We start from the raw sequence: 115,343 nt of genomic DNA, 5'->3' as shown, positions 1-115,343 counted from the left end.
TGACGGTTTGCTTTATTGCTCCACCATGCTACAGCTGACTGCCAATCGCTATAAGCTTGTGGTGTGCGGTAGCGAGAATCTTCTTCGTTCCATACATCATAATAACTACTTGGTAGATTCTTCCAATAGTCTGGTTGTGGATTATCCGAATTATTGTAATTCAATTTTGTACTCTTGTACATTGAATATTTGCCGAACAAGCTTGTTGTAAGTTTTGTTTTGTCGCTAATATTCCAATCCCATGTGAAGATTGCAGAAGGTGCAAAGTCATTAACAACACGACTATTACGTTTGTGTCCGTTCTGGTATCCCCAATAAGGGTTGTACTGATAATCATTAGCTAACCAATATGCTTCGTCAGTACTTGCGCCTTGTGATGCACGTTCAGTTGGATTTCCCCATGTAGAGAAACTTAAAGAGTGACCATTGTTCCATTTCTTTTGTACTCCGAAGAAGTATGAAAGTGCATTATAGAAAGTTCCTTCCACGTATCCTTGGTTAGCCCAACGATAAGTAATATTAGCAGCAAACGCCCAACCTTTGCTATTGAATCCACTTCCGTAAGTATACATTCCACGGAGCGTATAGTTTCGGTTGGCTCCTGACAATGTAATGCGGTGTCCACCAGCCATTGAGCCTGCTCTAAAGTCATAGTTATTGCTTCCACCCATATCTGTCATTGAGAAATTATTATTCTCAAATGGGAGAGCAAAGTCTACGTTTTTAGTTTGTTGATTAAGACCTCCAACCAACGAATAGCGGAATTGACCACTTTCCATGTCATTCATAGGAACACCATTGATATACACGCTATTGTATTTGGGATTGAGTGCTCGGTATCTGAATCGCATTGGCGAATACAAATATCCTACTTGCGAAGCATACGCATTGCTATTTGAGTTTAAAATAGTAACATTTGCGCTTCTGTCGTTATCCTCTCCTAACTGTGCTTCTGTAAATGTGAACGCCGATTCGTCCATCATAATAGGCGATTGCTCATGTTGTATCGTGTCTGTTTTGGTGTTTTGTGCCATAACCATAGACGAACTACAAAGAGCTATCACAGCGAGTTTCAGGTTTTTCTGCATAGTTGTTAATATTATTAATTATTTTACTTACGATGCAAAGTAACAAAATTATTTTTGAAAAGAAAAGTCTTTTTTGATAAAATTCTAATAATCGTGCTTTATTGTCAGATTAATTCACGATATTTGCAAATTGAAAGCAAATTTTCGGTTGAGGCCATTGTTTTGGCATTGATAATATTGATTAAAAACAATACTATATAAAAATGAAGAAATATCTATTTTTCCTGACGTTTGCAATGCTTTTTAGCGTTGCATCAAATGCACAAAAGAAGTTTTCAGTTTACGCAGTTGGTTTTTATAACCAAGAAAATTTATTCGACTACACCCATGATGAGGGTAAAAATGATTATGATTTTACTCCAGATGGTTCGTATAAGTGGAATAAAATGAAGTATGAAAGCAAGTTACGTAATATGTCTAAGGTTCTTTCAGAGATGGGAACTGATGTACTTCCTAATGTTGGTTGTGCCATAATTGGTCTTTCTGAGGTTGAAAATGCACATGTTTTAGACGACTTAACAGCTCAACCAGCACTTGCAGCTCGCAATTATAAATATGTACACATAGAAGGTCCAGACCGTCGTGGCATTGATTGCGCTTTGCTTTATAATCCTAAAATGTTCAAAATACGCAATACAAAACTTGTTCCTTACGTTTATGAATTACCAAACGATTCAAATCGTGCTACTCGTGGCTTCCTTACCGTAAGTGGAACACTTGCAAATGAACATGTAACCGTGGTGGTTTGCCACTGGCCAAGTCGTGGTGCAGGTTCTTATTACAGAGAATTGGGTGGAAAACAAGTAAAGGCTTTGAAAGATTCTTTGCTCCGTGAAGACCCTAATGTAAAGGTTCTTGTAATGGGTGATATGAACGATGACCCAACAAACAAGAGCATGCACGAATGCTTATCAGCTAAAGCGAACATTGATGAAGTCGGAGAAGGTGATATGTACAATCCTTTTTACAATATTTTAGTGAAGGAAGGAACAGGTACTTTGCAATATCAAGGTAAGTGGAACTTATTCGACCAAATCGTAATGACGCCTAATATGTTGAATAAAAATAATCAAAAAGATTTTTCAACTTTAAAGTTTTGGCGTAACCAAATATTCCGTCGTGATTATCTTTTCCAAGAAACTGGTAAATATAAAGGTAATACAAAGCGTACAACAGCAGGTGGAGTGTGGCTCGATGGCTATTCTGACCACCTTCCTGTTGTAGTATATTTGATGAAGGAACAAAAGTAAATGGACATTGAAACCCACCCTTTTGAGCCATGGTTGCCTGCAAATGCTAAGTTGTTAATGTTGGGAACTTTTCCGCCAGCACCCAAACGTTGGGCCATGGAGTGGTATTATCCTAACTTTACGAACGATATGTGGCGCATAATGGGGATTATTTTCTTTAACGATAAATACCATTTTGTTGATAAGGAACATAAGACTTACAAGTTAAACGAGCTAATGCCTTTCTTGAAAGAGAAGGGTGTAGCTTTGTTTGATACGGCTTTACGCATTCGTAGAACTACGGGAACTGCATCTGATAAGGACTTAGAAATCATAGAGAAAGCTGACCTTGATGGCATGTTGCGTGCTTTGCCTGAATGTAAAGCAGTGCTTACTGCAGGGCAATTGGCAACAAAGATATTTTCAGACCATTATCATATTGATACACGCAACTTAAAGATGGGTGAATTTGTTGATTTTTCGTTTGAGAATAGAAAACTAAAACTCTATCGTCAGCCAAGTAGTAGTCGTGCTTATCCCATGAAAGTAGAAGACAAATCTGCTTTTTATGAGTCAATGTTTAAGGATATAGAAATAATTTAAAGATGAACAATAAAGTTACAATAATAGGAATTGCAGGCGGAACGGGGTCGGGTAAGACCACTGTAGTGAGAAAGATTGTAGAAGCTTTACCTCCCCATTATGTTGCCGTTGTTCCTTTAGATTCTTATTACAACGATACAACAGAGCTGACAGAGGAGGAACGTCGTGCCATAAACTTCGACCACCCTGATGCTTTCGATTGGAAATTATTGACGAAGCAAGTGAACGATTTAAGAAAAGGGAAAGCCATTGAGCAACCTACTTATAGCTATCTGAAATGTAATCGTTTACCAGAAACGATTAACGTTGAGTCAAAGCCTGTTATTATCATTGAAGGAATCATGTCGTTGGCTGACAAAAAGCTTCGTGATATAATGGATTTGAAGGTTTTTGTAGATTGTGATTCTGACGAACGACTCATTCGCAATATAGAACGCGATACGATTGAGCGTGGTAGAGATGTTTCGACAGTTGTTCAGCGTTATCGAAAGATATTGAAGCCAATGCACGACCAGTTCATAGAACCTACTAAACGATATGCCGACTTGATAATTCCAGAAGGTGGAGAGAATGTAAAAGGCATTTCAATGTTATGTACTTATATTAAAGGACTGGTTCCTTATCTCGATACAAAAGAGTAGATATTATAATAAAAAAGAAACTATTTCATTCAATGAAATAGTTTCTTTTTTATTGTTTCTTTATTTTTCTTCTATAATTTCAGCATCTTCTATAATTTCTTGTGTCGATATTTTCTCGCCTTCAACAATCTTGCTCTTTTCTATTTTGTCGTATAGGCGTTTCATTTGTGTAATTTTTATGGCATTTAGAATTTCAATAACTCCATAAAACATCAAACACCAGCCAATAACTTTTAATGGAAGGGTTGCCACTTCAATAGGTTTGGCAATGACGAGAATGCCGATTATCAATGTGATGGTAGGGAAGAGCCAAAAGAGGATAGGCACACGAGCAAATTGGCGTGAGCGTGCAAGGTTCATAAACTGATTGATTGCGCCTAAAATTAAGATAGCTGCTAAGATGTAAACCACCCATTTAATGAATCCATTAGGCATCATGGCGAGTATAATGCCCAAGATGACAGAGCCAATCCCTATGATAGGGAATACTGGACGACTCACTTTTATAGGTTTGTCGTGAGCATCAACTTGTGGAATGGCTTTGGCAGCCTTTTCTTTTTCAAAGTAGTACATGATGCAAGAAATTAACCCTGAAATGAAGAATAGCATTCCCGCAGTAATGGTTATCCAGGTCATGGTCTCTTCTCTGTACTTTATGAGCAGTATCCCAATTGCTATGGCTATTATAGCACGAATGATAGAACTTTGAATTAGCTTCATAATTGTCTTTTTTACTCCTTTTACCTTTTGTTCATTAATCGTTTTTCTCAGCACAGATAGCTTCTTGTGCCTACATACTATTTTGCAAAGTTACAAATAAATCCGTACTCAATGGCTAAAGTGCTGATAATTTATTACTTTTGTAGGAAAATAAAAACTTATGACGACATTATATTTAGTAAGACACGGCGAAACGATTGATAATGCTCAACACATTATGCAAGGACAAACGCAAGGTGAACTTAATAAGAATGGAAGAAAGCAAGCAGAAATAGTGGGCGAGGAGTTGGCAACAATTTGTTTTGACGCTTATATTTCCAGCGATTTAAAGCGCAGTATAGACACATGCCGCATTATTATTGGTAACTCAGCAACCCAAATACATACTACAAAGTTATTGCGTGAACGTGATTGGGGCAGTTTTACAGGTAGGTTTATTCCTGAATTAAAAAACTTGAACGACCCAACGAAGTGGCCTAATGATATAGAAACGTTAGAAGACTTGAAACAACGTGCTTCTGAGTTTTTAGCATGGGTGCGGTCTGAATTTTCCAATCAAGTGGTTCTTGCTGTTGGACATGGCATTATTAACAAAGCAATTCAAAGTGTGTTCTACGAAAAGCCTATGAACGAAATTTCGGTAATGCACAATGCTGATGTGCGTATATTAAAGTTAGATTAAATCCTAATGCTGCCTTTTATTTTAAAACTATCTGTTTTGAAGTGCAAAAGAGCCTATTTTGAACCCCAAAATAGGCTCTTTTATTTTCTTTGGCAGTTTTTTATGGTATAAAAAATGAAAGGAACCCTATATCACATAGAATTCCTCTCCTCATCTAAAATTACTCTCTAAATTGTTTTACTACATTTTTGCGACCTATCTTTTCCTTAGTCGCATCAAAAAATATTACTACCTATCAATTATCTTATATATATGGTTGTGGTCAAGTGGCGTTTTTACAATCTTTTACCTATGTCCTCCGAAAGTTCCACGATTCATATTTGTCATTCTTGAACCGCCTCCAAAAGTTCTATTGGGTGTTCCAAACGAGCGTCCATTGCTTCCTGAAGGACTGAACGACCTGCTTGGTGCTTGGCGTACTGATGTTCCGCCGAAGCTACGGTTACCTCCGAAAGTACTAATGCCTGTTTCATTTCCAAATCTTGATGTAGAACCACGAGATACAGTTGTGCGTGTTGAACTTCTACGTGGTGCATTGTCGAATCCCGTACCTCTATTTCTTTCAAAATATCTTGATTGTTGATTTCCGAAACTGCGTGTACGTGGATTTTGCGGCTCGCTGTTGTAAGCGTAATTTGTACCTCTGCTATAATCACCACGTTGGAATCCATCGCGCATACCGAACATTCGCCCTCTATTATTATAGTTTACATAGCAACGACCATTATAATAGCTTCTTCCACCATTCATTCTCCAACTGTGTCCCCCCCTGTAAACAGCGTAAACACGTGGTTTGTTAAAGTAATAATAGTTGCGACGTGGATAGCGTGCGTAGATACCGAAGTGCCAATAACCTGCATTCCACCATAATGGGCGGTAGAAGTAGGCTGCATCAACGTAAGAACGGTATTGCCAATCCAATAAGATGTAACTCAAATCAAGGTTACGATGTGTCCAATAGGCACTATATAGGTCGTCTGCTGTATTTACATTTAACAAATAGTCAAAGTTCACCTCAAAGGCTGCTTCGTATTGTTCTTCAGTTAAATTAAGCTCATAAGCCATTTTGTCTGTCAAGAACAAAGCTTGTGTTCGTGCTTGCTCATAGCTCATTGCTTTTGCTGATATAGCTAATGTGAAAAATGCCATTAAGGCAATTATATATTTTTTCATTTCTTCTCCCTTTCTTTCTCGTTAGTCAGTGTGACAAAGCCTATGTTTATGATGCAAAGGAACGAATAATATTTTATTACCGAAAAGGTTTTTCCCTATTATGGGTGGGAATATCCCTAAACCTTATTTTTCTTCGTTTGTAATGATGCTTATTTAAGGCGAAGTGAAGTTGATGTATCGTGTTTCTTTGATAGCAATTACCCTTTATTCGTCCTTGACGGAGTATAAGATGTCTTGCGTTGTACATGTTTGTATAACCCTTTGTACACGCTTGTACAAATTATTATACACAGCTTGTACAATCCATTGTACAAACGTGTACAATGTTGCTGTTGCCTATAATGTAGGAAGCAGATGAAAGGTTTCGGCATTGGTTCTGTCTTAGGAATTGTGTCGTCCATTGACGCTATATATTATATAAGGTATAAAAACAAAATAAGTCGGAATAGCCTTGAAGACTTATCCGACTTATTAATAAGGTGCAGAAATAAAGTAGATTATTTCTTGTTTTTAAGTTTTTCTATGTAAGCATCAATGGATGCAACGGCTGTGATGTTCACAATATCGCGTACCGAACATTCAAAGTCTGTGAAGTGAATTGGCTTGTTTAATCCCATTTGAATAGGACCAATGACTTCGGTCTCAGGGCTGAAACCTTGCAGAAGTTTGTAAGCACTATTGGCTGATGCAAGGTTAGGGAATATAAGTGTATTCACATCTTTGCCCTTTAAGCGTGAGAAAGGATACTTTTCATCACGCAATTTTCTATCTAAAGCGAAGTTGATTTGCATCTCTCCATCGATAGCCCAATCAGGGTGGTTGGCTTGTGTAAGGGCTACTGCCTCTTGAACTTGCTGAGGTGAACCGCCTTTATCGCTACCAAAATTGGAGAATGAAACCATTGCCATGACAGGATTGTCGTTGAAAAATTTCACAGAATGGTGGGCAAGGCGAGCAACATCAACAAGTACTTCCTTGTTAGGCTTACGGTTGATGAGCGTATCGGCAATGTAATAAATGCCACGTTTGGTATTTAATATGTGCATTGTACCAAAGTGTTTGTACTCAGGACGGATACCAATTACATCTTTTGCTATCTGAATAGTATCGCTATATTTATTGTACAAGCCCGTAACAAGTGCGTCAGCATCGCCATTTTCAACCATTGACATACCAAAATAATTACGTTCGTACATCTTGTCGTAGGCTTCATCGAAAGTAAAACCTTCACGCGCACGCTTTTCTGCAAGATGTTTTGCATAGGTGGCACGGCGTCCTTGTTCCTTGTCAGCACGCATATCAACGATTTCAATATCGGTCAAATCTAATTTTAAACGATTGGCTACACGAGTAATACGGTCGGGATTACCCAAAAGAATAGGACGACAAATGCCTTCTTGTTTCGCTTGTACGGCTGCTTTCATCATACTTTGATGCGCTCCTTCGGCAAATACAACCTTTTGAGGGTGCTGCGCTGCTGTGGCATGAAGGTAGTGTGTGAACTTTGTTTCTTGTCCAAGCAATTGGAGGAGGTTATCTTCATATTCCTTAAAGTCTTTGATTTGGTGGCGAGCAACACCACTTTTCATAGCTGCTTTGGCAACGGCAGCACTGACAACTGTAATAAGACGTGGGTCGACAGGCTTTGGAATAAAATATTTAGAACCGAAAGTAAGGTCGTTTACATGGTAAACCTCATTGACAATATCGGGAACAGGTTGTTTAGCTAAGTCGGCAATAGCATGAACCGCAGCCATTTTCATATCTTCATTGATAGCCTTTGCATGCACATCAAGCGCACCACGGAAGATATAAGGGAAGCCTATTACATTGTTAATTTGGTTGGGATAATCGGAACGACCTGTTGCCATTAAGACGTCAGGGCGTGCTTCTAAAGCATCTTCGTATGAAATTTCAGGAACAGGATTAGCCAATGCAAACACAATAGGGGTAGTGTTCATTGACTGAATCATTTCTTTTGAAAGAATATTACCCTTTGAAAGACCTACAAATACATCTGCTCCTCGCATGGCTTCTTCCAATGTATGAACATCATGGCGGTCGGTTGCAAAGAGTTTTTTCTGCTCTGTAAGGTTTGGACGGTCTGATATTATTACTCCTTTTGAGTCGAGCATGAGAATGTTTTCTTTCTTTAACCCCAATGCCATATAGAGTTTGGTGCAAGAAATTGCTGCCGCCCCAGCACCATTTACTACGAGTTTAACTTTCGTAATATCCTTTTTAGCAACTTCAAGAGCATTCCTCAAACCAGCAGCTGATATAATTGCCGTACCATGTTGGTCGTCGTGCATGACAGGAATATCCAAAGTACGCTTTAAACGTTCCTCAATAGCAAAACATTCAGGTGCTTTAATGTCTTCAAGATTGATACCACCAAAGGAGGGAGCTATTTTTTCAACAGCTTCACAGAATTTATCTGGGTCGGTTTCATCTACCTCAATATCAAAAACATCAATACCACCATATATTTTAAACAATAATCCTTTGCCTTCCATGACAGGTTTTCCGCTCATCGCACCAATATTCCCAAGTCCGAGAACAGCTGTACCATTGGTTATAACGGCAACAAGGTTGCCTTTATCAGTGTACTTATAAACTTCATTAGAGTTTTCCTGAATCTCTAAACAAGGATAAGCCACGCCTGGAGAATAGGCTAAACTTAAGTCAGTTTGTGTGCGATAAGGTTTTGTTGGAATTACTTCTATTTTTCCAGGACGACCATTTTGGTGATATTCTAAAGCCGCCTCTTTTGTTATTTTTACCATAATAATAATTTAAAACTTTCTTTAGCTTCTCTGTACAAAAGCTATGTAAGAAGTGCAAAGTTACTAAATAATAGTTTAATTGAATTGATTTAATAAATATTTTGTGTAATTTTGCAGTTGAATAAATACTTTATACAATGAACATTGAGAATGAATATAGAAAAGAAATAAAGGAGAAAATACTTCAATTAGCTACAACTATGTTCTTTCAGCATGGTATTCGTAAAGTTAAAATGGACGATATTGCCAATCATTTAAAGATTTCAAAGCGAACTTTATATGAACTTTATCAAAACAAGGAAGACTTGCTTTATGAAGTTTTTGTACTCAATAATCAACGTGAAATAAAGAAAATAGAGAAATTTGACCAACCTGGAATAAATGTTATTAATATAGTTATTCAGGCCTTTAAGCAACATACCGAAGAATTAGGTAATATAAACCCCATCTTTTTAGAGGAAATAGAGAGGTATCCAAAGTTAGTGAAATACATAAACAAGCGGAGAAAAGAAAAAACAACACAAGTAATAGAGTTTATAAAACGTGGTATCGCCGAAGGATTCTTCTTGGAAAATACAAATTATGAAATACTAAGTAAGCTTTCCGATGCCTCTACACGCTATATCATGAGCAGCTATCTTTATAACCAATACAGCATAAAGGAAATATTTAAAACCTTTGTTCAACTATATGTGCGAGGCATTTGTACAGAAAAAGGTATTCGCCTATTGGATTCGGAGATGAAAAAGCTATTTGACTAAGGTGATATTATTCCCTCATTCAAGGCTTTCTCGTTAAGAAAAGAGTGCATTTTCTTGTTAAGATAATAATTATCAGACTTTAAACAAGCGTTTAAAGTCTGATAATTTGTTTTACTCCCTTAATGTTTTTAAGTTTCTTGATAAGCGCATTTAACTTCGATGTATCTTCTATCAATACTACGAGGTTGCCCGAAAAAAGTCCATCGTGCGAGTCAATATTAATAGAACGCATCACGACTTTTTCTTCTTTCGACAACACATTGGTGATGTTGCTGACAATTCCGATGTCGTCTTGCCCTATAATACGCAAGGTTATACTATAGTTTGAGCCGCCTTTTCCGCTCCATTTTGCCTTAACGATGCGATAACCGAAACGCTTTCTAAGCTCTGGCGCATTAGGACAATCGCATCGATGAATCTTTATTCCACCATTAATGGTTACAAATCCGAAGATGGAATCGCCATAAATAGGGTTGCAACATTTAGACAATGAGAAGTCTATACCTTTCAGATTTTGGTCGATAACAAGGACATCTTCGTTTTGTTTGAGCAGCTCCTCTGTCTTATTTTCCAACTCAAAGTTTTCGGCACTTTCCACTTCTCGTGCCACAGACACACTGTGTTCCTTTTCGTAAAAAGCTTGATAGGCTTCAATTACATCATTGATGTCCAAGCGTTCGTCTGCGATTTGTTTGTAAAACTCGTGTATTTCTTTGAAACCAAGATGATGAATAAGCTGATAAAACAATTGTTCGTCTAATTCCATCTTCTTATTTTTCAATCTTCGTTCCAACATTTCTTTGGCGTATGCACCTTCTTTAATCTGCGATTCTTTGAGTGCCAAACGAATTTTCGATTTTGCTCGTGCCGATTTTACAATGTTCAACCATTCCATTTTAGGTGTTTGGTTGGCTGAAGTCATAATTTCCACCGTGTCACCACTCTGCAATTCGGTTCTGATAGAGGCATTTTTGCTATTAATTTTTCCGCCAATACATTGGTTACCAATCTTTGAATGAATATGATAGGCAAAGTCGAGCAGCGTTGCTCCCTTAGGAAATTTCAGCAAATCGCCCTTTGGTGTGAACACATAAATCTCTTTGTCATACAAATCGAGCTTGAATTGTGTCATCACTTCCAAGTTGTTACCAGCCTCTAAAGCCGTTCTGATAGATGCCAACCAACTATCCATTTCCTCGTTAGCCTTTACTCCCTTGTAACGCCAATGGGCTGCCAAGCCGTGTTCTGCCACTTCGTCCATGCGTTCTGTACGAATTTGCACTTCCACCCATTTCTTTCCAGGTCCTAAAACCGTGATATGCAAGCACTCGTATCCATTCGATTTTGGAACAGAAATCCAGTCTCGCAATCGTTTTGGATTAGGTTGGTACATGTCAGTAACGATAGAATAAGCCTGCCAACATTGCATTTTTTCACGTTCTTCAGGCGAATCAAGAATTATTCTAATGGCAAAAAGGTCGTAGATACCTTCGAAAGCACACTTTTGTTTTTTCATTTTTTGCCATATAGAATGGATTGATTTTGTGCGCCCTTTGATGTGAAAACGCAATCCAGCCTTCTGCAATTCACGGCTAACTGGCTCTATAAACTCTTTGATGTAAGCATCTCTTGCCCGCTTTGTGGCATTGAGTTTTTCCTTGATGCTATAATAAACGTCGTGTTCAAGATACTTCAGCGAAAGGTCTTCAAACTCGCTTTTCAATTGGTATAATCCTAATTTATGAGCCAATGGTGCGTAAAGATAGCTTGCTTCTTCGGAAACTTGACGTTGTGCCTCCTTGTTTGGTGTATCACGAATTTGGCGCATCAAATTTATTCTGTCGGCTATCATAATCAGAATAACACGCATATCTTCAGCAAACGAAAGCAAAAGATTACGGAAATTCTCGCTTTCTATAACGGGGTTCTTCTTGTAAAGGTCTTGAATGCGTGCAATGCCACGAATAATTTGCGCTACGGTTGTTCCAAAGTTAGCCTCTATTGCTTCAATAGTGATAATTTGGTTTTGGAAACCACAATAAAGCAAGGTGGCTAAGACCGAATCGCGTTTTAAACCAATATCATGCACAGCTATGAGCGATGTTTCTACAGCACAAACAAGCTCGTTAAGTCCAAAGACATTGCGTAGCGTAACTTCCTTTTCATCAATTTGTTTAATGTAAAAGGATAGCTTTGAGCGGTCTTCTTCGGTTAAAGAATCGCCTAACTCGGCATACAATTCAGACAATAAAGTATCGAATTTTTCTTTTTCTAATTCTGTAAATTCCATAAGTGCTAACTTTTGCGATGTAAAAACATGACAAAGCTACAAAAAAAAGACGGAATTGTTCTCTAAATTAAGAAAAAGTAAGTAATTTTGTGGAGTTACTATAAATCTATGTGGCATTATTTATTCTGCCTTGCGTAGAGAAAAATGCCGTTAAAAATCTTATTTAGTTATGCTTACAAAACACGATGAACAACAATTAGCCGCAAAAGGTATTTCGATACCAACGTTTGAAGGGCAGCTAAACAATTTTAAGACAGGCTTTCCTTATCTTAAAGTAGACGGTGCAGCTACGATTGGTAGTGGCATTGTGAAACTTACTGACGACCAAACGAAAGAATTTATCGAATTTTGGGATAAATATAAAGCCGAAAACTATGATATTTTAAAGTTTGTTCCAGCATCTGGCGCAGCAAGTAGAATGTTTAAAAATTTGTTTGCATTTCTTGATTCTGATTACAATAACCCTACAACTGATTTTGAAAAATATTTTTTTGCAAACATAAAACAATTCGCCTTCTATGATGAATTAAACAAAACCTGTTTAACACTTCATAATAAAGGAGTTGAAGGACTTGTTGAAACAGAAAAATATAAAACCGTTGTTGCAGCTTTATTGAAGGAAGACGGTATGAATTATGGGCAACTCCCCAAAGGACTTCTCTTGTTTCATAAGTATGACGAGGGCATAAGAACCGCTATGGAAGAACATCTTGTTGAGGCTGCACAATATGCCTCAACCAATGGAAAGGCACAAGTTCATTTCACAGTTTCGGAAGAACACATCGAACTTTTCAAACAAAAGGTGGAGGAAAAGAAATCATATTATGAACAAATGTTCAATGTAAGCTACGACATTAGTTTCTCAACCCAAAAAGCAAGCACCGACACCGTGGCTGCCAACCCCGACAATACGCCTTTTAGAAACGACGATGGCAGCTTGCTTTTTCGTCCTGGTGGGCATGGCGCATTAATTCAAAATTTGAATGAACTTAATGCCGATATAGTCTTTATTAAGAACATTGATAACGTTGTTCCAGACCATTTGAAAGACGAAACAACAAAATGGAAGAAAATAATTGCAGGTGTATTGGTGGAATTACAACAAAAATGTTTCGACTACCTTAAACTATTAAAGTCAAGCCAATATGATAAACAAGATATTTTATCTGTCAAAGATTTCTTGGAGCATAAATTGTGTTGCAAATTAGACCATGCAAAAGCAATGAGCGACATAGAATTGGTTGATTTTTTAATCGAAAAACTTAATCGTCCAATACGTGTATGTGGCATGGTTAAGAATAGTGGCGAACCTGGTGGGGGGCCTTTCTTTGTCTATAATGCTGATAATACGATTAGTTTACAGATACTTGAGAGTTCACAACTTGATGTAAATAATCCAGAAACAATGAATATGTTTACCAAAGGAACCCATTTTAATCCTGTAGATTTGGTATGTGCTACGAAAGATTATAAGGAAAACAAATTTAATTTGCCTGATTTCGTAGACCCTTTGACAGGTTTTATTAGCAAAAAATCAAAGAATGGTAAAGAATTAAAGGCATTAGAACTTCCAGGATTATGGAATGGCGCAATGAGTAATTGGAATACAATCTTTGTTGAAGTGCCTGCTATTACATTCAATCCTGTAAAAACAGTAAACGATTTATTGCGTGAGCAACATCAATGATATATTATTAAGGTGAAAAAATAATAGAAACGCAGAATTGGTCATACTTTTTGAGCAGTTCTGTTTTTTATAAAAATAATGATATTCCACAACCGATGATGTAAAGAGCCTATTTTTTACCCCAATTCGGGATAACTGAGTGTCTAATATGATATAAATGCAGCGTGAATACGCCTCCTCCCCATACCATTAGGAGTGGGTAATAACAGAAGGCTGAAAGAAATTGTTTTGCCCTTAGAATAGTGACAGCTGTTTGGTGTCTTCGATGCAGTATCCCTGCAATGCCTTTGGCTTGTTGTCGAAGAAGCAATATGCTCCCAATGCTGAAATAAGGTTCATGATAAAGTTGCTTACAGATCTATGGCGTGAGTGTACAATCTGTGCCGTATTCTTCAGCATGTCGTTAATGGTTTCGATAATGTATCTCTTGCGCAGCATCATTCTGTCATAGAACGGCATCAGCTTGTTTTTCATGTTTACGCGCAACCCTGTCACCAGCTGTATTCCATCCTCAAAGAGGAAGTCAAACAGCTTCTGTGAAATATAGCCTTTATCAGCGAACAGCTTGCCGTACAGTCGTTTAGCGAGAACCTTGAACGCATTCGGATCCTTGTCGCTGACATTTGCGCCTGTAAGGACAAAGGCTATTATCTCGCCTCTGTCATTGCACGCAAGGTGGAGCTTAAAGCCATGGCACCAACCCATTGTTCCTTTTCCGTCAGTGGCAATTCCCTTGAATACCTTATTGGCATATCTCCTGAGATTATGGCATACGGGTATCATCGTGGAATCAACGAATGTTATGCCGGTACATCTTCCGAAAGCTCTCAGATTAAGGAAGAACATGAGCTGGAAGAACACGCGGCTTTCCAACTCCACAAAGCGGTTGTACGACACGGCTTTCGGAAAATAAGACTTCATCGTACCCTTGACGAAGAACAGATAGTAATGCTTGAAATTGCGGAATGTACCAAAATGAAAATACAACAAAATGGTCATGATTTCACTGTCGGACAACGACGCTTGGCGACGTCTACGCTTGACTCCGCTATTGTCTTCAAGTAGATTTCCTGCATTTTCTGCATCAAAATGTTTGCAAAACTCGTCTATTATACAAAATAATTCTGTAACTTTGTAATCGGCAGTCATATCAAATATTTTTGTAACTAATTGATTTTCACCTATAAAGATACAAAATATTTGTGAGACTACCAACTTTTTTATGAACTATTTCTTATCCCGAACTGGGGTATTTTTTATGCTTAAACCTATTGTTTTTATTTTCAAAACAATAGGTTTTGACATTAGATGTATTAAGCATGATATTTTGAATTTATTGTTTCTCACAAATAAAAGTATTTTATATTTATTCAATTGATTTGCATAAATAAAATTCCCTTTCTGTAATTTTTGTATTGGATTTTAAATGGAAATACAAAGAATCCAACTTTATAAATTTATAAAATCATTTTTTATAGTTAAGTTGCTTTATATCAATGATATTCCGAATATCATATGAAAAATTACACATCTTTACATGGTTTGAGCTGTTTCAATTTTAAATTAAATATTTTGCTGTGGTTATGAAAAGGTATTATCAAGAACAAATATATTATGATTTGCGAAAAACTATTTGAAAGCATAAAACATCAAAAAAGCATAAAATGTAATCTTTATATGGCATTTCCTTACTAAAAATTTGCTACATTGTTAATTTATAGTTATATTTGCACTAACGAAAATAAGATTTAAATATTTACATAATTATTATGGCAGAGAAAAGAGTTTATACTTTCGGTAATGGTAAGGCCGAAGGAAAAGCTGATATGAGAAATTTGCTGGGTGGCAAGGGTGCCAATCTTGCAGAAATGAATTTAATTGGTGTACCAGTTCCTCCTGGCTTTACAATTACTACCGACGTTTGTAACGAATATTTTGAAAAAGGAAAAGAGAAAGTTGTAGAAATTTTAACCGAAGAGGTTAAAAAAAGTGTCAAACATATTGAAGACTTGATGAATTCAAAGTTTGGCGACCCATCAAATCCGCTTTTAGTTAGTGTGCGTTCAGGAGCTCGTGCGTCAATGCCAGGTATGATGGACACAATTCTTAACTTAGGTTTGAATGATACCGTTGTTGAGGGACTTGCAAAAAAGACTGGCAACGAACGTTTCGCATACGATAGCTATCGTCGTTTTGTTCAGATGTATGGCGATGTTGTATTGGGTATGAAGCCTGAAAATAAAGAGGATATTGATCCATTCGAAGCTATTATTCAAAAAGTTAAAGCAGAACGTGGTATTAAGTTGGACAATGAAATGAACGTTGACGACTTAAAGAAATTGGTTGTAGAATTTAAAAAAGCGATTAAAAGTCAAACAGGAAATGATTTCCCATCAGACCCTATGGAACAACTTTGGGGTGCTATTTGTGCAGTATTCACTTCATGGATGAACGAACGTGCTATCCTTTATCGCAAAATGGAGGGTATTCCACAAGAATGGGGTACAGCAGTTACAGTTCAAGCCATGGTATTCGGTAACATGGGTGATACTTCTGCAACAGGTGTATGCTTCTCTCGTGATGCAGGCACAGGTGAAAACGTTTTCAATGGTGAATATTTGGTAAATGCACAAGGTGAAGACGTTGTTGCAGGTATCCGTACTCCACAACAAATTACATTGGAAGGTTCAAAACGTTGGGCAAAACAGCAAGATATCGAAGAAGAAATTCGTAGCTCAAAATACCCTTCAATGGAAGAAGCAATGCCTGAGATTTATGCTCAGTTGAATGCTATTCAAGACAAATTAGAAAAGCATTATCACGATATGCAAGATATGGAATTTACCGTACAAGATGGTAAACTTTGGTTCTTGCAAACTCGTAATGGTAAGCGTACTGGTACGGCGATGGTTAAAATTGCAATGGATTTGCTTGATAAAGGAGAGATTGACGAAAAGACAGCTATTAAGCGTTGCGAGCCAAATAAACTTGATGAACTTTTACACCCTATATTCGATAAAGAAGCATTGGCGCAAGCTCGTGTTTTGACACGTGGTCTTCCTGCTTCTCCAGGTGCTGCTTGTGGACAAATCGTATTCTTTGCTGATGATGCTGCTAAGTGGCGTGAAGATGGTCGTTCTGTTGTGATGGTTCGTATCGAAACTTCTCCAGAGGACTTGGCAGGTATGTCAGCCGCAGAAGGTATTCTTACTGCACGTGGTGGTATGACTTCTCACGCTGCTGTAGTGGCTCGTGGTATGGGTAAATGCTGCGTTAGTGGTGCTGGTGGTATTATTATAGATTATAAGAAACGTACTGTTGAGATTGACGGAACAGTATTGCATGAAGGCGATTACCTCTCATTGAATGGTTCTACTGGTGAAGTTTATTACGGAGAGGTTCAAACAAAGGCTGCTGAAGTAACAGGAGATTTTGCAAAATTGATGAATCTTTGCGAAAAGTATACTAAATTAGTCGTTCGTACAAACGCTGATACACCACACGACGCTGAAGTAGCACGCACATTCGGTGCTGTTGGTATTGGACTTTGCCGTACTGAGCATATGTTCTTCGAGGATTTGAAGATTAAAGCCATGCGTGAAATGATTCTTTCCGATACTGTTGAAGGACGTGAAAAGGCACTCGAAAAGTTATTGCCTTATCAGAAACAAGACTTCTATGGTATCCTAAAATGTATGGACGGAATGCCTGTAAACATTCGTTTGTTAGACCCTCCATTGCATGAATTTGTACCTCACGATGCTGAAGGACAAGAAATCATGGCTAAAGAAATGGGTGTTAGCGTTCAATTTATCTTCAATCGTGTAAACTCTTTGTCTGAGCACAATCCAATGTTAGGTCTTCGTGGTTGCCGATTGGGTAATACATTCCCTGAAATTACAGCGATGCAAACACGCGCAATCCTCGGTGCTGCTGTTCAATTGAAGAAGGAAGGATTCAATCCAATGCCTGAAATCATGGTACCATTAGTAGGTATTGTGAACGAACTTGATAACCAAGAGGCTATCATTCGCAAAACTGCCAAGAAGATTTTTGAAGCTGAAGGCGTTGAAGTTCCATTCAAGGTTGGCACAATGATAGAGATTCCACGTGCAGCTTTAACAGCCGATTTGATTGCAAGCAAGGCAGAATACTTTAGTTTTGGTACAAACGACTTGACACAAATGACCTTCGGTTATAGTCGAGATGATATTGCAAGTTTCTTGCCAAGCTATCTTGAAAAGAAGATTTTGGACGTTGACCCATTCCAAGTACTTGACCAAGAAGGAGTAGGACAACTTATTAAGATTGCAGTAGAGAAGGGTCGCAAGACTCGTAATAACCTGAAATGTGGTATTTGCGGTGAACATGGCGGCGAACCATCATCAGTTAAGTTCTGCCATCGTGTAGGTCTTAATTATGTAAGTTGCTCTCCATTCCGTGTGCCAATCGCTCGTTTAGCAGCGGCACAGGCTGCAATAGAGGATTGATTAGAGATATAGATAATTATTGAATTAGGCTGTAATGGACTGATAATCAGACATTACAGCCTAATCTATTTTTAGGCAGTTCGTTCATTTGACCGCAGAAAATGAGCCAAATAAACGGCAAAACTTACAAATAGCTTACAAAATAACAAAGCCATGGCTTGAGAAAGTCGGGGCTTTGTGCATAAAAAAGAGGGTGTGGCTATTTTGACACACCCTCATATAAATCGTTTTCAGACAATTACTTATAATAGTGTAGCTGGAATTGTTATTTCTCCTGCAATAGATTTGTTCATGTATTGGCGCACCATTTCAGGGTCGTCATATTGTGCTTGGAGTAACATGAGTTTGGTAAGGGCAGCCTCAACTGTTGTATCATAGCCGCTAACAACGCCAGCATCTTTGAGTTGGTAGCCTGTGTCGTAGCGATTCATATCAGCTTGACCACTAATACATTGGCTTACATTCACGGTAACAACACCACGTTGAGAGGCCTCTTTCAAGAGTTTCATTAGCCAAGGTGTATGTGGTGCATTTCCACTTCCATAGGTACGCATTACGATTCCTCGCAGTTCAGGTGCATCAAGAATATGTTTTACAATGTTTTCCTCTGCCCCTGGGAACAATGAAAATACAAAAACGTTGCTATTCATCTCTAAATGAGGTACCATTGGTTTTGTATAGTCGGGTTTTAGAATGTGGTGAGTTTGGAAATTGAAACTTACTCCAGCTTCGCAAAGATGAGGGAAATTAAAAGAATCGAAAGCGTTGAGTTCGTCAGCATTTTGTTTTGTAGAACGATTGCCGCGCAAAAGGTGTCCATTGAAATAGATACACACTTCTGGCACCATCGGAGTTCCGTCATGATGATGAGCTGCTGCAAGTTCAAGACTTGTCATAAGGTTTTCCTTTCCATCGGTACGTAATTGACCAATAGGAAGTTGTGAACCTGTAAGAATTACAGGTTTTGTAAGATTTTCGAGCATAAAAGATAATGCCGAAGCTGTGTAAGACATGGTGTCTGTTCCGTGGAGAATGACAAATCCATCGTAATAGTCATACTTTTCAACGATGATACTTACTATTTGCGCCCAAAATTCTGGCGACATGTTTGAAGAGTCAATTGCTGGGATAAATTGATAAGTGTCAATAGCTGTTGGTATCAATTTAAATTCAGGAACATTATCAGCGAGGTGATCGAAATCTAAAGGTTCTAAAGCACCTGTTATTGGGTTGCAACCCATACCAATTGTACCACCTGTGTAAATCAGTAAAACTTTCTCTGTTCTTTTCATGCTAAAGTTATCTTTGTTGCAAAGTTAGCAAAAACTTTTTACTAATGTTTCATTTATGGCATTCTTTTTTTATTGCTCAATAAAATCATGGTGTAATGAATCTAACGACAAGTTGGTAAAAAGATGAAGATTTAAACTTACAGAATTATAAATGAAACAATTTGCATAAAATTGATACAAATCAATTATAAGATAGAAACATTATGATAATTGAATATATTTTTTGTGTTTTACAATATTTTTTATCTATACAATGAAAAGTACACTAATCTTTTGTAATTCTCAAAAAATAGTAGTATTTTTGCAACACAATTGAGAGTGGGGTTTCTTGTGAAGGACAAAAACTCCTAATCGCAAAATAACGTTATTATATTTATAATATATGAAGAAATTACTTATCTCATTCATAGTGTTCACTGTGATTCTTTTAATGGTAGGCTGTGGGTCAAGTAAGAAAGTAGCTTACTTACAAAATATAGACTCTATTAGTTTAGCAGCTTCAAAAGGATTGTATGATGCGAAGATAATGCCAAAAGATGAACTTACTATATTAGTTCAAACCACCGATCCCCTAACGTCAGAGCCTTTTAATTTAAGGCAGCCTGCAAATGCAGGTGGTGGAGGACAAAATAGGATTGTTGGATATTTGGTTGATAATGATGGTATGATAACTTTTCCCATTGTTGGAAAAATTCATGTTGCAGGATTAACAAAAACAGAATGTGAAGATTTAATTAAAAGTAAAATACAACCTTACTTGGCGCGTATAGAAAATCCATTAGTTTCAGTGCGTATGAGCAGTTACCGAATTACAGTGATAGGGGAAGTGAATGCTCCAGGAGTAATACCAGTATCTACTGAAAAAATTAATATTATGGAAGCCTTGGCGCAAGCTGGAGATATGACAGTATATGGTAAGCGTGATAATATTCTTTTGATTCGTGAAGATAAAACTGGTGAGAAGCATAAGGTGCGTTTGAATATGAACGATGCAAATATTATAAATTCACCTTATTATTATTTACAGCAAAACGATATTGTTTATGTTGAACCACATAAGGTAAAAGCAAGAAATACATTCTTCAGCAGTAATACAAATATTTGGTATACAATTTTGGGTGTTACAACGTCAATAGTGTCGTTAATCATAACATTAGTGAGGTAAAATATTTTTTTGCTAAGAAAGATACATTAATTTAAGAATAAAATTTCAACAAAGGAAATATAATACATGTGTGGAATAGTAGGATATTTAGGTACTAAAAGAGAAGCCTATCCTGTATTAATAAAAGGTCTAAAAAGACTTGAATATAGAGGATATGATAGCTCTGGGGTTGCGCTTATTAATAGTAATAACGAGTTGAACGTTTACAAAGCAAAAGGAAAAGTCAGCGAGTTAGAAGCGTTTTGTGCTGAAAAAGATATTACAGGTATGGTAGGCATTGCACATACTCGTTGGGCAACACACGGAGAACCATCATCAACCAACGCTCACCCACACTTTTCTGAATCAAAGGAATTGGCGATTATTCACAATGGTATCATTGAAAATTATGCTGAAATAAAGAAAAATCTTAAAAAGCATGGTGTATCTTTCGTATCGGATACGGACACAGAGGTATTGGTACAATTGGTAGAATATATTCAAAAGAAGAAAAATTTAGACTTACTTACTGCTGTACAAGTAGCTTTGCATCAAGTTATTGGTGCGTATGCTATTGCAATTCTTGATAAAACTCACCCTGATACTATAATTGCTGCTCGTAAGCAAAGTCCGCTTGTTGTAGGAATAGGAGATGAAGAATTCTTTATTGGTTCCGATGCTACACCTATTATAGAATACACCGATAAAGTAGTCTATCTTGAAGATGGCAACATTGCAGTGATGAAGTTGGGCGAAGAACTAAAGGTGGTAAACATTTTGAACGAGGCTTTAGAACCTGTTGTATCAAAAGTTGACCTCAATCTTGGTCAAATAGAAAAAGCTGGCTATCCTCATTTTATGCTCAAGGAAATATTTGAACAGCCAGATTGTCTTATCAATTGTATGCGTGGGCGTATTAATGTGGAACATGATAAAGTAACTTTGAGTGCTATCATTGACTATCGTCAGCGACTTTTAAACGCAAAACGAATCATTATCGTAGCTTGTGGAACAAGTTGGCATGCAGGTCTTATTGGAAAGCAACTTTTGGAAACGTTTTGTCGCATTCCTGTTGATGTAGAATATGCGAGTGAGTTCCGTTATCGCAATCCTGTTGTATCTTCTGATGATGTTGTGATTGCACTTTCACAAAGTGGAGAAACTGCTGATACGCTTGCTGCTATTGAATTGGCAAAAGAGCATGGTGCTTTCATCTATGGAATATGTAATGCTATTGGCTCAAGTATTCCACGTGCCACTGATACGGGGACTTACATTCACGTTGGTCCAGAAATTGGTGTTGCGTCAACAAAAGCATTTACGGGTCAGGTTACTGTTCTCACTATGCTTGCCCTCACTTTAGCAGAAGCAAAAGGCACTATAAAGAACAAAGAATATGTAGAAATGGTGAAGGAATTATCAGCAGTTCCTGAAAAAATAAACGAAGTTTTAAAAACAAACGAACAAATAGCTGATATGGCTCGTACGTTCACTTATGCAAGAAATTTTTTGTATTTAGGTCGTGGCTTTAGTTATCCTGTAGCTTTAGAAGGTGCATTGAAATTGAAAGAAATTTCGTATATTCATGCTGAAGGATACCCTGCTGCTGAAATGAAACATGGACCTATTGCCTTGATAGACTCTGATATGCCAGTGGTTGCTATTGCAACTCACAACGGAATGTATGAAAAAGTACGCAGCAATATTCAAGAAATAAAGGCACGCAATGGACGTGTGATAGCACTTGTTTCTAAAGGTGATAAATCAATTTCTAAGATTGCCGATGCTGTTATCGAACTTCCTGACACAATGGAATGTCTAGAACCATTGGTGGCAACTATTCCATTGCAGTTGTTAGCTTATCACATCGCAGTTTGTAAAGGTAAAGATGTTGATCAACCAAGAAATTTAGCAAAATCTGTAACTGTAGAATAAATAAAAAGAAAACCTTGATAAATGGAAAAAAATATTCATGAGGATTGTGGTGTTGCAATGATTCGATTGTTGAAACCGCTTAGCTACTTCCAAGAAAAGTATGGTACCTGGATGTATGGCTTGAATAAGATGTATCTTATGATGGAAAAGCAACACAATCGGGGACAAGAAGGAGCGGGAATAGCAGCTGTAAAACTTGAAACACAACCTGGAAATGAATATATGTTTCGTGAACGTGCAGAAGGAAAGAATGCTGTTACAGAAATTTTTGCAAATATTCATAAACAATATAAAGGTTATACAGAAGAACAAATTGCCGATGTAGCATTTGCACAGAAACATCTACCGTTCGCAGGCGAACTCTACATGGGGCATTTGAGATACTCTACCACTGGAAAAAGTGGGTTATCGTATGTCCACCCTTTCCTTCGACGTAATAATTGGAGAGCCAAAAACCTTTCATTTTGTGGCAACTTTAATATGACCAACATTGACCACATATTTGATTTGCTTACCGAACAAGGTCAATGTCCACGCAAATATAGTGATACTTATTTACTTCTCGAACTCATGGGGCATCGCTTAGATCGCGAAATTGAACGCAATTATCGTGACGCCAAAGCACTCGGGTTCGAGAAATTTGATATTACACACTACATTGAAGACCACGTTGAGATGAAAAATGTCCTACATGCAACTATGCAGCATTTTGATGGGGGTTATGTTATTTGTGGTGTTACAGGTTCGGGTGAAATGTGTGCTATGCGAGACCCATGGGGCATTCGTCCTGCTTTCTTTTATATGAATGATGAGTTTATGGCTTTGGCAAGTGAACGTCCTGTACTTCAAACAACATTCGATTTAGCTTGCGAAGATGTAAAAGAATTAATGCCAGGTCAAGCTATTATTGTTAATAAACGTGGTGAAGCTTCATTACACCAAATTTTAGAACCTAAAGAAAATTCAGCTTGTTCGTTTGAACGTATTTATTTCTCTCGTGGCTCTGATAGAGATATATACAAAGAGCGCAAAAAGTTGGGCGAGCAGCTCACAGAAAAAGTATTGAAATCAATTGGTTACGATACAAACCACACTGTAATTTCATTTATTCCAAATACTGCCGAAGTGGCTTTCTATGGACTTTTGCAAGGCTTTAAAAAGTGGCTGAATGCAAAAAAGGTAGAAGAAATTAAGGCATTAGACCATTTACCTACCGATGAGGAGTTGCAACGCATTGTTGGACAATCTATTCGTTCGGAGAAAGTGGCATGGAAGGATATAAAACTTCGTACTTTCATCACGGAAAGCAATTCACGCAACGATTTAGCATCGCACGTTTACGACATTAGTTATGAGAGTATCGTACCAAATGAGGACAATTTGGTTATTATTGACGACTCAATCGTTCGTGGTACAACGCTGAAAGAAAGCATTTTGCGCATTCTTGACCGATTGCACCCAAAGAAAATCGTTATCGTATCGAGCGCACCACAAATTCGTTATCCTGATTATTATGGCATTGATATGCCTCGTTTGGAAGAATTTTGTGTCTTTGCAGCAACTATCGAGCTCATTAAGGAGCGTAAAATGGAATCATTGCTTACTGAAATTTACGAAGCATGTAAGAAAGAGGTTGCAAAAGCTAAGGACGAAGTCATCGAAAATGCAGTTTGCAGAGTTTATGAGCCATTTACAGTGGAAGAAATCAACGAGAAAATTGTTGAAATGCTTCGTCCACAAGGCATGACAACACCTGTAGAACTTGTCTATCAAAGTATAGAAGGGTTGCATGAAGCTATACCACATCATCGTGGTGATTGGTATTTTACGGGAAAATTTCCAACTCCTGGTGGAATGCGCCTCGTCAATCAAGCTTTTATAAAATTCTACGAAGGAGTTTATAAAAAGTAAAATAAAGAAAATATCAAATCACAATATACTAATAATAATGAGGAATGTAACTTTAGTTTTAAGCGATGGTACCAAATTTCATGGAAAATCATTCGGTTACGAGCAACCCGTTGCAGGCGAAGTAGTGTTCAATACGGCTATGATGGGCTATCCTGAAAGCCTTACCGACCCTTCGTATGCAGGACAAATGCTGGTAATGACCTTTCCATTAGTCGGCAACTATGGTGTGCCACCATTTACAATTGAGAAAAATCAGATTCCATCGTTTATGGAAAGTGATAAAATTTATCTTTCTGCGCTCATCGTTTCTGATTATACAGAGGAATATTCCCACTGGAATGCTGTTGAAAGTTTGGCATCATGGCTCAAACGAGAAAAAGTTCCAGGCATTACAGGCATTGATACACGCGAATTGACAAAGGTTTTGCGCGAACATGGTGTAATGATGGGGCAAATTATTTTCGACGATGAAGCTGACAATATTCCTACTGCTCACTACGAAGGTGTGAATTTTGTAGACCTTGTCTCAACGAAGAAAATTATCCGATATAATGAAGGTGGTGGGAAAAAAGTAGTGTTAGTAGATTGTGGTGTGAAAGCCAATATCTTGCGCGAATTAGTAAATCGCAATATTGAAGTCATTCGCGTACCTTGGAATTACGATTACACATCATTAGAATACGATGGACTTTTCCTTGCTAATGGTCCTGGCGACCCAGATATGTGTAACGATGCTGTGGAGATAATTCGCAAGCAAATGAATGAAAGCACTAAACCAATCTGTGGTATTTGTATGGGAAATCAACTTTTATCAAAGGCTGCTGGAGCTACTATTTTTAAGTTGAAATATGGTCATCGTGGACATAATCAACCTGTTCGTTTGGTAGGAACAAACAAATGTTATGTTACTTCACAAAACCATGGTTATGCGGTTGATGCAAAGACAATGGGAAAAGATTGGGAAGAACTTTTTGTAAATATGAACGATGGTAGCAACGAAGGAATCCGCCACAAGGTAAACCCTTGGTTTAGCTCACAATTCCACCCAGAAGCAAGTTCAGGTCCAGTAGATACAGTATTTATGTTTGACAAATTTGTAGAAACACTGAAATAATGAAAAACGAATCAATAAAGAAAGTCCTGCTACTTGGTTCAGGCGCATTGAAGATAGGTGAAGCTGGTGAGTTTGATTATTCGGGTTCACAAGCATTGAAAGCCTTACGTGAAGAAGGTGTTTCTACCGTTCTTATTAACCCAAATATTGCAACGGTTCAAACATCAGAAGGTGTAGCTGACCAGATTTATTATCTACCAGTACAACCTTATTTTGTAGAACGTGTCATTGAAAAAGAACGCCCAGATGGTATTCTGTTGGCATTTGGTGGACAAACTGCATTGAATTGTGGTGTTGAGTTAGACCGCCTTGGAATACTCGAAAAGTACAATGTTAAAGTTCTTGGTACGCCAGTAAAGGCGATTATGAACACGGAAGACCGTGAACTTTTCGTACAACAATTAGATGAAATCGATGTAAAAACCATTAAAAGCGAGGCTTGCGAAAATATAGAAGAAGCACGAGAAGCTGCCAAAATATTGGGTTATCCAGTCATTATCCGTGCGGCTTATGCTTTGGGTGGACTCGGTAGTGGTTTTGCTGATAACGAAGAAGAACTCAATAAACTTTGCGAAAAAGCCTTTTCTTTCTCTCCACAAGTGTTGGTTGAGAAGAGTTTAAAAGGCTGGAAAGAAATAGAATACGAGGTGGTGCGTGACCAATACGATAATTGTATTACGGTCTGCAACATGGAAAATTTCGACCCGTTGGGTATCCATACGGGCGAGTCAATCGTGATTGCACCTTCTCAAACCCTCACCAATAGTGAATATCATAAACTCCGCAAATTGGCGATAAAGATAGTTCGCCACATTGGTATTGTAGGTGAATGTAACGTACAATACGCTTTCGACCCTAAGAGCGAAGATTATCGTGTCATTGAAGTCAATGCACGCCTCTCTCGTTCATCGGCTTTGGCAAGTAAAGCAACAGGCTATCCTCTTGCTTTTGTTGCTGCTAAACTCGGTATGGGCTATGGTTTGTTCGAGTTGAAGAACTCGGTTACCAAGACTACATCGGCTTTCTTTGAGCCAGCGTTAGACTATGTTGTTTGCAAAATACCACGTTGGGATTTGAGCAAATTCCGTGGCGTTGATAAGGAATTAGGTTCAAGTATGAAATCTGTGGGCGAAGTTATGGCAATCGGTCGCAACTTTGAAGAAGCCATACAGAAGGGCTTGCGCATGATAGGGCAGGGCATGCACGGTTTTGTAGAGAATAAAGAACTCGAAATCGAAGACATTGATGCTGCGCTTCGTGAACCAACTGATAAGCGTATCTTTGTCATTTCAAAGGCAATGCACAAAGGTTATACTGTAGACCAGATTCATGAATTGACCAAGATAGACCATTGGTTCTTGCATAAGCTCAAGCATATTATTGATATTGATGAAGATTTAAAGCGTTGCAACATCAATACGCTTGATAAAGAACTCTTGCGCACGGCTAAGATTTATGGTTTTACCGATTTCCAAGTGGCGCGTGCCGTTGGTTTGGAAGATGAGGTTGGTAATATGCACAAGGCGGTTTTGGTGGTTCGTCAGTTGCGTAAAGGCTACGGAATTTTGCCTGTTGTCAAGCAAATTGACACTTTGGCAGCTGAATATCCAGCGCAAACCAATTACCTTTACCTTACTTATTCGGGCGTAGCCTCTGATGTTCAATTTACTTCCGACCGCAAAAGCGTAATTGTTCTTGGCTCAGGAGCTTATCGTATTGGTTCTTCGGTTGAGTTCGATTGGTGTGGTGTGCAAGCATTAAATACCATTCGCAAGCAAGGGTATCGCTCTATCATGATAAATTACAACCCTGAAACCGTATCAACTGACTATGATATGTGCGACCGTCTTTATTTTGACGAACTCACTTTTGAGCGTGTTATGGACGTTATTGATATGGAAGTTCCTCACGGTGTAATCGTTTCAACGGGCGGACAAATTCCTAATAACCTTGCCATGTATCTTGATGCCGAAAATGTTCCTATTCTTGGAACAAAGGCAAAGGATATTGATAATGCAGAAGACCGTGCCAAATTCTCAGCTATGTTGAACGAAATTGGTGTGAACCAACCAGAATGGCGTGCGCTAACAAGTATGGACGATATTCAAGAGTTTGTAGACCGTGTCGGTTTCCCTGTACTCGTTCGTCCTTCTTATGTACTTTCGGGTGCTGCTATGAATGTTTGTTCAAATAACGATGAATTGGAACGCTTCCTTAAATTGGCTGCTAATGTGAGCGAAGACCACCCAGTAGTGGTAAGCAAATTCATTGAAAATGCCAAGGAAATCGAAATGGACGCTGTGGCACGTGATGGCGAAATAATGGCTTACGCTATTTCTGAACATATTGAATTTGCTGGTGTTCACTCAGGCGATGCTACCATTCAGTTCCCTCCACAAAAGCTTTATATTGAAACCGTGCGCCGTGTGAAGCGTATTAGCCGACAAATTGCGAAAGCACTGCACATTAATGGTCCTTTCAACATACAGTTTATGGCACGCGATAACGATATTCTCGTGATTGAATGTAACCTCCGTGCAAGTCGCTCTTTCCCATTTGTAAGTAAGGTTTTGAAGCTAAACTTCATTGATTTAGCAACCAAGATAATGTTGAACGTACCTGTTGAGAAACCAAATAAAAACCTCTTCGACCTTGATTATGTGGGTATTAAGGCTTCTCAATTTTCGTTCAATCGCTTGCAAAAAGCCGACCCTGTATTGGGAGTTGATATGAGTTCAACTGGCGAAGTAGGTTGTATTGGTGAAGATACTCATACCGCATTATTGAAGAGTATGCTCTCTGTTGGTCAGCGTATTCCTAAAAAGAACATTCTTCTCTCTACGGGTGGAGCGAAACAAAAGGCAGAAATGCTTGATGCTGCCAAAATGTTGAAGGCTCATGGTTATAATATTTACGCAACAGGCGGTACCTCTAAGTATTTGGAAGAGAACGGCATAGAAAACACCTTGGTTTATTGGCCATCTGATGAAGGGCAATACCCACAAGCGTTAGACCTTTTGCATGATAAGAAAATCGATATGGTGGTGAATATTCCTAAAGACCTTACACCACGCGAATTGACCAACGGTTACAAGATTCGCCGTGCATCAATCGATTTCAACATTCCTTTGCTTACTAATAGTCGCCTTGCAAGTGCCTTTATTTCAGCTTTCTGCCACGTTCAATTGGACGAAATTGATATTAAAGCATGGGGTGAATATTAATTTACTGATATTATTTTGAATAGCCTTGCATAGGTAGCAGAATATTTTTGAAAGAAGATGCCCTCTAAAAGTTTGGTGTTAAACTTTTAGGGGGTATTTTTTTGGGAGTGTTGGACGAATCGGACGAGTCGGACTTATCGGACGGGTTAGACGTGGGTGTTGTTAGAGTGCCATAATTTGGGTTATTGAGGAACTTTAAGTATATGGTCTACTTCGTAACAGGTGGATTAAAACTCGATTACCCACATGAGACGTTATAGACCCCTATTTTTTATAGTTTACCTTTATTTATTTGCTTTTTCAACTTGCGTAACGCTTTTTTTCTAATTTGTCTTACACGTTCTCTTTTAATGTCCATTATGTCGGCAGTCTCTTGCATGGTGTAGGCTTCTTCGTCTTTGATGGCATAGAGCAGTGAAATGACTTTTCGTTGGCGTGCATCGAGAACACTCATCGCCTTTTTAATTTCCTCTCTTACAATCTGTTTCGTAAGGTTTTCATCGGCATGTTGCGAATTAGCATTCTCTAAAATGGTTTGCAAAGTGAATGTTCCGTTGCTTCCTGCGGGGATAGGTTGGTCTATCGAAACTCTATGTGCTGTGCGCTTTCGAGGTTTTTTCTCGTCTTTATTTTGCACTTTAAAAGTTTCAAGTTGCTCGTTTATGGCTTCTTCCATGGCTTTTCTAATGTATGGAGCAGCAAACTTTACGAATCGAATTCCCTTCGTTCCGTCAAACTTTTGTGCAGCGTACATCATGCCAATATTGCCTTCGCTAATGAGGTCGTCCTCGCCTAAGCCTCTATTTTTGTATTGATGTGCGATAGAAACAACAAACTTGAGGTTGGATTTTGTCAGTTTTTCCAACGCTTTTGCATCACCGATTTTTATTTGCTTGGCAAGTTCTTGTTCTTCTTTATCGCTCAATAACTGCTCGTTCGCAATATCTTTTATATATTTTTCGTTTGTAGCCATCTTCATTTTCTCCTTTCTTCTTTATCAACGAACCTACTTATTAAAAAAACTGTCCCAATTAGTTGTTAAATCAGTTCTCCTTTTCTCCTCATTGGGTTGATATTTCATGTAATCAATAGGCTTGCAATCATTAGGATACAACTCGCTCAAAGTTTCTTTGCATTCTTCTTTATCCATGGAAATAGCCTCTGGCAAGCTCCTATTGTACTCGTCCATTTTATTCAATTCAAAGCAGCATCTTGCAAAAACGGCGTATCCTTGTTTCCAATCCTTTGGGGTTTGGGGCAAATTTTCTCTTAATAATTTATAGGCAAACCCTATTAGTCCGTTGTCAAAACCTGCTATTGCCACTTGAATATAGGCTATTTCTCGGCATGTAGCCGTATCAATTCCGTCTGCGAAGTATTTGCTTGCTAAATCAAAATTTCCTTCTCCCAATTCAATATGTCCCATTGAGATGTAGACAATACTCTTTTCGTCTTCCCTACATAGGTTTAGATAGTTTTCGTAAAACTTGAGTGCTTCGTTAGAATTGCCGAGTGCGAAGAGCGCATTTGCCTTGTTGAGTATGGCATGCTGATTGTTTGGATTGATAGCAATCGAGTATTCACTTGCCGACAATGCTCCTTCCAAATCGCCTTGTTGGAAATTATTATCCGCTAATTGGTCCCAATATTCGTGTGAATGTGGTTCTTCGTCAAGCAAATTGTTTAATATTTTGTTGCTTGCATCGTAGTTCCCCAAAATGGTATATAATTGTCCTAAAACTTCTTTGTACTCAGAATTTTCTTTGTCTTCATACATTTCCAACCATTCTTTTGCTATTTCGGGATAATCAAAATAGACAAAAAGTTTGGCGCAATCTAAGATATACTCTTCAGTACTTTCGTCTTCGTAATATTTAAGTTCTGATAAATGATTTTTTAATAAGCCATTTGCTTCATCTTCTTTCTTCTCTAAGCACTTTAATTCGGCTATTAAGGAGAAATAATTAAAATCAGTTTTATCATTCATTTGCTCCGCAAGTGCGTAGGCCTTGTCAATATTTCCTTCTTGATAAACAATCATTCTTGCCAAATTATAGAGGAGAGGTACCGAATCGGGAAATATTTCTAAAGCAAAATCTAAGGCTTCTTTTGCTTTATCGAATTCTTCTATGCTAATATAGTATTCAGCAATATCGGCAAGTTCCTCTGAATCGAGAAACTCGCCAATCTTATATTGAAGCATATCCTCATATTTTTTGAGGATACACTTAAATTCTTCACTATTAAAATAATCTTCCACTAATTATTTATCTTTCGTTTTTGCCCAAGTATCTTTCAGCCCAACAGTTTTGTTGAAGACCAATTTTTTCGTTGTTGTATCTGGGTCAAGCATGAAATATCCTGTGCGCTGGAATTGCAAATAGTCGCCTGGTTTCTTCTCAGCAAGATATTTTTCAACGTAGCAGTTCTTATACACCTTTAAACTTTCAGGATTTAAGAGTTCACGGAAATCTCTTTCGTCAGCCGAAGGGTTCTCAATACTGAAAAGACGGTCGTATTCTCTGACTTCAGCTTCCAAACAATGGTCGGCACTTACCCAATGCAATGTACCTTTTACCTTTCTGTTTGAGCCTTCCATACCACTCTTACTATTTGGGTCGTATTCCGCTTGAATTTCTATGATATTGCCATTTTCGTCCTTTGTGCAGCCTGTACACATTATAATATATGCACTCTTCAAGCGAACTTCTTTGCCTGGCGTCATGCGGAAGAACTTCTTTGGAGCGTCTTCCATGAAATCGGCACGTTCTATCCACAAGTTTTTAGAGAAAGTAATGGTATGTTTTCCGTCAGCTTCGTTTTCAGGATTGTTGATGGTTTCCATTTCTTCTGTTTGTCCTTCGGGATAGTTTGTAATCACCAATTTCACAGGGTCGAGCACAGCACTCACGCGTGTAGCCTTCTGATTTAAGTCGTTACGCACAGCAGCTTCGAGCAATGCCATGTCGTTCAAAGCATCAAACTTTGTGTAACCAATTGAATCGATGAAAGCACGGATAGATTCTGGAGAATAACCACGGCGGCGCATACCGCAAAGTGTTGGCATACGAGGGTCGTCCCAACCATTTACGAACTTTTCATCTACCAATGTGTGCAACTTTCTCTTTGACATTACAGTGTATGTAAGGTTCAATCTGTTGAACTCAATCTGGCGTGGACGATTGTCATTCAAAGGATTATCTGTACCGTCAGACTCTTTCAAAAAGTCAATAAACTTATCGTATAATGGACGGTGAGGCACAAATTCTAATGTACAAATAGAGTGGGTAACACCTTCAAAGTAGTCGCTTTGTCCGTGAGCGAAGTCATACATAGGATAGCAATTCCACTTTGTACCCGTTCTGTGGTGTGGTGTGTGAATGATGCGATACATGATAGGGTCACGGAAGTGCATGTTGGCATTTGCCATATCAAGTTTAGCACGCAAAACCATGCTGCCTTCTACTACCTCAGGTGTATTCATCTTTTTAAAAAGTTCAAGACTTTCTTCTATTGGGCGGTCTCTATAAGGTGAAGGTGTGCCAGGTTGGGTCGGTGTACCTTTTTGTGCAGCTATCGTTTCAGAGTCTTGCTCATCAACATAAGCCAATCCTTTCTTAATCAACCATACTGCAAACTCCCATAATCTTTCGAAATAATCGCTTGCATAGTAGATGTTACCCCATTTAAATCCGAGCCAACTAATATCGTGCAGAATATTTTCTACATACTCGTTCTTTTCTTTTGAAGGATTTGTATCATCGAATCGCAAATTACAAATACCCTTATATTTTTCAGCCACTCCGAAGTCCATGCAGATAGCCTTGGCGTGTCCAATATGCAGATAACCATTTGGTTCTGGAGGGAAACGTGTTTGAATGCGTTTTCCGTTCTTTCCTTCTGCAATATCTTCTTCTACGAGTTGCTCTACAAAGCTTAAACTACGTTTTTCTTCGTTGGTGTTACTTTCTATTGTATTCATAAGCTAAAATTTTTCTTGTGCAAAGATAACTATTTTTTTTTTCTTATCTGCTCATTTGCTTTATAATAACGTTTAAAGCAAGCGTAATACAATATTTTTTCTTCAATAAATAATAAAAAACGAATATTTTTTGAAAATAATTAAGCAAAAATTTGCCAGTAATTAAAAAATAATTTATCTTTGCACTCGTTATCCTGAATACAATCTTTTTACCTTAAATGACTAATACCTATTGAGGTTGAGTGCCCGTCGCTGCGAAGCGTAGGGCATTTTTATATCCAAATAACTTTTATCTTTCTTCTAATATTTATCAATATAGGCTCTTTTGTGTTTCAAAATAGGCTGTTTTGAATGGCAAAACCTATGGTTTAATTTTCAAAAGGGCGGCGGTGTTTATCTAAGTTTTCTTGTATGATTTTTATTCAGTTCTTTTTTAAAGTGCGATTTCTCGCCACGAGCATGTACAAATTTCGCGTTGCTCATTTGCATGCTTCGTCTGGCTTAACGAAATCGTTCTTTTAATTTTGCCTTTCCTTTTGTTTGTCCACCAACTTTTTTGTAACTTTGCCGTTGATATGTTCAAGAAGATAGTAAAGTTTTTTCGGTGGATAATAGCTTTGTTGTTTGTTTCCACTATTTTGGGAGTTGTTGCTTATCGCTTCATACCCGTATATTTCACGCCTTTAATGTTTTCTCGTTGTTTCGAGCAAATAGCTAATGGTGAGGATATTAAGTTGTATCATGATTGGATTTCGTTAGACGAGATGCCAAAATCTATGCCTGTAGCAGTGATAGCGAGCGAAGACCAGCGTTTTCTTTCTCATCATGGTTTCGATTATGATGCCATTGCACAAGCCGCAAAAGACAATATGAGTGGGGAGAAGAAAATACGTGGTGGCTCTACTATTTCGCAGCAAACAGCCAAGAATGTTTTCTTGTGGCAAGGACGTTCATGGGTGCGAAAAGGATTGGAGGTTTATTTCACTTTCCTTATTGAAACACTGTGGAGTAAGGAACGTATCATGGAAGTTTATTTAAATTCCATAGAAATGGGCGATGGCATTTATGGCGTACAGGCATGTGCCGAACAAAATTTTGGTATTGATGCAAAGAACCTTACTCGTTCCGATTGTGCTTTGATAGCTGCAACTTTGCCTAATCCACGCCGTTTCTCATCGAAATCGCCTGGGCCCTATATGCGCAAGCGATTGAAGCAGATTGAACGACAAATGAAGAATATACCAGCGTTTAAATATTAAAGCCTCACCCCAACCCTCTCCGTTGGGAGAGGGAGTGCAGATTAGCCCAATAAGAATAAAGAAGGTACATTATAATGCAAGATAATACAGAAGAAAAGATAAAAGAATTGCTTTCAGGATTGAATGAAAATCAGCGTGCTGCGGTAGAATATTGCCAAGGTGCATCGTTGGTGGTAGCAGGGGCAGGTTCGGGCAAAACGCGTGTCTTGACCTATAAAATAGCTTACTTAATGATGTGTGGGGTACTCCCTTATCGGATTCTTGCACTGACATTTACCAATAAAGCTGCTAAAGAAATGCAATCACGCATTGGTCAGTTGGTGAGCCATGACGATGCCAAGCAACTTTATATGGGTACTTTCCACTCTGTTTTTTCTCGTATTTTGCGTGCCGAAGCCGATAAATTAGGCTATGAACGCAATTTTACAATTTACGATGAATCGGATTCGCGTTCATTGATAAAAACCATTGTAAAGTCTTTAGGGTTAGATGATAAGAAATACAAAGTATCGAGTGTGCATGGACTTATCTCTATGGCAAAGAATCATTTGATAACCGCTGATGCTTATAGCAATGACCAAGCAGCAAAAGAACGTGATAGAGCGGCACAAATGCCAGCAGTTTCGCAGATTTATACCACCTATCAAGCTCATTGCCGACAGTCAAATGCAATGGATTTCGATGATTTATTGGTCAATACTTATCGTCTTTTTCAGGAACATGAGGACATTTGTAAGAAGTATGCTGAACGTTTTCAGTACATTTTAGTAGACGAGTATCAAGATACCAATATTGTGCAAACGGCTATTGTTCAGTTATTAGCCCAACAACACCAACGCATTTGTGTGGTAGGCGACGACTATCAAAGCATTTATTCGTTCCGTGGAGCTAATATTGATAATATCTTAGATTTTCAAAATCGCTTTAACGATGTGAAAGTCTTTAAGTTGGAACGCAATTATCGGTCTACACAAAAGATAGTTGAGGCTGCCAATTCGCTCATGAAACACAATTCACGTCAAATTCCTAAAGATGTTTATTCGAAAGAAAGTGAAGGCGCAAAGATAAGCTACAAGCCCTGTTACAGCGACCGTGAAGAAGCTATGGTGGTAGTGAAAGAAATCAATCAACTAAAGCGCAGACAATCGTTCGAATATGACGCATTTGCTATTCTATATAGAACTAATGCACAAAGTCGTAGCTTTGAAGACGAGTTGCGTAAGAACAACATTCCTTACCAAATATTTGGTGGAACAGCTTTCTACCAACGCAAAGAAATCAAAGATATTATAGCTTACTTCCGTATGGTAGCCAATCCAAACGATGAAGAGGCTTTTAAGCGTATTGTAAATTATCCTGCTCGTGGCATTGGCAATACGACCATTCAGAAAATATTAGATTGTGCCGATGAACATCAAGTGAGTTTATGGGAAATTGTGAGCGACCCTTTAAAATACAATTTAGCTGTGAATAAGGGAACGCTTGCAAAAATCAATGGCTTTACAGATATTATCACCAATTTTATCAAGCAATTGGCTACGACCGATGCCTATACACTGGGTTCTGAAATCATCAAAGAAAGTGGAATGATGGCAGAATTGAATCGGGGAATAGAGGCGGAAGATGTTGCAAGGCGAGAGAATTTAGATGAATTTCTGGGAAGCTTGCAAGCATTTGTAGAAGGAAATCGAGAGGAAGGACGTGAAGAAGAAACCTTCTTAACCGACTTTTTGCAAGAGGTTTCGCTCTACTCTGATTTGGATAAAGCAACAGAAGACAAGCCGAAAGTAACGCTTATGACCATTCATGCGGCGAAAGGTTTGGAATTTCCAGTTGTTTTCATCGTGGGATTGGAAGAGAATGTTTTTCCAAACCAAATGTCTGCTACTTCTTTGCGAGAGTTAGAAGAAGAACGCCGTTTGCTTTATGTGGCAATGACCCGTGCTGAACAGTTCTGTATCTTGACAAATGCTAAGAATAGATACCGTTATGGTTCCATGCAATTTAACAATCCGAGTCGATTCATAGCCGATATAGACCCTAAATACATTGCTGCTGACGAGGAAATGAGTCTTAATAGTGGTGGAACAGGCAGAATGCCATGGGATAGACCTGCTTCGTCAGACAATTTCCGAGATTACGAACCCAATAAGCCTTACACTGGGAGTAGAGAGTGGGAGAGTGGTAACTTCCAAAAAGGTGGTCGTTGGCAAAATGCTAACCCTGTGGCGAGTCAATTTCGTGCCGACCCAAAGCCAAAAATTACGGAACGAAAAGCCCCTGAGCGTGCAATTGACCCATTATCAGCACGTACCAAGCAGCGATTGATGAGTGAAGGCGGAAACTTTAAGAAGTTGTCGGCTGCAATTGCCAATGGTGGTCGTCAATATAGCGAACCAACTCTAAGTGCAAATGTAAGCAATGCTGCCGTTGGAGAGTTGAAAGTAGGCAATATTATTGAACATCAGCGATTTGGAATAGGAGAAGTAATGGGTATAGAAGGCGTGGGAGAAAACACAAAAGCAACTGTAACTTTCCGTAATGCAGGAACGAAACAACTGCTTTTGAAGTTTGCTAAATATAAAATCGTTAAAGATTAATGCCGCAAATCTGCTGATAAGGACATTGTTTACATATATCTTTTATCGTTGTTGGCTCGAATGTTTCTTTGGTAAACAATCCCTCCAATTCCTTTTTAAGGAGGGTTTCAAACTCTTCTGCGTAGGTTAGCGAGTCTAAAATATCCTCGTTTCCTAACTTTAATATTGGAGAATAATCTTCACTTTTGGCATGTTGAATGAAGAGTAGCGCAGGACTAACTTGCTTGTGTTGTGGGTTATTTTCTGCATCTTCGGTTTGTTCTATGAGGCTATATAAAAGAGCTTGAAAGGTGTAATCGCTTTTGTTTTTAGCAATATTACTTGGATTGAAAATTGCTTCAACATCTTTTAAGCCTGCTGCTACCTTATTACCAGTTTTATAGTCTACCACACGGAGTTGCTCTCTGCCTGTTCCTAAATTTACTTCGTCCAATCTATCGACTCTACCTCCGACCTTTATTTCTTTCTTCGTGCCATTGATGTCCAACGAAAGTGTTTTGTGAATGTCAAATTCGTGTTTGATAACACGCATGGGGGCGGTGCGTTTATCTAATTCAAGCATCTGAAGGAGTAACTTTTTGATAACTTGTTGCTTAATAATTTGCAAGCCATTGAGTTTGGGAAGTCGCTTCATTCCATTGTTTTGTAGGAATAATTCGCGTGCAAAAGCTTCGGCAATCACATCGTCTATTGTAATATTTGTGTTACCCATAGTAGGCGATTGAACCGATTTTCCACTCTTTAAAACCTTTTCAATGTCCTCTTTTGTAATGACTTCACGAGGCAATAAGCGTTCATAGATAAGTTCTGCTGCAAGGTGGAAGATGTTTCCGAAAATACGATTGTCAATATCGTCCTCCTCGTTGTTATCAGGTTCTTTGAGTTGTGCCAAATATTTATAGTAGAACATGAGTTCGCATCGTCGGTAAGTATTTATGGCAGTTGGGGAGAAATATGAAATATGGTTTAACTTAGCCATTACCACCTCATCTTTTTGAAGAATTGATGTTGTTAAATTCATCGGTTCTTGCCCAGCTTGCAATGCTATTTGCTTGATATTCAAATTGCTTTCTACCATTAGCTGCAACATGAAACGGCTCATTTCAGCAGTCTTAGTGCCTTGTGTAGAATTGTTATAAAGCAGGGTAACATGTTTTGCACGTTGTAAAATTCGGTGGAAATAATAACTGAATATCGCAACCTTATTGTCTATCGTAGTCAGTCCGTATGCTTTTCTGATGATATGCGGAATGAAAGAGTTATCGTTTACGCCTTTAGGCATATTCCCTTCGTTGCAAGAAAGCAATAAAACATTGTCGAAATCCAAGTTTCTTGTTTCCAAAACACCCATAATTTGCACACCGTGAGCAGGCTCTCCATGGAAAGGAATGCTTGTTGAAGAAATAAGTTGGCTTAATAGGCGGCGAAGAATGGCATAATCGGCTATTAAATCACCACTTTTCATTAGTTCAGAGAGCTTGTTTAAAAGCGTGTACATACGGAAAGTAGACTCTTGAAACAGTTGGTCGTCGTTTTCTTTGCCGCCAATTGCAATGTTTTTCACCATTTCTGAAAGCCAATCAACAAACTCTATGATGTGTTGGTTGTCATGGTTTACATGAATAAAGCCAATGTCTTGCCCCTTGATATAGAATTGTTTGTTCAGCCTTAGCGTGGTAAGCTTTTCAGAAGCATCGGCAATGAGATATTTTCCGTAAGGGTGGCGTAACACATGAGTAATAAATTTTAAACGGAAAGCATCTTCGCTAGCAGAATATCCCTCTGTTTGGAGGGCTATCAATTGCCAAACCATAGAGCTAATAGGGGTTTGTGAAAGTGGATAACCCGTTGTAACATTGATTAAATCAACCTCCGTTGGAACACAATGGATAACAGTTTGGAGGAGCGATTCGTTGCACATCACCACGGCAGTGCGCTTTCCTGCTTTGTAACGTTCTTTCTCTAACAACCATTCCGAGATGTAACGAGCTTGTAAATTCTCGGTTGGTGCTGATACATAGTGCACTTCTTTCTCGTCCTCGAAATGGTTATAAAAGTCGCTATTGTTGTCAAATTCGTTTGGAAACTTGTCAAACCATTTATTAATATAGACGCCAGCTTCGTTGGTTGCTTTAAGATAATAATGGTCGAAGTCCCAATAGAAGCGTGCTTTGCCCTCTTTCTTTAAAGCTGAAAAGAGTTTTTGTTCGACCGTTTGAAGTACATTGAAACCAATAAAAATATAGGTTTCGTATTGTGTTGGGTAGTTTTTCTTTTCTACAACATCACGATAAAGCATACCTTCGTAGGCTAATTCTTCAGCTTTTAGTTTAGCTTTAAAGTCGCAATATATATCGTATAGTTTGCTCCAAAGATTTAAAAAACGTTCTTTCAATACGGTTGTGTCGCCCGAAAAGTTGGCAAAAAAACGGCTTAATTCGGTCTTTTGTTCTTCAGAAAGATAATCTATCGTATCTAATTCGTGTAAGTCTTTCAAGTTGCGAAATATCATTTTCGCATCAGCCATATTCTTGTCTATATCGTCAAAGTCGGCTAATAAGAGTTGTCCCCAACTATAAAATTCGTCTAATGTTTCGCTTTTGCCAGTCTTCTCAATGTAAGTTTTATAAAGAACGCAAAGACTTTTGATAGGGTCGGCAATGGTTAGTGCAGATTGTTGTCGGAAAAGTTCGGAGATAGTGATATAAGAAGGACTCCAAATAGGACCATCAGAACGTTTTGCCAACTCTTCGTTTAAGAACAAAGAGGCACGTTTGTTAGGAAAGACAACGGCTATTTTAGATAGATTGTTGCCATATTTTTTGATTAAATCCTGTGCTACTTCAGCTAAAAATGTTTTCATATTTTCATTCATTGGAGTGTTCTTTAAAGCGTTACTTCGACAATTTTATCTTGCATGATATACCATAAATAGCCCGAAACGTTTTCGTGTCCCATTTGTTTCAATAGGTTCATGTAACGTTCAACTTGCATTTTATGTTCTTTGCGCACTATTCCTGTCTTAAAATCAACAACAATGGTTTCGTTGTCGTTGGTCATCACACGGTCAGGGCGATGTTCTCTCACTTCGTCAAGTTCGCTGTCATATTGCAAAATGGTACATTCATTAAATAATTTCCATTTGTCTGAAAACCAATCTTGTACGGTTTTATTCTTTAATGCAGCATCAATTTTCTCACGCAACTGGGTGGTTGTGATTTCATCGTTGTAGATAATTCCTTCTTGTTCCAACTCGTTAAGTTTGGAAGGAATGTCCTTTTGAGTATAGATTGTAGAGAAAATTTGATGTAAGATATTGCCATTTTTAATGTAACGAGCAGCATCTGTTGGGTCAATATCTTCTCCATTTACAAAGTCTTTACTCTTGTTACTTTGTCTGAAACTAACCTTTTGCGGATAAGTTTTGATGTTTACAACATGCTTTTTAGGTCTTATAAGGAAAGGATTATCTACCTCTTCTGCTTTCTTTTCGGTAGTAGCATGGTCTAATGCACCATATTCAAAGCAAATAGGTTCATCGAACTTGTCGGGTAAATCCAAGTTGCTACCTTCCAACTCGTTTGAAATTTGTTCTAAAACATTTTCAATTGCTTCAGAACGATTGGACGATGTAGTGGCATTTCTTTTATTTTGCACTTTGCTTTTACTCATTCTTTTACCTGTAATGAATAAGTTTTTAGCAGCACGCGTTACAGCAACGTACAATAAATTCAAGTTATCAATAGTATTTTGCAAATGCTCTTCTTTATAATTGTCTTCAAAAATAGTTCCTATTGACGTTGATTTACTAAAGTTAATAGGCAGAATTGGAATCTTATTGTATGGTTCTGGTTTGTTTTCCGTTTCACACCATATTATTGTATTACTATTTTCTAATGTCCAATCGCAGAAAGGAATAATCACATTGTCAAACTCTAATCCTTTACTCTTATGAATAGTGATGATGCGAATACCCTCTATTTCGTCGCTTTGAATAGTTTTTGATGACAGGGAGTTGTCCCATTCTTTGATAAAATCGTCTATATCAGCCGTATTATCTTGTAAAAAGTCGTTCAAAATATCGTATAAGGTGCAAATATACGAGTTCTGTCCTTCCAATTTGGTCAATTCAAAGATTTCGAAAATACTATCTACGGCGTCAATAATAGGCATGCCCAAGAGTTGTTCTCGCCGATTTACATATTGTTGTGGCAACGCTTCGTTTAGCTTTTCTATTTGGTGCTCCATTGAAAGTTTATGTCGCTTTTCAGGTTCTGTTTCCTCTAAATCTAAAGGAGTAGCAACCAATAGTTCGGTATCGGTTGTTTCTTTCTTTAAAACTTGTTGATTGTAGAGTTTAACAAGTTCGCCTCGTGCCAAAACATCTTCGGGGTGGGTGAGTAAATGCAATGCTTTTATGATGATATTGACAGCCAATGAAGCATCTAAACGGAAAGCCTCGTCAGAAACAATATTAATTTCTTCGCCAAAATCAGCTGCATAAAGTGTATCAACAATCTTTTGTAACTGTTTGTTTTCACGGATTAAAATAGCAATTTTACTTTGATTTTTACCATTATAACCCTTGTCAAACAGGTCTTGAATTGTTTTTATTAATTGTTCTAAGATATCTGTTTCACTATCATCAGATGGGAATAATTGTACTCGAATATATCCTAATTCGTTCTGCTTCGGTGTCTTTTGTGCAACATCTTGGTAAACATTTCCTATAATTTCCGATTTGTTAATCCCATCGTTATTTAATTCTTGGATTGTATTTTCTACAATTGCTTTCATGAAAACATTGTTGAAATCAATAATTCGCTTTTCAGAACGATAATTATAATCCAATGTTTGTAAGTCTAATTGGTAGTGGGGGAACTCTTGTTTTATATTGTTAAGAATGCTCCAATCGCCTTGACGCCACCTATAAATGCTCTGTTTTATATCACCTACAATGAGGTTATGGGAATCAATTTGCCCCATGCAGTTATTCAATAATGATAAGAAATTTTGCCATTGTATGGTGCTTGTATCCTGAAATTCGTCTATCATGATATGTTTTAATTGCGCTCCTATTTTTTCAAATATAAACGGCGTATCGCTATCTGATATTAATTCTTTCAGTAAGGACTGCGTATTGCTGAGCATGAACCTGTTGTATTCTTTGTTTAAATCGTTAACAGCTTCGTCTATTTTGTGTAGCAAACGTAATTCAGGAAGGTGTTTCAACAGTAACTTTGTGGATTGAAATTCGCACCAATTATCTTTGTTGAATGCTACTAACTCGCTTAATTTTTGCGATAAGTCATTGGAAGAGACAACTTCTAAATAATTACATTTTTTTTGTTTGGTCTTTGGAACCCACATTTTAGGGTCGTTTATTGCATTTAGAATATAGTCTTTGTATTCTTCTAAAGCAAGCGCTTTTGTCATTCTTGCAACCAAAAATTTATATAGATTAGCTACCACCATATCAGCTAATCCTTCATTATCTATCACTGAAACGATAGCCTCAGCCTTGCTATTATATTCTTTCTGAATTTGTTTTCTGCGCTCTCGCAAACTTTTCTCGAACGCATCGAATTCCTTTTCGTTGCCTAAAACCTCTGCAAGTTGTTTTTCGTGTGCTTTATAATAATCTTTAAAGATGTTTTCCCCAAAGGTTTTTATTTTTGTGATGACGTTCCAACCTTTGTCGTCTTCCATGTTATGGTCGATGTAAGTGCTTATCCATTTCATGACAGGTTGCCCCTCTTGCAACTCTTCTATCATTTGGTCTACTGCTTTTCCTTCTATATCCTTGTTATTTAAGTCCACTTTTAGGTTGGCAGTCAGTCCCAATTCGTGTGCCAAATTGCGTAAAATTTGTTGGAAGAAAGCATCTATCGTATGGATTCTAAATTCGTTGTATTTATGAATCAGCAACGTTAAAGCCGTGGTTGCATTACTTTTTATCGTAGCTTCGTTGAGTCCAGTCTTGTTTTTAACTTGTTGCAAATATGCGTCCGATGATTTCAACCCTTTGGCAATACCAAATAGTTGCGAAAGGATACGCATTTTCATTTCTTGCGTTGCCTTATTGGTAAATGTTACCGCCAAGATTTGTCTATAATTATTAGGGTCTTTGACAAGTAATGAAATATATTCCACAGCCAAAGTAAATGTTTTACCCGACCCAGCTGATGCTCTGTAAACCGTTAATGGACTTGTTGTATGATTCATGCGATTACTTATTTTGATGTAAAGTTACCAAATAAAATTACGGATACCAAACTTTATTCATATTTTTTATGCTTAATCCCTTTCAAATGGGTTGTTTTTCCTTGTAGAAGTGCTGTTCGACTCGTATTTTGATGGGAGTACTCTTGTGGGAGTACTCGAATCCTCTCAAACGATTACTCCAGTACTCTTGTGGGAGTACTGCCCCCGATAGTGCTATAGATTGTTCGAAGGTTTTACCAAAACAATAATTAGGAGCGCTATATAGCGAACTGAGATAATAATCGTCGTTTCATTAAGAGCGCTATCAAGAGAATAAGCGTAAAGCAAGCAAAAAATTACTAAATAATTTAGCATAGTTTTAATTCTAAAGCCTTTGTCTTTTGTGAATCAATTATAAGTTGTATCTTTGCAAATATGAGAAAGAAACGTTTTATTCTTGTTGTCTTAAGCTTTTTAACAATCATGAGCGTGAAGGCACAATATAATATACAATGTGAAGATACTTGCGACCATGTCCACGGGCTTGATATGAGCCATTACCAAGGTGATGTGTGGTGGGAAACTGTTGCTAAGAATAGCAACCATAAGCTTAATTATGTTTATTTGAAAGCAACCGAAGGGCAAAGTTGGGTAGATAAACGTTATTACGAAAATATACAAGCCGCAAAACGAAATGGAATGAATGTAGGTTCTTACCATTTTTATCGTCCCAATGTTCCGCAAGAAGACCAAGTAAGGAACTTCCGTGCGCAATGTCGACCACAAGACCAAGATTTAATCCCAATGGTTGATATTGAAACCACAAGTGGATTGAACGATTATGCTTTGCGTGATAGCCTAACAAAGTTTTTAGACCTTATGACAAAGGAATATGGTGTACGTCCTTTGGTTTATACATATACCAATTTTTACAACAAACATCTTGTAGGTGCATTGGCAGGCTACAAATTGTTCATCGCACAATATACTCACCGTGAACCAGTTTTAAGCGATGGGCGAGATATTTTTGCATGGCAATATACGGGTAAAGGATATATTAATGGCGTTCGTGGTTATGTTGATAAAAGCAGATTAATGGGAAAGCACAGTATCCGCGAAATACGATTTCCACGAAAGAAATCTAATACACGTTATTATTAAGGCTAAAAAATAAAGCAAATAGTTTTATTCTGAGCAATATATTCATTTTAAATAGTTCGAAATAATGATAATAAAATGTCCAGAGTGCGGGCATCAAGTCAGTGATAAGGCTCCTTTTTGTCCAAGTTGTGGAGTTAAAATAGCAGGTCATATTGTTACCTGTTCAAATTGTGATGAAATCTATTTAAAGGAGGATTATATTTGTCCTAATTGTCATCACGCTGAAACAGAAACACTTCATCGTTCAGAAGAACAAACAATAATAGTAGAAACACCCCACAACGAGGATACTCCTATTGTTGAAATAGCAGAAGATGTTGAGAAAGAAAAAGTTACGAATTTAAATAATTCGGAAGAAGCCGTTGCGGAAACTTCCCAAAACAACGACGAAGTTCCTCTTGTGGAAGCTACTGAGGACGAACCTTTAGCAGCAGTGGTGGTAGAAGACGAAGAACAAGTGGTTTATGCTGAGGAAATTCAGCCAATTGAAGCACAATCTGAAACCGAAAACCCAAAAGAAAAGGCAACAAATAATCATGTCCCACTCATCATTTCATTGTTGTTGGCTATCATTATATCTGCCGTTTTATTATTTTTCTATCATCGTGGTAATCAAAATCATGAGGCAGAAGACTATGAAATTGCTTTGAAAAGTAATAATATAGATGTAATGGAACAATTCATTAATGATTATCCAGATGCTCCATTAGCCCATTTAACGAATATAAAGAACTTATTGGCACAAAGTAAAAGCGAAGACGAAGGGTGGGGGAAAGCGGTTCAGCAAAATTCAATAGTGGGTTATAAAACTTATTTACAAGCACATCCAAGCACACCGCATAGGGCTGAAATCTTGAGTCGCATAGATGAACTATCATGGCAAGAGGCTTTGCGTTTCAATAATGAAGCATCTTATTTAGGATATAGAGAGAAATTCCCTTCAGGAGCCCATGCAAAAGAAGCTGACGAAAAATTAAAAGTTTTGCTCGACAATACAGCTTCTGCCGCTGATACACAAACCGCCAAGTCGGTTATTCGTCAATTCTTACAAGGAATTAATAGTAAAAGTTCGAGCAAAATCAAAGAAACTGTTGCTGCCCAGTTTACATTTTTGGGCGCAAGTGGAGCAACCACTGCCGATGTAGATAGGTACATGCGTGAACGACTTTATCAAGCTGATGTAAAAAATGTGATGTGGCATCTTGGAAAAGACGCTACCGCCACCACCGATAAAACTGACGATGGACGTATAGTTCATACCGTAACCATTCCAGCACGATTGGAAATAGAGCGTGAAGGCGGTACATCGTCAAAGAATTATTCGGTTCGTGCAACCATAGAAAACAATCGAATCGTAGCAATCAATTGGACTCAACAAGCTGCAACACCACAACCAACCGCCCAATAATGCTCAAATTAAGCACATTATGTCAAGATAATGAGCAGATTGTTTGGTAGTTAGAAAAGAAAAATGTAATTTTGCAGTCGCTATTACGAGATAATAGCATTAAATTCAAACCTAATTAAAAGAATAAAAAACAAATTATGGCAACAAAAATCAGATTGCAACGCGGAGGTCGTAAAGGCTATGCCGTTTACAGCATTGTTATTGCAGACGTTCGTGCACCACGTGATGGTAAATTCAATGAAAAGATTGGTACATACAACCCTAACACCAATCCAGCCACTGTAGATTTGAATTTCGATCGTGCTCTTTACTGGCTCGAAGTAGGTGCGCAACCTACCGACACAGTACGCAACTTGCTTAAAGCGGAAGGTGTTTTCATGATGAAGCATCTCCGTGGTGGCGTTAAGAAGGGAGCATTCGACGAAGCTGCATGTCAGCAGAAGTTCGATGCTTGGAAAAAAGAAAAAGAAGCTGCTAAGGAAGCTGCTGAAAAGAAGGTAGCTGACGCAAAGAAAGCTAAGGTAGCAACTAACCTCGAAGCTGAAAAGAAAGCTAACGAAGCTATGGCAAAGAAAGTAGCTGAGAAGAAGGCTGCTGCTCAAGCTGAAGAAGCTGCTAAGAACGCAGAGGCTGAAGCTGCACAAGTAGAAGAAGCACCAGCACAAGAAACAGAAGCTCCTGCTGAAGCTTAATCGAACACTTCTTTTTGAAGAAAAGAATATAAAGGCTGCAAACACTAAGTTTGTAGCCTTTTTATTTCATGTTTCTAAAAACATAGAAGTTAAGTCGGCTAAAGATTTATCAATCGTGCAAACTCAAGAACAGAAGTGTGAAAAATAAAAACCTATTGTTTTGAATAGCAAAACAATAGGTTTTTGAGTTTAAAATAGGCTCTTTGGAAAATAAAAGAATGCCTCTTCTATTTTTGCTTTTATATTTTAGAGATTTTTTATGCTAAAAGCCCTTTTTTAGGTTAGTTGCTTTCAGTTATTCACTAAATTGTTTATCTTTGCAAAACAAAGTAGAAGGATAAATAATGCGGACAATAGAGTTATTGGCTCCAGCTAAGAATTTGGAGTGTGGCATTGCCGCCATTGACCATGGTGCTGATGCCGTTTATATAGGTGCTGCAAAATTTGGAGCACGCCAATCGGCTGGCAATACTGTAGAGGATATTGCAACATTGTGCAACTATGCCCATCAATTTGGTGCAAAGGTGCATGTTACAGTCAATACGATTATTTATAACAACGAAATGGACGATATGCTCCAACTCGTTCGTGAGTTGGAGAAAGTTCATGTTGATGCCTTATTAATCCAAGATATGGGATTGCTCAAGGCTTGTAAAGAAACGTTGAAAACAAAGATAGCTTTACATGCCAGTACGCAATGCGATAGTCGAACAGCCGAGAAAGTAGCATGGCTCGCTTCGCTGGGTTTTGAAAGAGTTGTCCTTGCCCGTGAATTATCAGTAAAAGAGATTTCAGCAATACATAAAGCGGTTCCACAAGTAGAGTTAGAGGCTTTTGTTCATGGCGCCCTTTGTGTTAGTTACAGTGGCATTTGCTATGCTTCACAATATTGTTTTGGGCGTTCGGCTAATCGTGGCGCTTGTTCGCAATTCTGCCGTATGGCATTCGATTTAAAGGATTCTGATGGTAAAATAATAGAGAAACAACGCTATCTATTGTCTTTAAAAGACATGTGTCAGATAGATAATTTGGAAGAATTAATACAATCTGGAGCTTGCGCCTTTAAGATAGAAGGACGACTAAAGGATATTAATTATGTGAAAAATGTTGTTTCGGCTTACAACAAACGCTTGAATGAAATCGTTAGGAAATATCCTAATCAGTTTAAACGTGCCTCGTTAGGGAAAGTGGAATACAGCTTTACACCTGATTTAAACAAAACTTTCAATCGAGGATATACCAACTATTTTGTGCAAGGTCGCCAACCTAATATCTTTTCTCCCAACACTCCAAAGGCTTTAGGAGAGTTTGTTGGAAAGGTAAAAGAACTTCGTCGCGATTCGTTTAATGTGGCTTCGACCGCAAGTTTTGCCAATGGTGACGGACTTTGTTTTATCAATTCTGAAACAAAAGCGCTGGAAGGATTCCGAGTAAATCGTGCTGTTGGCAACCGATTGTTTCCCTATAAAATGCCAAATGGTTTACAACCAGGAATGGGATTGTACAGAAATCAAGACCAAGCTTTTGAGAAAGAATTATCGGGAAATAGTGCGAAACGACTCATTGCTATCACTATGACCTTTGGATTAACCGAAAATGGTTACTCGTTGGAAATAAAATTGGTTGATGAGTTGGAAACAAAGTTGTCGGCAAAAGCTACTATAAACTTTGAACATCAAGCAGCACAAAAGCCACAAAGAGAAAATATTATCAAGCAGTTGAGCAAGTTGGGGAATACCATTTATAATTGTGAAAACATTGAAATAGTTGACGAAGCCGACCAATATTTCATACCAAGTAGTATTTTAGCTGAACTTCGCCGTGATGCAATAGAACAATTTGCGAGTTTAGACCTTGCAAAGGCAATAGGAAAGCATAACCTCTCAACTGAAAAGAACGAAAGCGATAAGGTTAATTCAGCTAACTTCTCGTATATTAATCCGAAAAATTACGAGCGCTATCCTTACCTTTATAATATAGCGAATAAAGAGGCTTGTTCTTTTTATGTTCAACAAGGCATGGAAAAGCCACAAGCAGCCTTTGAATGCACCGATGTAGAAGACTTGAAAAAGAAACAAACGGAGGCTTTGGTGATGCAGTGTCGCCATTGTATCCGCTATTCTTTGGGTTATTGTGTTGTAAATGGTGGTAAGAAACCAACTTGGAAAGAACCATTATTCCTTGAACTTGGCGATAGAAAACGCTTCCGATTAGAGTTTGATTGCCGACATTGTCAAATGAATATATTTGCCGAATAAGCCATAATGACGAACAAAATGTTACATAAAAGCCTTTTAATGTTATTCCAAAAGCGACTGACTCCTTTGGGAATAATCTTGCTTTTGTTTACATTGAATGTTGGTCTAACAGGTTGTTACCATAAGAAAACGCCTTCACAATTCCGTCTTCCTGATAGCATTCAAGAGGCACAAATATCACGAAGAATAAAAGAGGCTGACGATTCCTTGAAAAATAAAAAGCCAACCAATGAGGAAAAGACGTGGCAAAGTAGTACGCTTTCTATGGATTCGTTTGCTTTTCGCGTGAAACACCATTATTCACAAGGCTTTAACTTTGTGGTTCACGACGATTCATTGATGCTTTTGAGGCAGCAGCCAGAAGAAGTTGTCAATAAAATGAAGACCGATTCTTTTGCCGTTCGTAAAGGAAAATCAATGGTAGTTGCCGATGTTCGCATTCTTCCCAACGATAGTATAGACTCCGTTTGGGTGCGTGTAGCAACGGAAGATTACGCTTTTGGTTGGTCAAGAGAGAGCAAACTATTAAAACATGTAGACCCTGACGACCCAATTTCTCAATTCATTTCCTTGTTTTCCAACGTTCACTTGTTGGTATTCTTGGTTGTTATTTTGCTTATTTCTGTGAGTTACTTGATGCGAAAAATATTGCGTCGTAATGCTAATATTGTTCATTTCAACGATATTAATTCTTTCTATCCCACCTTATTAGCACTTATTGTAGCAACTTCGGCAGCCTTTTATGCTTCCATACAATTGTTTGCACCCGAAACATGGCGTGAATTTTATTTCCACCCTTCGCTCAATCCTTTCTCGCAACCTTTACTTTTGAATATATTTTTATTGCTTGTTTGGGCAATGATAATTATTGCAATTGCTGCAATTGATGATGTTCGCCGCTTGCTTCGGTCAGGCGATGCACTTATTTATCTTTGTGGTTTGGCAGGTATTTGTGCTGTAAATTACATTGTTTTCTCAGTTCTTACGCTTTATTACGTTGGCTATTTGCTTTTATTGGCTTACATTTATTACGCTATTCTCGTTTGGCGCAAACGCCATAGCGATACTTACGAATGTGGCAATTGTGGTGCGCGACTTCACAGAAAGGGGAGATGCCCACATTGTGGTGTCATAAATGAATAAAAACTAAAATGTTTCTTTTTTGCTTCTATGTATTCTTATTTTCATCATAAATAAGGATTGTGAATTTTATGGAATGTATGTACCTTTGCAGATGTTAAATAGAATTGATAAAAACATCTATTAAATAAAAAATGAATAAGATTTTACTAACGTTTTTATGTGCTTCATTTGTGCCAGTAAGTGTTTTTGCTGCTCCAGATGACACTTCTCTTGACACAACTCGTATTTACGACATCGAAGAAGTTTATGTTTACGACCAACCCAAAGAGTTTTTCCGTTTGCGTCAGCAACCTTTGAGTAGCACTTCTTTTAATCGTATGCAGTTGAATGCCTTAAATACACAAGACCTTCGCCAACTTTCAGCTTACGTTTCTTCGTTTACGATGCCTGAATATGGTTCACGTTTCACTTCGTCTATGTATATTCGCGGCATTGGTTCTCGTATCAATTCTCCAGCAGTAGGCATTTATGTTGACGGAATGCCGATACAAAGCAAAAGTTCTTTCAATTTCCATAGCTACGATGTAGAGCGTGTTGATGTCTTGCGTGGTCCCCAAGGAACATTGTATGGCATGAATACCGAAGGAGGTTTAATTCGTCTATATACTAAAAATCCGTTCCTTCATCAAGGTACTGACGTTAAATTATCTCTCGGAAATAAGTTTTGGCGCAAAGCCGAAGTGGGGCATTATGCAAAGTTAAGCGATAAGAGTGCGTTCTCTATAGCCGCTTTCTATGATGCTTCGAATGGTTTCTTTACCAATAAATTCAATGGCGAGCATGCTGATAAATTCGATGAATTTGGTGCAAGAGGTAAATTTTTGTGGAATCCTACCAACCGTTTTAGCTTAACTTTCTTAGCTGACTATCAGTATGTGAAACAGAATGGTTTCCCATACGGACAGATTGTTAGCGAAGAACAAATTGCAACAGCCAATATTGCTTCTCCTTATTATGCCTTACAAGCAGGAACGCAAAACCCAAACCACAATCGTGAAAATGGTTATAAGCGCAACATGTTGAACACTGGCTTAGGTTTGAAGTATGATGGTCAAGGTTTCGTATTCAATTCTATGACTTCTTGGCAATATTTAAACGATGATATGAAGATGGACGTGGACTATTTGCCACAAGATTTCATGCACTTGCGCCAACGACAAATCCAAAATTCAATTACTGAAGAACTTTTTATTAAAAGCAAAAACAATAGTCGTTGGCAATGGGCTTTCGGTGCTTTTGGTTCCTATCAATGGTTAAAAACTGATGCTCCTATTTATTTTGGTGGTGATATGAATAATTTTATTTCTCATAAAATCACTTCTTATGCCTACAATGGCATGCTTGCTGCAATGACAAGTCGCATAGCAGCAGATATGATAAAGAAAGGAATGCCAGAAGCCGAAGCTAAGAAAGCTGCTGCTGTTGCTGCTGTTACCGCAATAGCAAAGGCTGGTGGTGTGAAAATTAATATGACAATGGAGCCTATCATAGGTTTGTTCCATACCCCAACTTTCAACCTTGGTGTTTATCACGAAAGCAATATTGACCTTACCAACCATTTGCGTGCAACACTTGGCTTGCGTTATGATTATTCTCACCAAGCTATTGATTACGCAACATCGGCTCGTTTGCTATTAGACGAAAGTGTTATGGGAAAAAATATAAAGCCTATCATCACTTCTGCAATGACTCACCATGAAAGTAGTCATTTCAATCAATTGCTTCCAAAGGTCGGTTTAACTTACCTTTTCGACAATGGCAGTAATGTTTACGCTTCATGGTCAAAAGGTTATCGTGCTGGTGGTTTTAATATTCAAATGTTCTCTGATATTTTCCAATCGGAACTTATGGCTGCTTCACAAAAAGCTCGTGATGATATGAATATCCAACATAATGATGCTTTCTACGAAAAGATTGCAAAAACCATATCTTATAAGCCTGAAACAAGCTTCAACTATGAAATGGGAGCGCATCTTAACTTAATGGGAAGCCAAATGGTATTAGATCTCGCAGCTTATTATATGCAGATAAAAAATCAACAACTCTCTGTAATGGCTGGTAATTATAGTTTTGGTCGCATGATGACCAATGCAGGTAAGAGTCATTCATGCGGCTTTGAAGTTGCTTTGCGTGGTACAACCTTGCAAGACAAGCTTTATTATGCTTTGAGTTATGGTTTCACAAGCGCACAATTCGACAAATATACAGAGACAACTCGTGCAGGAGAAGTTGATTACAAGGATAAGAAAGTGCCATTTGTGCCACAAAATACCTTTGCTGCTACTGCTGATTATCGTATCGATGTTGACCCTGCAGCATTGATCGACCCTTCTAATCGATTCCATTTGCGTTCAGTACTTGTAGGATTAAACCTTACCGCACAAGGTAAAACCTATTGGGACGAGATGAATTCTATTTCTCAAAACTTCTATGCTACCCTTCGCGCACATGCTGATGCTGATTTCGGTCCAATGCATATCAATGTTTGGGTACGCAATATTACGGATACAAAGTACAATACATTCGTAGTACAAAACGGAGCAACAGGTTCAAAATTATCTTTCGGTCAACTTGGAAACCCCTTCCAAATTGGTGCTGACATAAGTTTCCACTTCTAAACGAAATATTAAAACAAGCAGCGTTAAACTACTTAAAATTAATTCATACTGTTAGAAATGATAAACCGCCAAACTCGTTGATGAGTCAGGCGGTTTATTTTTTTAGTACTCTTCTTTACTCTTACCACATAAGAATGAAAAAATCCTTGCATGGAAGTTATCTGTTTTTGGGAAGGGAGATAACCGAAAAGGGTGGTTACATAATTTTATTAGTTCCCAAGGACTATGCTCCAACCACTTTCTTGAATTGTTGCATCAACCATTCCTTTTGTTCTGCAATAGAAATATTGCTATTGTCTAATTCTATAGCATCATCAGCTTTTTTAAGCGGCGATACTTTACGATGCGAATCTATATAATCGCGTTCTTCAACATTCTTCAGAATTTCGTCAAAGTTAGCTTCCATACCTTTTTCTTTTAATTCTTCGTAGCGACGTTGCGCCCTTACTTCAGCTGATGCTGTAACGAAAATCTTTAATTCTGCATTTGGGAAAACCACCGTTCCGATGTCTCTTCCGTCCATTACAACGCCTTTGTCTTGTCCCATTTTCTGTTGTTGCGCCACAAGCGCACTGCGTACAGCGGCAATAGCAGCTATTGGGCTAACGTGAGAAGATACTTCCATGGTTCTTATTTGGTTTTCAACATTTTCACCATTAAGGTAAGCATCAGGACGTTGTGTTGTTTTGTTGAGTTTGAAACTGATTTTAATATTTTCAATTTGGTTTTCTAATTCGTTTTGCTTGATTGTTCCGTCCTCATTAAAAAGGTGATTGCGCAGCGCAAAGAGTGTTACACAACGATACATTGCACCTGTATCTATGTAAATGTAACCAATTTCTCGTGCTAAATCCTTTGCCATTGTGCTTTTTCCGCACGATGAAAAACCATCAATTGCTATTGTAATTTTCTTCATTTATATTTGTTGTTTTTCTCTAATTATTTGTTTTACAGCGAATAGGCTAAGTTTACCATGATAGAATTTGCCGATGCATGGTATTTTCCATAGGCTAAATTCAGTTTAAAACGTTCCAAATTCAAACCGCCACCAATGCTAAAACCTGCACCATGACTGCTTTGGTCATCGCCAATACCTATTTTCATTTCATCGGCTTTGCGGAAATTATATCCACCACCTATCCAAATACTTTCCGAAAGCAATACTTCTGCACCTAAATTCAGGTGGTTTATAAATCGATAATCATAATGAGTGAGGTCTACAAACGTTACAGACAAACGAACAGGAAGGGCTGAAAAAGTTTTACTAACACCTAATTGCAAGTCAAAAGGCATTTTCCCAAAGTCTTCTTCATAGGTTTTTACTTGTCCACCAAGGTTTTTCGCAGCCAAAGACACCGACCATTCGCTTTCAGGTTCATACCAATTTAAACCCAAATCAACGCCAACTGCCATGCTATTATAGTTTCCAATGTGTGCTGTTATAAACTTTCCTGTAATACCACCGACTAAATTTCTCGCCAATTCATACGAAAAAATTGCTTCAACCGCTATTTCGCTTGCAGTAAATTCGCCTGTTTGCACATTATTTTCGTCTACTTCTTTCATCTTTCCGTAACCCATATATTGGATTCCTGCTCCCAAAGTAGCCTTCTCTTTAATTGCTTTTGTGAACGATGCGCCCATGTAATTTGCCCCTTTCATGTAGTTCATGTAGCTTAAACCAATGGTCATATCACTCACTGAAGCTGCTAAAGCTGGGTTTGAAAACATCAAAGCAGGGTCGTCTTCAATGATAGAAATATTATTTCCTCCTAATGCAGCAGCGTGCGCACTAATGGGTAATCTCAAAAAATTATATTCAGTTTGGCTCTCTTGTGCCTGTGTTATTGAGCATAAAAGCGTTATCAAGAGCGTAAAAACAAGCTTTTTCATTTAATGTACTTTAATTTATCGGCAAAGATACATCTTTTTCCGAATATCTTATTAATTTTGTCTTTGATTATGGAATAAACAAGTAACTAAAGCAGTAATTGCCTCGTTTTTGTATCCATATCATTAATAACGTGAAATGATTCGATTTAGTGTTTAAGATTGGAAACAAAGAAGTCAAATAAAGCAGATTTAGAGCGCAAGCGGTGGATAGGATTCTTGCTTGGACTCATTATTGCGTCATCAATTTTCTTTGTTGCAATAGAATATTCGACAGGGGGTGGCGAAGAAAAAGCTGATACTCATTTGCTGAAAGATATTAAACTGCACGACCAAGACATGATTCCTGCCATTGACCAACAAGCGTTGGCAAAGCAAAAAGACGATAAAAAACCAACGGTGGAGGATATGTTGAACCTTAAACGCAGCGAAACTCCCAATAAAGTTACACCCCATGAAGTGGGAAACATGCAATCGAATGATACGAAAACTGCTGCTCCTCAAATTAGCGAAACACCTCTTTTGACAAGTGAAGGTACGCCTTTGCCCGACCCACCTAAGGACGTGGAAGATGCAAAAAAGGAAATAAATAAATTTACGGAAGATAAATCGGAGGTAAAAATAGAGCGTACCGATGACAAAATAGCTAAACGAATATTGTCAGAAACACCGACTCCGCCAGAAGGTTGGAGCGCATTTTTTGTTTGGCTAACCAAGAATATCAAGTATCCAGAAGTAGCAAAACAAGCAAATCAACAAGCTGTTGTCAGCATAACATTTATTATTAATTCTGACGGAACTGTAGATGATATTAAAATAAAAGAATCCAAAAATCCTATATTTGAAGCCGAAGTATTGCGTGTCGTGCGTACAATGGGCAAATGGAAACCTGGCATTCAAAACAATAAACCTTGCAAATCGCTTATCGAAATACCTGTGGTGTTCAGTTTAGGATAAGGCGATAAACAAGAAATAAAAACTATAAAGTTAAAATAGAATTTATAAAACTGAAAGATATGTACACATCGAACGAACTGCTTACAATCGTAAACGAATATTTAAATAACTTACCTTACAATCGTAAACCCTCGTCGCTCTACGAACCTATAAAATATGTGTTGGATTTAGGGGGCAAACGCATTCGCCCAATATTGATGATGTTGAGTTATAACCTGTACAAAGAAAATCCGAAAACGATTCTTTCTTCGGCTTGTGCATTGGAAACTTATCATAATTACACTTTGCTGCACGACGACTTAATGGACGAAGCACCTTTAAGACGTGGACAACAGACTGTTCATACGAAATGGAACAACAACCAAGCCATACTTTCTGGCGATTCTATGCTGGTTTTGGCATACGAAAGATTGGCGCAAGTTGATACGAAACATTTGCAAGCAGTGCTGAATTTGTTTACTGAAACGGCTTTACAGATAGGTGAAGGTCAGCAGTACGATATGGAATTTGAGCATCGAAACGATGTTACTGTCGATGAATACATTGAGATGATACGCCTGAAAACCAGTGTTTTATTGGCCTGTGCTACTAAAATGGGGGCTTTGTTGGCTGATGCTTCTGCCGAAGATGCCGAAAATCTTTATAAATTTGGCGAACAAATAGGTTTAGCTTTCCAGCTTCAAGACGATTATCTTGATGTTTATGGCGATTCAAAGGTGTTTGGAAAGAAAATAGGTGGCGATATTACATCGAACAAAAAGACTTATATGCTCATCACAGCCTTTAATCGTGCCAACGATAAACAACGTGCTGAACTCGAAGAATGGATAAATAAAACTGCATTTGTTACAGAAGAAAAAATTGCAGCGGTAACTCGCTTGTACAACGAAATAGGGGTCGATAAGCTGGCAAAAGAAAAAATGGACTACTATTACGAACAAGGAAAGCAATATTTGCAAGCCGTAAAACTTCCTGAAGAGCAGAAAAAAGAATTGTTGGCATACGCTGCTGATATGATGAGTCGTCAGAAATAAACTACTCAAAGTTCTCGCTTATGCCTTACAGACGCCTACCGAAAACGGACGCAGCACGCCTTAAAGCACTGAAAACACTGTTGGACAACAATGATATTTACACCGCAAGAAATAAATTCATTGATTGGAAACTCATCAACAGTGCCCAACCGCTTTACGACCGATTGCTTACGGCTACCGAGCAGTACAAGATTTCGATGGCAGCACAGGTGAGAAAAGCTAAGAAAATGGACGGTTTGCAGCGTCGTGCTTTCATGTATTTAAGCCATTTTATACAGGTTTTGCTGATGTCAGCAGAGCGTGGAGAAGTGAAACGAAAGCAATTACCTCTTTATGGAATAGAAGAAACAGCCACAGCAATGCCCAATATTAAGTCGGCAGAAAACTTGTTAGATTGGGGACCAAAAATTATTGAAGGCGAAAAGGAGCGAATTAAAAAAGGTGGACGCCCCATTTACAATCCGTCTATTGGCATGGTTTCTACCCATTTTGACATTTATAATGAGGCTTTTACGGCTCAAAAGCGGTTGCAAGAACGCACCAATAAGGACAATCATGCGGTTTCGAAGTTGCGCCCCGAAATTGATGCACTCATTTTAGAATTATGGAATGTGATAGAAGCCCATTTCGAGCATCTCCCACAAGAAGAACGGCTATCTGGATGCAAACGATTTGGCATTATTTACTATTACCGCAAGGGCGAACAAAAAGAATAAACTTAAAGAAAAGAAAGACAAAATGATAATAGATACACACACGCATTTGGACGGAGAGGAATTTAAAGAAGATTTAAATGAGGTTATAACACGAGCAAAAGCAGCTGGTGTTAGCAAGGTTTTTATCCCTGCAATCGACTTAAATTCTATTGAATCGATTGACAAAGTATGCAATATTGCTCCCGATTTTGCTTTCCCAATGATAGGATTGCACCCCGAAGAAGTGAAAGCCGACTATGTTTCTGTTTTGGAAACGATGAAAAAGCAACTGCTTTCTACCGATAAATATATCGCTGTTGGCGAGATTGGATTAGATTTTTATTGGAGTCGTGAGTTTGAAAACGAACAATTATTGGCTTTCGAAGAGCAAGTAAAATGGTCGATAGAAACTCGTTTGCCACTTATGATACACTGTCGAAAAGCGCAAAACGAAATGGTAAAAATCATGCGTAAGTATGAAAAAGATTTGCCAGGGGGGGTGTTTCATTGTTTTACAGGCAACGAAAAGGAAGCAGCCGAATTGCTTTCATTCGATAATTTTGTATTGGGCATTGGTGGTGTACTGACGTTTAAGAAATCTAACTTGCCAGAAACGCTGAAAACACTACCTTTAGATCGTATTGTTTTAGAAACCGATGCCCCTTACATGGCACCAGTTCCGTTGCGTGGAAAGCGCAATGAAAGTTCGTTTTTGGTACATATTGTGTCGAAATTGGCAGAAGTTTACGGTGTTTCTGAAGAAGAAATTGCTGCAAAAACAAATGCTACCGTCAAGCGTATTTTTGGTTTTAGCTAAAAAAAGATAGCATAAAACTGAATATTATAACACTAAGAGGAAAAAATGATACTAAAAAGATTTTTTATTTTCATAACCTCTTTTATGGCTTTACAGGCTTTTGGTGAAACAAAAGATACGATTTCGCATTGGGGAGTAACCCTAAGCGGAATGCCAAGTAAGGTGGTTGTATTAGATAAATATCAACGCAAATGGATGAAAAAGAACAAAAATGGTTCGATAGCCATAGAGTTCAACCATGTAGATTTACCTTCTGAAAAAGATTCATTTGCGAAAGATTATAATTTTCCGTCACTTTCTATCGGATTACGCTACACAATGAATGACAAAGTGCGCATGCATCGTGAGCAAGACCCCAGTTGGGGATTAGCAGAAGAAGTGCCTTATGATTCGCATTTAGGCAACACTTTGTCTATTTATGGTAGTTTTACGCGTGCTATTCATCGTACAAAACATTGGGAAACAGCCTATTCTTTAAGCGGTGGCTTTGGTTTTAATCGAAAATGGTACAATAAAGAAAACAATATCGATAATGAATTGATAGGGACACCAGTATTAATCTATTTTGGAATAGGCATACACCAAACTTATAGATTTGCCCCAAAATGGGGCATTCGTGCGAGTTTAGAATTTGTGCATCATAGCAATGGCGCATTGTATCGTCCGAATAAAGGCTCTAATACATTAGGACCATCGTTAGGATTGGTGTATTATCCTTATTATGATGAACTTATAAACGAAAAGAACAGTTTTAAAGTTGCCCCTTTCAAGAAGTATTGGTACATGGATTTAGTGGTGGGAGCTGGTGCTAAAACCATGTTAGAAGATTGGTTACAGACACAATTTAACACACCCAAGAGTGCCCCTGATTATCGAACAGAGTATTTCAAACGCTATGCAGCCTTTTCTTTTCAAACAAACTTAATGTATCGTTATGCAAGAAGATGGGCATCGGGCATTGGATTTGATGTATTTTATGGAACATACGCAGAACATATTGAGGCACTTGACCGAGCAAATAACATTGATTCTCAATGCTCTCGCTGGTCAATAGGTATTGCGGGAAAGCATGAAGTGTTCTATCATAACTTATCATTAGCGGTAGCTTTAGGTGGTTATTTGTACCGAAAGATGGGTGAGAATGCTAAAATTAATGAGTCAAAGATATACGAACGAATTGGCGTTCATTATACTTTTCCGTCCTTGAATGGTTTAAAATTAGGAATTAATGTAAAGGCGCATATCACAAAAGCCGACTTTACGGAGTTTATAATCTCTTATCCTATCCGCTTTTCAAAGTAGCTTATGGAATTATCAGCACGCAAAAATTAAAAACTCATACTTTTGAAAGTGAAAATAGCCTGTTTTGCGTTGCAAAACAGGCTATTTATTATATTCCCCCTATATTTTAAATAAATATAGTTTTGTCTTTTCTTATAATCCTAAGCCTTTCAATGCTTCGTTAGTAGCTTTATTTACAGTCTTTTTAACGGCTTTACCTGCTGTTTCGCCTGCTTTCTTGGTTGCTTCGTTAGCTTTCTTTACTGCTTCATTAGTTTTGGTTTGAACTTGGTCTCCTGCTTTTTTCACTGCGTCTTGAGCGTCATTTACCTGGTTAGAGGCAGCTTCCTTAACGGCTGCTGCATCATCTTTGGCGCTATTTACCAACTTATCACCTTCAATTTTAGCACCATTGGTAAGCGCATTCAATACTGCGTCAGGACTAACCGAAGTCATTGTTGTAGCGGCAGAAGTAAGAGCAGTTGCAATGGAACTATTGCCAGCATTTGTTGCGACAGTCTTAATTTTTTCAGCATTGCTCTTCAACCATTCTTGAACCTTTAATAAATATTCTTTTGCCTTTTCTGGATTGTTTTTTGCCAATTCCACTGCCTTAGCTTGTGCGCCAGTGAGCATTGCGGTGATACCTTTCGCATCTTTAGAAGCCAATAAAGAGCTGAGTTTTCCTGTTAAATCCTGAACGTTTTCTGGCACATCAGTAGCTGCAACAACCATTGTGTCTGCTTGTGCTTCTGTCGAATCTGCGTTATTAGTAGCTGGATTTTGTTTGTTACCACAGCTGACAAATGTCAAAGCAGCTACTGCCATTACCATAAAAAATACTTTTTTCATAATCTTTCTCTTTTTAATAAATTAATATTGAGTCAAAGATAGGTATTAATTTTCTATTTGATGAGATTTATTGCAAGTTTTAACCTATATTTTCTTTATTTTTTGGATAATAAGTTTTAATTTGAAAGTAGTTTTAAATAAGTTATGTATGGCTCTTAGAAAAGAGTTTTCAAACTTCATTGTTCTGATGTTTGCATCAAAAAATGTTTACATTAAAAGATGTTTGTATCAAAATAAGGTGAATTAAATTTAATATAGTTTCACCTTCAATTCTTTTTTATTCGTTTCTTGTTTTTCTTTGTCAGGAATGCGTTGCATCAACCACGAACCTTTATTGAGCGTATTGAGTTTCAGAAAATCCAACTTTACATTGGAAGTAATCTTTCTCTGTGGTTTACGTCCCAACTTTATTTCCTTCTCAAGATTAATAGCTGCATCAAAATCATTCCAGCGTTTATTAATATAGTCCAATTGAAGGAGTGCTTCTTTGCTATTATTGTTCATGTAAAAGCAATAAGCTCGATTAAACCAATATTCTCTGTTATCTTGATTTATATCTAACGCCTTTGTATAAGCAACAATTGCACTATCAAACTTTTCTTCACGGATACACGTCATAGCATATAAATCGAAAATATCAGCTATGTAAGGTTGCAACGCTAATGCGCTTTGACAATCGCTGTCGGCACCTTTATAATCTTCAAGATGATATTTTGACAAAGCCATGAGATACCATGCTTCGTAAAGATTGGGCTTTAATGCTACTATTCTATCAAATATTTGCAATGAGGTAACATAAAATCCTGCGTCTAACGAACGCCGCCCTTCCTCCATTAATCGTTTTATATTATATTGTGCAGAGGAAGGAAGCGTAAAAGTTGTGAGCAAGAAAAAAACAAGCCACCTCAACATTGCAAATTATTTATTGTTTGCAGGCTTTACCTTATAATGGCAATTAAATCGTCCTTGCGATAATGCTTTCATTTTCTTAGCAATCATTTGCTTGCGAAAAGGTGAAATGCGGTCGGTAAACACCTTACCTTCTATATGGTCAAACTCATGTTGAATGACACGAGCTAAATAACCGTCAATCCATTCATCATGTTCTTCCAAATTTTCATCTACATATTTAACATGAATACGTTTTGGTCGGGTTACATTTTCATGTATGCCAGGCAATGATAAGCAGCCCTCCTCCATTGTTTCTGTTTCACTATCATCGGTTTCAAGAATATGTCCATTGATAAACGCATGCTTGAAATCTTTGTATTCAGGGAAACTTTCAGATATAACATCTAAGTCAATAACAACCAATCGAATAGATTTACCTATTTGAGGTGCTGCCAATCCTATTCCATCGCTTGCCGAACATGTTTCAAACATATCAGCTATCAATTGTTGTAGATTGGGATAATCCAATGGAATATCTTCAGCAATTTTTCTCAGTACGGGCTGTCCTAATGTGTAAATTGGTAATATCATTTGTTTTATTCTTCGTATTTAATAGAATTGTATTGCTTCTTTTTAAACAATTTATAATCCTTTCGATTTCATATAATCTTGTAAAATGATTGTAGCTGACACCTCATCAACTAATCCTTTATCTCCTCGGCGCGTTTTTTTCTTCACTCCTCCAGCTAAAATTGCTTGTTGCGCCAAAGCTGACGTGAAGCGTTCATCGTAATATTCAACAGGTATTAACGGCATAGCTTTACGCCATCGGTTTACAAATTGCTCTACACGAGAAAGATTTTCACTGGGTTGTCCATTCAATTGCGTAGGACGTCCAACGACAATACATTCAACATTTTCACGCTGTACATAGTCTTTTAAAAAATCGAAGAGTTCGGATGTAGCAACAGTCATCAATCCATTGGCAATAATTTGCAATGGATCGGTGACTGCTAAACCTGTTCTTTTCTTTCCGTAATCTACTGATAATATCCTACCCATTACTTAGAAAGTAACCAAGCGTCAGGATATTGAGTGCGCAATTGATTGCGACTTTGAACTGCTGAAGCCTTGTTATCGAAAGTTGAAGCAACAACTCGATACATATTATTACCAGCATTGTAAGCTACTTGAGCATCAAGACCAGCACTCTTTAAACGTTGTTGCAAACCATCAGCGTTAGCTTTAACACCAAATGAACCAACAACAACACTAAATGTCTTCAATCCTGTACCAGCAACGACAGAAACATTTTCACGGCGAACAACCTCATTGTCGTAATTATCTTCCACACGAGTTTCAATAACAGGTTGTGTTTCAACAGGAGCAACTACTGGTACATCTGATGACTCAGTTGTCGTTTTCTCTGCTGTATAACCCGTACGTTCCTGTGCTTTAGCTTTTTCATAAGCTTTCTTATATGCACTTTCGCTTGATTTACAACTGGTGAAAGCCATCGCAACACATAGCGCTGCGCCAAAAATCATCATTTTCTTCATATTTCTTTATTTTATTTGTTGATAATACTCTTTGTTTTTATATTCTATTGTGCGAAATTACAAATTTAGAAGCAAACTACATAAATTCTTGCACATAAAGATTGTTAAATAAATTATTTACAAAAAAATTAACAGAAAATAATTTGTTATTGTTTTTCTTTATCAAGTAAAAGTTGTATATTTGCGAATGATAAATAAATAATTCAACATTAAAAAATAAAAATTATGAAGACATTAGGTTATATTGGCGCATTTTTAGGTGGCGCAATTGCAGGAGCAGCTTTAGGTATATTAATGGCGCCCGAAAAAGGTGCTGATACTCGTACAAAAATCTCTGATGCAGTAGATGATTTCTGCAACAAACACGATATTAAACTCAGCAGAAAAGAAGCTGAAGAATTTGTTGACGACATTAAAGACGCTGCAGCTGACGTTCTCTAATCCTCGAATATGCTTTCAAACGATAACAATGTAGAAACTATTGCACAACTTATTGAGCGAACAAAACATTACATCGGGCTTCAAACAGAATATGTTAAGCTCGATGTAATAGAAAAAGTTGTACGCTTATTAACCGCTATTGCTATTCTGCTTTCAGTAGTAGGATTGCTTGCAATGGCAGCAATATATCTTTCATTTGCTGCCGCTTACGCATTAGCATCAGTAGTAGGAATGACTTGTACTTTTCTCATTGTGGGAGGAATCTATGTGGTACTTCTTTTTTTGATAATTATTTTACGCCATAGGCTTATTGAACGCCCGCTCGTTAAGTTTTTGGCTCATCTATTAATGTCAAAGTAAGCCTTATGTTTAGCAATTCACAAAACAACGAACCAACGTATAGGACGCTAAGCGAAATACGTTTGCGTAAGGCACAACTGCTTACAGAAATTACGAAAGAAAGCAATCGTATGTCGGGATTATGGGATAATGTTTTCCATAAACCACAAGATTCATCTACACCTACTAAAAGATTTTCAGGAATTATGGTCAAGGGAGTTGGAGTTGCTGATGCTGTTATATTAGGTTGGAAACTTTATAGACGCTTTACGGGCAAGCCAAGTATATTTGGTTTCTTTGGAAACAAGAGAAAGAAGAAATAACACAACTTTTTAATATGGATAAAAGATTGTAAAGAACAAAACTCAGAAAAGCCAAATTGCATGTAGTAATTTGGCTTTTTTGTTTATGCATAGTTTTATTGCATAGGCAAATGATGACTCTTTTATTTGCTATTGCCATTATGAAATACAAGCATTTTTATCCATTTGTATTTATGTAGTCATAAGAAGTCGTTGTTTAATTTTCCAAGCAACCTATTTGAGTTTCCAAAACAGGCACTTTTTGAGAACAAAATAGGCACTTTTTGAGAAAGAAATAGGCACTTTTGAAATGATATGAATTCCTAACAACTCCATTTTGATGCCGAATAATCTTCATCTTATATCCATACAATTTACCAATATAAAATAAAAAGCAATTTATTGGCATAAATAACAGCAATATTTAAGCATTTATTTCGAATACTTGTTTTGTTCTCGCATAAAATTTGTACCTTTGTTCCCATATTGATTTATAAAAACTAATTTGTATTATGGTTAAAATCACTTTCCCAGACGGTTCTATTCGTGAATACGAACAAGGCATTACTGGACTTCAAATTGCAGAGAGTATTTCACCGGCTCTCGCTCGCAACGTTGTATCTTGCGGGGTAAATGGTGTTACAACAGAGTTAAATCGTCCTATTAATGAGGACGCTACAATAGCTCTCTATAAGTTTGACGATGAAGAAGGTAAGCATACTTTCTGGCATTCGTCAGCCCACTTGCTTGCAGAGGCACTTAAAGAATTATATCCTGGTATCCAATTCGGATTTGGTCCAGCTATTGAAAATGGCTTCTTCTATGATGTTCAAACAGCAGACGGACAAGCTATTTCTGAAAATGACTTTCCTAAGATTGAAGCTAAAATGCTTGAATTGGCTAAGAAAGATTCTCCAATTGTTCGTCGAGATGTTTCAAAAGCTGATGCAGTTAAAGAATTTACAGCTGACGGACAAGAATATAAAGTGGAACATATCGTAGAAGACCTTGAAGATGGAACGATTTCTACTTACTCACAAGGTAATTTTACCGACCTTTGCCGTGGTCCTCACCTTACTTCAACAGGTGCAATAAAGGCTGTGAAACTAACAAGTGTAGCAGGTGCTTTCTGGCGTGGCGATGCTAATAGCAACCAATTGACACGTATCTACGGTATAACTTTCCCTAAAAAGAAAATGCTTGATGAATATCTTGTGATGTTGGAAGAAGCTAAAAAGCGCGACCACCGTAAAATTGGTAAAGATATGGAACTCTTTATGTTCTCTGAAAGAGTAGGAAAGGGACTTCCTATTTGGTTGCCAAAGGGTACACAAGTACGCCTTCGTTTACAAGAAGTTTTGCGTAAATTACAACGCCCATATCACTATCAAGAAGTGATAACACCAGGCATAGGTGGTAAAAACCTTTATGTAACTTCTGGACACTATGCCCATTATGGTAAAGATGCATTCCAACCTATCCAAACTCCAGAAGAAGGTGAAGAATACATGTTGAAACCAATGAACTGCCCTCACCACTGCGAAATATTTGCACACAAACCACGTTCATACAAGGATTTACCTTTGCGCATTGCTGAATTTGGTACAGTGTTCCGCTACGAGAAGAGTGGAGAATTGCATGGACTTACTCGTGTGCGTACTTTCACACAAGACGATGCTCACCTCTTTGTTCGCCCAGAGCAAGTTAAAAAGGAATTTGAAGATGTTATAGACATTATTCAAAAGGTATTCATCACTTTTGGTTTCGAGAATTACGAAGCTCAAATTTCACTTCGCGACCCTGCTGATAAAGAAAAATACATCGGTTCTGATGAAATTTGGGAAGAAAGCGAACGTGCTATCAAGGAGGCATGCGAGGAAAAAGGTCTTAAAGCACGTGTAGAAATAGGCGAAGCTGCTTTCTATGGTCCTAAACTTGACTTTATGGTAAAAGATGCCATTGGACGCCGTTGGCAGTTAGGCACAATCCAAGTGGATTACAACTTGCCAAATCGTTTCAAGTTGGAATATACAGCAGAAGATAACACCAAGCAAACTCCTGTGATGATCCACCGAGCACCATTTGGTTCATTGGAACGTTTCACAGCCGTTTTGATAGAACACACAGCAGGACATTTCCCATTGTGGCTGACACCAGACCAAGTAGCAATTCTGCCTATTTCAGAGAAATACAATGGATATGCAGAAGAAGTTAGAGCATACTTTGAAGCTAACGAAGTTCGTGCAATTGTTGATGACCGTAACGAAAAAATTGGACGTAAGATTCGTGACAACGAGTTAAAACGTGTACCTTACATGGTAATCGTTGGCGAACAAGAAATGGCAGACGGATTGGTTTCAATGCGTCAACAAGGTGGTGGCGAACAAGCTACTATGCCAAAAGAAGACTTTGTAAAACGTATTCAAAACGAAGTTGCAGAGCAATTAAAAAATCTTGAGTAATCAATTAGCTATCTATTAAAGAGAAACTCTGAATGGTATAAATCGTTCAGAGTTTCTCCTTATATAATATGTAGAAACGCTGTATAAAAGATTCAAAAACCACAAAAAGCCTGTTTTAAAGCAAAATAACTAATAAAAAAGAGATAAAAAATTTGTTTAATCCATTGAAAAATAGTAACTTTGCACCCGTTTAGTAAAAAATAAAACTTTAATATAGTTGAATGAAGAATGACAAAATGAAGTTTCAGTACCGTGTGAATGAGCAAATTCATGCACGGGAAGTTCGTGTGATAAGTGATGAAGGTGCAGAAGTTATGTCTGCGCGCAAAGCTTTGGATATTGCAAGAAAAGAAGGTGTAGACCTTGTTGAAATATCTCCGAACGCACAACCTCCAGTTTGTAGAATCATCGACTATTCTAAATTCCTCTACCAGCAGAAGAAACATCAGAAAGAGATGAAGCAAAAGCAGGTAAAGCAGGAAATTAAAGAAATTAGGTTTGGGCCTCAGACCGACGAACACGATTATCAGTTCAAGCTGAAGCATGCACAAGAGTTTCTCAATGACGGAAATAAAGTTCGTGCTTATGTGTTCTTCCGTGGACGTTCAATCCTCTTCAAAGAACAAGGTGAAGTGCTTTTGTTACGTTTTGCCAACGATTTGGAAGAACTTGCAAAAGTAGAACAGTTGCCAAAGCTTGAAGGCAAAAAGATGTTCCTCTATCTTGCACCAAAGAAAACTGGAATAACAAAGAAAAGTCAGCAACGCAGAGATCGTGAGGAAGCCCAAGAAAATGCGAAAAATGCAGATACAAAAGTTGAATCAAAGGAAACTGAAAATGTAGACAACGGACTATTTGCAAATGCAAAAAATGGTTCTGCAGTGCTTGATAAGTTAAAGAGCGAATAAAGAAAACTTGATTTATCTTTCTTGTAAAGATATTGAAAGAACCTGTGCGTAACGTCCTGGTATATACGTTGCCACAGCTGAATTAAATAAATAACAATTTAAATTTAAAAAAAATGCCAAAGCAAAAGACAAACTCTGGAGCTAAGAAGAGATTTAGCTTCACAGGTACAGGTAAGGTAAAGCGTAATCGTGCTTACCACAGTCATATTTTGACTAAGAAGACAAAGAAACAGAAGAGAAACCTCGTTCACACAGCACTTGTGGACAGTAGCAACATGAAACAAGTACGCGACTTGTTAAATCTTCGTTAATCATTATTAGTCAAACAAATTAAAAGGAAAAGAAACTATGCCAAGATCAGTAAATCATGTTGCTTCAAAAGCAAAAAGAACAAGAATCCTGAAGCAAACTAAGGGTTACTATGGTGCCCGTAAAAATGTTTGGACAGTAGCAAAAAACACTTATGAAAAGGGTTTGACATACGCATACCGCGATCGTCGTAACAAAAAGCGCAATTTCCGTGCTCTTTGGATACAACGTATCAATGCTGCAGCTCGTCTTTATGATATGAGCTATAGCCAATTGATGGGCGCATTGCACAAGTCTGGTATCGAAATCAACCGTAAGGTACTCGCTGACCTCGCTGCTAATAATCCAGAAGCATTTAAGGCTATCGTAGAAAAAGTAAAGTAATTTAAACAATTACATCATATATAAAAGGTTGCAATCTATAAGGTTGCGACCTTTTATTTTATATACGTATCTTCAAAAAGGATTAAATCACATTTTGAAAACTCGGTTTTACAAAATAACCTAAAAGATTAGTGTAAAATCTTTGAAAATTTTTGGAATATCAAAAAAACTTTATTACATTTGCATCGCAAGAAAGGGAAAATCCCAACCTAAATCAATTAACATAAACCAAAGGTGAAAACCCAAGGTTAGCACAAAATAAAATTCTTAAATAATTATGGAGAACAAAAGAACATGCCTTTATGACAAGCATGTAGCATTGGGGGCATTGATTTCACCATTTGGTGGCTTTGATATGCCAATTCAGTATTCAAGTATTATTGACGAGCACAATGCAGTTAGAAAGCATTGTGGAGTGTTTGATGTATCTCACATGGGTGAAATTATCGTTTCTGGTAATGAAGCTGAGAAATTTGTCAATTATATTTTCACAAATGATGTAACAGGATTAGGCGTAGGTAAGGTTATCTACGGTATGTTCTGCATGGAAATAGGTGGTGTTGTTGACGATACTTGTATTTGCAAAGTTGGCGAAAATGAATACATTTTGACAGTCAATGCTGCCAATATCCAAAAAGATTTCGATTGGATTAGCCAACATACAGCAGGTTTCGATATTAAACTTGTAAATGATAGTGAAAAATATGGACAACTTGCTATCCAAGGTCCTGAAGCAGAAAAGATTATTACCGAAAAATTGGGTATCGCTTGTTCTGACTTAAAGTTCTACGAAGTTAAGACAATGAATCACGATGGCGAGGAAATAATAATTTCTCGTACTGGTTACACAGGTGAAGATGGATTCGAACTATATGGAGCTCCTGACTATATCGTTAAGGTATGGGACAAATTAATGGAAGCAGGTGCAACTCCTTGTGGTCTCGGTTGCCGTGACACATTACGCTTTGAAGCTGGTATGCCATTGTATGGACACGAACTTTCTGAAGAAATTACCCCTGTAATGGCAGGTTTATCTATGTTCGTTAAGTTCGATAAAGAGAACTTCCTCGGTAAAGAGGCTCTTTTGAAGCAAAAAACAGAAGGTGTTACAAAACGTTTGCGTGGCATTTGGCTTGACGACAATGCTATCCCACGTAATGGATACAAAGTATTCAAAGACGGAAAAGAAATTGGCGTAATCACAACAGGTTACAAACTTATTTCAGTAGAAAAGAGTTGTGCAGTAGCTTTAGTTGATGCTGATATTAAATTAGAGGATAGAGTAGAAGTACAAATTCGCAAGAAGTTCTTCCCAGCAACAGTTGGTAAGAAAAAATTCTACGACCCACATTACGTTAAGTAATAAAAATAAGTGCAAGAACTCACCATTATTGAAGTTCTTGCCACCTTTTTATAATTTGAAAAAATAAAAATAATAGATAAAAATAATTATGGCAAAAGTTATTGAAGGACTCTTTTACGCTGAGTCACACGAGTATGTAAAAGTAGAAGGTGATGTTGCTTATATCGGTATTACAGATTATGCACAACACGCTCTTGGCAATGTAGTTTATGTTGATATGCCTGAAGCTGACGATGAATTTGAAGTTGAAGAAGGTTTCGGTGCAGTAGAAAGTGTTAAAGCTGCTTCTGACCTTAACTCTCCTGTTTCTTGCAAAATTCTTGAAGTTAATGAAGCACTTGAAGACCAACCAGAACTTGTTAATCAGGACCCATACGCAAACTGGATTATCAAAGTAGAACTTACAAATAAGTCAGAACTTGATAACCTTATGGATGCAAAAGCATACGAAGATTTCTGCGCAAAATAGTTTATAGACAATATTCTTAATGACGTTTATAGCTGTTTTCATTCTCAAAGTAAACTTTGCGAAAGAAAATAGCTATAAAGTTTTATAAAGCTAACCGTTTTAAAATTACGAGAAACATGAATTTTAAATTCTTTCCACATACCCAAGAGGAAACTCAGGAAATGCTTAACAAAATCGGAGTGAATAGCATCCAAGACCTCTTTGCAGGTATTCCTGAAGCATTGCGCTTTAAAGGTGAGTATGATATTCCTGAAGCAATGAGTGAAATTGAAATAAGAAATTTTTTCAATAAACTTGCTAATCAGAATAAATTGATGACTTGCTTTGCTGGTGCAGGTGTTTACGACCACTATGCTCCAAGTGCTATTCCACAAATTGTGAGCCGTTCAGAGTATCTTACTTCTTATACTCCATACCAAGCAGAAATTTCTCAAGGGACGTTACATTATATCTTTGAATTCCAAAGTATAATTGCCGAACTTACAAACATGGACGTTGCCAATGCTTCTTTGTATGATGGTTCGACAGCTACAGCCGAAGCAATGATGGTAGCTGCAGCTATATCAAGCAAAAAGAAAACAGTTTTGTATTCAAAAACATTGAATCCAAAAATTATTGATGTATTGAAAACTTATGCACACTTTAACGGAGTGAACCTCGTTGCTATTGAAGAGGAAGAAGGCATTACATCAAAGAAAGATTTGGAAACAAAGATGGCAGATGGAACTGTTGCTGGTGTTATTGTTCAACAACCTAACTATTATGGTATAACAGAAGATTTCACAGGTTTTGCTGACATCTGCCACAAGAATAAAGCACTATTTATTGTTAATAGCGTTGCTGCTGACTTGTCATTATTGAAAACTCCAGGTGAATGGGGAGCAGACTTTGCAGTAGGTGATGTTCAGAGCCTTGGTTTGCCTATGGCATTTGGTGGACCTTATGCAGGATACATGAGTTGTACACAAAAAATGATGCGTAAGATGCCTGGACGTATTGTAGGCCAAACAAAAGATTCACGTGGTCAACGTGTTTTTGTACTTACTTTACAGGCTCGCGAACAACATATCCGCCGTCAAAAAGCCACATCAAATATATGTTCTAACCAAAGTTTAATGGCACTTTACGTTACTATTTACTCAGCTATGATGGGTAAACAAGGATTGAAAGAAGCTACCAAGATGAGTTTTGATGGAGCACATTATCTTTGCGAAAAAATGGTTGCTACGGGCAAAGCAAAATTAGCTTACAGTCAGCCTTTCTTCAATGAATTTTTAATAAATATTGAAAACAGAGATACTTTCTACGATAAAGCTATCGAAAAAGGTATTCTTCCTGGTGTTAAAGTTGGCAAGAATGGTCTTCTTATAGCTGTAACAGAAAAACGAACAAAGGAAGAAATGGAAGCACTTATTGCTCTTCTCTAAAAACAATGAACTTTAATTAAAGGTTTACAATTACTTAAATTATTGAAGAAATGAACAATAGATTATATGGCAATTTAATTTTTGAGCTTTCACAACCTGGTTGCAAAGCTTACAGCCTACCTAAAAATGAATTTGGAAACTATGAACTTTCAAGCAATTTGAAGCGTGAGAAAGATGCAGAACTTCCTGAATGCGACGAATTAACAGTCGTAAGACATTATACAAATCATAGCGGAAACAATTTTGGTGTTGATAATGGGTTCTATCCATTGGGTTCTTGCACAATGAAGTATAACCCAACCATCAATGAAGAAATTGCTGCTCTTCCTGGTTTTACAGGTGTACACCCAATGCAACCTATTGATACTGTACAAGGTGCCTTGTCGGTAGAATATGGATTAGCAAAGACTTTAGCAAATATTTCTGGTCTTGCAGATTTCACTGTAAATCCTTTTGCTGGTGCGCAAGGTGAACTTACAGGTTTGATGATTATTCGCTCTTATCACGAAAAGCGTGGCGATACAAAACGTACAAAGGTTATCATTCCAGACTCTGCACACGGAACAAATCCAGCCTCTGCTGCCGTTTGTGGACTTGATATTGTTGAAGTAAAAAGTACTGCTGAAGGACTTGTCGATGTTGAAGATTTGAAACCATTGCTTGGTGATGATATCGCAGGTATGATGATGACCAACCCTAATACACTTGGTCTTTTTGAAAAGAACATTCCTGAAATTGCGAAGTTAGTTCATGAGTGCGGTGGTTTGATGTATTACGATGGAGCAAACCTCAATCCTATGTTAGGTGTAGCACGTCCAGGCGATATGGGCTTTGATGTAATGCACATCAATATCCATAAGACTTTCTCAACACCTCACGGTGGTGGTGGTCCTGGTGGTGGCCCTGTTGGTGTAAGAGAAGACCTTGTAGAATTTTTACCAAAGCCACATGTCTTGAAAACAGAAAATGGTTACGCACTTGATGTTCCTGAAGCAACGGAAGAATATTCTCTCAATAATATGCATGTTGGTCAGTTCATGGGTAACTTCCTTGTAACATTGCGTGCTTATACTTACATCTTGACACTTGGTAAAGAAAACTTAAAAATGGTAGGTCCATTTGCAACCCTCAATGCCAATTACATCAAGGAATCTTTGAAAGACGATTATGAATTACCAATTGGTGGCATTTGCATGCACGAATTCGTATTCGATGGCTTGAAAGACAAGAGTACTGGTGTTACAACAATGGACGTTGCTAAACGTCTCTTGGATTATGGATTCCATGCACCAACAATCTATTTCCCATTGCTTTTCCATGAAGCAATGATGATTGAGCCTACAGAAAACGAAAGCAAGAAAACTCTTGATAGCTTTATTGAGATTATGCACAAGATTGCACGTGAAGCACGCGAAACTCCAAATGTTGTTTTGGAAGCACCAACCAATACTCCTATTGGTCGTGTTGATGATGTTTTGGCAGCAACTAAGCCTATCCTCAATTATCGCCAAGCAATTAACGAGTAAAAATAGAAAGGTATAATATTATGGAAAAGACTGATTTAATTATTATCGGCGCTGGTCCTGGAGGCTACCATACGGCAGTTCATGCTGCCAAAGAAGGGCTAAAGGTAACCATCATTGAGAAATCCCACCCTGGTGGAACATGCCTTAATTGTGGTTGCATACCAACAAAGAGTTTTGCTCACGATGCAGAACTCTATCGCAATCCATTGCTTTCATGCGTAGGCGGTGGTCATGTGAACTTCACTCGCATTCAAGAACGTAAAAATGACGTGATTGCACAGTTGCGTGAAGGTGTAAAAGGCCTTATGGCACAACCTGGCATCACTTATATTGAAGGTGAAGCCAAATTCGTTGACAAGAAAGTTATTGAAGTGAATGGGACACAAATGACTGCTGACAATATTATTATTGCAACAGGTTCTCGTGCAAGAATGCTTCCTTTTATACCAACTTTGGATTCTCCTGAAGGTACAGACCTCAAGGATAAGGTTATGACTTCTACTGAATTGTTGGAAATTGACCATGTTCCTAACTCAATGGCTATCATTGGTGCTGGTGTTATTGGACTTGAACTTGCTTCTGCGTTTGAAACTTTCGGTAGCTCTGTTACTGTTATTGAGTTCCTCAAGGAATGTTTGCCAACGATAGATTCAGATATTGCCAAGCGTTTGCGCAAGACTTTGGAAAAACGTGGAATCAATTTCAATATGAATAGTGGTGTTAAGAGCATTCAAGCAACAGAAGACAAGAAACAAGCTGTCGTTACTTTTGAACAAAAAGGTCAAGAAAAGCAAGTCGTTGCCGATGTTGTACTTGTTGCAACAGGTCGTGCTGCTAATGTTGAAGGTCTTGGTTTGGAAGTTGCAGGCATAAATACTATTAAACAAGGTATTGAAACCAACGATTACTATGAAACCAACGTACCAGGCGTTTATGCTATTGGCGATGTGAATGGAAAGCAAATGTTGGCTCATGCAGCAAGTTTCCAAGGTTTACACGTCTTGAATCATATCATGAACAAGCAAGATAAGATTCGTTTCGATATTATGCCAGCTGCCGTATTTACCTATCCAGAAGCAGGTTCAGTAGGTATGTCCGAAGATGCTTGCAAGAAAGAAGGTATCAAGTGTATTGTGAAGAAAGGCTTTTTCCGTTCAAATGGTAAGGCATTGGCAATGGAAGAAACCGAAGGCATGCTCAAAGTTATGGCTGACGAAAATGGTAAAATCATTGGTTGCCACGTCTTTGGTGCCCACTCTGCTGATATTACACAACAAGTTGCAGTACTTATGAACAATGATGCTACGCTCAATGATTTGCGTGACATTATTCATATTCACCCAACTATTGGTGAAGTATTGCTTGAAACCATAATTTAAGTGCAACTGTTTGGTACATTGAAAAAATGTATTACCTTTGCATTTGAAAGGTAAAGACATAGTCGTGTCGATTCGATTGGGATAGTCATCAAATAAATCTGAAAACCGAGAAGACTTCTCTTGACAATGGCGGGCCACATAAATCGCATTAGCGACTAAACCCTTGGGTCGGTGGATTACAAAAGCGGAGAGTTCTCCTATCATAGATACTCGGACTTTTCATCACATCATCGATGCGACTTTCTAAAACTCTCGTCATAGAGAGATAATAATGAGGTGGAGTTCCTTTTGGAGTTCCACCTTTTTTATGATGAACAATAATATAAAAAACGATATAAAACCAAGAAAATAAAATATGTTCTCAGGTATAGTAGAAGAAATGGCACAAGTAGTAGCTATTGAACGTTATCAAGAAAATATAGATTTCACGCTGAAATGTACATACGTTAATGAATTAAAAATAGACCAAAGCATTGCTCATAATGGTGTTTGTCTTACCGTAGTACGCTTGACTGATGATACTTACACCGTTACGGCAATGAAAGAAACATTAGACCGCTCTAATCTTGGCTTGTTAAAAATTGGCGACAGAGTGAACATAGAGCGTTCCATGTTGATGAATGGTCGCCTTGATGGACATATTGTACAAGGTCATGTTGATGAAACAGCAAAATGTGTTGCAATGGAAAATGCTGATGGTAGTACTTATTTCACCTTTGAATATGAACAAGACATTGAATTGGCAAAACGTGGATACTTCACAGTCGATAAAGGTTCGGTAACAGTCAATGGTGTATCGCTAACCGTTTGCGAGCCAACTGATAATACTTTTAAAGTTGCGATTATCCCATATACACGCGAAAACACTAATTTTGCAGATATTCAAATCGGTACAATTGTAAATCTTGAGTTTGATATACTCGGTAAATATATTGCCCGGCTGAATAACTTTCAGGTTTAAAGCAAAAATTTAGTTATTGGTGGGTGGCAATCCACCAATTTGTTTTATTCTTATTTTCTATCGCCGCAGCATTAACAGAAGGGTCGCTTATGGTAATACCGCTATAAGCCGAAACGTTGTAAGTATATGGGGCGTCAAGAAAGCCACTATAAAGTTTTTCAGTTTTCCCTGTGAAAGGAATAAGATGCTTTATGATTTGACTATATTCGATAGTGTCCTGTCCTATGGATGTTATTTGTGCATTATATCTTTTAAGATAATCACCCAAATCATAGAATAAATGATTGGCGAAAACATCTTGTCCAGCAACTTCGTCAGCTGTTGGAGGAGTTGCACTCGATGAATTGAACTTTTTAAGCACGGCAGCAATATCATTTGAATAGGCACAATCTATGACTGACAGACTTCCATAAGGTGCAGAATAAGTTGCATAAAATGATAGAAACCCATTTATAATTGCATTATAATCAGGACTTTGCTCTGCCATATATTGGTAAATTAAATGATAAGGTAGTCCGTAATCCATTATTTCCGATGTCGAAGCTATAATATAATTCGTTGCTTGGCGCAATTCATAAGCTACTTCAACGTTTGCCATGTAGCAATCATCGAAGCAAAGAAATTCTAATTTAATACCATTATTGGCAATTGCATTTGTAATTTCAGTGATATTGTATTGTTGAGCTGCACTTATTCCGCCGATACTTCTACTTCTATTAAGTTTTGTTCCTTTGGGAATCCAACCAGTACCATGCGCTCCCATTATCATAGAATAGACAGGAGTAGGAGAGAAATGTTTAACATCAGCAAGATATTGAGTAAGACTTTTCTCATTAGTTTCGCTGATTGTATATTGTTTTAAAGTATCTCGCCAACATTTGCCCTTGTCGTAAATAATCTCGAACAACGTAGCTGACGATGCAGAATTGGCTATCAAAACCAACGTACGTGTAGCTTGATAAGATTGTTTTGTTACAATAGCTTTTTCAACGTTACTTATATTCTTCATAAACGCCGAATATAATCCGCTATCATAATTTCCTCCCGTCCAAGGCAAATACATAAAGATAGTTTTGTTAGCTATTATGTTAGGGCGTTGGCGTTTGTTCGATAATTCATCGTCCTTACTACATGAGAAGAACAATAAGGAAATGAAAGTAAAGAATATTAACTTTTTCATAAGGGGAGGTATTAATATTATCCTGTTAAATTACAATGAGTTACGAAAATAAAATAATTCACAAGTAGAGGTAAAGCAAAAAATATTGAGTAGGTACACAAAAAGCGTCACCTACCCAATAAAGTTATTTTACTTCTTTTTAAGTTCCTCAATATTAGCTTTGATAGCTTCTATCTTTTCTTCCGAATCACTTTGCTTCTTGCGTTCCTTTGCAATAACTGCTTCTGGGGCATGAGCAACAAAGTTATCATTAGAGAGTTTTGCTTTGACACCTTTCAAGAAACCTTCTAAGTGAGCAAGTTCTTTCTCTAATTTTTCGATTTCAGCTTTCACATCTATCAAATTACCAAGTGGAACCGCAAAGCCATCAGTACCTACCATGAAGGCAGAAGCATCAGAGCTTTTTTCGGCTACAACATTGATATTTTCAAGATTTGCCATTTTCGCAATGACAGCGTTGTAAGTTTCATAATTGTTTTTGCCGACAACTTCCAATGAGAGTGCAATCTTTGGAGCAATATTCTTTTGGTTGCGAATGGTACGAATACCACCCACAATTTGTTTCATGTTCTCAATTTTTACTATCAAAGTTTTTTCTTCATCAGTAGGTTGTGCCAATTCTAACTTCTCTAACATGATGCTTTCATTTCCCTTACGGTCGAAAATATGTTGCCACAATTCTTCTGTAATGAACGGCATGAATGGGTGGAGCATCTTTAATAATGTATCAAAGAAACGAAGTGTAGCCTCGTAAGTTTGCTTATCAATAGGTTTGCCATATTCAGGCTTAATCATTTCCAAGTACCAACTTGAAAATTCGTCCCAGAAAAGCTTGTAAACTGTCATCAAAGCTTCAGAAATACGATAACTCTTAAACTGCTCTTCCATTTCAGCATTTACTTCTTTGAGTTTCGCATCAAACCACTTAATGGCAATCTTGTTAGCCTCTGGTTGGTCTATATCGGCAGTCTCCCAACCTTGAACAAGACGGAAAGCATTCCAAATCTTATTGTTAAAGTTTCGTCCTTGCTCGCAAAGACTTTCATCAAATAAGATGTCGTTGCCTGCTGGAGCAGAAAGCATCATACCCATGCGCACTCCGTCAGCACCATATTTTGCTATTAATTCCAATGGGTCAGGTGAGTTGCCAAGACTCTTGCTCATTTTTCGTCCGATATTGTCGCGTACAATCCCCGTGAAATAAACATGTTTGAATGGGAATGTTTGGCGATATTCATAGCCAGCCATTATCATACGAGCTACCCAGAAGAAGATAATATCTGGTCCTGTAACCAAGTCGCTGGTTGGATAATAATATTTTACTTCTTCATTTTCAGGGTTGTTGATTCCGTCAAATACAGAAATTGGCCACAACCAACTTGAGAACCAAGTATCCAAACAGTCGCTTTCTTGTTCCAAATCAGCCTGTTTTATGCTTGGATTTATACGCTTTGCTTGTTCCAAAGCGTTTTCAATATTTTCCGCAACAACCGTAGCTGGCTTGCCGTCTTGGTCTTTAAAGTAGTAAGCAGGTATGCGATGTCCCCACCAAAGTTGGCGACTGATGCACCAATCCTTAATATTTTCCAACCAATGGCGATAAGTATTTTTGTATTTTTTAGGATAGAACTCTATTTCATCGTTCATTACAGGGTCGAGCGCAATATCTGCAAAGTGTTGCATGCTTAAGAACCACTGCGTTGAAAGCTTTGGTTCGATAGGCACGTTGGTACGTTCAGAGTAGCCCACCTTGTTATCATAGTCTTCAACCTTTTCCATCAATTCAGCTGTTTGAAGGTCTATTGCAATTTGCTTGCGTACATCCATACGGTCTTGACCAACATAAAGTCCAGCTGCTTCTGAAAGTGTTCCGTTGTCATTGAAAATATCAATTGTTTCCAAACCATGCTTCAAACCGAGAGCATGGTCGTTGATGTCGTGAGCAGGAGTAACTTTCAAACAACCTGTACCAAATTGAATATCAACATAAGAGTCTTCAATAATAGGAATGCAACGACCTACTAATGGCACAATTACATGCAAACCTTTCAACCAAGTGTTCTTATTGTCGTCAGGGTTGATACACATTGCAGAGTCGCCCATGATGGTTTCAGGACGTGTTGTAGCCACAACTGCATAATATCCCTTGCAATCTTGGTGCATTACATTTTCTTCGTGCTTACGTTCAACCTTGCTTTGGTCTTCAGGAGCAATGTAATATTTAAGATGATAAAGTTTTGAATGCTCATCTTTGTAGATTACCTCTTCGTCAGAAAGGGCGGTTTTTGCACTTGGATCCCAGTTTACCATGCGCACACCACGATAGATTAGACCTTTATTATAAAGGTCGCAGAAAACTTTGATAACGCCTTCGCTACGTTTCTCGTCCATCGTAAAAGCTGTGCGTTCCCAATCGCAAGAGCAACCAAGTTTTCGCAATTGCTTAAGGATAATGCCACCATGTTCGTCAGTCCAATCCCACGCATGCTTCAAAAACTCATCTCGTGTGAGGTCAGTCTTCTTTATTCCTTGTTCAGCAAGTTTGTTTACAACTTTTGCTTCTGTCGCAATGCTGGCATGGTCGGTACCTGGTACCCAACAAGCGTTCTTACCCTCCATGCGTGCATGACGGACAAGAATGTCTTGAATTGTGTTGTTCAGCATGTGTCCCATGTGCAGAACACCCGTTACATTAGGTGGAGGAATAACCACCGTGTAAGGCTCTCGTCCATCGGGCTTAGAACTGAATAATTTGTTGTTGAGCCAATACTCATACCACTTCGCTTCCACGTTCTGTGGGTCGTACTTACTTGCTAATTCCATTGCGTTTATATTATAATTTCTTTATTATCTTTAAAAACGATGCAAAATTACGAAAAAATCGCTTGAATAATGTATCTTTGCATAATAAATAAGGGTACTTAGTACTTCTTTTAACTTTAAATTTCATAAGATTGCATACCAAAGAAGAAAAATTAGCAGCATTCAGTCGTTTACTTGATGTTCAAGAACGATTAAGAAAGGAATGTCCGTGGGACAGAAAACAAACTTTTGAAAGTTTGCGTCCTAATACTATTGAAGAAACTTTTGAGCTTGCTGATGCGCTCATCAAGCAGGACAAAAAAAACATTTGTAAAGAATTGGGCGATGTTATGGAACATGTTGTGTTCTATTCGCTATTGGGAAGTGAAACTAACGATTTTGATATCGTTGATGTCTGCAATGCTCAATCGGATAAACTCATGTTCCGTCATGACTTTATAGATTGGACTGGTTGGCAAGTTGCAGATGAAAAAATGGCAATCAATCAACAAGGACAAGTTGTTTATAAGGACGAATTAGACACTAAAAAACAAGGAAACACAAACGGTAGCAGCGAATTGCCAACAACGGCAACACAAGTTGAATCGACTTGGGAGCAGAGAAAACAAAAGGAGAGGGAAGGGAACAAAACGGTGCTTTCTGGAGTTCCTGATTCTTTGCCAAGTCTAATCAAAGCGTATAGAATACAAGACAAAGCACGCAATGTTGGATTTGATTGGAAAAATAGAGAAGATGTATGGGAAAAAGTTGCTGAAGAACTTGAAGAACTGAAAGTGGAATTATCCAAAGAAGACAGCGAAAAGGCTACAAAAGAATTGGGTGATTTCCTTTTTTCAGTCATCAATGCAGCCCGACTTTACAAGTTAAACCCAGACAATGCGCTCGAATATACTAACAAGAAATTCATTTCTCGTTTTACTTACGTTGAACAACAAGCTAAGAAACAAGATAAAGAGTTGAAAAATATGGCTTTAGAAGAAATGGATAAACTTTGGAATGAAGCTAAGAAAATAGAAAATAAATAATATTTAAGTTATGAAAAAATTACCTATTATTTTGTTATTTGCATTCATTGCAGCTATCTTTATTGGTTGTAAGAATACAAACAAAGGGAAAGTTATAGAGACAAATTCAAAGTCTGCTGATTCGCTTAACGCAGGTGATACTACTATTTATGGAACAATGCTCGATGGTGGCATGAATTCAATTATATTATTGACCGACGCTGGCGACACATTGGAGTTTATTCAAAACCCTGACGATACTACGGAAGTTGTTAAAGGTGGTAAACTTATAGGCGACCGCTTTGCTGTAATCGGATACAAAGAATATGGCGATATGATGTTGCGCAGTGCAATTAATATTACTTCGTTGCTTGGAAATTGGTCAAGCATCGATAAGAATTTCGATATTATCGAGGGAGGAACGATTACGTCTAAAGTACAATCGGAGAAAGATACATGGACAAAATGGAAGATATTTAATGGAAAACTCGTTTTGTCTAAAGATACTTTTGCGGTCTTAGAACTTGGAGCAGACTCAATGTTGCTTGAAAATAAAAACGGAGTATTCCTTTTCGGACGTAACAAATAAGCGTGGAGCCTTTTAAAATACATATCTTAGGGTGCGGAAGTGCATTACCTACGCTTCGCCACAATGCAACTTGTCAGATTGTGGAGGTGCGAGGAAAACTCTTTATGATAGATTGTGGAGAGGGAACGCAAATACAAATCAGGCGCTCGCGTATTCATTTTTCGAAAGTTCAAGCAGTTTTCATCTCTCATCTTCATGGCGACCATTGCTTTGGATTAATGGGAATGCTCTCCACTTTTGGCATGACAGGTCGCACAAATCCACTTCATGTTTATGCACCAAAGGAGTTCGAGCAATACTTTAACCTCTCTATGGAATTATTCTGCAAAGGATTAGAATATGAAGTATTCTTTCATTGTGTGGAAACAACAGAAAATAAGGTTATATACGAAGACAAAAGTATTACGATAGAATCTGTTCCATTAGAACATCGCATACCATGTTGCGGCTTTCTTTTTCGCGAAAAGCCAACAGCTCCGCATATTAAAAGGGATATGATTGATTTTTACAAAATCCCTGTTAGTCAAATCAATAATATTAAAGCAGGAGCAGATTGGACAACAGACGATGGCGAAATTATTCCCAACACTCGTTTGACAATACCTGCGGAAAAACCTCGTTCGTATGCTTATTGCTCTGATACACGCTACATGAAAAATCTTCATAAAATGGTTAAAGGCGTAAATGTATTGTATCATGAAAGCACTTATGCTGATGATTTTAAGGACAGAGCAAAACTTTATTATCACAGCACTGCATCGGAAGCTGCAACAGTAGCGTTAAAAGCCGAAGTTGGAAAATTACTTTTAGGGCATTATTCTGCCCGATACAATGATGAGAAGCAACTATTAAAAGAAGCAAAAGAGATATTCGTAAATAGCTTTTTAACAAACGAAGAAATGTTTTTTAATGTTGAATAAATAGATGAATGCCATTTCCCTTTGAGTGAAGAATGATAAAATAATCATTCTGATAATGTAGAAAAAGTGCTTTTTCTATGAGATATTGAATATTTGCTTTCAAAATTTGTACAGATTTCAAGAATTATTGCCAAAAAGTTGAATTTGTAAAAAAAAATATTTATATTTGCAAAGTATCAACTTAGCGGTAATTTGTTTTAATCATACTATTTATGGCAAAGTATAATATTACAGAAAAAAAAGAAAAGACAGCGGCATATCGCAAATTTGTGAGTCCGAAATTGATGGAAGAGTTGAAGGATAAAATTATAAACATACTACTAATCCAGCAGAAATATAAGGATAAAAACTATTCTGCCAAACAACTCGCTGACGATTTAGGCACGAATACACGATATATATCAGCCGTTGTAAACGTAAAGTTCAAAACGAACTATACTTCTTTTGTGAATAAATTTAGGATAGAGGAAGCAATGACAATCCTTGCATCGAAAAAATATCAAGATTTAAATATGGAAGATATAAGCGAGATGGTAGGTTTTGCAAATCGACAATCATTTTATGCTTCTTTCTATCGCATAAACGGAATGACACCACGTGAGTTCAAACTACAAGAAAAGAGAAAGTTGAATGCACAAAGTAGAAATTTCAAACTATAAAATAAGAATTTTCTAAAAGACTTTATGAACAAAGAAACTTTTGATTATTCATCTGAAAGATTTGGCGATATTCAAATGTTACGCTATCAATTAGATGGATTCAAAAATCTTACGCTAAATCAAAAATTATACATTTATTGTTTAGCGCAAGCTACATTATGGGGACGAGATATAACTTTCGACCAATTTGGAAAGTATAATCTGCAAATCAGACGAACCTTGGAAGCAATTGTCATAGCAAAGTACAAACAAGAAAGCAATGACTTTAAAGCTTTGGAACTCTATTTAAAGCAAGTTTGGTTTGCAAGTGGCATACATCATCATTATGCAATGGATAAATTTCAGCCCCACTTTTCTCGTTCATACTTTCAAGAAGCTGTACTATCGTTGGGGAAAGAGTTTTTCAAACTTGATACTCATGACAAGTTAGAAGAACTTTGCAACACACTATGCGAGATTATTTTTAATCCCGATATATTGGCGAAACGTGTTAATAAGGCAGAAGGTGTTGATTTGATACAGACTTCAGCCAACAATTACTATGAAAATGTTAGCCAAGAGGAGGTTGAACATTTTTATACAAACCAAAAACAACAAGCAAGCGACAAAGGATTATCATTTGGGCTAAACACTACTTTGGTAAAAAAGAATGGTAAGATTTATGAGGAAGTGTGGAAGCTGAATGGTAAGTATGGCAAAATTATAGAAAAAATCATATATTGGTTGAATAAAGCCATAACTTACACTGAAAACGACGACCAAAAAAAAATCATTCGTTTGCTCGTTCATTATTATACAACAGGCGATTTACACGACTTTGACAAATATTCTATCGCATGGGTAAAGGAACATAAAGGTCAAATTGATTTTATAAACGGCTTCATCGAAGTTTATGGCGATGCTTTAGGACTGAAAGGTTCATGGGAAGGAATTGTTCATTATAAAGATTTAGAAGCGACCAAACGTACACAACTCATATCAAGTAATGCTCAATGGTTTGAAGATAATTCTCCTGTAAATGAGGAGTTTAAAAAGAAAGTCGTAAAAGGTATTACAGCCAATGTTGTTTGTGCAGCAATGTTAGGCGGTGACGAATATCCTGCCTCTGCTATAGGTATCAATCTACCAAATGCAGATTGGATTCGTGCTGAACATGGCTCAAAAAGTGTTACTATTTCCAATTTAACACATGCATATAATGTTGCTGCAAAAGGAAATGGCTTTATCGAAGAATTTGCAATTGACGCTGCAACACGCGATTTGATAGCAAAACATGCCGATTTAACCGATGAATTGCATACCGATTTACACGAATGCTTGGGGCATGGAAGTGGAAAGCTACTTCCTGAAACCGATTCTGATGCACTCAAAAATTATGGCAACACGATAGAAGAAGCACGTGCCGACTTATTTGGATTGTATTATATCGCTGATAAAAAGTTAATAGAATTAGGCTTACTACATTCAGAAGAAGCCTACAAAGCACAATATTATTCGTATATAATGAATGGCTTAATGACTCAATTAGCACGTATCAAGGCTGGAAAAATGATTGAAGAATCACACATGCAGAATAGGGCTTTGATTGCTCGCTGGGCTTTTGAATTGGGTAAAGTTCATAATGTTATAGAATTTGTTCAGAATAAAGAAATAAATAGCAATAGAACAAAGACTTATATTCGCATTAATGATTACGAAAAATTGCGTGAAATCTTTGCACAACAGCTTGCTGAAATACAACGAATAAAGAGTTGTGGAGACTTCGATGCGGCTCGTATGTTAGTCGAAACTTATGCCATAAAGGTTGATGAAGCGTTGCATAATGAAGTTTTAGAGCGTTACAAAAAGCTGAATATTGCTCCTTATAAAGGTTTTATTAATCCTCGAATGAATTTAGAATACGATATTAATAATCAAGTAATTGATGTTATATTAGATTATACAGAAAGCTATTCAAATCAGATGATGAGATATTCCAAAGAATATAGTATATGATGACAGAAGAAACACACGAAAAAATAAAGCAAATTAAGCAATCTTTCCATTTATACATGAACGGAGTAGCTGCTCAATCTATGCGTGAAAAAGGTGCAGATTATAAAGTAAATTGGGGAATTGACCTATTATCTTTGCGCAAAATTGCAAAAGATTATGGGAAAGATTATGATTTGGCAATTGCTTTATGGAAAGAAAATAGTCGTGAATGTAAGATTTTAGCAACTTATATTATGCCTTCTGAAAAGATGTTAGCCGATGTTGCTGATATTTGGTTAGAACAAATTCCGACACAAGAAATAGCTGAACACCTTTCATTCAATTTGCTTCGCTATCTTGATTATGCTCCTTCGTTGGCATTTAAATGTTTGGCTTCTGATAAGAGTTTGTATCTTATCTGTGGTTTTCAAACATTGGCATGTCTATTTTCTGATAGAAAAGAGCCTAATGAACGAGGTATGAACGAATTTCTTGACCAAGTTGAAGTAGCTTTATTGTCAAATGACTTGGCTGTAAAACAGGCAGCTTTTCGTTGTGTACAACGATTTTGCGATTTGGGAGAAGAATATGAATTGATAGTCAAAAAGGCTCTAAAAAAATTTGATATTCTATAAAGTGGTTTTACAAAAGAAGTTGAGCAAAAGAATTAGGTTACTTCCCATGTTGTAAAGTTCTATAACAACCATCACTTTTTAGCTTCACAAGGATGAATTTCGGATAACGATGCCAATATTTCGTCCTTTTTTTGTAGTTTTGTAGTCAAAACAAAATCAAAATGATAATTAAGAATTCTGAATTTAGTATTTCTTCGCCTACGATAGCGAAGTGTCCTAACGATACAAAAAACGAATACGCATTTATAGGGCGTTCGAATGTGGGAAAATCGAGCCTTATCAATATGCTTTGCAATCATAAAGGTTTGGCTAAAACATCAGCAAAACCGGGTAAAACATTGTTAATCAATCATTTCATAATCAATAAAGAGTGGTACATTGTAGACCTTCCTGGTTATGGATATGCTAAAAATTCGAAGACGGTACGCAATAAATTGGAGCAAATGATAGCCCAATACCTATTGCAACGCAAGCAGTTGGTGAACGTCTTTGTGCTTATCGACATACGCCACGAGCAACAAAAAATAGACCGAGAATTTATAGATTGGTTAGGCAAAAGCAATATTCCGTTTTCAATTGTCTTTACAAAAGCTGATAAACTTTCGGTCGGAAAAGCAAAAGCCAATGCTGCTGCATGGATGAAAAAGTTGGAAGATACATGGGAAGAAATACCTCCTTACTTTGTAACATCATCGGAATCGAAACTTGGGCGAGAGGAAGTGCTCGACTATATTGGAAGAATCAACGCTGAACTGGCAGGCGAAACGCTTACTTTGCCCGAAGAACCAATAGAGGAAGAGGCGCAAGAACCAGCAGAAACAGACGAAAAGGCAGAATAAAAGACGAGCAGCATGGCACAGATACCTTACTTAGACGTTCAAAAACTATCGAAAAGATTTGGCTCACAAGTGCTTTTCGACCAGATTTCGTTTTCCATTGCCGAAGGACAACACGTAGGATTGATAGCGAAAAATGGCACAGGAAAGTCTACTTTATTATCCATTCTTACAGGCAAAGAGGGCTACGAAGAAGGTGCAATCATCTTTCGTAACGACTTGAAAGTAAACTGTTTGGTGCAAAGTCCTAAGTTTAAATCAGAAGAATCTGTGCTTGATGCGTGCTTCAACCACGAAGGCGACCCCGAGAAAGTGTTGAAGGCAAAGCAAATTTTGACCACTCTGAAGATTACAGACCTTGACCAACCAATGGGGCAGTTGAGTGGTGGACAGCAAAAACGAGTAGCATTGGCAAATGTACTCATTACCGAACCTGACCTGCTCATACTCGACGAACCTACCAACCACTTAGACCTTGAAATGATAGAGTGGTTAGAAGGCTATCTTTCGCGAGGAAATAAGACCTTGTTAATGGTTACGCACGACCGTTATTTCCTTGATAATGTATGCAATGTTATACTCGAATTAGACGATAATATGGTTTATACCTATCGAGGAAATTACTCGTTTTATTTGGAAAAGCGACAAGAGCGTATCGCCAACACACGTGCCGAAATAGCAAGAGCCAACAACTTGTATCGAACAGAGTTAGATTGGATGCGCCGACAACCACAAGCACGTGGACACAAAGCAAAATACAGAGAAGACGCTTTCTTCGAATTGCAAGCAAAAGCACAACAACGTATCGAAGAAAGACAAATACGTTTGAAGGCATCGAACGTATATATTGGTAGCAAAATATTTGAATGCCAATACGTTTCAAAAGCCTTCGAAACGAAAACCATACTCAAAGATTTTTATTACAACTTTGCTCGCTTCGAAAAAATGGGCATTGTAGGCAATAACGGTACTGGAAAATCGACCTTTATCAAAATGTTACTCGGATTGGTGAAGCCCGATAGCGGGAAATTCGATATTGGCGAAACCGTGCGCTTTGGCTATTTCTCGCAAGAAGGACTCAAATTCAGAGACGACCAAAAGGTAATAGACATCATTACCGACATTGCCGATTACATCGACCTTGGAGGTGGCAGGCACATGACGGCTTCACAATTCTTAAACTACTTCCTTTTTACACCCGAAATGCAGCATAACTATGTGGCAAAACTCTCGGGAGGCGAAAAAAGAAAGCTGTATTTGTGTACTATCTTGATGAAAAATCCTAATTTTCTTATCCTCGACGAACCTACAAACGACCTTGATATTCAGACACTTCAAATACTTGAAGAATATTTGCAAGACTTCCCAGGTTGTGTCATAGTGGTTTCCCACGACAGATATTTTATGGACAAGGTGGTAGACCATTTGTTGGTATTCAAGGGCGAAGGAGAAATAAAAGATTTTCCTGGAAACTACACGCAGTTCCGTGATTATAATGTGTTGAAAACCAAAGAAGAAAACGCAGAAACAAAGCAAAAGGAAAAGAAGCAAAGCGTTCAGCGCGACTATCACAACGATACGCGTAAACGAATGAGTTACAAAGAAAAAAGAGAATACGAGCAACTCACAAAAGAAATAGAGCAAATCACAACTAGTATTGCCGAAATGGAGAAGCAACTGTGTTCGGGAAATATTGAAATTGATAAATTAACGGAAATATCAAAGCAGCTGCCAAATCTAAAAGCCGAATTAGACAAAAAGGAAATGCGTTGGTTGGAATTGTCAGAATTAGAGTAAGGAATAGTTTTTCATGAAAGAAAAGTTATACAAAATCATCTTTGAAGCCGATACGAAAGAGGGAAAAGCTTACGATATTGCGCTCATCGTCATTATTTTTGTAAGCATTATTGTTGCCTTTACCGAAAGTGTAAGAACGTTGGCTTACACCTACAAGTATATTTTGGAAATCGTTGAAATCATTTTAACGGCATTGTTCACCTTTGATTATTGTGCAAGATTGTATTGTTCGCCCCAACCACGAAAATATGCGTTAACCTTTTTCGGTATTGTTGATTTCATATCGACCGTTCCGCCCTACCTAAGTATCATTTTCCCAAGTGCAAAATACATGATACTTTTGCGCTCATTTCGTTTTATTAGAATCTTCCGTGTGTTCAAACTCTTTACCTTTCTGAACGAAGGACACCTGCTATTGCAGTCGTTAAAGAAAAGTTCTAATAAAATTTTGGTCTACTTTATGTTTGTCCTCATCACCGTAACCTGTCTTGGCACAGTCATGTATCTTGCGGAAGGTAATCAGCCTAACACGCAGTTTACCGACCTTGGTACATCGGTTTACTATGCCATCGTAACCATGACCACGGTGGGGTATGGCGATATAACGCCAGTAACGCCTTTCGGACGGTTGCTTTCAGCCTTTGTAATGTTGCTCGGTTATACCATTATAGCCATTCCAACAGGCATTGTTACTGCTACATTTGTTGATGAAACGCAAAGGAAATCGAAGCACGGAGAGTGTCCACGATGTGGCGATAGAATAGACCCTAACGACCGATTTTGTCGCCATTGTGGCGAAAAACTCTAACCTTTTGTTTTTCAAAAACTACCTTTGTTTTCGTTTAAGCTTCTTTTTCAATTCAGAGCAATGCCAGTATGGAAACCTTACTCATCTGTATAAACTGACAGGATTATTATTTAAATGAAAAAAATAGAATGAAAAACAAGCTGCAATCCATGGTTTGAAAACAAAATAAGGTGGATTTTTAAAGAATCCACCTTATTTTAATTGTCAGTACAATCTTATTTTGTCGTTGGTACAGATACCACGCTTCACTAATTTTTTATTCATCTTGATAAGATTTTTTAGTCGAATACCATATTTTTGTGATATATCGTATAAGCTTTCAGATGGTTGAACGATATGAGGACGATTTCGATACTCGCTTGGAGCGTGCTTTTGTTTTTTGCGTAACCATACAATTTCGCCTTCATAGAGTCGTTTGTCAATATCCTGTTCGTTGTATTTAGCCAACTTTTTCTCGCTAATATTCACCTCTTTAGCAATATCCTTGTAAGTATCACCCGCATGTGCCGTAACGTAACAATTTTCGTTGAAAGCACGGAAGTTACGCAAACCTGTATTCAACATGTTTTGCTTTGGTGTTGGTTTCTTTGTGATTTCAGGACGAGTTGGCTCAATTGGTTCTACAAACTTTGCATTATCGTATTGGTAAAGTTTATAGACCTCAATAATTTCTATAAGTTTGTAAGCATATTGGGGATTGGTGGCATATCCAGCACGCTTTAGTCCATGTGCCCAACCACGATAATCATATTTTGAAAGATTAAATAAACAATTGTAGCGTTTTCTTCCACTGAGAAATTTTGAGTGGTCTTCAAAACTATCAAGCACTGTGTCGTAAGCACGAAAACACTCACCATTGAGGTCATCATCGTGCGAAATGGTGCGCCCAGTCCAATCATGACATTTTATACCAAAGTGATTATTGGCAACTATTGCCAATTTGCTTTGCCCTGCTCCGCTCTCCAAAACTCCTTGTGCAAGGGTAATACTTGCTGGTATTCCGTAGCGTTGCATCTCCTTAATAGCAAGATTTTTGTATTTATCGAAGTAGTTTTGGTAAGTTTGATTCCAACGAATGGTAGGTCCTGCCATGGTTGAGCAAAGACAAACAGCAAAAGTCAGAACTATTAAGATATATCGCTTCATTGGTGATGTATGAAAATGTCAGATTGCAAATATATGGATTTTAATTTAAAAAACAAAGTCTTATTGTATAAAAAACAAAAAAACTGGACTCCGATGTGGAGTCCAGTCCTGTTATGATGATTGTAATAATTTACTTTTCTGTAATTACTTGCCTTCTTCCATCTTCTTCTTGAGGTCAGCGAGAATGCCGAGGTCGCCAAGAGATGTGCTAGCTGCTACATTATTAACTTGTGCAGCTGCTTCAGAAGCTTTCTTGTTGTTACCACCGCGTGGGCGACGTGGTTCTTCCTTCACTTCTTCGAATGTGCGAGAGTGTGAAAGAATGATGCGCTTTGTTTCTTTAACAAATTCAATCACTACGAATGGAAGTTCTTCGCCAAGTTGTGCTTGTGAACCATCTTCTTTAACAAGGTGCTTTGGAGTTGCGAAACCTTCGCCACCTTCGTTAAGTGTGATAACAGCACCCTTGTCCATAGATTCTGTAATCTTACCTACGTGAGTTGAACCTGGTGTGTAAATTGTTTCGTATGTATCCCAAGGATTTGTTTCCAATTGCTTGTGGCCGAGGCTCAAGCGACGGTTTTCCTTGTCGATTTCGAGAACAACAACATCGATTTCTGCGCCTGTTTGTGTGAATTCAGATGGGTGCTTAACCTTCTTAGTCCAAGAGAGGTCAGAAATATGAATAAGACCATCAACACCTTCTTCGAGTTCAACGAAGATACCGAAGTTTGTGAAGTTGCGAACTTTAGCGTTGTGCTTAGAACCAACTGGGTATTTAGCTTCGATAGCCTCCCATGGGTCTTCGCGGAGTTGCTTGATACCAAGAGACATCTTGCGTTCGTCGCGGTCGAGTGTTAATACTACTGCTTCAACTTCATCGCCAGCCTTCATGAATTCTTGTGCAGAACGCAAGTGTTGGCTCCAGCTCATTTCTGAAACGTGGATAAGACCTTCAACGCCTGGTTGGATTTCAACGAAAGCACCGTAGTCAGCCATAACAACAACCTTACCCTTAACGTGGTCGCCTACCTTGAGGTTAGGATCGAGAGCGTCCCATGGGTGTGGAGCGAGTTGCTTCAAGCCGAGAGCAATGCGCTTCTTTTCTTCGTCGAAATCAAGAATAACCACGTTAATTTTTTGGTCAAGTTCAACAACTTCGTGTGGGTCGTTGATTCTGCCCCAAGAGAGGTCAGTGATGTGGATAAGTCCATCAACACCACCGAGGTCAACGAATACACCGTAAGAAGTAATGTTCTTAACAACACCTTCGAGGATTTGACCCTTTTCAAGGTGTGAGATTATTTCCTTGCGTTGTGCTTCGAGCTCAGCTTCGATGAGAGCCTTGTGTGATACAACTACGTTACGGAATTCTTGGTTAATCTTAACAACTTTGAATTCCATTGTCTTGCCTACAAATACATCGTAGTCGCGTATTGGGTGAACGTCAATCTGGCTACCTGGGAGGAATGCCTCGATACCAAATACATCAACAATCATACCACCCTTAGTGCGGCTCTTGATGTAACCTTGGATAACTGCATCAGTTTCGAGTGCTTCGTTAATGTTTTCCCAGCTCTTTTGGAGGCGTGCCTTCTTGTGTGAAAGCACGAGCTGACCACCTCTGTCTTCTTGGTTTTCAACGTAAACTTCAACCTTGTCGCCTACTTTAAGCTCTGGGTTGTAGCGGAATTCAGAAGCAGGAATGATACCGTCGCTCTTGTAACCGATGTTTACGATTACTTCTTTCTTGTCGATAGAGATTACTTCGCCTTCAACTACTTCGTGTTCGTGAATCTTGTTGAGGGTGTCGTCGTAAGCCTTTGTAAGTTCTTCTTTGTTGCCGCCAACGGTTACACCGTTTTCGAACTCTTCCCAGTTGAACTCTGACATTGGATTGACGTTTTCAAAATTTGCCATAAATGTTTTTAAAAAATTTGTAATTAATAAAGTTAGACTTTATGTGAATAATTCTCTCAAGGGCATAAAATGCCCTAACAAGGCGCAAAGTTACTAATAATATTCTGAATATTAGCAACTTTCGTGCTTTTTTCTTTGCTAATTTTACTTTAATTTAAAAGTTTACGCTTATTTTGAGCTATCTTTACGAATAAAAAAATCATTTCCAAATATAAAGCTATGGTTTTGAACGATAAAATAGATTGTTTCATGCTTCAAAACAATAGCTTTTGACTTTTTTAGCATTATTCATAATTTTCAATAGCTTATAGTTTCAAACGTGCCACTCGAATTCCTATATTATAGGGGCGTGTTTTAAGATAATCGTAGAGTGTTTCGGTGGGTTCTACTACGGCTTTTTTATTCTTTTGTAAGCTTGATGCGTTGAGCAGATGAAGTCCGTCTTTGTGCCAAACGGCAATGCCAAGATGCGTCGTATCAAGGTTTCGCTTATTGGTTACGAGGGCGATGATGTCTCCATCGTGTATGATTTGGCGTAAAAGTTGGGTATTTTTTATTTCACTTTTAGGTATGTAATTTACTATTTTTCCGTTTGTTGCATCTTCCTTTTTCTTAACTTTCGCAATACGTTCTGGATTATTTTTAAGCATATCGTATGCCATAAAATTCTCGCTCATATAGTTTATTTTCAGACGTTGCGTTGCCGTAAAAGGTGGATTGGGTGCTGAAATTTCTGTTAGAAATCCCATTTTTTCATTGTCTGTTACCCACCATTGATAATAGTGCAATCGATTTTCATAAGCCAAAATGCCTCCTTGATAGCGAATTTTCTGCAACATATTCGTAAAATCTTGGTAGGTAGACTGGCTATTTTTTACGCAAAACACTATTGCTATCACATTTTCAAGATAAGTGGTGCAGTCCATTTCTTTCAGATTTACAACCAATTGTTCGTTTGGATTACGGTCTAAAGTGTGAGCAACGTATGGGATTCCTATAAAATGTCGTGCTACTTTAAGAATCAATTCCTCATTGGTAAGTTTATCTTTGAGTGGTAGAAATTCAGCTAAAAGGCGTTCTACTTGAGCATTTAGAGCGTTTGATTTTACACTTTTAGGCTGCAATTTCTTTGTTTTCTGTGGAACTGAGGTAGTAGTTTGCTTCGGATGATTTTCAGGATTGGGAGCTTTGGCATTGCAAGCCACCAACATTATTAAGAAAACAACAGCTGAATATAATCTTTTCATTGTTTTTTATTTTTATTTTTCTTTGATTTGTTTCGTTTACCAAAGTTCATTCCTACATAAAAATTTATGTTTCCGAACAAATTGGTTGATGAAAATTGGTCGCGTCTGTAATTGTATGCATGCATGATAGCACTCATACCAGCGTACCATTTCATATTGTTCCAAACCAATCCGATGCGTGCAGTAGCATCAAGATTTAGATTATTAGAAATAAAATTGCGCAAATTGAAATTCTCTTCAATAATCTTTCCCGAATTTCGTTTGTAGGCTAAACCTATTGTAAGTGAACCTGCTGCAAGCCAATTGTGTGCAAAAACCCAGTTGTAAGCGTAGCCACCATTAACAGAAATGTCGGTATAGCGTATTTTTTCTACCATTAATGTGCTATCAATCCCCCCCTCAAACTTCGATAAATCAACACGTTTTGCCACTTCATCATAGAGTTCTGGCCAATTTATTTCTAACGTATGGCGTGTATAACCGATGCCAATAAGTGGACTACCTGCCGATTTGCGTTGCATAGTACTTTGACTGAAAGCAGCAGGGTAGGAGAAACGGCGATGATTAAAGATGTAATAGACATTAAATCCTTTTACGGTAGATTTAAGTTGATTGAAATCTACCCCACGCATAGGACTTGTATCAATGCCCTGTCCCAAATTCATTCGCCTAATTTTATAGTCATTTCCCGTATTACGATAGTAAAGATCAACACCAATTTTAGAACTATAAATACTCAAATCCAACTCTTTTTTTTGATTACTTGAGCCTGTTGCGAATGGGTGTTTAATATCAAGTGTATATCCTAAAAAGACCCATCGCCAACCAACATACGGACCAATACGAATGCTGGGGTCGGGTGCAAAAGTTATACTTTGTCCGTTTTTACTATTCAAAGCATATACTTCAAAGTTATCAGTATTTTGAAGCATGACGGTAAAGTTATAGCGTTGAGGTTCAATATAATTGGTATCAATGTCATTCATCTTCTTCATCATACGCTTTGCTTTTCGTAAATATTGGCGAAACGACTTCGTTGTATCGGGTCGTTCCCATTTTATGGTGTCAGCACAATTCCAAACTCTTTCTGTAGCGTGCGAAGAAAGAGTTTGAAGAAGTAATATGATGAATAAGAAAAATCTCATTTATAATATTTTATTTGCGTTACTTTTCCTAAACGTAAATTTTAATTTTGCTTACTACAATATTTATCGCAACAGAAACTTTACTTATTTTGTCTTTAAAATTAATATTTGCCCAATATTCTATCCATAACCCAATTAGTAGGGGTAGCTTCTACGCTTGTACATTCGCATTTCCCATAACCTTGCAAGTCTTGAACAATAGAGCGAATGAGTGGTTCCTGAACGTAATGAGGATTTTTTATATCAATATACTGCATGCCTTGACTGGTATAAAGTTCAATTGGCATATAATTGTAAACAGAAAAGATGATACGTCCTGCTGTTCCATAGATTTCAATGCTATCTTCCTTTGCACTTTCATGCGCTGTAAAACTCCATGACGCACTTCCACTAAGTCCTTTCTCGAATTGGAAAACAGCACTTACCGTATCTTCAGCTTCGAAAAGACCTGTTCGATTGGAAACATAGCCATGAGCTTTAGTAATTACGCCGAACATACTTTGGAGCAAGTCCAATTGATGTGGTGCTAAGTCATAAAAATAATTACGTTCAGTATCTTTTGACTGCAAACGCCAAGGTACTTCATCGTAATTAGTATCCTCTAATTCATTTGCAGGCACTGCAAAACGCACTTGCATGGTAAGCACTTTGCCAATGGCACCACTTTGCAAAATTTCTTTTACCTTCTTAAAATATGGCAAATAGCGGCGATAATAGGCTACGAAACATGGCACACCAGTTTTCTCAGAAATGCGATTAATGCGTACACAATCTTCATACGAACCCGCTAAAGGCTTTTCTATTAAGCAAGGTTTTCCAGCTCTCATCGCCATAATCGCATAAGTAGCATGGGTAGATGGGGGAGTAGCAATGTAGATTGCATTGACATTGGGGTCGTTTACCAACATTTGCGAATCGGTATACCATTTTTTTATGGCATGTTGGTTAGCATAAGTGCGTGCATTTTTGGTATTTCTGCTGAACACAGCTTCAACGTGCGACTCAGTTACAGCATTAAATGCTGCACCCGACTTGCGTTCAGTAGTTTCACTACAACCTATAAATCCCCAAGCTATATGCTTCATTATTTTATCTTTTTGTGCAAAATTACGAAATTAATATGGAATAGGGAAAAGGTAGGGAGTTAAAGGGAGTTAAGGAAAATAGTTTTAGAAGAAGTAAAAGAAAACTTTACAACAACGAAGAAACGCAAAGTTGGAGCATGTTTAGAAAATAATTAAGGGGAAATTTTTGTGAAAATTTCCCCTTTACGATGCTATATTGATTCGTTTTTTACTTGATTAAATCAACTGAACGCTTGATAAATTTGTCTAACGCAGCACCTTTCAACATGCCGTTTTGCAACAAAGCAAGGTCGATAAGTTGGTGGATAGAATCGTTACCTTTAGCATATTCAGCAATGATTTCGTTCTTCTGCTTGCGCTGTTCACCGAGTTTGTCCTCCGTACCTTTAAGGTCGTCCTTCTCTTCTTGCGTAATTTCTTCTGCCTTTTTCTTGCCTTGTTCCTGACGAAGTATTGTCTCACGAGCTTGCAAACCCTTTATTTCACTAAGAATAGGCTTCAAGGCTTCGGCTGTATTGGCACTGCCCTCTTCGAGAATACGCTTCACAAGAGCGTGGTCAGAGTTCAATACGAGGGTGTAATTGTCAGGCATTTGTGCATAGAAACCCATACCTTGTTGATACTGGCTCATTTCCTTCATACGGCGCATGTACTCGTTTTGTGTAACGATAACTGGCTGTGCCGTTTCGCCCATGGCTTCAATTTCAACCATAAATTGTGCCTTTTCCATTTGAGGCATTTGCGATTGGAACGCTTCAGAGAGAATATCACGTTCGTTGTCGGAAAGTTTTTGCTCTGGTTTATCGTCCTTGGCAATGATGCGGTCAATGACATCAGAATCGACACGCACAAAACGTGACTTTTCAAACTTTTGTTCCAACATAGAAACGGCTGGAACATCGAGTTGTCCGTCAGCCAAAATGACAGAATAGCCCTTTGCCTTGGCTGCTTCGATGTATGAGAATTGCTCCTCTTTGTCGTTGGCGTAAAGGTAAATAAGATTACCTTCCTTGTCGGTTTGGTTGTCCTTAATAAGGGTCTTATACTCTTCGTAAGTGAAGTTCTTACCATCTACATCGGTCAAGAAAGAGAAATCCTTGGCACGGTCGTAAAAATCAGGTTGCGAAAGCATACCATAGTTCACGAAAAGCTTCAAGTCAGCCCATTTTTCTTCATACTCCTTGCGGTTTTCCTTGAAGATACTGTTCAAACGGTCGGCAACTTTCTTGGTAATATAGCTTGAAATTTTCTTTACATTCGCATCGCTCTGCAAGTAGCTACGACTAACATTCAAAGGAATATCTGGTGAATCTATCACACCGTGAAGCAATGTAAGGAACTCTGGCACAATGCCTTCCACTTGGTCGGTAACAAACACTTGGTTACAGAACAACTGTATTTTGTTGCGTTGCAATTCGATGTTGTTCTTCACACGTGGGAAATAAAGAATACCTGTAAGATTGAATGGATAATCAACATTGAGGTGAATCCAGAACAAAGGTTCGTCGTTCATTGGGAAGAGCGTACGATAGAAACTCTTATAATCCTCGTCTTTCAAACCCGATGGAGTCTTTGCCCACAATGGTTCTACATTATTAATAATGTTATCTTCATCGGTATCCTCCATTTTTCCGTCTTTCCATTCAGAGCGTTTACCAAAGACAACAGGCACAGACATGAATTTGCAGTATTTATTAAGCAAACCTTCTATCTTTTGTTTCTCAAGAAATTCTTTGCAATCGTCGTCAATATAGAGTACGATGTCAGAGCCACGACCTTCTTTTTCCACCTCTTCGAGTGAAAATTCTGGGCTGCCATCGCAACTCCATTTCACCGCTTGCGCACCTTCACGATAGCTCTTTGTGATGATTTCCACCTTCTTAGCCACCATGAACGAAGAGTAGAAACCAAGTCCAAAATGACCAATGATGGCTTCTGCCTTATCCTTATATTTATCCAAGAAATCGGTAACACCCGAAAATGCAATTTGATTGATATATTTTTCGATTTCTTCAGCCGTCATACCAATACCATTGTCGCTAATGGTAAGTGTCCCAGCCTTTTCATCGAGTTTCACATTCACCTTAAGGTCATTAGTTTCGCCTTTAAACTCGCCTGTTGTAGCAAGAGTACGCAACTTTTGTGTAGCATCAACAGCATTCGAAACCATTTCACGAAGGAATATTTCGTGGTCAGAATAAAGAAATTTTTTGATGACAGGAAAAATGTTCTCTGTCGTTACGCCTATTTTACCTTTTTGCATAATTGTATTTGTTTTATTATTTTCTGTCTGCTTTTATAATTACAAATACTATGCCAACTTAAATAAATTCACTAAAATCTTTCTATGATAAACAAATTGGCACGAATAGAAGGTAGTGGCAGTAGGCTTTTGGGACAGAAGAGGCAGGATAGGCGCACTCAATTCCAACTCACCATGTTTATAATCTAAAGAAAAGAGACTGTTTAGAAACTCAAAACAGCCTGTTTTGAACCTAAAAATAGCCTATTCTGAAATTCAAAGCAACAGTTGAAGAGGAACATTGCAATGATTCGATTTTTCAATGCACTTTCACTTCAACAATAAAAAAGGAAAACTACAATATCTATTAACGTAAGACCAAGGGAGAAGGTTGGAGATAAATCCACTCCTCTGAGTGCTTTTGTCAATATGTATTGTAGTCTTGTACTTGAGAATAGGAAATACCAGTGATAAGAATAGTTCCTATCGGTTAAAACTCACTTGTAAAATGGAACTTTATTTCTTCAAAATCTTGTTGCGCCATGCTCAGTACATAACCAGAGTCGGCTAAGAAAACGTCGCGCCCTTCAATATCTTTTGCTATATATTGGTATTTTCGTTTTTTAAAGTTTTCAAGTGCCTCAGCACTTTCTGCTTCTATCCAACAAGCTTTATGTAAATGAACTGGTTCCCAACGGCATTTTGCATTGTATTCGTGTTCCAAGCGGTACTGAATAACTTCAAACTGCAATTGTCCTACTGTTCCTACGATGCGGCGGTTATTAAATTGATTTACAAATAATTGGGCTACACCTTCATTCATTAATTGTTCCAATCCCTTTTGAAATTGTTTCGCCTTCATTGGGTCATCGTTTTCAATGTATTTAAACAATTCTGGAGAGAAACTTGGCAGACCACGAAAGTGTAATTCTTCGCCTTCTGTCAGTGTATCACCTATTTTAAAGACGCCACCACTATCTGGAAGACCAACAATATCGCCTGGATAAGCCTCAGTTACTGTGCTTTTACGTTGTGCCATAAATTGAGTTGGCGATGAGAAACGCAATGTTTTCCCATTTCTAACGTGTAAATAAGGTTGATTACGTTCAAATTTACCAGAACAAACCTTACAGAACGCAATACAACTGCGGTGGTTAGGGTCGATGTTAGCCGTAATTTTGAAGATAAAACCCGTGAACTTTTGTTCAGTAGGTTCTATGGTTCGTTCCTCTGCTTGTGTAGGTTTTGGACTTGGTGCAATCTTGATAAAGCAGTTAAGAAGTTCTTGAACACCAAAGTTATTTAAAGCAGAACCAAAGAAAACAGGGGCTACTTCAGCCGAGCGATAGGTCTCTTCATTAAATTCTGGGTAGACTCCGTCAACCAATTCAAGTTCTGTGCGCAATTGTTCGGCAAAGTTTTCACCGATTTGAGCATCTAATTCTTCAGAGTCAATCTTCATTTCTATCGTTTCAGTAACACGCTGTTTGTTCGGTGTAAAGAGGTTTAAATTCTGTTCAAATATATTGTAAACTCCCTTAAAGCGTTGTCCTTGTCCGATAGGCCATGATAAAGGACGCACACCAATCTGCAATTCTTCCTCTAATTCGTCAAGCAATTCGAATGGGTCGCGACCTTCTCTATCCATTTTATTGATAAAGATAATTACAGGAGTGTTGCGCATTCGGCAAACTTCCATGAGTTTACGTGTCTGTGTTTCAACACCTTTTGCAGAATCGACAACGATAATAGCCGAATCGACAGCAGTCAAAGTACGGTAGGTATCTTCGGCAAAATCTTGGTGTCCAGGCGTGTCCAAAATATTTACTTTGTAGCCTTCGTAGTCAAACTCCATCACCGAAGTAGAAACTGAGATACCACGTTGTTTCTCTATATCCATCCAGTCGGACGTTGCTGTCTTCTTTATTTTATTACTTTTTACAGCTCCTGCTACTTGGATTTGTCCACCAAAAAGCAAAAATTTCTCGGTTAATGTGGTTTTACCAGCATCAGGGTGAGATATAATTGCAAAAGTTCTTCTGCGTTGTATTTCGTTCATAGAATATCTTTCCGTTTATATTTTACGGGGAATCTTTAATTTTTTTCGTTCAATAAGTTAGCTACGCACTTCTTCAGACTATCAATCCAATAAGGAACAGACGTTCCAAATGTGGTTTTAATCTTTGTCTTGTCAAAAACAGAGTAGGCTGGACGTGTTACGGGTGAGGGAAATTCATTGCTATGGCAAGGTTGAATGTTGCAAGAAGTGTTGCCTGCAAATTCAGCAATAGCCTTAGCGAAGTCGTACCAACTGCAAACACCTTCGTTAGAGAAATGGTAAATACCTGTATTTTCTTCGTATTTTCTGTTTTCAACAATATCAAAAATGGCTTTGGCTAAATCAACTGCGTAGGTAGGAGTGCCACATTGGTCGAAAACAACTTTCAATTCGGGCTTCGTTGCAGTAAGATTCATCATTGTTTTGACAAAGTTCTTACCAAATTCACCATACAACCATGCTGTGCGAACGATAATATATTTACCACCCACTGCCATGATTTTCTCTTCGCCATGCAGTTTTGTCAATCCGTAAACACCAGTTGGTGTGCCTTTTTGGTCTTCCTTGCAAGGGGTATTATAGGGGTCGCCACCAAATACATAGTCGGTACTTACATGTACCAACAAGCCATCTACCTCTTTCATTGCCTTTGCAAGGTTTTCAGGAGCAGTAGCATTGAGCATTTCAACAATATCGCCTGCTGTTTCTGCACCATCAACATTTGTCCATGCGGCACAATTTATGATACATTCAATGTTATTTTCTTTTACCGTACGGCGTACTTCTTCAAGATTTGTAATATCAAGTTTTTGGTAACCTTCGCATACATCAGTAAAGAGATATTGGTCTTTACTTTCTTTTGCTACCACTTGAATTGTGTTGCCTAACATTCCGTTGGCCCCCGTTACTAATATATTCATAATCTTAAATATTTCTTTTCGGTAAAGCGATTAATCTTCGAAAACAAGTCCTTCTGTTTTATCCTTCTGATAATAATCTGCCAACATGCCAATAAGGGTTGAAATTTCCTTTACTGCCACGTTGGTTTCTTGACTTATTTCCTTCTTTTGCAAACGCAGCATCATTACGCCATAAAGCACATCAAAGCAAGTTTCTATTTCGCTATGACCAAGATTTGCAGCAATTTCCTTTAAATTTTCTTCGTTCTTTCGTGCCATTCTATCAGCTACTTGCTTAGTCTTCCCTCGTAGTTCCACAATATAAGGAAGCACTCTGTAATATTCTGCTGAATAGAAAGGAAATTTAGAAGAAGCCAAAAGTTCATTATGTAAATCGGTCAAGCCTTGCATCAACACCTTATTTATTTGTAAATGTCCATGTTCACGACAACCTTCTTGGTTCATCATTCTTACTAAGTTTCCGAACCAATCTTCTTCGTCTTCCTTTTGCTCTTCCGTATAATCAAATTTTTCAATGTATTCTTTTCTGATACGAGTGAGCGAGCAACCATAGACACGAATGATGTCTTCCATTTGCCACATATAAAGTAAGTATTCTGCAATACTTTTCTTTCTTAATTCGTTTGCTATAAACATTATTTTAATAATAAGATGGTAGGTGGTAAAGATTAAATACGGTACCAATTAAGATGATAAGCGAAAAAATTATCACTACTGAACCAATAATTCTATTAATGATTAAGATTCCATTCATATTAAAAATATCGTGTATCTTATTGACAAGCCATGTAAGTCCATACCACCACAACAAAGCTCCTATTGGAATGCACAATAATCCTACTCCCATTTCAACAGGACGTGAAGGTTGAATCAAAGCAAATTGTGCAAAAGTTGCCATAAAAAGGAAGATAATCATCGGATTAGAAAACGTTACAAGAAAGGCTGTTAAACCATTATGAAATAGCGTTCCCTTCGTTTTACCACTTTTGTGAAGCTTTTTTGTAGGATTTGACATGAAACAATAAATACCAAAAAGCAACAAAATAATGCTACCAGAAATCTGTAATATAAATTGATTGGCTGGGTTTTGTAATGGTTCCATGATGAAACTCATTCCCAATCCAACGATTAAAGCGTAAATCGTATCACTAATTGCAGCACCAACTCCTGTGATAAATCCATACCAACGTCCTTTATTTAAAGTACGCTGAATACACAAAATACCTACTGGTCCCATTGGCGCAGAGGCTATAATACCTATTAAGATACCTTTGAAAATAAAATCAAGGATATCTAATTGAATTGGAAAAGGTATGGTCATAATCGTCTGCAAAATTGCAAAAATTATATGGAATAAGCAAATTTAGCCACTAAAAGTTTGCAGTATTATGCTTTTTTCCTATCTTTGTGAGTACAATTTAAACTAAAAATATTTTTAATGGACGCACAAGAACAAAAGCCATTCGTTATAGGATTGGATTTAGGAGGTACAAATTCTGTTTTCGGAATAGTAGACCAACGAGGTCAAGTATTAGCTACAAATGCGATAAAAACGCAAAGTTATAAGACCGTTGAAGATTTCGTAGATGCTGGTATTGAAGTTTTGAAACCAATTATAGCCAAAGTGGGAGGAATTTCACAAATAAAGGCTATGGGAATTGGCGCACCAAATGGTAATTTTTATCGTGGAACTATCGAATATGCACCTAATTTGGTATGGGCTCACGAGGGTGTAGTACCTTTGGCTAAAATGTTTTCAGACCGTTTAGGTATACCTGTTGGACTTACAAATGATGCGAATGCAGCTGCTATTGGCGAAATGCAATATGGTGTGGCTCGTGGTATGAAGAATTTTATTATGATAACACTTGGCACAGGCGTGGGTTCAGGCATTGTCATTAATGGTCAAATGGTATATGGTGTTGATGGTTTTGCGGGCGAATTAGGTCATGTAACCATGGTTCGTGGCAACGAAGGACGTCTTTGCGGCTGTGGTAGAAAAGGTTGTTTAGAGGCTTATTGCTCTGCAACAGGTGTTGCTCGTACCGCTCGTGAACTACTTGAAACATCATCAGAACCTTCACTTTTGCGCGAAATGAATCCTGAAGAAATTACTTCTTTAGACGTTTCCATTGCTGCTGGTAAAGGAGATAAGTTGGCTTTAGATATTTTCAACTTTACAGGCGATATGATAGGTGCTGCTTGTGCCGACTTTGCAAGTTTCTCTTCACCTGAAGCGTTTGTATTCTTTGGTGGATTAACCAAGGCTGGCGATTTACTTATGAACCCAATTATTGCTGCTTATGACAAATATGTTATGCCTGTATTTAAAGGTAAAGCCAAATTTTTAGTAAGTTCTCTCGATGATGCTTCCGCAGCTGTCTTAGGTGCTTCGGCAATTGGTTGGGAAATGTAATACATACACGTAAGGTAAAGCTACACTTGGCAAGTCAAAAATAGACTTTCTTTGCCCTGCTGGCAATATCTTTACATAAAAGAAACCGCTATCAAAAGGAGAAATGGTAGCGGTTTTTCTTATTTTTCTTATTTTGTTTCATGCTCTATAATATTATTTTTATTCTATATACTTGCCCAATTGCTTTTTTTATTCTAACTTTGTATTCCTATATGATTGAAAAAAGATTAAGATGACACAACAAGAAGATATTAAAAAGGCGGTCGAAGTTATGCGCAAGGGTGGGGTAATACTTTATCCAACTGATACCGTATGGGGTATAGGCTGTGATGCAACTAATGCCGAAGCTGTTGCAAAGGTTTATGAAATAAAACACAGAGATGATTCTAAGGCTTTGGTATGTTTGGTTGATTCGCAAGATCGCCTTCAACGTTACGTTCGGAATGTCCCTGATGTAGCATGGCAACTCATGGAAGCTGTGGTGAAACCTACTACCATAATTTTGGATAATGCGGTAAATCTTGCATCAAATTTGGTTGCAGAAGATGGCTCTATTGGTATGCGTATTACAAACGAGCCTTTTTCTAAGGAACTTTGTTTCCGTTTTCAAAAAGCGATTGTTAGTACATCGGCAAATATAAGTGGCGAACCTGCTGCACAAAACTATCCTGATATTTCTGAAGAAATACTCAATGCAGTAGACTATGTTTGTATGTCACGCCGACAAGAGCATAAACCTCACCAACCTTCTACCATTATAAAAGTTGGCGAATCGGGTGAAATAACTATTATTAGAAAATAATTACTATAAATCTAAAAAATAATTTGCCACAAATTGTTTTATCAACAAGCGTGGTTATTGAAAATGACAAACGAAACTGACAATAATATCATTTCCACCATAGACAATTGGCGTAAGGCGCATGTGTCCGACCGACAATTTGTACTTGTGTTGGCTTTCATTGTAGGTTTTTTAGCTGCGTTGGCAGCTTATATTCTGCATCTTATCATTGGAGAAATTCAAACATTAATAACATCAGGATTCCGCATGATGACCATCAACTGGTTGTATTTGCTTTACCCTGTTATTGGTATTTGGCTTACAAGTTTGTTCGTTAAATATGTTGTTCGCGACAATATTTCACATGGCATCACACGAGTTTTGTATGCTATTTCTACCAAACGCTCAGAATTAAAAGCCCATAACACTTGGAGCTCTATTGTTGCTTCTGCAATTACTATTGGTTTTGGTGGGTCTGTGGGAGCTGAAGCGCCGATTGTTTTAACTGGTTCTGCCATAGGAAGTAACTTGGGTAGACTCTTTAAAATGGATAGACGCACCCTCATGTTATTGGTAGGTTGTGGAGCAACAGCTGCTGTGTCAGGTATTTTTAAAGCACCGATTGCAGGTCTTGTATTTACTTTGGAAATATTGATGGTGGATTTAACCATGGCAGCCTTATTGCCAATCCTTATTTCCTCTGTTACTGCAACTTGCTTTTCTTATTTCTTTACAGGTGGGGAATCTATGTACGACTTTAAAATGGACTATTTTTGGAGTTTAAGTCGTGTACCGCCTACCATTCTTTTGGGTATTGGTTGTGGTTTTCTCTCGCTTTATTTTATGCGTATCATGTCGTGGTGCGAAAACAAATATGCAGGACTTTCCGCTCACCCTTTCTTGAAATTATTTGCAGGCGGAATCGTTTTATCCTCACTTATTTTTGTTTTTCCTTCGCTTTATGGTGAAGGCTATAACAGTTTGCGCATCTTTATTGAAAGTAATACCGAAACTGATTGGAATCAAGTTATGCATGGTTCTATGTTTGCTGGTCATACTGAATTCTTACTACTCTACGTTGGTCTTGTCGGACTGACTAAAGTTTTCGCCACAAGTGCGACAAATGGTGCTGGCGGTTGTGGTGGTACGTTTGCTCCGTCTTTGTTCATTGGCGGTTTTGCAGGTTTCTTCTTTGCTCGCTTTTGGAATGTTCAGGAAATTGGTCAATACATTCCTGAAAAGAATTTCACACTCTATGGCATGGCAGCAGTGATGGCAGCAGTGATGCACGCCCCCCTTACAGGAGTATTTTTGATTGCTGAATTGACGGGTGGATACCAACTTTTCATTCCGCTGATTATCGTTACCATTAGTTCTTACCTTACAATAAATATATTTGAACAACATAGTATTTACGCTGTTCGATTGGCTCGACAAGGAAAATTATTGACCCACCACACCGATAAAGCTGTGATGACGATGATGAACATGCAAAAGATTATCGATCGTGACTATACTTCGGTTGAACCAACAATGGAAATGGGTAAGTTGGTTCATGCGATTAGTTCAAGCCGAAACAATTATATCCCAGTGTTGAATGATAACGGAAACTTGTTAGGCGAAATTGATATTACGAAGTTGCGCCACATTATTTTCCGCTCAGAATTGTATCATCGTTTCCAAGTCTATCAGATTATGACTCAACCACCTGCTGTATTGGGGGTGAACGACCCAATGGAAAGTGTGATGAAGATTTTTGAAAAGACGGAGGCACAAATGCTTCCTGTTATCGAACCCGATGGACATTTTATTGGTTATATCTCTCGTGCAAGACTTTACAATATGTATCGTCAGTTAGTGGCCGATTTTAGCGAAGAATAAATTAGTAATAATGCACCTTACATTCGTGAGGTTTAAGACATTAAGGATAAAGAAAGAAAAAGATATGGATAAGAAAGATATACGCATTGTCTTTATGGGAACACCAGAGTTTGCTGTCGAATCGCTGAAAGCGTTGGTTGAAGGCGGCTACAATGTGGTGGCAGTTGTTACACAACCTGACAAACCCGTAGGACGGCATCAAGATACATTACAAGCTCCAGCCGTAAAAGTTTACGCAGAGTCAGTAGGTTTGCCCGTATTGCAACCTATTAAGATGAAAGATGCCGACTTTTTAGCTCAGTTGAAAAGCTATCATGCAGATTTGCAAGTAGTTGTCGCTTTCCGTATGTTGCCACAAGAAGTGTGGGATATGCCTCGCTTTGGAACTTTCAATGTGCATGCTGCCTTGTTACCACAGTATCGTGGTGCTGCCCCTATTAATTGGGCGGTGATAAATGGAGAAACAGAAACAGGAGTTACAACCTTTTTCCTTGACAAGAATATTGATACTGGTAGAATCATTCAACGCAAACATTTTCCTATTCCTGACCATGCGAATGCAGAATATGTTTACGATGGCTTGATGAAATTAGGGGCTGTTTTAGCAACCGAAACAATAGATTTTCTTGCTCAAAACCTATTGTTTGACATGAGCAAAGAGGAATTGACAACTGCCATAGAAAGTTTTACAGAAATACAAAATGATAGCTGCGAACTCCATGATGCACCGAAAATATTCAAAGAAACGTGCAAAATTAATTGGCAGCAACCATCAAAAGACATTTATAACTTTGTTCGTGGGTTGTCTCCTTATCCTGGCGCATGGTCAAATATGGTGGCAATCAATAACGAAATGAAGGAAAAAGGCAAGATGGTGATGAAAGTCTTCGAAACTGCTAAAACCGATATGCCGTCAAAGGGCGAGTCTGGAACGTTTATTGTGGAAGGTAAATCGCTCTATATCAATACTGCTGATAGATTGTTAGAAATAAAGGAATTACAATTATCTGGTAAGAAGAGAATAGATAGCCGTTCGTTTTTGAATGGTTTTCAACAAATAGAAAATTATAAATTGCTTAGCGAATAAAATAAAGCTAAGCTTACTATTCATATTTAAAGTAAAACGATTATGGGATTAATAGGAACACTCATCGTGGGTGCATTAGCAGGTTGGTTAGCAGGCTTCTTTATTGATAAGAAGAAAAACGGTTGTTTTTGGAATATGCTAATTGGTATCATTGGTGGTTTCATTGGTGGTAACGTTCTTTCATGGGTTAATATTGATTGGGGAGGGGGCTTTTGGGGCTCACTCGGTACAGCTTTAGTCGGTTCAATTATTTTCCTTTGGATTTGGAAACTGATTTCCGATAAATAATCGGAGATGAATTATACACTTTTAAAAGGGGGCGTGCTAATGAAACATGCCCCTTTTATAATGCAAATAAGGTAAGGCTGCTGTAAGTATATTGCACCATAAAGGCAAATTCCAATTCAATTTTATTTTGAGTGCTTTAACGATAATAGTGTAATCATTTCAACGATGACAGTGCTATCACTTCATTGATGACAATGTTTAAGTTTTAAAGAGAAAATATTATTTGACTTTTACCAAGTCGGAATTGAGATGACTAACAAGAATTTGCATACTACCTTTGGTAAATGCAACGCTGTAAAGTCCGCCATTTTTATCTTTGCGCTTGAACATGAAGTTATCTTGATTTATTTTCCAGCAAGTATCTTTCATTGCTGTAGCTTCTATCATAGCGTAAAATTGCTGGTTAGGAATGGTGTCAAAGTTAAGAATTGCTGAATAATTACCACCAACCACGCTTTCTTCGTCGTATGCAATGCTGATAGAGTCGGGGATAATCGGATTTTCTTTGATTATTTTATATTTTGGAAACTTTAAGTTGGTGATATAAGCCAAGTTTATTTCCACTGTCGTATCGTTTATTTCAGGTGCAAAGGCAGCTGAAGGCACAGTATCCTTTAGCGATTTCGGTGCGTTTGTCCCATTGTTGCAAGCTACAAAAAGGAGAATAATGACGCATAAAGTAGATAGAATGTAAATTATCTTATGTGTTCTCATTTTCTATTAATCTTTTTCTTTGTTGATTTTAAACGTTTTACAGCAATAGGATTTTCAGGATAAAGTTCTAAAGCCTTATTGTAATTGTTGATAGCAGCCTCATACATTGCTTCAGCTTCGCATTCTTTTGCCATGAAAACATATTCGGTTGATAAACGTTTTAGCATTTCTTCTTGCTTTCTTCTTGCTTCTATCAACGCTTTGTTTTCATCTTTTAATTGATTGATAATGGAGAGCTTTCGCCTTATAAGCCGCTTTGCCACAGGCTTTTCTATGTCGTAACGACTATGAATAGCCAAAAAGAATTTGTCTAAAAAGGTTTGAAAATCTCCGTTATTAAAGGCTTGTGTTGCTTCAAAATATTCTCTATCAGCCTTACTCTGCATAAGTGCTGTGCGCAAAATGTTATTGTCGTTGAAATGTTTCGCAAAGTTTACGACCTCAGCTTTCACAAAAATATCCTTCTGTTCAATAGGCTGACGGAGCGTGATACCATCTAAACTCGTGCAGCGAGAGAGGGCAACGTAAGTTTGTCCGCCTGCAAAAACGCCACCTGTAAAATCAATATCAACATTCTTGAAGGTGAGTCCTTGACTTTTATGAACCGTGATAGCCCATGCTAACTTGATAGGATATTGTGTGAAAGTACCGATTTGTTCTTCTTCTATCTTCTGTTCTTTCTCGTTAAAAGTGTAGCGTATGTTCTCCCAAAGTTCTTGCTGTACTTGCAAGTCTTCTCCGTCCTCCGTTTGAATATAGAGAATACCCGCTTCCTCATCAATGCCAATGATAATACCAAGGGTTCCATTAACCCATTGTTTTTCAAAATCATTTTTGACAAACATTACATGCGCTCCCACTTTTAAGGTCAATTCTAACGAAGTAGGGAGGTTGTTCTCTGGAAATTCTCCCGTGATTTTACCTATTAATGTGATATTTTCGCCTTCCAATTTATTGAGTTCTTGGCTATTAATCCATTCAACAGAATCGCGACGAGTAGACAAAATTATCGACAAATCAGAAGCGTTTTCAGCCTCTAACTTTGGAGTTACACGCTCGTTAAGGAGGTGCAAATCATCGTAAGTTGTTTGATTAGTGCGTATGTGGTCAAGAATCGAAATAAAAGAATCGTCCTTTTGGCGATAAACTTTTTTCAGTTCTATGCTCACCAAGGGATAATCTTGAAAGACTTTGGCATCAAAAAAGAACTCGCTTGCATAAAAAGGACTTAACAAACGATGGTCGTCTTCCTTTACAACAGGTTGAAGCTGGTAAACATCACCTACAAAAATCATTTGTTTACCACCAAATGGTTCACGCATATTGCGATTATAAACTCGCAAAATCTTGTCAATGAAATCAATAATATCGGCACGAACCATACTAATTTCATCAATAATAATCATGTCAAGTTCGCGCAACAGCTTGCATTTCTCGCTGTTGTAACGTAAACTTGAACGGATATTACGCGAATTATAACGCGAATCGTTAGGAAGAAAAGGGTGGAAAGGAAGTTTGAAAAAGCTATGTAAAGTAGCTCCACCAGCATTAATAGCCGCTATACCAGTGGGTGCAAGTACTACATACTTTTTCTTTGTAGTAGCCGTAACATATTGAAGAAAAGTAGATTTACCAGTTCCTGCCTTTCCTGTAAGGAAGAGGGAGGTATGAGTAAATTGGATAACTTGGAGTGCTTGTTTAAACTCCTCGCTATCCAATTCTATCTTTGATATATCAATCTTGGTTCTACCCATTATAAGTTAATTTCAATAGGCTGAACTTTTGGCTTGTTTACACGTGGCAATGCCTCATTATGATTATTAGAAGGTTGTTTTTGTTGCTTATGTTTATCTTGCTTTTCCCCTTCTTTTCCATCTTCTTCGGTAGGAATAGGCATACCATTTTCATCTAATTTAATATTCTCAACACCTTCGTTTTCATCATTGTTGCGTTGATTGTCCTCGGCATTGCTATCATAGTGAATTGTATCTGCCTTGTAAGTGCGTTGAACAGTTGACTGGCAATTGTACATGATAGGGTCAATATCTTTATCCGCGTTTGGAAGCCATTTAGCATGATACTTTTGAAAAGCCCTATCGCGCATCAAATCATAAATAAAGCTACCACAGATAGGTAAAGCTGTCTTAGACCCTTGCCCTAACGCTCCAGTTCGGAAGTGAATACTACGATATTCACCACCAACCCAAGCACCAACAACAAGTTTAGGACTTACTGCCATAAACCATGCATCAGAGTGATTGTTTGAAGTCCCCGTCTTTCCTCCCCAATCCGTATCATCAAAGATATATTGTCCTAAAGCACGGCTGGTTCCACTTGGTTCTGTAACACCACCTTTGAGCAATTCTTGCATGAAGAACGCACTTTGATAATTCAATGCTTGCTTGCCGTCATGTGGTGCAACATATACTTCATTACCTTTCGAATCAAGAATCTTTGTAACCACTACAGGGTCAATTTGTTCACCATCATTGGCAACAGTACAATAAGCATTTACCATTTCAAGCAAGTTTACATCACTTGAACCTAAAGCCAATGAAGGTTCGTCCTCAAGTGGACTCTTTATACCCATATCTTGGGCAGTGCGAATGATATTTTTGATGCCCATTTCTTGTCCTAAACGAACTGCAATAGTATTAACACTTCGAGCAAAGCCAGCTTTTAAGGTAATCGAATCGCCTGAATAAGAACCATTTGCATTGCGTGGTGTCCATGTTTTCACAATTCCTGTTTTCTTATCGGGGACTTGCATGCTAATATATTCGTCACGTCGTTTATCGCAAGGGGCTAAACCTTGGTTCATAGCTTCAGCATAAACGAAAAGTTTAAAGGTTGAACCTGGTTGGCGTTCGGCAACAGCTTTATCGTATTTCCATGTTTTAAAGTCAATATCGCCAACCCAAGCCTTTACTGCACCCGTCTGTGGTTCCATAGCCACCATTGAACAGTGCATAAATTTCACCATATAACGGATAGAATCCATTGAGGATATTTCCTTTTCAATGTATCCCTTGTCGTAATCAAATAACCTTACTTTGTGTGGCTTGTTCAGATAATAAAGCACACTATCGGGTTGATTAGGATATTTTTGAACCAGTTTTTTATAGAATGGTTGGCGTTCGGCAATACCTTCAATGAAGCCAGGAACTAAGTTGCCATCTTCGTTGCGCCAAGGGTCTTGTCCGCTCCAGTGTCTGTCAAACTCTTGTTGTATTCTACGCATTTGTTTTTTTGCAGCTTCTTCTGCATATTTTTGCATGCGCGTATCAATGGTAGTGTATATTTTTAAACCACTACTATATAAATCGTAATCGTTGTCTTTAGTCCAATCTTTCAAATAGTCAGCAACATATTCGCGGAAATATTGAGCTTGTCCGTCATAGTTTTCTTCCAAATGAACATCAAGTTTCATTGGCTTCTTTGAATATTTATCGTAATCTGCTTGAGTCAAATAGCCATGGGTTACCATGTTGTAAAGCACCGTATTACGACGACCTATCGAATTGCTTGGATTTAAAATTGGATTGTAATAAGTGGTAGCTTTTAACATACCGACTAAAGTTGCGATTTGTTCAGTTGTTAAATGGCTTGGCGTTGTATTAAAATATGCCTTTGCAGCCGTTTTTATTCCGTAGGCATTATTTCCAAAATCAACGGTATTAGCATACATTGTAAGGATTTCGTCTTTCGAATATATTAGTTCTATTTTGTATGCCATAATCCATTCTTTTGCCTTTACAATCAGCATTTTAAGTCCAGGAATATGTCCTAACAATCCTGAATATTCTTTATTACGAATACGGAACATATTTTTGGCAAGTTGCTGGGTCAAAGTAGATGCGCCACGAGCGCCATCTTTCGTTACAGCGTCCTTGATAGCACCACCAATACCCATAAAATCAACACCATGATGACTATAAAAACGTTCGTCTTCAGTACTGATTAATGCCTTCCAAAAAGTTGGATTAACTTCTTCATACTTAACAGGGATACGATTTTCCTTATAATATTTTCCAATTAAAACAGAATCGGCACTGTAAATTTCAGATGCAGCATAGGTTGGAGGAGTCTTGATTTCAGCAAAGCCTGGAGATTTACCAAACAACCAAAGGAAATTCATATCAACTAAACCAAAAAAGATAAATATGGATACAAAGAAAGACACGATACCCAATGCCATTTTTGTGTACCATGTACGCCCTTTATAAAGTTTGATATACCAAGGAAAGAAATTAGCTATTCCATTGATAATTCTTTTAAAAAATTTTATTATACTTTTCATTCAGAAATTTCTTTATTAAATAGACTGTTCGTTTTTTAATTAGACTGCAAAAATACCAAAATGTTTTTAAACGAGGTAAGTATCTATGTAATTTAATATATCTTTAGTTTCATTGGGGTGAAACCAACTGACATCTTTATCACGTTTAAACCAAGTTAGTTGCTTTCGGGCATATTTTCTTGTATTACTTTGTATCTTAAAGATTGCTTCGTCTAAGGTTACCAGACCTTCCAGATATTCAAAAAGTTCTTTGTAACCAACGGTATTCAGTGCATTCAAGTCTCGTTTATCATACACTTTCAATGCTTCTTCAATCATTCCATCAGCAATCATAACGTGGGTGCGAGCATTTATTCTTTCATACAATTCCTCACGCTCACGGTTTAATGCAATTTTTATAATATTAAAAGGGCGGTCTTGTTTAGTATTTGACCGAAAAGAAGTGTAGGTTCTCCCTGTTTGAATACATACTTCTAAGGCATGAAGGACACGACGAGGGTTTTGTTTATCCACTATTTCCCAATGTTTTGGGTCAAGTTTCTTTAGTTCATTGCATAGGGTAGGCAGTCCTTCAGCATCAAGACGTTGCATTAACTCTTTTCTAATTTCATCTTTGATAGTAGGAATATCATCAATACCATTGCAAACGGCATCAATATACATCATCGAACCACCGGAAAGTATAAAATTTGAATTAGAATTTGCATTTAGAAGTTCTAACACTTCTTGCTCAAAAATGCTTGCAGAATAGTATTCATCAATACTTTTGCAAGCCACAAAAAAGTGTTTTACACACGCAAGCTGCTCCTTAGAGGGAGCAGCTGTACCTATGGGTAACTCTTTGTATATCTGTCTTGAATCAGCATTGATAATTGGAATGTTATAATGCTGAGCTATTTCGAGCGTCAAAGCTGTTTTACCAACACCTGTGGGACCTGTCAATACAATTAGATTTTGCTTTTTCAACTGCAAAAATTACTTGATAATACCTCTTTGTGATGCTTGCACAAATTCTATAATATGCTGAATTTCCTTTGTCATTGGCAAAGTATCTTTGATTTTTTGAATATTTTCTTCGCGTGTTCCTTCGCCATACATCAAACGATAAGCATTATGAATTTGGTCGATTTGTTCATTGGTGAATCCCTTTCTGCGTAAGCCGATAATATTAATTCCACAATAACGAATAGGGTCTCTGCCTGCAATAATGTAAGGTGGAATATCTTGCGAGAAACGACTTCCGCCTTGAATCATAACATTGCAACCGATACTACAAAATTGGTGGCAAAGAACAGCGGCAGAAATGATTGCAAAATCTTCAACCACAACCTCACCAGCCAACTTTGTCGAGTTGCCAATGATAGTATTTGAGCCAATAATACAATCGTGGGCAATATGCATGTTCTCCATTAATAGGTTATTATCACCTACAATAGTTGTCCCTTTAGAAGCTGTACCACGAGAAATAGTTACATTTTCTCTGATAGAATTATTATCACCAATTTCACATGTAGTTACTTCGCCTCTGAATTTTAAATCTTGTGGCTTAGTAGAGATACTTGCGCCAGGGAAAAATTCGTTTCCATTACCAATTCTTGCCCCCGTATGAATGGTTACGCTATTTAAAAGTTTATTATTATCGCCTATTATAGTGTTTTCGTCAATATAGCAAAAAGGACCAATAATATTGTTTTCTCCTATCTTTGCGTTTTGATGTACAAAAGCTAATGGACTTATCGTGTTCATATCTTTGTTATTTGTTTTTCACTATTTGCGCTGTAAATGTTGCTTCAGCAACAACTTGGTCGCCAACGAACATATATCCTTTCATGGAACTGATACCATGGCGCAACGGACTTAATAGTTCTACTTGGAACAGCAATGTATCGCCAGGAACAACTTTCTGTCTGAACTTTACATTATCAATTTTCAAGAAATAAGTTGACCATTTTTCAGGTTCTTCAACTTGCGAAAGCACCAATAAACCACCGCATTGTGCTAATGCTTCAATTTGTAATACACCTGGCATTACTGGTTCCTGAGGGAAATGACCTTGGAAAAATGGTTCGTTTGCAGTGATATTTTTAACACCAACAATCATTGTTGCACCCATTGCAATAACTTTATCAACCAATTGCATTGGATAGCGATGAGGAAGAAGTTCACGAATTCTGATATTATCCATGATTGGCTCGTCATTTGGGTCATATATCGGAGCTTGTATCTCATGCTTACGAATATCTTTGCGAATCATTCGTGCAAACTTGTTATTTACAGTATGACCTGGTCGAGTAGCAACAATGCGACCTTTAAGTGGCTTTCCTATTAATGCCATATCGCCAATGATGTCAAGCAGTTTGTGTCTTGTACATTCATTGTCCCAAATCAAAGGTTTATTTTGTATGTAACCAACAGAATTTGCATCCATATGAGGCACTTTTAACAAGTCGGCTAATTGGTCAAGAGTAGATTGGTCTACCTGTTTTTCATAGATTACTATAGCATTATCAAGGTCGCCCCCTTTAATGAGGTTAGCTTGCAATAATGGCATAATATCGCGAACAAATACGAATGTTCTTGCAGGCGCAATATCATTGGCAAATTTGTCAATATTATCTAAAGTAGCAAACTGGCTACTAATGAATTTTGATTCGAAAGAACACATCGCAGTGATAGAGAATTGCTCATCTGGAAGAATTGTTATTACACTTCCATTCGCATCTCTATACTCCATTTTTTTGCGAATAATGTAATAATCTTTTGGTGTAACTTGGTCAACAATGCCGATTTCCTTAATTTTTTCGACATACATTGTTGCTGAGCCATCAAGAATAGGAAATTCAGGACCATTAATTTGAATCAGACAATTATCTATTCCCATTGCATAAAGAGCTGCCATACCGTGTTCTATTGTACTTACACGGGCTTCTCCTTTTGCAATTACTGTACCTCGCTGGGTATCAATAACATTTTCAGCAATAGCATCAATAATGGGTTGTCCATCTAAATCTATTCTTTGTATTTTATAACCAAAATTATCTGGAGCAGGATTGAAAGTAACAGTAAGACTTAAACCTGTGTGTAAGCCTTTTCCAAAGAGGGAAAAACTTCCCTTCAATGTTTTCTGTTTTGTTGTTTCCATATCGTTTATTTATTCTTTTTCAATTCTTCAATTTCCTTTTCTAAAAGGTCTAATTTCTTGTACATCTCTGGTAAACGTTGAAAAATAACTTCTGATTTGAAGTATTTTCTTGGTTCAATTGCAGGACTTCCCATAAGCGATTGGTTATCTTTAAGATTGCTTAAGACACCTGATTGCGCGCCAAGGAACACTTTGTTTCCTACCTTTAAGTGTCCTGAAATTCCTACTTGTCCGCCAAACATGCACCATTCGCCAACCTTTGTTGAGCCTGCGATGCCCACTTGCGCACTCATTACTGTGTTTTCGCCAATATCCGTATTATGAGCAATTTGTACCAAATTATCGAGTTTTACACCTTTTCTGAGATAGGTGCTACCCATTGTTGAACGGTCAATACATGTATTTGCGCCAATTTCAACATTGTCTTCGATTGTAACAATGCCTATTTGTGGTATTTTATCATAACTATTTGTTTTAGGATTTGGTGCAAAACCAAAGCCGTCAGCACCAATAATACTACCAGAATGGCAAACGACATTATTGCCAATTTTACAATCATGGTAAATGCTAACATTTGGATAAATGATGCAATTTTCACCTAAAATAGTGTTATCCATAATGGTAGCATGCGGATAAATCATACTTCCATTGCCAATTTCAACACCATCACCGATATATGCAAACGCTCCAATATAAACGTTTTCGCCAATTTTTGCTTTTGGAGAAATAAATGCCAACGCATCAATGCCTTGCTTTTTAGGCTTCATGCTTTCATAAAGTTGAAGTAATTTTGCTACACAATCGCGAGCATTTTGCACACGAATAATAGTCGTTTTTATTGGCTTATCTATTGTTATGCTTTCATCTACGAGAACGATTGAACATTTTGTTTCGTAAATATATTGTGTGTATTTTGGATTAGCCAAGAAAGTGATTGCACCAGGGATTCCTTCTTCTATCTTTGCAAATGTATTGATAGTGACAGTTTCATCTCCTTCTACGTATCCTTGGATAAATTCTGCTATTTGTTTTGCGCTAAATTCCATTCTGTATAAGATTGTTATTGCTTATTTTTGCAAAGATAAGAAACTTTTATTAGATACGATGATAACAAAAGTAATATTTACAAATTTTTTTAGATAATAATTCCACGTTCAATATTTCTGACGCTTCTGTAATATCTTTCATTGTGCCGTCTTTTGATAAAATACTGATATGGTCTTCATGGATATCGTACATGTCTTTTTGAACGGTATCAATGCTTATCAAGTAGTTACATTCATCTTCTGAAATTTGTAATGCCTTACATATTTTATCTTTGCATGCTTGAATATTTTCGCTTGATATGGGAGTTTCATGTATTTCTACTTTAAATAATTTCCGATTGATGAAATCATCAGCAAG

General features: G+C 37.7%; 91 protein-coding genes (2 of these 91 running past the window's edge). 52 read left to right on the top strand and 39 right to left on the bottom strand.

Annotated elements, in window-relative coordinates; translation table 11 throughout:
* Positions 1–1,088: the 5' portion of a TonB-dependent receptor gene (locus DYI03_RS06070; protein WP_021668196.1), read on the bottom strand. Its footprint begins 1,492 nt before the window's first position; the window shows 1,088 of its 2,580 coding nt (coding positions 1–1,088); it begins with the start codon at positions 1,086–1,088; its stop codon lies beyond the left edge, outside the window.
* Positions 1,089–1,291: 203 nt separating this feature from the next.
* Between DYI03_RS06070 and DYI03_RS06065 the strand changes: the two genes are divergently transcribed.
* Genes DYI03_RS06065 through udk form a run of 3 tightly spaced genes read left to right on the top strand, consistent with a single transcriptional unit; the run spans position 1,292 to position 3,561 of the window.
* Positions 1,292–2,338, top strand: coding sequence for an endonuclease/exonuclease/phosphatase family protein (locus DYI03_RS06065; protein WP_004358074.1), 1,047 nt, complete (start codon positions 1,292–1,294; stop codon positions 2,336–2,338).
* Positions 2,339–2,920, top strand: a complete 582-nt coding sequence (locus tag DYI03_RS06060) for a uracil-DNA glycosylase family protein (protein WP_021668195.1) — start codon at positions 2,339–2,341, stop codon at positions 2,918–2,920.
* Between the two features lie 2 nt (positions 2,921–2,922).
* Positions 2,923–3,561, top strand: a complete 639-nt coding sequence (udk, locus tag DYI03_RS06055) for a uridine kinase (protein WP_004358085.1) — start codon at positions 2,923–2,925, stop codon at positions 3,559–3,561.
* A gap of 60 nt (positions 3,562–3,621) precedes the next feature.
* Here udk and DYI03_RS06050 read toward each other — a convergent pair whose 3' ends face one another.
* A complete protein-coding gene (locus DYI03_RS06050) occupies positions 3,622–4,281 on the bottom strand; it encodes a DUF308 domain-containing protein (RefSeq protein WP_036869655.1) in 660 nt (219 codons plus the stop codon).
* Between the two features lie 160 nt (positions 4,282–4,441).
* On the opposite strand from DYI03_RS06050, the gene DYI03_RS06045 reads away from it, so the two are divergent.
* Complete coding sequence (locus DYI03_RS06045) at positions 4,442–4,963, top strand: histidine phosphatase family protein (protein ID WP_021668193.1); 522 nt, start codon at positions 4,442–4,444, stop codon at positions 4,961–4,963.
* A 285-nt stretch (positions 4,964–5,248) separates the two neighbouring features.
* Here the strand turns inward: DYI03_RS06045 and DYI03_RS06040 are convergent, their stop codons facing one another.
* Both DYI03_RS06040 and DYI03_RS06035 read right to left on the bottom strand, forming a co-directional pair.
* A complete protein-coding gene (locus tag DYI03_RS06040) occupies positions 5,249–6,136 on the bottom strand; it encodes a hypothetical protein (protein WP_025064602.1) in 888 nt (295 codons plus the stop codon).
* Between the two features lie 497 nt (positions 6,137–6,633).
* Positions 6,634–8,922 carry an NADP-dependent malic enzyme gene (locus DYI03_RS06035; protein ID WP_021668191.1) on the bottom strand — a complete coding sequence of 763 codons (2,289 nt, stop codon included), beginning with the start codon at positions 8,920–8,922 and terminating at the stop codon, positions 6,634–6,636.
* 137 nt (positions 8,923–9,059) lie between these two features.
* Here DYI03_RS06035 and DYI03_RS06030 point away from each other — a divergent pair, with 137 nt between their 5' ends.
* A complete protein-coding gene (locus tag DYI03_RS06030; protein WP_021668190.1) occupies positions 9,060–9,683 on the top strand; it encodes a TetR/AcrR family transcriptional regulator in 624 nt (207 codons plus the stop codon).
* A 91-nt stretch (positions 9,684–9,774) separates the two neighbouring features.
* Here the strand turns inward: DYI03_RS06030 and DYI03_RS06025 are convergent, their stop codons facing one another.
* Positions 9,775–11,973, bottom strand: a complete 2,199-nt coding sequence (locus DYI03_RS06025; protein WP_021668189.1) for a RelA/SpoT family protein — start codon at positions 11,971–11,973, stop codon at positions 9,775–9,777.
* Between the two features lie 169 nt (positions 11,974–12,142).
* On the opposite strand from DYI03_RS06025, the gene DYI03_RS06020 reads away from it, so the two are divergent.
* Positions 12,143–13,660, top strand: coding sequence for a DUF4301 family protein (locus DYI03_RS06020; RefSeq protein ID WP_021668188.1), 1,518 nt, complete (start codon positions 12,143–12,145; stop codon positions 13,658–13,660).
* A gap of 234 nt (positions 13,661–13,894) precedes the next feature.
* Here DYI03_RS06020 and DYI03_RS06015 read toward each other — a convergent pair whose 3' ends face one another.
* Positions 13,895–14,809 (bottom strand): IS982 family transposase, encoded by a 915-nt coding sequence (locus tag DYI03_RS06015; RefSeq protein ID WP_036885544.1) that lies wholly within the window; start codon positions 14,807–14,809, stop codon positions 13,895–13,897.
* Positions 14,810–15,429: 620 nt separating this feature from the next.
* On the opposite strand from DYI03_RS06015, the gene ppdK reads away from it, so the two are divergent.
* Complete coding sequence (gene ppdK, locus DYI03_RS06010) at positions 15,430–18,150, top strand: pyruvate, phosphate dikinase (RefSeq protein ID WP_021668611.1); 2,721 nt, start codon at positions 15,430–15,432, stop codon at positions 18,148–18,150.
* A gap of 242 nt (positions 18,151–18,392) precedes the next feature.
* Here ppdK and DYI03_RS06005 read toward each other — a convergent pair whose 3' ends face one another.
* On the bottom strand, positions 18,393–19,442 hold the full coding sequence (locus DYI03_RS06005) for an asparaginase (protein ID WP_021668609.1): 1,050 nt from the start codon (positions 19,440–19,442) through the stop codon (positions 18,393–18,395).
* A gap of 382 nt (positions 19,443–19,824) precedes the next feature.
* Here DYI03_RS06005 and DYI03_RS06000 point away from each other — a divergent pair, with 382 nt between their 5' ends.
* The 5 genes from DYI03_RS06000 to carB all read left to right on the top strand — a co-directional run bounded on the left by DYI03_RS06000 (position 19,825) and on the right by carB (position 28,770).
* Positions 19,825–20,607 (top strand): polysaccharide biosynthesis/export family protein, encoded by a 783-nt coding sequence (locus DYI03_RS06000; RefSeq protein WP_021668608.1) that lies wholly within the window; start codon positions 19,825–19,827, stop codon positions 20,605–20,607.
* A 66-nt stretch (positions 20,608–20,673) separates the two neighbouring features.
* Entirely contained in the window at positions 20,674–22,521 is a 1,848-nt protein-coding gene (glmS, locus tag DYI03_RS05995; protein WP_021668607.1) for a glutamine--fructose-6-phosphate transaminase (isomerizing), read from the top strand.
* A 21-nt stretch (positions 22,522–22,542) separates the two neighbouring features.
* Positions 22,543–24,432 (top strand): amidophosphoribosyltransferase, encoded by a 1,890-nt coding sequence (locus DYI03_RS05990; RefSeq protein ID WP_021668606.1) that lies wholly within the window; start codon positions 22,543–22,545, stop codon positions 24,430–24,432.
* A gap of 37 nt (positions 24,433–24,469) precedes the next feature.
* Entirely contained in the window at positions 24,470–25,546 is a 1,077-nt protein-coding gene (carA, locus tag DYI03_RS05985; RefSeq protein ID WP_004357252.1) for a glutamine-hydrolyzing carbamoyl-phosphate synthase small subunit, read from the top strand.
* On the top strand, positions 25,546–28,770 hold the full coding sequence (gene carB / locus DYI03_RS05980; protein WP_021668605.1) for a carbamoyl-phosphate synthase (glutamine-hydrolyzing) large subunit: 3,225 nt from the start codon (positions 25,546–25,548) through the stop codon (positions 28,768–28,770). Before carA ends, carB begins: the two co-directional genes overlap by 1 nt.
* A gap of 271 nt (positions 28,771–29,041) precedes the next feature.
* On the opposite strand, the gene DYI03_RS05975 is transcribed toward carB, so the two are convergent.
* The 3 genes from DYI03_RS05975 to DYI03_RS05965 are packed head-to-tail and all read right to left on the bottom strand — an operon-like array spanning position 29,042 to position 32,752.
* A complete protein-coding gene (locus DYI03_RS05975; RefSeq protein ID WP_025064447.1) occupies positions 29,042–29,743 on the bottom strand; it encodes a sigma-70 family RNA polymerase sigma factor in 702 nt (233 codons plus the stop codon).
* 33 nt (positions 29,744–29,776) lie between these two features.
* On the bottom strand, positions 29,777–30,973 hold the full coding sequence (locus DYI03_RS05970) for a tetratricopeptide repeat protein (RefSeq protein ID WP_147287666.1): 1,197 nt from the start codon (positions 30,971–30,973) through the stop codon (positions 29,777–29,779).
* 60 nt (positions 30,974–31,033) lie between these two features.
* The gene (locus DYI03_RS05965; protein WP_021668602.1) at positions 31,034–32,752 is read right to left on the bottom strand and encodes a glutamine--tRNA ligase/YqeY domain fusion protein; all 1,719 of its coding nucleotides are present in this window, start codon (positions 32,750–32,752) and stop codon (positions 31,034–31,036) included.
* 575 nt (positions 32,753–33,327) lie between these two features.
* Here DYI03_RS05965 and mtgA point away from each other — a divergent pair.
* A complete protein-coding gene (gene mtgA, locus DYI03_RS05960; protein WP_025064446.1) occupies positions 33,328–34,011 on the top strand; it encodes a monofunctional biosynthetic peptidoglycan transglycosylase in 684 nt (227 codons plus the stop codon).
* A 74-nt stretch (positions 34,012–34,085) separates the two neighbouring features.
* Positions 34,086–36,611, top strand: coding sequence for an ATP-dependent helicase (locus tag DYI03_RS05955; protein WP_021670019.1), 2,526 nt, complete (start codon positions 34,086–34,088; stop codon positions 36,609–36,611).
* Here DYI03_RS05955 and DYI03_RS05950 read toward each other — a convergent pair.
* Both DYI03_RS05950 and DYI03_RS05945 read right to left on the bottom strand, forming a co-directional pair.
* A complete protein-coding gene (locus tag DYI03_RS05950; protein ID WP_036870505.1) occupies positions 36,601–39,474 on the bottom strand; it encodes a PD-(D/E)XK nuclease family protein in 2,874 nt (957 codons plus the stop codon). The two genes, DYI03_RS05955 and DYI03_RS05950, sit on opposite strands and share 11 nt — an antisense overlap.
* 23 nt (positions 39,475–39,497) lie before the next feature.
* Positions 39,498–42,836, bottom strand: coding sequence for a UvrD-helicase domain-containing protein (locus DYI03_RS05945; RefSeq protein WP_021670021.1), 3,339 nt, complete (start codon positions 42,834–42,836; stop codon positions 39,498–39,500).
* A 414-nt stretch (positions 42,837–43,250) separates the two neighbouring features.
* Between DYI03_RS05945 and DYI03_RS05940 the strand changes: the two genes are divergently transcribed.
* The 6 genes from DYI03_RS05940 to DYI03_RS05915 all read left to right on the top strand — a co-directional run bounded on the left by DYI03_RS05940 (position 43,251) and on the right by DYI03_RS05915 (position 52,095).
* Positions 43,251–43,976, top strand: coding sequence for a glycoside hydrolase family 25 protein (locus tag DYI03_RS05940; RefSeq protein ID WP_025064445.1), 726 nt, complete (start codon positions 43,251–43,253; stop codon positions 43,974–43,976).
* A 64-nt stretch (positions 43,977–44,040) separates the two neighbouring features.
* Positions 44,041–45,384, top strand: coding sequence for a zinc ribbon domain-containing protein (locus tag DYI03_RS05935; RefSeq protein WP_021670022.1), 1,344 nt, complete (start codon positions 44,041–44,043; stop codon positions 45,382–45,384).
* Between the two features lie 137 nt (positions 45,385–45,521).
* Positions 45,522–46,076, top strand: a complete 555-nt coding sequence (locus DYI03_RS05930; protein WP_004357320.1) for a 30S ribosomal protein S16 — start codon at positions 45,522–45,524, stop codon at positions 46,074–46,076.
* 344 nt (positions 46,077–46,420) lie between these two features.
* A complete protein-coding gene (locus DYI03_RS05925; protein WP_021670023.1) occupies positions 46,421–48,334 on the top strand; it encodes a peptidase U32 family protein in 1,914 nt (637 codons plus the stop codon).
* 18 nt (positions 48,335–48,352) lie between these two features.
* The gene (locus tag DYI03_RS05920; RefSeq protein WP_025064444.1) at positions 48,353–49,477 is read left to right on the top strand and encodes a hypothetical protein; all 1,125 of its coding nucleotides are present in this window, start codon (positions 48,353–48,355) and stop codon (positions 49,475–49,477) included.
* 131 nt (positions 49,478–49,608) lie between these two features.
* Complete coding sequence (locus DYI03_RS05915; RefSeq protein ID WP_021670025.1) at positions 49,609–52,095, top strand: TonB-dependent receptor; 2,487 nt, start codon at positions 49,609–49,611, stop codon at positions 52,093–52,095.
* 223 nt (positions 52,096–52,318) lie between these two features.
* Here DYI03_RS05915 and cmk read toward each other — a convergent pair whose 3' ends face one another.
* Together cmk and porQ are read right to left on the bottom strand one after the other, a co-directional pair.
* Complete coding sequence (gene cmk / locus DYI03_RS05910; RefSeq protein WP_021670026.1) at positions 52,319–53,011, bottom strand: (d)CMP kinase; 693 nt, start codon at positions 53,009–53,011, stop codon at positions 52,319–52,321.
* A 32-nt stretch (positions 53,012–53,043) separates the two neighbouring features.
* Positions 53,044–53,988, bottom strand: a complete 945-nt coding sequence (gene porQ / locus DYI03_RS05905) for a type IX secretion system protein PorQ (protein ID WP_021670027.1) — start codon at positions 53,986–53,988, stop codon at positions 53,044–53,046.
* Positions 53,989–54,147: 159 nt separating this feature from the next.
* Here porQ and DYI03_RS05900 point away from each other — a divergent pair, with 159 nt between their 5' ends.
* From DYI03_RS05900 to DYI03_RS05880, 5 genes are read left to right on the top strand one after another with little or no spacing between them, the layout of a single operon-like run.
* A complete protein-coding gene (locus tag DYI03_RS05900; protein WP_021670028.1) occupies positions 54,148–54,942 on the top strand; it encodes an energy transducer TonB in 795 nt (264 codons plus the stop codon).
* A 59-nt stretch (positions 54,943–55,001) separates the two neighbouring features.
* A complete protein-coding gene (locus DYI03_RS05895; protein ID WP_025064443.1) occupies positions 55,002–55,976 on the top strand; it encodes a polyprenyl synthetase family protein in 975 nt (324 codons plus the stop codon).
* A gap of 20 nt (positions 55,977–55,996) precedes the next feature.
* Positions 55,997–56,692, top strand: a complete 696-nt coding sequence (locus tag DYI03_RS05890) for a hypothetical protein (RefSeq protein ID WP_021670030.1) — start codon at positions 55,997–55,999, stop codon at positions 56,690–56,692.
* A gap of 22 nt (positions 56,693–56,714) precedes the next feature.
* Positions 56,715–57,488, top strand: coding sequence for a TatD family hydrolase (locus tag DYI03_RS05885; protein WP_025064442.1), 774 nt, complete (start codon positions 56,715–56,717; stop codon positions 57,486–57,488).
* Positions 57,489–57,533: 45 nt separating this feature from the next.
* Complete coding sequence (locus DYI03_RS05880) at positions 57,534–58,790, top strand: acyloxyacyl hydrolase (protein ID WP_021670032.1); 1,257 nt, start codon at positions 57,534–57,536, stop codon at positions 58,788–58,790.
* 132 nt (positions 58,791–58,922) lie between these two features.
* Here the strand turns inward: DYI03_RS05880 and DYI03_RS05875 are convergent, their stop codons facing one another.
* The 5 genes from DYI03_RS05875 to DYI03_RS05855 all read right to left on the bottom strand — a co-directional run bounded on the left by DYI03_RS05875 (position 58,923) and on the right by DYI03_RS05855 (position 62,071).
* Positions 58,923–59,621: a hypothetical protein gene (locus DYI03_RS05875; RefSeq protein WP_021670033.1), complete on the bottom strand. Its 699-nt coding sequence runs from the start codon at positions 59,619–59,621 to the stop codon at positions 58,923–58,925.
* Positions 59,622–59,870: 249 nt separating this feature from the next.
* Positions 59,871–60,533, bottom strand: coding sequence for a tetratricopeptide repeat protein (locus DYI03_RS05870; protein WP_004357210.1), 663 nt, complete (start codon positions 60,531–60,533; stop codon positions 59,871–59,873).
* Between the two features lie 6 nt (positions 60,534–60,539).
* Positions 60,540–61,103 (bottom strand): peptide deformylase, encoded by a 564-nt coding sequence (gene def / locus DYI03_RS05865; protein WP_021670034.1) that lies wholly within the window; start codon positions 61,101–61,103, stop codon positions 60,540–60,542.
* Between the two features lie 51 nt (positions 61,104–61,154).
* Complete coding sequence (gene ruvX, locus DYI03_RS05860; protein ID WP_021670035.1) at positions 61,155–61,574, bottom strand: Holliday junction resolvase RuvX; 420 nt, start codon at positions 61,572–61,574, stop codon at positions 61,155–61,157.
* Complete coding sequence (locus tag DYI03_RS05855; RefSeq protein ID WP_004357519.1) at positions 61,574–62,071, bottom strand: SPOR domain-containing protein; 498 nt, start codon at positions 62,069–62,071, stop codon at positions 61,574–61,576. Before DYI03_RS05855 ends, ruvX begins: the two co-directional genes overlap by 1 nt.
* A gap of 225 nt (positions 62,072–62,296) precedes the next feature.
* Here DYI03_RS05855 and DYI03_RS05850 point away from each other — a divergent pair, with 225 nt between their 5' ends.
* The 13 genes from DYI03_RS05850 (at position 62,297) to DYI03_RS05790 (ending at position 74,341) form a co-directional block, all read left to right on the top strand.
* Positions 62,297–62,512, top strand: coding sequence for a YtxH domain-containing protein (locus DYI03_RS05850; protein WP_004357518.1), 216 nt, complete (start codon positions 62,297–62,299; stop codon positions 62,510–62,512).
* Between the two features lie 9 nt (positions 62,513–62,521).
* Entirely contained in the window at positions 62,522–62,872 is a 351-nt protein-coding gene (locus DYI03_RS05845) for a phage holin family protein (RefSeq protein WP_021670036.1), read from the top strand.
* Between the two features lie 5 nt (positions 62,873–62,877).
* On the top strand, positions 62,878–63,174 hold the full coding sequence (locus tag DYI03_RS05840) for a hypothetical protein (protein WP_004357478.1): 297 nt from the start codon (positions 62,878–62,880) through the stop codon (positions 63,172–63,174).
* Positions 63,175–63,665: 491 nt separating this feature from the next.
* Positions 63,666–65,615: a threonine--tRNA ligase gene (gene thrS / locus DYI03_RS05835; RefSeq protein WP_021670038.1), complete on the top strand. Its 1,950-nt coding sequence runs from the start codon at positions 63,666–63,668 to the stop codon at positions 65,613–65,615.
* A gap of 221 nt (positions 65,616–65,836) precedes the next feature.
* Positions 65,837–66,523, top strand: a complete 687-nt coding sequence (infC, locus tag DYI03_RS05830) for a translation initiation factor IF-3 (protein ID WP_004357306.1) — start codon at positions 65,837–65,839, stop codon at positions 66,521–66,523.
* Positions 66,524–66,636: 113 nt separating this feature from the next.
* A complete protein-coding gene (rpmI, locus tag DYI03_RS05825) occupies positions 66,637–66,834 on the top strand; it encodes a 50S ribosomal protein L35 (RefSeq protein ID WP_004357488.1) in 198 nt (65 codons plus the stop codon).
* Between the two features lie 37 nt (positions 66,835–66,871).
* Complete coding sequence (gene rplT, locus DYI03_RS05820) at positions 66,872–67,216, top strand: 50S ribosomal protein L20 (protein ID WP_004357498.1); 345 nt, start codon at positions 66,872–66,874, stop codon at positions 67,214–67,216.
* A gap of 277 nt (positions 67,217–67,493) precedes the next feature.
* Positions 67,494–68,579: a glycine cleavage system aminomethyltransferase GcvT gene (gene gcvT, locus DYI03_RS05815; protein WP_021670039.1), complete on the top strand. Its 1,086-nt coding sequence runs from the start codon at positions 67,494–67,496 to the stop codon at positions 68,577–68,579.
* Between the two features lie 88 nt (positions 68,580–68,667).
* Positions 68,668–69,048 (top strand): glycine cleavage system protein GcvH, encoded by a 381-nt coding sequence (gene gcvH, locus DYI03_RS05810; RefSeq protein ID WP_004357247.1) that lies wholly within the window; start codon positions 68,668–68,670, stop codon positions 69,046–69,048.
* Positions 69,049–69,164: 116 nt separating this feature from the next.
* Positions 69,165–70,475: an aminomethyl-transferring glycine dehydrogenase subunit GcvPA gene (gene gcvPA / locus DYI03_RS05805; RefSeq protein ID WP_025064440.1), complete on the top strand. Its 1,311-nt coding sequence runs from the start codon at positions 69,165–69,167 to the stop codon at positions 70,473–70,475.
* Positions 70,476–70,525: 50 nt separating this feature from the next.
* Positions 70,526–72,001, top strand: coding sequence for an aminomethyl-transferring glycine dehydrogenase subunit GcvPB (gene gcvPB / locus DYI03_RS05800; RefSeq protein WP_021670041.1), 1,476 nt, complete (start codon positions 70,526–70,528; stop codon positions 71,999–72,001).
* A 20-nt stretch (positions 72,002–72,021) separates the two neighbouring features.
* Positions 72,022–73,380, top strand: coding sequence for a dihydrolipoyl dehydrogenase (lpdA, locus tag DYI03_RS05795; RefSeq protein WP_021670042.1), 1,359 nt, complete (start codon positions 72,022–72,024; stop codon positions 73,378–73,380).
* A gap of 355 nt (positions 73,381–73,735) precedes the next feature.
* Positions 73,736–74,341, top strand: coding sequence for a riboflavin synthase (locus DYI03_RS05790; RefSeq protein WP_021670043.1), 606 nt, complete (start codon positions 73,736–73,738; stop codon positions 74,339–74,341).
* A 13-nt stretch (positions 74,342–74,354) separates the two neighbouring features.
* Here DYI03_RS05790 and DYI03_RS05785 read toward each other — a convergent pair whose 3' ends face one another.
* Positions 74,355–75,521 carry a clostripain-related cysteine peptidase gene (locus DYI03_RS05785; protein WP_021670044.1) on the bottom strand — a complete coding sequence of 389 codons (1,167 nt, stop codon included), beginning with the start codon at positions 75,519–75,521 and terminating at the stop codon, positions 74,355–74,357.
* Positions 75,522–75,650: 129 nt separating this feature from the next.
* Positions 75,651–78,344, bottom strand: a complete 2,694-nt coding sequence (locus DYI03_RS05780) for a valine--tRNA ligase (protein ID WP_021670045.1) — start codon at positions 78,342–78,344, stop codon at positions 75,651–75,653.
* A 131-nt stretch (positions 78,345–78,475) separates the two neighbouring features.
* On the opposite strand from DYI03_RS05780, the gene mazG reads away from it, so the two are divergent.
* From mazG to DYI03_RS05735, 9 genes are all read left to right on the top strand, one after another.
* A complete protein-coding gene (gene mazG, locus DYI03_RS05775; RefSeq protein ID WP_021670046.1) occupies positions 78,476–79,369 on the top strand; it encodes a nucleoside triphosphate pyrophosphohydrolase in 894 nt (297 codons plus the stop codon).
* 10 nt (positions 79,370–79,379) lie between these two features.
* The gene (locus tag DYI03_RS05770; RefSeq protein WP_004357395.1) at positions 79,380–79,937 is read left to right on the top strand and encodes a lipocalin-like domain-containing protein; all 558 of its coding nucleotides are present in this window, start codon (positions 79,380–79,382) and stop codon (positions 79,935–79,937) included.
* Between the two features lie 2 nt (positions 79,938–79,939).
* On the top strand, positions 79,940–80,857 hold the full coding sequence (locus DYI03_RS05765; protein WP_004357141.1) for a ribonuclease Z: 918 nt from the start codon (positions 79,940–79,942) through the stop codon (positions 80,855–80,857).
* A 212-nt stretch (positions 80,858–81,069) separates the two neighbouring features.
* Positions 81,070–81,516, top strand: coding sequence for a helix-turn-helix domain-containing protein (locus DYI03_RS05760; RefSeq protein ID WP_021670048.1), 447 nt, complete (start codon positions 81,070–81,072; stop codon positions 81,514–81,516).
* Between the two features lie 24 nt (positions 81,517–81,540).
* A complete protein-coding gene (locus tag DYI03_RS05755) occupies positions 81,541–83,511 on the top strand; it encodes a dipeptidyl-peptidase 3 family protein (RefSeq protein WP_021670049.1) in 1,971 nt (656 codons plus the stop codon).
* Positions 83,508–84,125, top strand: a complete 618-nt coding sequence (locus tag DYI03_RS05750) for a DNA alkylation repair protein (RefSeq protein ID WP_004357213.1) — start codon at positions 83,508–83,510, stop codon at positions 84,123–84,125. Before DYI03_RS05755 ends, DYI03_RS05750 begins: the two co-directional genes overlap by 4 nt.
* Before the next feature lie 161 nt (positions 84,126–84,286).
* A complete protein-coding gene (gene yihA / locus DYI03_RS05745; protein WP_004357294.1) occupies positions 84,287–84,964 on the top strand; it encodes a ribosome biogenesis GTP-binding protein YihA/YsxC in 678 nt (225 codons plus the stop codon).
* A gap of 12 nt (positions 84,965–84,976) precedes the next feature.
* The gene (locus tag DYI03_RS05740) at positions 84,977–86,758 is read left to right on the top strand and encodes an ABC-F family ATP-binding cassette domain-containing protein (protein ID WP_021670050.1); all 1,782 of its coding nucleotides are present in this window, start codon (positions 84,977–84,979) and stop codon (positions 86,756–86,758) included.
* A 13-nt stretch (positions 86,759–86,771) separates the two neighbouring features.
* A complete protein-coding gene (locus DYI03_RS05735) occupies positions 86,772–87,566 on the top strand; it encodes an ion transporter (protein ID WP_021670051.1) in 795 nt (264 codons plus the stop codon).
* A 204-nt stretch (positions 87,567–87,770) separates the two neighbouring features.
* Here DYI03_RS05735 and DYI03_RS05730 read toward each other — a convergent pair whose 3' ends face one another.
* The 10 genes from DYI03_RS05730 to DYI03_RS05685 all read right to left on the bottom strand — a co-directional run bounded on the left by DYI03_RS05730 (position 87,771) and on the right by DYI03_RS05685 (position 100,651).
* Entirely contained in the window at positions 87,771–88,712 is a 942-nt protein-coding gene (locus DYI03_RS05730; RefSeq protein ID WP_025064439.1) for a glucosaminidase domain-containing protein, read from the bottom strand.
* 144 nt (positions 88,713–88,856) lie between these two features.
* Positions 88,857–90,632, bottom strand: a complete 1,776-nt coding sequence (gene rpsA / locus DYI03_RS05725) for a 30S ribosomal protein S1 (RefSeq protein ID WP_004357545.1) — start codon at positions 90,630–90,632, stop codon at positions 88,857–88,859.
* A 305-nt stretch (positions 90,633–90,937) separates the two neighbouring features.
* A complete protein-coding gene (locus DYI03_RS05720) occupies positions 90,938–91,879 on the bottom strand; it encodes an N-acetylmuramoyl-L-alanine amidase-like domain-containing protein (protein ID WP_021670053.1) in 942 nt (313 codons plus the stop codon).
* A complete protein-coding gene (locus tag DYI03_RS05715) occupies positions 91,876–93,024 on the bottom strand; it encodes a DUF4421 domain-containing protein (protein WP_021670054.1) in 1,149 nt (382 codons plus the stop codon). The genes DYI03_RS05720 and DYI03_RS05715 overlap by 4 nt, the downstream gene beginning before the upstream one ends.
* 101 nt (positions 93,025–93,125) lie before the next feature.
* Complete coding sequence (locus DYI03_RS05710; RefSeq protein WP_004357121.1) at positions 93,126–94,109, bottom strand: Gfo/Idh/MocA family protein; 984 nt, start codon at positions 94,107–94,109, stop codon at positions 93,126–93,128.
* 208 nt (positions 94,110–94,317) lie between these two features.
* Complete coding sequence (gene htpG, locus DYI03_RS05705; protein WP_004357283.1) at positions 94,318–96,372, bottom strand: molecular chaperone HtpG; 2,055 nt, start codon at positions 96,370–96,372, stop codon at positions 94,318–94,320.
* 469 nt (positions 96,373–96,841) lie between these two features.
* Positions 96,842–98,410, bottom strand: a complete 1,569-nt coding sequence (locus DYI03_RS05700) for a peptide chain release factor 3 (protein ID WP_021670055.1) — start codon at positions 98,408–98,410, stop codon at positions 96,842–96,844.
* 35 nt (positions 98,411–98,445) lie between these two features.
* Entirely contained in the window at positions 98,446–99,330 is an 885-nt protein-coding gene (gene rfbD / locus DYI03_RS05695; RefSeq protein ID WP_004357112.1) for a dTDP-4-dehydrorhamnose reductase, read from the bottom strand.
* Positions 99,331–99,360: 30 nt separating this feature from the next.
* A complete protein-coding gene (locus DYI03_RS05690) occupies positions 99,361–99,966 on the bottom strand; it encodes a DUF4924 family protein (RefSeq protein ID WP_004357245.1) in 606 nt (201 codons plus the stop codon).
* A 4-nt stretch (positions 99,967–99,970) separates the two neighbouring features.
* A complete protein-coding gene (locus DYI03_RS05685) occupies positions 99,971–100,651 on the bottom strand; it encodes a LysE family translocator (protein ID WP_004357487.1) in 681 nt (226 codons plus the stop codon).
* A 117-nt stretch (positions 100,652–100,768) separates the two neighbouring features.
* Here DYI03_RS05685 and DYI03_RS05680 point away from each other — a divergent pair, with 117 nt between their 5' ends.
* The 5 genes from DYI03_RS05680 (at position 100,769) to DYI03_RS05660 (ending at position 105,783) form a co-directional block, all read left to right on the top strand.
* Complete coding sequence (locus DYI03_RS05680; RefSeq protein ID WP_004357593.1) at positions 100,769–101,746, top strand: ROK family protein; 978 nt, start codon at positions 100,769–100,771, stop codon at positions 101,744–101,746.
* 232 nt (positions 101,747–101,978) lie between these two features.
* Positions 101,979–102,548 (top strand): L-threonylcarbamoyladenylate synthase, encoded by a 570-nt coding sequence (locus DYI03_RS05675; RefSeq protein WP_004357157.1) that lies wholly within the window; start codon positions 101,979–101,981, stop codon positions 102,546–102,548.
* 63 nt (positions 102,549–102,611) lie between these two features.
* Positions 102,612–104,408: a chloride channel protein gene (locus tag DYI03_RS05670; RefSeq protein ID WP_021670057.1), complete on the top strand. Its 1,797-nt coding sequence runs from the start codon at positions 102,612–102,614 to the stop codon at positions 104,406–104,408.
* Between the two features lie 64 nt (positions 104,409–104,472).
* The gene (fmt, locus tag DYI03_RS05665) at positions 104,473–105,495 is read left to right on the top strand and encodes a methionyl-tRNA formyltransferase (protein WP_004357341.1); all 1,023 of its coding nucleotides are present in this window, start codon (positions 104,473–104,475) and stop codon (positions 105,493–105,495) included.
* A gap of 42 nt (positions 105,496–105,537) precedes the next feature.
* Entirely contained in the window at positions 105,538–105,783 is a 246-nt protein-coding gene (locus DYI03_RS05660; protein WP_004357514.1) for a GlsB/YeaQ/YmgE family stress response membrane protein, read from the top strand.
* Positions 105,784–106,002: 219 nt separating this feature from the next.
* Here the strand turns inward: DYI03_RS05660 and DYI03_RS05655 are convergent, their stop codons facing one another.
* The 8 genes from DYI03_RS05655 to DYI03_RS05620 form a co-directional block, all read right to left on the bottom strand.
* Positions 106,003–106,497, bottom strand: a complete 495-nt coding sequence (locus tag DYI03_RS05655; RefSeq protein WP_021670059.1) for a hypothetical protein — start codon at positions 106,495–106,497, stop codon at positions 106,003–106,005.
* The gene (locus tag DYI03_RS05650; protein WP_021670060.1) at positions 106,494–108,251 is read right to left on the bottom strand and encodes an AAA family ATPase; all 1,758 of its coding nucleotides are present in this window, start codon (positions 108,249–108,251) and stop codon (positions 106,494–106,496) included. Before DYI03_RS05650 ends, DYI03_RS05655 begins: the two co-directional genes overlap by 4 nt.
* Complete coding sequence (locus tag DYI03_RS05645) at positions 108,251–110,797, bottom strand: transglycosylase domain-containing protein (RefSeq protein WP_021670061.1); 2,547 nt, start codon at positions 110,795–110,797, stop codon at positions 108,251–108,253. The genes DYI03_RS05650 and DYI03_RS05645 overlap by 1 nt, the downstream gene beginning before the upstream one ends.
* Before the next feature lie 66 nt (positions 110,798–110,863).
* On the bottom strand, positions 110,864–111,763 hold the full coding sequence (gene miaA, locus DYI03_RS05640) for a tRNA (adenosine(37)-N6)-dimethylallyltransferase MiaA (RefSeq protein ID WP_025064436.1): 900 nt from the start codon (positions 111,761–111,763) through the stop codon (positions 110,864–110,866).
* Between the two features lie 9 nt (positions 111,764–111,772).
* Positions 111,773–112,543 carry an acyl-ACP--UDP-N-acetylglucosamine O-acyltransferase gene (lpxA, locus tag DYI03_RS05635; protein WP_021670062.1) on the bottom strand — a complete coding sequence of 257 codons (771 nt, stop codon included), beginning with the start codon at positions 112,541–112,543 and terminating at the stop codon, positions 111,773–111,775.
* A gap of 7 nt (positions 112,544–112,550) precedes the next feature.
* Positions 112,551–113,939: a bifunctional UDP-3-O-[3-hydroxymyristoyl] N-acetylglucosamine deacetylase/3-hydroxyacyl-ACP dehydratase gene (locus DYI03_RS05630; RefSeq protein ID WP_004357481.1), complete on the bottom strand. Its 1,389-nt coding sequence runs from the start codon at positions 113,937–113,939 to the stop codon at positions 112,551–112,553.
* A gap of 5 nt (positions 113,940–113,944) precedes the next feature.
* Complete coding sequence (gene lpxD, locus DYI03_RS05625; RefSeq protein WP_021670063.1) at positions 113,945–114,985, bottom strand: UDP-3-O-(3-hydroxymyristoyl)glucosamine N-acyltransferase; 1,041 nt, start codon at positions 114,983–114,985, stop codon at positions 113,945–113,947.
* 49 nt (positions 114,986–115,034) lie between these two features.
* Positions 115,035–115,343, bottom strand: partial view of an HD domain-containing protein gene (locus DYI03_RS05620; protein WP_021670064.1) — the 3' portion only. The gene runs 912 nt beyond the window's last position; 309 of the gene's 1,221 nt are visible here — the last part of the coding sequence; the start codon falls outside the window, past its right edge — the gene reads right to left on this strand; the stop codon is at positions 115,035–115,037.

The organism is Prevotella disiens (genome assembly GCF_900454955.1).
In the GTDB taxonomy this organism is placed as follows: domain Bacteria; phylum Bacteroidota; class Bacteroidia; order Bacteroidales; family Bacteroidaceae; genus Prevotella; species Prevotella disiens.
The sequence above is the reverse complement of the archived record's forward strand: the minus strand, read 5'-3'. Positions and strand labels throughout refer to the sequence as shown.

Excerpts from the sequence above, each read along its gene's own strand:
- DYI03_RS05850 (WP_004357518.1), top strand. The coding sequence starts at position 62,297 with ATGAAGACATTAGGTTATATTGGCGCATTTTTAGGTGGCGCAATTGCA.
- DYI03_RS05630 (WP_004357481.1), bottom strand. The coding sequence starts at position 113,939 with ATGGAAACAACAAAACAGAAAACATTGAAGGGAAGTTTTTCCCTCTTT.
- rpsA (WP_004357545.1), bottom strand. The coding sequence starts at position 90,632 with ATGGCAAATTTTGAAAACGTCAATCCAATGTCAGAGTTCAACTGGGAA.
- DYI03_RS05720 (WP_021670053.1), bottom strand. The coding sequence starts at position 91,879 with ATGAAAAGATTATATTCAGCTGTTGTTTTCTTAATAATGTTGGTGGCT.
- DYI03_RS05790 (WP_021670043.1), top strand. The coding sequence starts at position 73,736 with ATGTTCTCAGGTATAGTAGAAGAAATGGCACAAGTAGTAGCTATTGAA.
- DYI03_RS05655 (WP_021670059.1), bottom strand. The coding sequence starts at position 106,497 with ATGAGAACACATAAGATAATTTACATTCTATCTACTTTATGCGTCATT.
- thrS (WP_021670038.1), top strand. The coding sequence starts at position 63,666 with ATGGTTAAAATCACTTTCCCAGACGGTTCTATTCGTGAATACGAACAA.
- DYI03_RS05915 (WP_021670025.1), top strand. The coding sequence starts at position 49,609 with ATGAATAAGATTTTACTAACGTTTTTATGTGCTTCATTTGTGCCAGTA.
- DYI03_RS05755 (WP_021670049.1), top strand. The coding sequence starts at position 81,541 with ATGAACAAAGAAACTTTTGATTATTCATCTGAAAGATTTGGCGATATT.
- gcvPA (WP_025064440.1), top strand. The coding sequence starts at position 69,165 with ATGAATTTTAAATTCTTTCCACATACCCAAGAGGAAACTCAGGAAATG.
- DYI03_RS05925 (WP_021670023.1), top strand. The coding sequence starts at position 46,421 with ATGCGGACAATAGAGTTATTGGCTCCAGCTAAGAATTTGGAGTGTGGC.
- lpdA (WP_021670042.1), top strand. The coding sequence starts at position 72,022 with ATGGAAAAGACTGATTTAATTATTATCGGCGCTGGTCCTGGAGGCTAC.
- DYI03_RS05890 (WP_021670030.1), top strand. The coding sequence starts at position 55,997 with ATGCCTTACAGACGCCTACCGAAAACGGACGCAGCACGCCTTAAAGCA.
- DYI03_RS05670 (WP_021670057.1), top strand. The coding sequence starts at position 102,612 with ATGACAAACGAAACTGACAATAATATCATTTCCACCATAGACAATTGG.
- DYI03_RS05895 (WP_025064443.1), top strand. The coding sequence starts at position 55,002 with ATGTACACATCGAACGAACTGCTTACAATCGTAAACGAATATTTAAAT.
- DYI03_RS05870 (WP_004357210.1), bottom strand. The coding sequence starts at position 60,533 with ATGTTGAGGTGGCTTGTTTTTTTCTTGCTCACAACTTTTACGCTTCCT.
- glmS (WP_021668607.1), top strand. The coding sequence starts at position 20,674 with ATGTGTGGAATAGTAGGATATTTAGGTACTAAAAGAGAAGCCTATCCT.
- rpmI (WP_004357488.1), top strand. The coding sequence starts at position 66,637 with ATGCCAAAGCAAAAGACAAACTCTGGAGCTAAGAAGAGATTTAGCTTC.
- DYI03_RS06045 (WP_021668193.1), top strand. The coding sequence starts at position 4,442 with ATGACGACATTATATTTAGTAAGACACGGCGAAACGATTGATAATGCT.
- DYI03_RS05770 (WP_004357395.1), top strand. The coding sequence starts at position 79,380 with ATGAAAAAATTACCTATTATTTTGTTATTTGCATTCATTGCAGCTATC.
- DYI03_RS05700 (WP_021670055.1), bottom strand. The coding sequence starts at position 98,410 with ATGAACGAAATACAACGCAGAAGAACTTTTGCAATTATATCTCACCCT.
- DYI03_RS05845 (WP_021670036.1), top strand. The coding sequence starts at position 62,522 with ATGCTTTCAAACGATAACAATGTAGAAACTATTGCACAACTTATTGAG.
- DYI03_RS06035 (WP_021668191.1), bottom strand. The coding sequence starts at position 8,922 with ATGGTAAAAATAACAAAAGAGGCGGCTTTAGAATATCACCAAAATGGT.
- gcvT (WP_021670039.1), top strand. The coding sequence starts at position 67,494 with ATGGAGAACAAAAGAACATGCCTTTATGACAAGCATGTAGCATTGGGG.
- DYI03_RS06065 (WP_004358074.1), top strand. The coding sequence starts at position 1,292 with ATGAAGAAATATCTATTTTTCCTGACGTTTGCAATGCTTTTTAGCGTT.
- DYI03_RS05955 (WP_021670019.1), top strand. The coding sequence starts at position 34,086 with ATGCAAGATAATACAGAAGAAAAGATAAAAGAATTGCTTTCAGGATTG.
- DYI03_RS05885 (WP_025064442.1), top strand. The coding sequence starts at position 56,715 with ATGATAATAGATACACACACGCATTTGGACGGAGAGGAATTTAAAGAA.
- DYI03_RS05685 (WP_004357487.1), bottom strand. The coding sequence starts at position 100,651 with ATGACCATACCTTTTCCAATTCAATTAGATATCCTTGATTTTATTTTC.
- lpxA (WP_021670062.1), bottom strand. The coding sequence starts at position 112,543 with ATGAACACGATAAGTCCATTAGCTTTTGTACATCAAAACGCAAAGATA.
- carA (WP_004357252.1), top strand. The coding sequence starts at position 24,470 with ATGAGGAATGTAACTTTAGTTTTAAGCGATGGTACCAAATTTCATGGA.
- fmt (WP_004357341.1), top strand. The coding sequence starts at position 104,473 with ATGGATAAGAAAGATATACGCATTGTCTTTATGGGAACACCAGAGTTT.
- DYI03_RS05875 (WP_021670033.1), bottom strand. The coding sequence starts at position 59,621 with ATGAAAAAAGTATTTTTTATGGTAATGGCAGTAGCTGCTTTGACATTT.
- DYI03_RS06040 (WP_025064602.1), bottom strand. The coding sequence starts at position 6,136 with ATGAAAAAATATATAATTGCCTTAATGGCATTTTTCACATTAGCTATA.
- DYI03_RS05970 (WP_147287666.1), bottom strand. The coding sequence starts at position 30,973 with ATGCTTCAATATAAGATTGGCGAGTTTCTCGATTCAGAGGAACTTGCC.
- DYI03_RS06005 (WP_021668609.1), bottom strand. The coding sequence starts at position 19,442 with ATGAAAAGAACAGAGAAAGTTTTACTGATTTACACAGGTGGTACAATT.
- DYI03_RS05990 (WP_021668606.1), top strand. The coding sequence starts at position 22,543 with ATGGAAAAAAATATTCATGAGGATTGTGGTGTTGCAATGATTCGATTG.
- htpG (WP_004357283.1), bottom strand. The coding sequence starts at position 96,372 with ATGCAAAAAGGTAAAATAGGCGTAACGACAGAGAACATTTTTCCTGTC.
- DYI03_RS05950 (WP_036870505.1), bottom strand. The coding sequence starts at position 39,474 with ATGAAAACATTTTTAGCTGAAGTAGCACAGGATTTAATCAAAAAATAT.
- gcvH (WP_004357247.1), top strand. The coding sequence starts at position 68,668 with ATGGCAAAAGTTATTGAAGGACTCTTTTACGCTGAGTCACACGAGTAT.
- mtgA (WP_025064446.1), top strand. The coding sequence starts at position 33,328 with ATGTTCAAGAAGATAGTAAAGTTTTTTCGGTGGATAATAGCTTTGTTG.
- DYI03_RS05715 (WP_021670054.1), bottom strand. The coding sequence starts at position 93,024 with ATGAGATTTTTCTTATTCATCATATTACTTCTTCAAACTCTTTCTTCG.
- DYI03_RS06015 (WP_036885544.1), bottom strand. The coding sequence starts at position 14,809 with ATGACTGCCGATTACAAAGTTACAGAATTATTTTGTATAATAGACGAG.
- DYI03_RS05935 (WP_021670022.1), top strand. The coding sequence starts at position 44,041 with ATGATAATAAAATGTCCAGAGTGCGGGCATCAAGTCAGTGATAAGGCT.
- ppdK (WP_021668611.1), top strand. The coding sequence starts at position 15,430 with ATGGCAGAGAAAAGAGTTTATACTTTCGGTAATGGTAAGGCCGAAGGA.
- DYI03_RS05650 (WP_021670060.1), bottom strand. The coding sequence starts at position 108,251 with ATGGGTAGAACCAAGATTGATATATCAAAGATAGAATTGGATAGCGAG.
- DYI03_RS06025 (WP_021668189.1), bottom strand. The coding sequence starts at position 11,973 with ATGGAATTTACAGAATTAGAAAAAGAAAAATTCGATACTTTATTGTCT.
- DYI03_RS05945 (WP_021670021.1), bottom strand. The coding sequence starts at position 42,836 with ATGAATCATACAACAAGTCCATTAACGGTTTACAGAGCATCAGCTGGG.
- def (WP_021670034.1), bottom strand. The coding sequence starts at position 61,103 with ATGATATTACCAATTTACACATTAGGACAGCCCGTACTGAGAAAAATT.
- lpxD (WP_021670063.1), bottom strand. The coding sequence starts at position 114,985 with ATGGAATTTAGCGCAAAACAAATAGCAGAATTTATCCAAGGATACGTA.
- infC (WP_004357306.1), top strand. The coding sequence starts at position 65,837 with ATGAAGAATGACAAAATGAAGTTTCAGTACCGTGTGAATGAGCAAATT.
- DYI03_RS06050 (WP_036869655.1), bottom strand. The coding sequence starts at position 4,281 with ATGAAGCTAATTCAAAGTTCTATCATTCGTGCTATAATAGCCATAGCA.
- rfbD (WP_004357112.1), bottom strand. The coding sequence starts at position 99,330 with ATGAATATATTAGTAACGGGGGCCAACGGAATGTTAGGCAACACAATT.
- DYI03_RS05940 (WP_025064445.1), top strand. The coding sequence starts at position 43,251 with ATGAGAAAGAAACGTTTTATTCTTGTTGTCTTAAGCTTTTTAACAATC.
- DYI03_RS06060 (WP_021668195.1), top strand. The coding sequence starts at position 2,339 with ATGGACATTGAAACCCACCCTTTTGAGCCATGGTTGCCTGCAAATGCT.
- DYI03_RS05680 (WP_004357593.1), top strand. The coding sequence starts at position 100,769 with ATGGACGCACAAGAACAAAAGCCATTCGTTATAGGATTGGATTTAGGA.
- cmk (WP_021670026.1), bottom strand. The coding sequence starts at position 53,011 with ATGAAGAAAATTACAATAGCAATTGATGGTTTTTCATCGTGCGGAAAA.
- DYI03_RS05645 (WP_021670061.1), bottom strand. The coding sequence starts at position 110,797 with ATGAAAAGTATAATAAAATTTTTTAAAAGAATTATCAATGGAATAGCT.
- DYI03_RS05880 (WP_021670032.1), top strand. The coding sequence starts at position 57,534 with ATGATACTAAAAAGATTTTTTATTTTCATAACCTCTTTTATGGCTTTA.
- DYI03_RS06030 (WP_021668190.1), top strand. The coding sequence starts at position 9,060 with ATGAACATTGAGAATGAATATAGAAAAGAAATAAAGGAGAAAATACTT.
- DYI03_RS05780 (WP_021670045.1), bottom strand. The coding sequence starts at position 78,344 with ATGGAATTAGCAAGTAAGTACGACCCACAGAACGTGGAAGCGAAGTGG.
- DYI03_RS06000 (WP_021668608.1), top strand. The coding sequence starts at position 19,825 with ATGAAGAAATTACTTATCTCATTCATAGTGTTCACTGTGATTCTTTTA.
- DYI03_RS05785 (WP_021670044.1), bottom strand. The coding sequence starts at position 75,521 with ATGAAAAAGTTAATATTCTTTACTTTCATTTCCTTATTGTTCTTCTCA.
- carB (WP_021668605.1), top strand. The coding sequence starts at position 25,546 with ATGAAAAACGAATCAATAAAGAAAGTCCTGCTACTTGGTTCAGGCGCA.
- rplT (WP_004357498.1), top strand. The coding sequence starts at position 66,872 with ATGCCAAGATCAGTAAATCATGTTGCTTCAAAAGCAAAAAGAACAAGA.
- gcvPB (WP_021670041.1), top strand. The coding sequence starts at position 70,526 with ATGAACAATAGATTATATGGCAATTTAATTTTTGAGCTTTCACAACCT.
- udk (WP_004358085.1), top strand. The coding sequence starts at position 2,923 with ATGAACAATAAAGTTACAATAATAGGAATTGCAGGCGGAACGGGGTCG.
- porQ (WP_021670027.1), bottom strand. The coding sequence starts at position 53,988 with ATGAAAAAGCTTGTTTTTACGCTCTTGATAACGCTTTTATGCTCAATA.
- DYI03_RS05930 (WP_004357320.1), top strand. The coding sequence starts at position 45,522 with ATGGCAACAAAAATCAGATTGCAACGCGGAGGTCGTAAAGGCTATGCC.
- DYI03_RS05690 (WP_004357245.1), bottom strand. The coding sequence starts at position 99,966 with ATGTTTATAGCAAACGAATTAAGAAAGAAAAGTATTGCAGAATACTTA.
- DYI03_RS06020 (WP_021668188.1), top strand. The coding sequence starts at position 12,143 with ATGCTTACAAAACACGATGAACAACAATTAGCCGCAAAAGGTATTTCG.
- DYI03_RS05735 (WP_021670051.1), top strand. The coding sequence starts at position 86,772 with ATGAAAGAAAAGTTATACAAAATCATCTTTGAAGCCGATACGAAAGAG.
- DYI03_RS05965 (WP_021668602.1), bottom strand. The coding sequence starts at position 32,752 with ATGAATACAATAGAAAGTAACACCAACGAAGAAAAACGTAGTTTAAGC.
- DYI03_RS05730 (WP_025064439.1), bottom strand. The coding sequence starts at position 88,712 with ATGAAGCGATATATCTTAATAGTTCTGACTTTTGCTGTTTGTCTTTGC.
- DYI03_RS05710 (WP_004357121.1), bottom strand. The coding sequence starts at position 94,109 with ATGAAGCATATAGCTTGGGGATTTATAGGTTGTAGTGAAACTACTGAA.
- DYI03_RS05740 (WP_021670050.1), top strand. The coding sequence starts at position 84,977 with ATGGCACAGATACCTTACTTAGACGTTCAAAAACTATCGAAAAGATTT.
- DYI03_RS05750 (WP_004357213.1), top strand. The coding sequence starts at position 83,508 with ATGATGACAGAAGAAACACACGAAAAAATAAAGCAAATTAAGCAATCT.
- DYI03_RS05975 (WP_025064447.1), bottom strand. The coding sequence starts at position 29,743 with ATGGCTACAAACGAAAAATATATAAAAGATATTGCGAACGAGCAGTTA.
- ruvX (WP_021670035.1), bottom strand. The coding sequence starts at position 61,574 with ATGGGTAGGATATTATCAGTAGATTACGGAAAGAAAAGAACAGGTTTA.
- yihA (WP_004357294.1), top strand. The coding sequence starts at position 84,287 with ATGATAATTAAGAATTCTGAATTTAGTATTTCTTCGCCTACGATAGCG.
- DYI03_RS05760 (WP_021670048.1), top strand. The coding sequence starts at position 81,070 with ATGGCAAAGTATAATATTACAGAAAAAAAAGAAAAGACAGCGGCATAT.
- DYI03_RS05920 (WP_025064444.1), top strand. The coding sequence starts at position 48,353 with ATGTTACATAAAAGCCTTTTAATGTTATTCCAAAAGCGACTGACTCCT.
- DYI03_RS05855 (WP_004357519.1), bottom strand. The coding sequence starts at position 62,071 with ATGAAGAAAATGATGATTTTTGGCGCAGCGCTATGTGTTGCGATGGCT.
- DYI03_RS05840 (WP_004357478.1), top strand. The coding sequence starts at position 62,878 with ATGTTTAGCAATTCACAAAACAACGAACCAACGTATAGGACGCTAAGC.
- DYI03_RS05675 (WP_004357157.1), top strand. The coding sequence starts at position 101,979 with ATGACACAACAAGAAGATATTAAAAAGGCGGTCGAAGTTATGCGCAAG.
- DYI03_RS05660 (WP_004357514.1), top strand. The coding sequence starts at position 105,538 with ATGGGATTAATAGGAACACTCATCGTGGGTGCATTAGCAGGTTGGTTA.